Consider the following 115343-nt stretch of genomic DNA (forward strand, 5'->3'; position numbering starts at 1 on the left):
ACACGGGCCCGCGCCAGCACCTCACGGCCGTTGCCGGGCTGAAACTGTACATTGCGGTTACGGCCGCGGAACATGGCGCAGCGCACCTGGGCGCGGGCATCCTTGAGGGTGAAGTACCAATGGCCGGAGCTGGGGGCTGCGAAGTTGGATATCTCGCCACCCACCCACAGTAGCGGGACGCTCCCCTCCAGTAGCTGCTTCACTTCCCGGTTCAGCTCGCTGACGCTCATGACCGGGCGGCCGTCGGTGGGGAGTGGATTGGGCGTGCCGGGAGGTGTGCTGAGCATTTCGGTCTCTACTGCGCTTGATTGGGCGGCCAATATTGCAAGGATGGCCGCCGAGGTAAAGGGATTTGCCATTCCCGTGCAAATAGTCTTTTGTTTCCGGAAAGGTTGCGGCTATAATCGCGCCGATACCCATTCCCGCTCCCTTGAGGTATGAGTGTCCATGTCTGAATCTCTGCGTATAGCACGCGAAGCCCTCACTTTCGACGACGTCCTACTTGTGCCCGGTTATTCCGAGGTCACGGCCAAAGACGTTTCCCTGAAGACAAAACTGTCTCGTAACATCACCCTGAATATCCCGCTGGTTTCCGCCGCGATGGATACCGTGACCGAGTCGCGCCTGGCCATTGCTTTGGCCCAGGAAGGCGGTATCGGCATTATTCACAAGAGCATGAGCATTGAAGAGCAGGCGCTCGCGGTGCGTGCTGTGAAGAAATTTGAAGCAGGCGTTGTAAAAGACCCGATCACCATCGAGTCTGACGCCAGCGTACGCGAACTGATCGCGCTCACCAGTCACCACAACATCTCCGGCGTGCCGGTGATGGATAAGGGTAATCTGGTGGGGATCGTCACCAGCCGTGACGTGCGCTTCCAGACTAACCTGGATATCCCGGTGGCGCAGATCATGACCTCGAAAGAGCGTCTGGTGACCTGTGAGGAAGGTGCCGCACCGGAAATGGTGCGCGAGCTGTTGCACAAACACCGCATTGAGAAAGTGCTGGTGGTGAATGACAAACTCGAATTGCGCGGCCTGATTACCGTCAAGGATTACAATAAGGCTGAGCAGTACCCCAACTCCTGTAAAGACAGCGACGGTCGCCTGCGTGTCGGCGCATCGGTGGGCACCAGCCCGGATACCGATGACCGTGTGGCGGCCTTGGTGGAAGCAGGCGTGGACGTGCTGGTAGTCGATACCGCCCACGGCCACAGCAAGAACGTGATTGACCGTGTACGTCGCATCAAGGAAATGCATCCGCAGGTGGATGTGATTGGCGGCAACATTGCTACCGGTGAAGCAGCCACGGCGCTGGTGGAAGCCGGTGCGGATGCCGTGAAAGTCGGTATTGGCCCCGGTTCCATTTGTACTACCCGTATCGTCACCGGTATCGGCGTGCCGCAAATTTCTGCGATCGCAGAAGTGGCCAAGGCCCTCGAAGGTACCGGCGTACCGCTGATTGCCGACGGCGGTATCCGCTTCTCCGGGGACATCTCCAAGGCCATTGTGGCGGGAGCCTACTCGGTGATGATGGGCTCCATGCTCGCGGGTACGGAAGAAGCACCCGGTGAGGTGGAGTTGTACCAAGGGCGTACTTACAAGTCCTACCGTGGTATGGGCTCCCTCGGTGCCATGTCGCGCACCCAGGGTTCATCTGATCGCTATTTCCAGGACGCGAGTAAAGGTGCTGAAAAGCTGGTGCCCGAAGGCATTGAAGGTCGTGTGCCTTACAAAGGCCCGATTTCGGTGATCGTGCACCAGATGATGGGTGGCCTGCGTTCCGCCATGGGCTACACCGGTAGCGTGGACATGGAGACCATGCGCACCAAGCCACAGTTTGTGCGGGTAACCGCCGCCGGCATGGGTGAGTCTCACGTACACGATGTGCAGATCACCAAGGAAGCGCCAAACTACCCGGTTGGCGGGCGCTAACAGCCGCGCCAGAGACATCGTGCCCCGTCAGGGGCATTTAAAAACAGAAGTGCACTTTCAAGTGAACCGCAAACGGACCTCTCAGGGTCCGTTTGCCGTTTATAAAACTGGTACGAGTAAGCCATGAGCCAAGATATCCATTCCAGCCGAATTCTGATCCTCGACTTCGGTTCTCAGTACACCCAGCTGATTGCCCGCCGCGTGCGCGAACTGGGTGTGTTCTCCGAGATTCGCGCGTTCGACATGAGCGACGAGGAAATCCGCGAGTACAACCCGCAAGGCATCATCCTCGCCGGCGGCCCGGAGTCGGTGCCGGAAGAGGGCTCCCCGCGCGCCCCCGGGGCCGTTTTTGAGCTGGGCGTGCCGGTGCTGGGAATCTGTTACGGCATGCAGACCATGGCACACCAGCTGGGCGGTGCCGTGGAGGGCAGCGATGTGCGCGAGTTTGGCTACGCGCAGGTGAAAGTGGAAGGCCAGTCCGCGCTGCTGCACGACATCAGGGATCACCTGGACGACAGCGGCAGTGCGTTGCTGGATGTGTGGATGAGCCACGGCGATAAAGTGGTGAAAATGCCGGAAGGTTTTGAACTGATGGCCTCCACACCATCGTGCCCCATTGCCGGCATGTACCACGCGGAGAAAAATTTCTTTGGGGTGCAGTTCCACCCGGAAGTGACCCACACTCTGCAGGGCACCCGCATTTACGAGCACTTTGTGATCGAGCTGTGCGGCTGTGAAAAACTGTGGACCCCGGCCAATATCATTGAAGACTCCATCGCCAAAGTGCGCGCACAGGTGGGCGATGCCAAGGTGCTGCTCGGCCTGTCTGGTGGTGTCGACAGCTCTGTGGTGGCGGCCCTGCTGCACAAGGCCATCGGCGACCAGCTGACCTGCGTGTTTGTGGACAATGGCCTGCTGCGTAAGAACGAAGGCGATCAGGTGATGCAGATGTTCGCCGACAACATGGGCGTCAAGGTCATTCGTTCCGATGCGGAAGAGGAATTCCTGTCCCGCCTGGCCGGTGTTGATGAGCCGGAAGCCAAGCGCAAGATTATCGGCAATACCTTTATCGAAATCTTCGACAAGGAAGCGGCTGCGCTGAAAGACGTGCACTTCCTGGCGCAGGGCACCATCTATCCGGACGTAATCGAATCTGCCGCGGCCAAGACCGGCAAGGCGCATGTGATCAAGTCGCACCACAATGTGGGTGGCCTGCCGGAAGACATGAAGATGGAGCTGGTGGAGCCCCTGCGTGAACTCTTCAAAGATGAAGTGCGCAAGATCGGCCTGGAGCTGGGCCTTCCCTACGATATGGTCTACCGCCACCCGTTCCCCGGCCCGGGCCTGGGCGTGCGTATTCTTGGGGAAGTGAAAAAGGAGTACGCGGATATCCTGCGTGAGGCCGATGCCATCTTTATCGAAGAACTGCACAACGCAGACTGGTACCACAAGACCAGCCAGGCGTTTGTGGTATTCCTGCCGGTCAAGTCCGTGGGTGTGGTGGGCGATGGTCGCCGCTACGAATACGTGGTGGCGCTGCGCGCGGTGGAAACCGTGGACTTCATGACCGCGCGTTGGGCACACCTGCCCTACGAGTTGATCGAGAAAGTATCCAACCGGATTATCAACGAGATCGAGAACATCTCGCGGGTAGCGTACGACGTATCCAGCAAGCCCCCTGCCACCATTGAGTGGGAGTAAGGCAGGCGATACCTGAAGCAGTATTAGCGCTCGGCACCCCGCGGTGCCGATAGCGCCTTCAGGTTTTCCAGTAACTTCTCCGCCCGCGCGATACTGGCCTGAAGGTCAAGGTTGTCCGGCGCGAGTGCACCTGCTTCGCGCCAGATATCGAGGGCCCGTTGGATTTCGCCCTGGGAGTAGAGTTCGTTGCCGCGCTGCAGCGCCGTTGTCACGCGGCTGGCCAGTTGTGCTTGAAACTCAAGCTGTAATGAACGCAATTGCGGGGGCTGGGGTGATCGTTGCTCCAGGGCCTCCAGATGTTGGCGGGCGCTGACCAGATCGCCTGCGTCCAGCGATTGTTCCAGTTCGGCAATGGGCAGCTTCTCTACTTTTTTGCGGGGGCGGTTTGCCGGGCGTGGTTTGGCGGGGCGGAGTTTTTGGCTGGTGAGGGCGAGGTCGCGGGTGATTTTTTCACGCACCTCGCTGGCAAGCGGAAGATCCTCGCCGTAAAGACCCTGTGCGACTTTTAATGCGCGTTGCGCCAGCGCGTAATCCTCCCGCGCCAGCGCGCGTTGGGCGTGTTCCTGTAGCGATTCTGCGGACGCCCGGCGTTTGCGGTTGAAATTCTTCAGTTCCAGCCAGTTGAGTACACCGGGTTCCTTGAGTTGCCGCAGGTGCTGGTAGGCCACGGTGTCTTTCAGCAGCTGCTCGCCTTTGTGTATCTCCAGCTCTGTGCGTACCCGCTCTTCCTGATGTTGCCGCCGCTCCACCTGTTGTTGCCGTGCCCTGTGCAATGCTCGGCTATCGGGGAGCAGATGTATCGCACTGTCGAGCGCCTGTTGCGCATCGCGCCAATGGTTTTGCTGCTCGAGGCTACGTGCAGTAAGAATCACATCCCGTTCGAACTGCTGCAGGCGGCTGCTCAGCTGGGCGATCTGTTTTTGCTGAGCGGGAGTGTGCGCCGGCTGACCCTGCAGGTACGCGAGTTCGGATGCATTCTGACGCACCTGCTGGGCAGTATTGGGCGGGAAGCCAATGAGGGGCTGCTCTGATGGAATCAGGCTGCAGGACGGCTGTACCAGTAGTGCGGACAACAGTAAAAGTGGGGCAAGTGCCGAGCGGCCGTCACGCATGATACACCGCGCGTTTTTTATCGTCCGCTTCCCGGCCATCCAGCAAGGTTTTCAGGTTGGTTTGCAGACGGGGCACCGCCTCAGCGTGAATGCCTTGCACGGAATAAATTTGAACTGGACTCGACTTGCCGCGAATCGACAGGGTTTGTCCGGCCTGTGCAGAGATGCGTGGTTCCAGCATGGTAAGCAGTTGCTTGCGAATGATGATTTGCTCTGGCTCGGCCTCGCTGCACAGCCGCGAGGCAAGATTGACCGCATCGCCGACCACGGTGTACTCCATGCGGTCGTCGGAACCGAGGTTGCCAGCCAGCATGGCGCCGCTGTTGATGCCAATGCGAAAATGCACTTCCGGGCGGCCACTGGCGCGGCGCTGTTTGTTCAGTGTTGCGGCCAGCTGTTGAATCAATATAGCGCAACTCACCGCGTTAAATGCGTGGTCGCTGTCATCTTCCAGAACGCCGAACACGAGCATTGCGCAGTCGCCGATAAACTTGTCGACCACTCCGCCATACAGCGAGCAGGCGCGGGAAATATACGAAAAATATTCATTCAACAGCTCGGAGACCTGGCTCGGCTGCAGCTTTTCCGACATGGCGGTAAAGCCGGTGATATCCGCAAATAACACGGTGGCTTCAATGGGGCGGTCCACCAGGCGGACTTCATCCAGGTTGGCCAGCACCTTGTCGGCCACACTCTTGGATACATAGCGGGAGAAGACCCGTTCTACCTGGGATTTTTTCAGCAGGCCGGCAGCCATATTGTTGAAGCCTTCGAACAGATAGCCGAGTTCATCATTGCGCTGCTGATCGATGCGGGTGGCGAGGTCACCACGGCCGATGGCTTCGGTCGCTTCCATCAGATGGTGGATCGGTAGTGACAGGCGCCGGCTTAGCCAGTAGGCGAGCAGGGACGCCAGCAGGGTCATGGCCAGGATAGCGTAGACGATGGCTTCGCGGGCCCTGCGGGCGGCCTGGTCCATCTGCGATGCTGAGAGCGTGACCACCACCGAGCCGACACGTACATCCTGGTAGGTAGCCGGGGCAATGAAACTGAGCATGCGCTCTGGTGGCTTACCCTGCGCTTGCTGAAACCAGGGTTGGGACACGACACCGGCGGGCCCGGAAGGGAGATGGCCGGAAGGGAAGTGAATCGCATCGGGCTGGAGCCCCGTGACCGACAGTAGCTGTCCGTCATGATCGTAAATCCCGGCACCCAGTACCTTTTCATCCTGCCCGAGATTGGTGGTCAGCATGCGCAGGTTCAAGCTGTTTTCAGACAGGATGGGTTCGCTGGCCAGCTTCGCCAGTTGCAACGCCATGGTGTTGCCGAAATCGTGTAGCTGGGTGCGTAGCAGGCGATTCTGGTTGTCGGCGATAAACAGGCCCAGACTTGTCATGCCGAGCACGAGCAACAGCGTCATCACCAGCGCGAGCTTGAACGCAATCGGCACGCGGCGAGGGCGCAGTCCCGTAAGGCGCACTTGTAGACCGCCAGCGATGCGCCGCAAGGTGGCTCTGGTCTTAGTGTTCAACGGGTGTGCTCTCCATGAATCGGTGGTCAGCTACATTCAGTTTCAGGGGGCGACACTATACCAGCTCTCGGTCGCTGGTATGACAGGCTAAGCCGGTCGGCGGTTATTTTTTCGCCACACCCGGCTTTCCTTTTAGGCGTTTAGGCGTTCGCTCCACGCCACTTGAAACAGGTGAAAAGCCTGCGCCCGGCTGGTAGCATCCCCCGCCGTTGTGGCGGCGCCCGTGACTATCCATATATGGTCCAGATACGGTCCAGTTGTGGTGTCGCGCGGTCAATGACTCTACGGTATCGGCCGTTTGCCGATCTTTACCCTGAGTTGCTGTGGGTTCGGCGCAAAAGGCGGTGTCTTGCCGGGGGAATACTTTACTAAGTTGTTGATAATGAGTATCGTTTGCCCTGTTTTTCAGGAACCGAAGAGAATATCTATGCAACCTTCATCTCGTGTACGGAAACATCGTCATCTCGGGCTGGTACTGGGGCTGTGTGCGCTGCTCGGTGCCGCTCAGGTGTCCGCCAACGGCGCCATCGGCGACCACGTAAATGACCTGAAAGGGCACCTGAACCAGTATTCGGAAGAGGTGCGCTGGCTGATTGGCAAGTACGACGGTGTTGTGGACACCTACGAAGCCAAGGGCAAGAAAGCCACAAATACCCAGCAGCTGCTGGAATTCTGGGAAGAGGTGGACTTCCACTCGGCCATCGAAACCAATTATGTCCCGGTGTACGCCAATATCTGGCAGGGCATCTATGGCATCAAGCAGGCGATCGAAGCGGGCAAGCCGGTAGCGGAAGTACGCGCCGAGCAGGAAAAACTGAACAGTGCATTCTGGCAGGGCCTGGGTGCGGTGAAACTCGCAGCACAGTTTCAGGAAAAGGGCTTGCTGGCGAAAGTGCAGACCACCGAAGCCGAGCCCACGACTGCGCCGGAGACCCTGGACGACATCAAACATCGTCTCGATCGGGTTGTCGCGAAATATGCAGAACAATTGCCGGAAGCCGCCACCTCCCTCGTGCACGATACCTACCTGAACCGCTTTGAAGGTGTGGAAGGTGCGCTGATTGAGCAGGACGCGGCACTGGTTGAAGACCTGGAAAAAGATTTCAACGTGACGTTGCCGCAGGCGCTGGACGGCAAGACCAGCGTGGACGATGTGCGCAAGGTGGTTGAATCCATGCAGGTCAAACTGGATAAAGCCAAATCGCTTCTGCTGGAAGCCGAGAAAAAACGCAAGGACGTCTTCTAAGTCCGTTCGAGAGCGTCACAGTAAGGACTATCAGTGCAGCGCAGAGCTTTTTTACACAACCTGGCGGCAGTTGGTGCAATCAGCTGTCTGCCAATGTCCATCCAGCGCAGCTTCGCGGCGCAAGCCGTGGCTGTTTCTGTTGAACAGTTGCCGAAGCTGGAAGGGGAGATCACCCTCTACCTCGGAAGGGGAGAGGGTGGCCTGTATGAAAATGTGCTTGAGGCCATTCGCAAGCGCAACCCGAAGCTGAATCTGAAGATTCGTCGCGGCGCAACGGCGGCGCTGGCAAACAGCATTGTGGCGGAGTCAAAGGCCGGGGTGAAACGCGCAGATGTGTTCTGGGCGGTGGATTCCGGCGCTATTGGCCTCATTAGTGACGCGGGGCTGGCGCGCCCGTTGCCGGCCGATCTGATCGCTCAGCTGAGGCCCGGCTTCCAATACCCGCAGTGGGCACCGGTTACCGGCCGGGTGCGAACCCTGCCATACAACACCGACCGCCTGACCGCGGAGCAAATCCCGGACAGTGTCATGGCGCTGGCCGACAGTGACCTGTCCATTGGCTGGGCCCCCGCGTACGCTTCTTTTCAGTCGTTCGTTACCGCGATGCGCTTGCTGGAGGGTGACAAAGTCACCGCGGACTGGCTGCGTGCGATCAAGGCGCGGGCAACCACCTATGCGGGCGAGCTTGGTGTGGTGATGGCGGTAGAGCGCGGTGAGGTGGATCTCGGGTTTGCCAATCATTACTACACCCTGCGTTTGAAAAACGGCAAGCCCGATGCCAAGGTGGCGCTCGGCTTTACCAAGAACGATGCCGGCTGCCTGGTGAATGCGGGCGGGATTCTGGCGCTGTCCGATGGTGACTTGCCGATCAACTTTATTCGCTACCTGCTCACCGAAGAAGTTCAGTCTTACCTGGCGAGCGAGGCTTACGAAATTCCCCTGGTGGAAGGCGCCAAGCCGCCGCAGGGCCTGCCGCCGCTGGATACCATATCCCCGCCGAAAATTGACCTTACGCAGTTGGCCGATCTGCGCCCCACGCTGAATCTGATGCGTCGTGTCGGGGTGCTATGAGCCTGACTCTCGGAAGGCGGTGGCCGGCGTCCTATCCGCTGGCGCTGGTGATTGCGTTGCTGGCCATTGTGCCGGTTGGCGTGTTGGTGGGGCTGGCGTCTGACAGCGCGGAGCTGTTTGACGCACATAATCTTCGGGTCCTCTCGAATACCCTGCTGCTGATGGTGTTCACGGTGCTGGGTTCTGTCGCAATCGGGGTGCCGCTGGCATTGATCACGGCCTACGCGCAATTGCCCTGGCGCCGGCTGTGGCTGATTCTGCTGGCGGCCCCTTTGGCCATTCCAAGCTATATCGGGGCGTTCACCCTGTATGCGGCGTTTGGTCGCGGCGGCGAAATCCAGCAGTTGCTGGGGTGGCCAATGCCGGCGGTGAATGGCCTCCCTGGCGCCACCCTGGTCATGACGCTGTATTCCTACCCGTTTGTAATGCTCACCACGCGCGCCTCGCTGCTGAGCCTTGATGCAAGCCTGGTGAATGCTGCACGCACGCTGGGCATGAGCATTGCCGCCAGCCTGTGGCGTGTGGTGCTGCCACGGGTTGCTACGGGCATCGCTGCCGGCGCGTTGCTGGTAGCGCTGTATACGCTATCCGATTTTGGCACACCGGCCATCATGCGCGTGGATACCTTCACGCGGGTGATTTTCGTCGAATACAACGCATTTGGCCTTAGCCAGGCGGCCATGCTGTCGCTGCAGCTGCTGGTCATTGTCGGGCTGGTGTTGTTTCTCGAATCCCGCGTGCGCGGTAACAAGGAGCGGCCCGGCCGGCACCTCACCCTGTGGCCCTCGCGTGGGCAGAAACTGTTGATGGCTCTGGTATTTGCACCGGTGTTGGTGCTGGCTATTGTGTTGCCGCTGCTGGTGTTTGGTGTCTGGCTGTGGCGCGAAGGTACCGCTGGCTTCGATGCGAGTTATGCATGGAATTCGGCCCACGCCTCGTTTCTTGCGGCGCTGGTGGCCGTGGTGCTGGCGATTCCGGTTGCGCATGCCGCCATCGCCGGTCGTGCCGGACGTTTTATGGAGCGGCTGACTTATTTCGGTTTTGGCGTCCCGGGTATCGTTATGGGTACTGCACTGGTGTATGTCGGGCTGCAGCTGCCGTTTCTTTACCAGACTCTGGGGCTGCTGGTTCTGGCATACGTCCTGCGCTTCCTCCCTCTGGCGGTGGGATCTGTGCGCTCCACGGCGGAAGGTCTGGACCCGAGCCTGGTTAAGGCCGCACGCTTGCTGGGTGCGAGCCCGCGCGAGGCTTTTCAGAGAATTACCCTGCCACTGACAATCCGCGGCATGGTGGCGGGTGCCGCGCTGGTCTTCCTGGAGGCCATGCGTGAATTGCCCGCGACCCTGATGCTGGGGCCTACCGGCTTTGAGACGCTGGCTACGTACTTGTGGCGAATGTACGAGGCAGGTTATTTTGGCCGCGCGGCCATTCCGGGCCTGCTGCTGGTGTTGATGTCTGCGTTGGGACTGGCGCTCATGCTGTCCGGTGAGCGCCGCGCCGAATTCGATGTTACTGGGAAATAAACGCAGCCATGCTGAAAGTACGTAACCTGTCTGTGCATTACGGTTCTACCCGGGTGGTGAACAACCTGAACCTGGCGCTCGGGGACGATGAAGTCCTCATGCTGGTGGGGCCCACAGGCTGCGGAAAAACCACGATATTACAGGCTCTGGCGGGCCTGATTCCGATCTCGGAGGGCGAAATTCAGCTGGGCTCCTGGCACGCCACGCCGAAGAAGTCGGTGCCGCCAGAGAAGCGTAATGTGGGCATGGTGTTTCAGGATTTCGCCCTGTTTCCCCACCTCACCGTGCAGCAGAATGTGTGTTTCCGTCTGTCTGATACGGCGTTGGCGGACCACTGGCTGAACCTGCTGGGGCTGGATGCATTCCGTCACACCAAACCGGCGAATCTTTCTGGCGGCCAGAAGCAACGTGTCGCGCTGGCACGCACGTTGGCGCACGAGCCCGCGTTTGTTTTGCTGGATGAACCGCTGTCGAACCTCGACGCGGCGCTGAAAGACAGCTTGCGCTGGGAGATTCGCGAAGCGTTGAAAAAAGCGGGTATTCCTGCGATCTGGGTAACACACGATCAGGAAGAAGCGTTGTCGATCGGCGACCGGGTGGGAATCCTCAAGGGGGGCGAGCTGGAGCAGGTCGATTCGCCCGAGCGCTGTTTCTCCGAACCCGCCAGCCGCTTTGTGGCGCGCTTCCTCGGTGAAGCGAGCTTCTTGCCGGGGCAGCTCCGGCAGGCATCGGTGGAGACCGAACTCGGCCACGCACCGGGGATTCCCATCAATGGGGCCGGTGGTGCGGTGGATTTGCTGGTGCGTCCGGATGATCTTTCTCTGGTGCCTTCAGTCCAGGGTAACGGTGTGGTCGACTGGGTGCGCTACGAAGGGTGTTCGCGCCTGTTTGCGGTGACCGTCGACGGTGGTGCCCAGCTCCGCGTACGCACCAGTCACGAGGTCCAGGCTGAACCTGGCGAGCGCGTACAGCTCGCCATTGTTACCACCCATCCCCTGGCTGCATTTGCGCGGTCCTGACTCGACAGCCGCTGTGCCGTTCCCCCTCAGTGTGCCGCGGGCGTTTGTGCAGCTCGCTAGCGGCACGCTTGGTCTGCCAGGATAAGGCTGCGGCCTGTCCAATTTTCCTGCCTGGCGTCTGGCGGGATTTCCTCCAAACTTTCCTGAACATCTATTGCACCAATGTCGGGCGGATAGGCTCTGTTGGCGGCTGAAACCTGCTCGCCGCCGTGGCGAGTCGTTTTTTTCCTCGGCCGCAGGGCGATGCGCGGGGGATTGGTGTAGCCCCCAGGGGCTAGTGAAAAAACCTTTCCACAGAGTGTGGTGAATATTTCATTGCCTCGAGTTACGTGTGTAATTTGTCAATACCGTTTTGAAAGTTTTTATAAGCTATTGATTTATATGGATAAAATATATTTGGTTAATTTTTCTTCACAGAGTGGGCATTACGCAGCAATGCGGGCTGGCGGGGTTTTCCCGATAGTTGCTCACAGACATATCCACAGTTTCTGTGGATTGTGAATAAAAAAAGCCGGCGGCTGCCGGCTTTTGTGCTACCCGGTGCGGCGGCATCGGGTCTTGGGGGCTCCTCGCGACGTCGGGTGGCGCCGAGCTCGTTGTGTTGCTGTCATACCAACTCAGCGGAAGGTGAGTTCCACCCGACGGTTCTGGGCCCGGCCCGACTCGGTGGCGTTGCTGGCCACGGGCTGGGTTTCACCGTAGCCCCGGGCGGTGATGCGGGCAGCATTGACACCGTTTTGCACCAGATAGCGGCGCACGGATTCGGCGCGCTGGCCTGATAACCGCAGGTTGTAGCTGTCATTGCCCTGGCTGTCTGTGTGCCCGGCCACTTCCACCTGGGTATTGGGCTGGTCGCGCAGAGACTGAGCCACTTTGCTCAGTGCGGCTTCTGCCCGCGGTGTCAGCCTGGCTGAGTTGAACTCGAACTGGATGTTTTCCAGGGTGATGGTCTGGTCTGCCACCACACAACCGTACTCATCCACTTCCGCACCGGGCAGGGTATTCGGGCAGCGGTCGTTGCGGTCGAGAACCCCGTCACCATCGCTGTCGAGGTTGATGATCTCAGGCTTGGGCTCTGGGGGAGGCGGCGCCGCAACAGGTGCAGCCACCGGTGGGCAGCTGAGCGGGATACTCAGCCCGAAACCAAACTGCCAGTCATTCATGTCGCCGGCGAAAAAATCGCGCAAGTAGCGCACTTCAGCACGTATTTTCAGTCCGCTTCGGCTGATGGCACCACTGGTGATACCTGCGCCGAGGTTGATAAAGGCATTGGTTTCCTGGTAGCCGTAATCAAACTTGGTGTTGTTGTGAGACACACCCACGCCACCGAGCAGAAAAGGGGAGTAACCGTCACGGCCATTGAAGCTGTAGACCGCATCCATCCCCAGCCCGGTGAGGTCGTTGTCGCCACTGGGATAGAGCTCACCGGAAAACAGGGGTGGCGGGGTGGTGAAACGGTCGTTGGTGCCATCAAGCTGGGTGCCGAACAGGTGGACCTCGGTGAACCAGTTGCCCTGGGTCTGCCAGCCAAATGCGGTGCGCAGACCAGCGGCCTGGCGCTCGGTATTGCGTTCCTCGTCCACACGGGTGAGGAACGGCATGATGTCGATGTACTTGTCTTCCTGGGCGAGCAGCGGTGTGCTGGCTGTCATGGCTGCGACCAACGCAGCCCCCGCGATCGTTTTAGCTGGCACTTGTGTTGAACGCATAGATGGCTTCCTTGGATCTTGTTGTTTTTCGATGAGTCAGAACGCACGATTTTCGGGGATGGCCACGGTCGTCCTCTGCATGGGCGATCGTGTTTGAGTCGTGACCGGACTAATGAATCTGGTTAACACCCGTTACTTATTAGTTGATCCCTGCGACTTTTCCAGTGGTTTACCGCGTCCGGTGAAAATTATTGGCGGGGAATTTTTCGGTGTGGCAGCGATGTGCCCGGAAAAGAACTTCCGGGCGACACAGTTGGTTAGAGAGAGGCCGGTAAGGAGGGGAATGGAAGTGCTGAGTGCGCGGGCTAGTACTGGTGGCGGAAACTGATCAGCGCCGCCGTAATAGCCACATTGAGACTTTCCACACCGTTCTGCATGGGAATGCGCAGCCGGTGTGTGCAGACATTCTCCACCGCAGTGCTGACTCCATGCGTTTCGTTGCCAAGCACAAAAATCGTGGGTTTTTCGTCGCCGATGGTGCGCAGCGTGTCTTTCGCGTGGGATGACAGGGCGCACACCCGGGCGCCTTTGATCGCAAACTTTTCCAGCACGGGTGCCAGTTGGTCGCAGCGCAGAATCCGGGTCTTGAACAGGGTGCCGACGCTGGCCTTGATCACCAGCGGGTCTACCTGGGCGCATCCTTTGCGGGGGAGAATGATCCCATCAATCCCGCCGGCACAGGCAGAGCGGATGATCATCCCCAAATTCTGCGGATTGGTGATGCCGTCCAGCGCCAGCAGCTCAAAAGGTTTTTGCTGCGGTGTCTCCAGGAAGGTTTCCGCGCTGCCGTAGTGGGGCAGTGCCAGATCCAGTGCTACGCCCTGATCCTGTCGCGCGTTTTTGGATATCCGTGACAGGCCCTTGCGATCCCAGTGCGCGATTTCGATGTTACGCGCGCTGGCCAGTTGCTCGATACGGGTAATCAGCTGGTCTTTGCGGTTGCTGTCCGCCAGATGCAGCTTGTGCACTGGCAGGTTGTGGTCTTCCAGTGCTTCCAGGACGGGCTTGCGGCCGTAAATGGTCAGCAGGCTGTCGAAAAAAGCTCGTTTCTTGAGGTATTCAGGAGAATCATTCACGGGTTTGTTCATCGAAAAGTGTGTGTAATTTCTGTGCGGTATCGGCGTTCAGGCCGGCTTTTTGCGCAAGTGGCAGGGCAGCTTTGCCCAGTAGCCGGTAGGCGTCTGCAAGCGTCGGGGGCGTTATCGGCGGCGCCGATTCGGTCAACTGTGACAGGGCGTCCAGTTGGCGGGCAACGGTGCGTATATCGCCCCGTACCAGCGGGCCGGTCAGCGCCTTTTGCGGGCCGAGGGCGATATTGTTCTGGGCCGTTTTTACCACAATCGGCCCCAGCAATTGTCGCGCGGTGTTTTCATCAATGCCGGCGGCGGAAAATGTCCGCAGGCTGAGGTCCAAGAGCACTGTCAGATAATTGCAGGCCATGACCGACCCCGCGTGATACAGCACCTTTTGTTCGGGGGTGAGGGTAATGCAGCTGCATTCCAGATTGGCGAACGCCTCCTCCAGCAGGCTTCGGGCGCTGGCGTCCCCCTCGAGTGCGACGTAACTCCCGGGCAAGTCGTGTAGCGAGCGCGCGGGATCGGCAAAACTGTGCACCGGGTGTGCGCTGGCAATACGCGCGGGTAAACAGTCCGTCAGCACACTGGAAGCCATGGCGCCGCTGCAGTGAAAAACGACCGGGGTGGGCGTGGGGGTGGACGTCGGGGAGGGCGTGTTGGCACCGGCGTGTTGCGGGAGCCGCTGCAGATGCGCGGCGAGCGCCTGGGCAGCTACTTCGATATGGTCGTCGGGTACGGCGATCAGCCAGAAGTCCGCGGGGGCCATAGCGCCAATTTCGGTAGCGGCGGAGCCAGCGCCGATGAACGCCACCGCTTCCCGGGCGCTGGCCAGACTGCGGTTGCATATGCCCCCAACCCGAAAGACCTGGCGCTCGTGCCACAAGCGACCGAGGGTGCGGCCGAGGTTGCCCGCGCCAATGATGTTCAGTGAATGCAACTACTTGCCCGCCAGGCAGTGGACGTAGGCGGCCACCGCGTTGGAAAGCCCCATATTGATGGCATCCACGGTTAGCGCATGGCCGATGGAAACTTCCTGCAGGCCGGGGAGCGTGCGATAGCGGGGCAGGTTGATCAGGTTGAGGTCGTGCCCGGCATTGATACCCAGACCCAGGTGCTGCGCGTGTTCTGCGGCCGCACAGTGGGCGGCGAAAATGGCTTCCAGATCAGGGCTCTGATGGGCAACCGCTTCCGCATAAGGGCCGGTATACAACTCAATGCGATCCGCGCCCACTTCCTTGGCCAGGCCGATCTGGGTTTTGTCCGGGTCCATAAACAGGCTGACGCGGATACCCGCGTCGCGCAGCTGCTGAATGATGGGTTCAAGACGGGTGCCATCTTTATGCAGGTCAAAGCCGTGATCGGAAGTCAGCTGGTCATTGCTGTCCGGCACCAGCGTGCACTGCTGTGGCCGGGTTTCCAGCACCAGTGGCAACAGGCCGGGGTAGCTCCCCTGGGGGCCGGCGAATGGATTACCCTCGACATTGAACTCGATTTGGCGCGCGGCACACAGGCTGGAGAGGTCGCGCACATCGTGGGGGCGGATGTGTCGCTGATCCGGGCGAGGATGCACGGTGATGCCGTCGGCGCCAGCGTCCAGGCAGGTACGGGCATGCGCCACGACATCGGGGAAGTTGCCTTCACGGGAGTTGCGAATCAGGGCGATTTTGTTGAGATTGACGCTAAGAGCAATCACTGGCCGTTGTCTCCAACTGTGGTCTGGGGTTGGCTATCGCTGTCAGCGCTGGCAGTTGCGTCACTGTCTTTGCGCTGAGCTTTCAGTATACGCACCGGTGTGTTCGGGGCATCGCGAAAGGCTTTGTGCTGGCCGCGAGGCTCTGCAGCGATCTGCTGTACCACGCTCATGCCCAGCAACACTTTTCCGAACACGGTGTAGCCGGGTTTGTCTGCGCTGCCATCCAGGCGACTGTTGTCCACCAGATTGATGAAGAACTGCGCGGTGGCACTGTCCGGGTCATTGGTGCGCGCCATGGAAATCGTGCCGCGCTCATTAGAAAGGCCGTTGTTGGATTCGTTGACGACCGGATCGCGGGTAGGTTTCTCCTGGAAATCGAACGTGAACCCGCCGCCCTGGGCCATAAAGCCCGGGATTACCCGGTGAAAAATGGTGCCGTTATAGAAGCCGCTGTCGACGTAAGCGAGAAAATTTTCCACCGTCTCCGGCGCCTTGTCGGCGTAAAGCACCAGCTCGATGGTGCCGAGGTCGGTTTCCAGCTCTACGCGGGGGTTGTTACTGATCGCCAGAGCAAAGTGCGAAAAACACATCAGCAGGGCGGTGATCAACAAATTGAACTTGGCGGTGCGCTTCATACGGTGGTCTCTGGTTATCTTTTTTCTAAAACGAAAAAGCCCGGTCTGTGACCGGGCCAATCTGGTGTCTCATACAAAATGCCGGTTACGAAATTCTAACCGTTGCCCCTGTTGTGGGAAACCAGTCTGTCAGTTTGCCCACTCGGAATGACGCTTGCGTGGCCGGAAGTGGGGGGCTGCCATGGCAAGGATGGCACCCATCAAAACAGAAAGGGCACCATACATATACCACTTGTGGGTCTCGCTGCCCGATAGGCGCTGGATTTCAGCCTGGCTCATGGCCTGTTTCTGTTTCAGTAATTCGTGCTGGTGCAGCAGCTTCTGGTGGCGCTGGTTCAGTGCCACGGCGTCCGAGGAGAGCGACTTGAGCTCCTTCAGTTCCTTGGCCAGTGCCGTGGCGCGCTCCTGTTCCGCTTTCAGGGCGGTGGTCAGTTTGGTATTGGTATCTTCCAGCCGGCGCACCTCACCGCCCAGGTTGCCCTGCAGGCTTTCGATATGCTGCAGGCGCGCTTCTGCCTGGGCCAGCTTCAGCTTGGCCACGGGCTCCTCTTCCAGGTACTGACGGCGCACCCAGCCCTCTTCACCGCCCGGGGTGCGGACCTGAGCCCAGCCGGTGTCCGGGGAGTCTTGCAGCAGGGTGAGCTTGGTGCCGCTGGGCAGCCCACGGTGCAAAATACGGAATTCGTTACCCTGGCCGGAACGCATGGGAACGTGCAGCTCATCGGTAATGTAGCGCTCGGAACTGATCGCTTGGCTGTGACTGGCCGCGACGGCAATCAGGGTGGCGGCAAGGGTGCTGAATAACTTTTTCATGGTCTGGAATAAATCGGATCTAAATTTTTTCGTGCGTGAAAGCGTTCGGGACTACTTTCTGGGCGGCGCGGATCCGGAGATCAGGGCAGCACCAGCTTGTAGGGCTTGACGGTCACTGCTGAGTAGACGCCGGCTTCCATGTAGGGGTCGGCATCTGCCCAGGCTTTGGCAGCGTCCAGGGATGGGAACTCAGCCACCACCAGGCTGCCGGTAAAACCGGCTTCACCCGGGTCTTCGCTGTCGATGGCCGGGTGTGGCCCGGCAATCAGTAGGCGCCCCTGGTCCTTGAGTGCATTCAGGCGAGCAATGTGCTCGGGCCGGGCGGATTTGCGCAGGGGTAAGCTGTTTTCCACATCCTGGCTGATAATGGCGTACCACATAATTAATTTCTGTTTCCTGAGTTCCGTTTTTATCAATTGGCTGCGTTTTTTGCCGCAGGCACTTTTATTGCTGTACCAAAATCTCTTCGAGCTTCAGTCCGGTGAGCTTGCCGATGCGGCGAAACAGGAACACCAGCACCAGCATCAGGATGATGGTGGCCGGAAGCGCAATTACCGGGAAGCTGAGCGCGGTCATTTTACCGAGCTCTTCGTTGAAGGCCGCGGTGCCGGGCGGGCTCTTGAGTAACACTTCGGCAAGAATGTAATTGAGTGTCGATGAAAGAAAGAAGGAGCCGGCGATCATCCACGAGGCCTGCTGCAGGGTGCGGTCAAACGCGGATTCGTTGCCTTTGGCGCTCAGGGCGCGGGTGACCTTGCCGGTGTCGAGGATCCGGTCGTTGTAGATCAGGGTGCGCACCAGCGGCCAGCGGGTGTACAGGCTGCAAATGGTGGCGACGCCCAGCAGGCCGGGAATAGCCGCTTCTTTAATGGCAATGTATTTTGCATCCAGCTCCAGCAGGCTGATGCCGCCGGTCAGCAGGATACTGACGATTCCGAGCGCGGAGAAGAAGTTGACCTTGCCGGAGCGCAGCAAGTCGCGCAGCCCGTAACCGAAGGGAAACGCCAGCGCCACCACAATGGCCCACTTGGTGCCCAGCCAGTCATCGCCAGACAGCTTGGTCAGGATCAGGGTGGGAATGATGATATTGAGTGCCAGGTTGGCCAGCAGGCTCTCTTTCTTGGGAGCCTGATTCGCCGCCGCCAGCTCGTCGGAGGTGGCGGCGTGGCCGGTATTGCTCTGGTTGGTATCGGTCATGGTCTGTTCCGGTGATAATGCCCGCTGGCTGACGTACAGCTGTCAGCGGCGAAAGTGGATCCCCGTTCGCGGGGGCTTATCCCTGAAACCGGTGGGCCGGTCTGGCGCTTGAGGGCCGGTGAAGGCCACACCCTGTGTCTGGCGCCCTAACATTGTTGGGACAGCGCAGCGGTACAGAGGTTCCGTCCTGAGTGGCACCTGCTTGCACGATGCTCGCCGCTTTTTCCAGCTTTGGCCCGTATATGGGAACAGAGTTTTAAAACTCACCGCTACTCAACAACGAAGTTTAAGTATGGCCTCAACTGCCCCTGAAAAAACACCGGCTGCTCGCCCTTGGCTGACTGCGGAAGCGCTTGCCGGTCAGATCGACCTGCACTGCCACAGCTCAGCGTCGGACGGTATTTTAAGCCCTGCGGCGCTGGTGTCGAGGGCGAAATCCTCCGGTGTGACATTATTGGCGCTAACCGACCACGATACCGTTGCGGGGATAGCGGAGGCGCGGGAGGAGGCCGACCGTCAGGGGCTGGCTCTGATGCCGGGGATTGAGCTCACCGCACGCTGGGGCCGGCGGGTGGTGCACATTGTGGGGTTAAATGTTGACTGTGAAGCCACGGCGCTCCAAAGCGCGATTGCCGTGCGCGACGATTTGCGCCAGGCGCGGGCGGTTCAGATTGCCGAGCGGCTGGAAAAACGTGGATTTAGTGGTGCCTACGAGGGTGCAAGCGCACTGGCAAACGGCGCCGTGATCGGGCGGCCGCATTTTGCCCGCTGGATGGTGGACGCCGGGCATGTGAGCGATACGGCAAAGGCCTTCAAGCGCTATCTGGGAGCCGGAAAGATCGGTGATGTCATCGTGCCCTGGCCCGAACTCGCGGAAACGCTGGCCAGTATCCGCGCGAGTGGCGGCGCCTCGGTGCTGGCACACCCGCTGAAATACGGCCTGACCCGGACCCGGTTGCAGGCGCTGCTGACTGACTTCAAACGCGCCGGTGGCGATGCGGTAGAGCTGGTGTGCGGTCAGCAAAACCCCGTGCAGACTCGCGAGATCCAATCGCTGGTGGCGCGAGTGGATGCGGCAAGTGGGGTGGATGGGAACGTGGAGAGGCCCCTGTTAGCATCGCTGGGCAGTGACTTCCATCAGCCTGATCAGTCCTGGCGAGCGCTGGGTAGTGTGCGCCTGCCTGCAGGTGTTGAGCCGGTGTGGGGCTTGTGGCGTGGTCAGGGGACTGACCGCTAAGTACAGTTCTCCAGCACGATGGGCGTGGCTGAAGGATGGATAGCTGCCAGGCAGCGGGTGTTTGTGGCAAACTGGCGGCATTCAGGTCCAAGGGATTTTGGACGTTTCTCTTTTGTCTTCAGGGGGTCGCAGTGGCGCAGTTCTTCCAGATTCACCCGGATAATCCTCAGTCTCGCCTGATTACCCAGGCGGCCGACATTATTTCCGCCGGTGGTGTCATCGTATTTCCGACTGACTCGGCCTATGCCATTGGCTGTCGGTTGGGGGACAAGCTGGCGCTGGAGCGCATACGCGCCCTGCGCCAGCTGGATAAAAATCACAATTTCACCCTGATGTGCCGGGATCTGTCCGAGCTGGCCAGTTATGCCAAAGTGGACAACCAGATGTTTCGCCTGTTGAAGAACCATACCCCCGGGCCCTACACATTCATCATGCCGGCCACCTCCGAGGTGCCGCGCCGCCTGTTGCATCCGAAGCGCAAGACCATTGGTTTGCGGGTTCCGGATAACGCCATTGTGCAGGGATTGATCGCCGAGCTGGGCGAGCCCCTGATGAGCTGCAGCCTTATCATGCCCGGTGACGAGCAGCCGCTTACCGACCCCTACGATATCCGCGAAACCCTGGAACATCAGGTTGAGCTGGTAATCGACGGCGGCTTCTGCGGCCTGGAAGCCACGACGGTGGTCGATCTCACCGGCGATTCGGCAGTACTGGTGCGTCAGGGCTGCGGTGCGATTGATGAAATTCTCGGCTGACACTGATGTATAATCGCCCGTTTGGTTTTGCCGAAGGACTGCAGTGTGTCCAGTGAAGAAGTAGAAGAAGCAATCGCGGTCGCCCCGGCTGAGGCTGGTGGTGTTGACGATGCCGTGGGTGAAACCCTTTCCGGCCCTGGTGAGGCCGTTGTCGAGACGGAACACGCGGAGGCCGGGAACGGAACCGAAGCGCCACCAGAAAGCGATGCCGCCGCGCCGCAAAGCCCGGCCGAGTCCCCGGGAGCTCAGGGGCCTCGCCAGGGCGAAATGCCGTTTGCCATGGTGGAAGGCAAGGCGTTTACCGATCTCCCGAGCGATCTGTATATCCCACCGGACGCGCTGGAAGTCATTCTGGAGGCTTTCGAAGGCCCCCTCGACCTGCTGCTGTATCTGATTCGCCGGCAAAACCTCGATATCCTCGAGATCAATGTTGCGGATATCACCCGCCAGTACATGACCTACGTGGACATGATGACCGCTATCCGCTTCGAGCTGGCGGCAGAATATCTGGTGATGGCGGCCATGCTGGCCGAGATCAAGTCGCGCATGTTGCTACCGCGCCCACCGGAGGCCGAAGAAGAGGAGGGCGAAGACCCTCGCGCCGCATTGATCCGGCGCCTGCAGGAATACGAGCGCTTTAAAACGGCCGCGGAAGATGTCGATGCGCTGCCGCGTATGGGCCGCGAAATCCATCAGGCCAGCGCCGCGGGCCCTGATCGCAAGCTTACCCGCCCAGAGCCGGAAGTAGACCTGAAAGAAGTGCTGGTGGCGCTCGCCGATGTGCTGCGTCGCGCGGACATGTTTGAGAGCCATCAGGTAGAGAAAGAAAAGCTCTCCACCCGCGAGCGTATGACCCAGGTGCTGGACAAGATCCGCCACCGCCAGTTTGTGCCCTTTGTCAGCCTGTTCCGTGCCGAAGAGGGGCGGTTGGGCGTAGTGGTTACCTTCCTCGCCGTCATGGAACTCGTCAAAGAGTCCCTGCTGGAACTGGTGCAGAACGATCCCTTTGGCCCGATTCACGTGCGTGCCCGTGGCGAGGTAGAGCAGTCATCCGATGATGAAGCAGGCGATGAAGGGCGCGCGGACGCGGAAATCGAGGATGTCGCAGGTGACGATGCAGGCGTTGATGGCGCCGCCGGCCCTGATGACTTTTTAGCGGCTGAAGGCACGGCCGACGTTGAAACATCCGCTACGTCGGCAGCGGATAGCGAACAAGAACCCGAAGCTGAACCAGCCCCGTCGCTGTTTAGCCAATAGTAAGTGAACGCAATTAGATGACTATTGCCCCGGAACTACTGCGCCGGATTGTTGAAGGCGCATTGCTGGCAGCGGCACAGCCGCTGTCAGAAGACCGCTTGCTCGGCCTGATCGAGGAGGGCGAGCGCCCTGAAAAGGCCGTGCTGCGTGAAGCACTTGAGCAGATCGCGGAGAACTGCGCAGAGCGTGGTTTTGAACTCAAGCAGGTTGCCAGCGGCTGGCGATTCCAGGTGCCGGAGGACCTCGCGCCCTGGGTAAACAAACTCTGGGAAGAAAAGCCCCAGAAGTATTCCCGTGCCACTCTGGAGACCCTCGCGATTATTGCCTATCGCCAGCCGATTACGCGCGGTGATATCGAGGAAATTCGCGGTGTAGCGGTGAGTTCACATATCGTGAAAAGCCTTTCGGAACGCAGTTGGATCAAAGTGGTTGGGCATCGTGACGTACCGGGCAAGCCGGCGCTGTATGCCACTACCAGAGAGTTTCTCGACTACTTCAATCTCAAGAGCCTGGATGACCTGCCGACACTGGCAGAAATTCGCGATATCGACAGCCTGAATGCGGCACTCGACCTCGGTGAGGGCGCGGCTCCAGCCGAGCCGGCTGAAGCCGAGGGTGCAGAAGGAATAGAGGGAACAGAGATAGCAGAAAACGGCAGTCAGGCCGCGGATGCGGCAGCCGCCGAGGATCTGGCGAGTGAGGGTGAAGCGGAGCAGCTTTCAGACGAAGAAATCGACGAGGCAGATCGCGGCGAATCCCCTGACGCAGAAGCAGAAAACGTTCAGCAGCCCGCAGTAGAAGGCTACGCTGAAGAAGCGGAAGACCTGCAAGCCGATCTCGCCCCATCACACGACCCAGTCGGCGAGGATTCTGAGGCTACTGCGGAAAGCCAGCAAATCGAGGCAGACCTGCAACCCATAGACCAGGACCAACCTCTGCCGGAGCAGCCGGATGAAACGGCAGCCGCAGAGGACTCACCCGAGCAGCAATGCAGCGATGAAGATGAAAACAAATCCCCGGAAAACCTCAATTCATGAGTAATGACGCAGCGCCAGCGGGCGAAAAACTGCAAAAAGTGTTGGCTCGCGCGGGCCTTGGTTCGCGCCGGGAAATGGAGCGTGCTATCGAAGCAGGGCGGGTCACCGTCAATGGTGAAGTCGCCGGATTGGGCGAGCGGGTCACCGACGATGATCTCGTGGAATTTGATGGCAAGCGCTTGCCGGGTGGTGAAGAAAACCGCCTGCGCGTTATTTTGTACAACAAGCCGATCGGCGAAATCTGTTCCCGTCACGACCCGGAAGGGCGCCCCACGGTCTACGATCGGTTGCCGCGCCTGAAGAGCGGTCGCTGGATTTCTGTGGGCCGCCTGGACTTCAATACCAGCGGGTTGCTGCTGTTCACCAATAGCGGTGAGCTGGCCAACAAGCTGATGCATCCGTCTTCTGTGATCGACCGCGAGTACCTGGTGCGTATCCAGGGGCAGGTGGACGATGAAATGAAGAAACGTCTCACCAAAGGTGTGTTGCTGGATGATGGCCAGGCGCGCTTCACCGACATTGTGGAAAGTGGCGGCGAAGGCACCAACCGCTGGTTCTACTGTGTTGTGATGGAAGGGCGCAACCGTGAAGTGCGTCGCCTGTGGGAGTCCCAGGGTGTGCGGGTGAGCCGTCTGAAGCGCGTGCGCTATGGCAGTGTGTTTATCCCGTCACATGTGCGGGTCGGCCAATGGGTTGAAATGGAGCCGAAGGAAATTGATGACCTATGTGTGACTGCCGGGCTGCCGAAGCTGGGGCAGCGGCCACTGACTCAGGCGGAAAAAGAAACTCTGCAGCGCCAGCGGCGCAAACTGCGTAAATCGCCAGCACCGGCAAGTGCCAGGGCGCCGGTCAAAAGTGCGTCTGGCAAATCCGTTGCGGCAACGAGTAGCGCAGGTAAAAGTACTGCGGCGAAGGCGGGGGCTGCCAAGGCCGCTCACGAAAAGGAACCCCGGGGGCGCAAAGACCTGCGTGGCAACGAGCCACGAGGTAAGGAAGCTCGTGGGAAGGATACACGCGCGAAGGATACACGCGCGAAGGATACACGTGGAAAAGCTCCGGCGAAGAAAAACAGCGTGAAGCCGTCTCGTCGAGGGCGTTAGTTTTCAGGCGTTTCGTGCGGCAATAAAAAAGGCAGCTTAGGCTGCCTTTTTTGTGTCTGAAATTTCCCGCGGTAGGTGTACTCGGGGGCTCAGGGTTGTTCTTCCCGATCGAAGTCTTCCAGCGCATCCCCATCGGTGTCTGGCTGTTCAATGTCATCGCCCTCGATGATCTGGTTTTCCATATCCGGGTCGACATTTTCAGGTTCGAGTGTGCCGGGTTCAGCGGGGGTCGGTGCAGGTATAGAGGTATCGGGCCCATCCTGGCCGGTATTGCCGGCTTCTTTTTCCACCACCGTTTTCAGTTTCTGCAAACCCTGCTGATAAGACTGTCCGACCATTCGGGACACCAGTAACCCCATCCAGCGAGCAATGGGGCTGCCGCCCATTTCTGAAGAGAAAGACCAGGTCACATTGGTACCACTGCCCTGTGGTTGCAGGGTGAACTCGGCCTTGGCCTGTCCCTGAGAGCCAAAATCCAGATCGGTGGCAACCCGGGAGTAGGGTTCACTGGCGGTGATCGTCTGGGATCCGTTGCCGACATTGGGGTCGTCGCTGGTCCACTTCATCACTGCGCCATTGCCCTCCGGGAATCCTTCGTAGGTATATTGGGTGCCAGGGTCGATATGGTGCCAGGGGGACCACTTGTTGAAATTGCGGAAATTGTTCAGGTAGGGGAATACCACTTGTGGTGGCTCAGCGATGTAGACGCTGCGTTCGGTGGTTGCTACGCGTGGAAATAAAAAGCCGGCGAGTACCAGCAGGGCGATCAATATAAGAATGTACAGTAACCAGCGCACGATGGATTCCCCCAGTCAGTTCCGTGAATGCCGCCTGCTGCAGGCGGCATTCTGTGTTCCGCCCTCATCATCGAAGGCGGCAGCGAGTACATCGGTGTTCTGCGAGTGTACTGGTTGGTGTGATCGTTCGCCAGCAGCGCTGTTTTAAAGCACGGCGTTTTGCCGGGCACCTCAAAAGGTGTTGTCGAGCAGTGGTAAGGTCATGCGAATCCCCAGGCCCGCGTTAGGAACATTGAAAGCTTCAATTGCCCCGTGGTGCTGGGCAACGGTGCGCTGGGCGATGGCCAGCCCGAGGCCAAAGCCGCCGCTTTCACGGCTGCGGGCTTCATCGGTGCGGTAGAAGGGCCGAAAGATGGCCTGTAACTCGGAATCGGGTACGCCGTTGCCGGAGTCGGTAACCTGGATACTGCACTGGCCCTCACTGTGCGCGATCTCCACCGCGATACGGCCACCCTCCTCACTGTACTTGATGGCATTGCGCAGAATATTTTCTAGGGCGGCGGTGAGCGAGCTGCCGCGGGTGGCTACCAGTAGTTCGAGATCGTCGCTGCGGGTATCGAAACGCACGTTTTTTTCACGGGCTTCGTCTTTCAGGTCGTCAGTCAGTGCGGCGAGTAGGCCATTGATTTCCACAACGTCATCCAGAGGGCGCTCATCACTGCCACTCACCGGCAGCGACAGTATGTCTGCGATGATGTCTTCGAGGTAATCCGCGGCCTTGCCGATTTTGTCCAGCTCCGGGTCCAGCGCTTGTACATTTTTCTGGCGCGCGATACCCAGGGCTACCTGCAGGCGCGCCAGCGGAGAGCGGAGTTCGTGGGACACATCCTTGATCAGCCGGCGTTGTTCGCCCATGGATTCCTGAAGTTGGGATGTCATGGAATCGAAATCCGCCGCCAGCTCGCCCAGCTCCCGGCCGTGACCGCGCAAGGTGGGAGCGACCCGGTAGCTCAGGTCTCCGGCGGCCACCCGACGAGTGGCAACCCGCAGATTGTCGAGGGGCTTGCTCAGGTAGCGGGCCAGCCAATAACAGGCGAGCCCCGAGGCCAGGGTGGCGAGTACCAGAATTGGCCAGAAGCTACGCAGGATGAAGCGCAGTAACAGCTCGCCCTCGCTTTTGCCGGCAATGAAGACCACCCGAAGATGGTCGGTGCCGCGCTGGGGTACGAAAAAGGCCACGCTGGGTTTTTTATCCACCAGGCCGTGGGCCTCGCGATTGCGATAATTGAGCGCGCCGAACAGCGGGGCCATGGATGGAGGAATAGGGCGCGCGAGGATTTCCGCCCCGCTGCGGTCGATGGCAAAGATCCTGTTGCGCACGTCGTCTGGCTGGCGCTCCAGCCAGTGACGGAAGTGTTCGGTACCGTGGCGGCGGGTCATGCGTAGGTTGCGGGTAATTTCACGGAACAGTGCCGGACCTTCCCAGCGATCTTGCTGTGCCGGATCCCCAAACTCGCGGATGTGGGTAATATAAACGGCGGCCAGCACCATAATCACCGCGGTAAGCCAGGCCCCAAAAAAGATTCGCCCAAACAGACTGCTCATCACCCGTCCTTAATGCCCCTGGCTGCGCGTGAGCATATATCCGGCCCCGCGGATGTTGATGATCAAGTCGCGGCTAGCACCCTGCTCGGCGAGTTTCTTGCGGATGTTACTGACGTGGACATCAATGGAACGATCGTAGGGCATCAACTTCCGCCCCAGCGCCTGTTCGGTGAGAACTTCCTTACTGACCACTTCACCAGCGCTTTCTACTAGCACCCGGAGTACGGAAAATTCTGCACCGGTCAGGCCGACGCTCTGGTCATCCCAGAAGCACTGATGCTCCCGGGGCAGAAGGCGCAGGGGGCCACTGGTGAGATTGTCGTCATCTGCCTCTACGGCAGTGCGCCCACGTCGCAGAATGGCGCGCAACCGTGCGGCCAGCTCGCGGGGGTTGCAGGGTTTGGGTAAATAGTCGTCGGCCCCCATTTCCAGGCCGACGATGCGGTCTACCGTGTCGCCCTTGGCGGTCAACATGACCACCGGCAGCGAGTGCCCCGGGTTACCGGCATCCTCACGCAGCTTTCGCAGCACCTCGAAGCCGTTGTGCACGGGCAGCATCACGTCCAGCACCAGGGCATCGAAGGGCTGGCTGCGGGCCAGCTCAAGACCGCGGCCGCCATCATTGGCTACGGTGACTTCAAAGCCCTCCCCAACAAGAAACTCTTGCAGCAGCTCTGTCAGTTCGGTGTCGTCGTCGACCAGCAGGATATGGCTCATAGGTGTGCGGTTATCCGGTTACTTTGAATTACGTGCGAGTGTGTAGGAGTTGGTGCCCTGGAAGAATTATATGCGCAGGGCCAGCGGTTTTCGGGGAAAGGTTTTGCGTGTTTTACCGTTCTTAACAAATGTTTACCGCCGTTATCCCCTGTTTACAGAGCGTGAGCCTAGTATGCATCTATCGACTCGGAAAACACGTGCCGCGAGTTGCTAAACGGATAGCGCAGCAACACGGCAAAGCAATCGCCAAAACACTGGTTGAAATAAGGGATACCGGCGGCCGGTATCGTCAATCGGCATCACTTGAGGAAACACGTATGAACAAATGGAAAGCACTGGCAGGCAGCCTGGTCCTGGGCACTGCCCTCAGCACTTCAGGCATGGTATTGGCCTCTCCAGAGGCCGGCGAGGGACATCGCGGTCACAAAGCGCATCACGGCGGTGGCCACCATCGGGAGAGAATGTTCGAGCGCATGGCCGAAGAGCTGCAGTTGACCGAGGGCCAGAAGGCGCAGCTGAAGGCAGACCGCGAGGCTACCAAAGAGCAGCACAAGGCCCAGCGCCAGGCGGCGCGTGAAGCCCGCAGTCAGCTGCGTGAGGCCGTCGAGGCAGGGGCCGATCAGGCTACGCTCGACGCACTTGGCGCGAAAATCGGCCAGCTCGAAGTCCAGAAAGTGCAGCGCATGCATCAGAGACGCATGCAGTTGGAGTCCATTCTGACCGACGAGCAGCGGGCAAAACTGGCGGAACTGCAGGCCGAGCGCAAGGCTCACCGTGAGAAGCGCATGGAACGCTGGAAGAAAGACGAAGGTTAACCCTCCAACCCCCAGACCATCCGATCGGCTCGCTGGCGTTTACCCCAACTGCTGGTGGGCTATACCTGACGCCCCGTCTCGTACGGGGCTTTTTTGTGTGGGATGCCGTGAGCCCGGCCTGCACCTTGCTGTACCCGGCTATTGTTGGGAAAATGCCGCCCCATCGGGCGCGGTATCGCTCCCGGCAACCTGCCGCGGTCGATTTGGATTCGCGGGAGCATCTGGCAGTTGAGGAGAAGCAGTGAGCAAGATCGGCCTGTTTTACGGTAGTGACGAAGGTAACACCGAAGGCATCGCCCAGCGTATCGCCGCGCGCCTGGGAGAGGAGCGGGTGGATATTCACGATATTGCCGACGTGACCCAGTTGGAGATTGGTGAGTATGACCAACTGATTTTTGGGATTCCCACCTGGGACTTTGGCCAGATTCAGTCCGACTGGGAGGACTTCTGGGAAGACGTGCAGGAAATCGACTTCACTGGTAAAACCGTGGCGTTGTTTGGCCTCGGCGACCAGTTTGGTTACGGTGATTACTTCCTCGATGCCATGGGCATGCTGCACGATGTGATTGTGGCCAACGGTGCTGCGATCATTGGCCACTGGCCAACTTCAGGTTACGAGTATGAAGCTTCCAAGGCAGAAGTGCCGGGGCAGAATATTTTTGTAGGCCTTGCCATCGACGAAGACCAGCAGGAGGAGCTTACGGGCGCCCGACTGAATGACTGGTGTGAGCAGATTGCGGAAGAATTTGGGCTGGAAGGCGGCGCTGAAAGCGTCGTGCGGCTAGAGGACTGATTACCGATGCCGCACACTGATTCCCTGACGCTGCAGGATTTTTGGCCCTGGCTGGCCGATCACTGCAATTGCATTCTTCGCGCCGGCACGCCGGATTCCATTCTGTACGACGACGATGATTTTCATTGGCGCTTTACCGAAGAAAACGCCACCACATTGCTGGTGCAGTTGGTGCGGGGCAAGCGCTATATCGGCGAAGTTTTTATCGAGTCTGGCCTGGTCAGCTCTGTACGCATGACGCGCGGGGAGAAAGGCGAAGTGATCTTTGACCTGATGGCTGAAGCCGATGGCGAGGAGCAGGTACTATACTACTTCGTCATGGCGCATGGCTTCGATGAGCCGGAACCGCCGGCACCGGTCACCCGCCACGGCAGGTTGCACTGACTTTAGGCATAGTAAAATAAAAAACGCGGCTTGTTGGCCGCGTTTTTTATGGGGGTTCTTATTCGGGTGCCTGTTGGTCTTTTCTAGCGGGCCAGAAGTCCTGCCAGAATCTTGCGGTACATATCTTTAACCAAATCGAGATCCTCCGCTTTCACGCATTCATCTACCTTGTGAATGGTGGCGTTTACCGGGCCGAGCTCTACGACCTGTGCGCCGGTGGGGGCGATAAAGCGGCCGTCGGAGGTGCCGCCGGCCGTGGACAGTTCGGTTTCGCGGCCGGTGACTGTGCGGATGGCCTTCTGCGCGGACTCCACCAGTGGGCCCTCTGCGGTGAGGAAGGGTTGGCCGGACAGGTTAAAGTCGGCTTGGTACTTCAGGCCGTGTTTATCGAAAATTGCGCGGGCGCGGCTCTCCAGCTGCTCGGCGGTGGTTTCGGTGGAGAAGCGCCAGTTGCACACGACTTTCACATCGCCGGGAATCACATTGGTGGCTCCGGTGCCGCCATTGATATTGGAGACCTGAAAGCTGGTGGCGGGGAAGAAATCGTTGCCCTGATCCCATTCCTCAGCGGCCAGTTCGGCCAGTGCGGGCGCCAGCTTGTGTACCGGATTTTCCGCCAGGTGCGGGTAGGCGACATGGCCCTGAATGCCGAACACCGTAAGTTCGAGGCCCAGTGAACCGCGGCGCCCGTTTTTGATGACGTCGCCGGCGAGGGTGGTACTGGAAGGCTCGCCCACCAGGCACCAGTCGATTTTCTCTCCCCGCTCTTCCAGCCATTCGACCACTTTCACGGTGCCGTGTTTGGCCGGGCCTTCTTCGTCGCTGGTAATCAGAAACGCGATACGGCCTTTGTGATCTGGATGCGCGGCAACAAACTCTTCGCAGGCGACGACCATCGCGGCCAGTGAGCCCTTCATATCCGCGGCGCCACGGCCATAGAGCATGCCGTCTACGATTTGTGGTTCAAACGGTGGGTATTTCCAGTTTGCTTCCGGGCCGGTTGGCACCACGTCGGTGTGGCCGGCGAAAGCAAACAGTGGGCCCTCTTCGCCGCGCACGGACCAGAAGTTATCGGTATCACCGAAGCGCAGGCGTTCGGTCTTGAACCCGATTTTTTCCAGGCGTTCGAGCATTAATTCCATACAGCCAGCGTCTTCTGGAGTTACGGATCTTTTACTTATCAGGTCGCAGGTAAGCTTTATTGTCGGGGTCATTGTGGTGTCTTTTGGCTCCGTGGTTTTGGGAGCACTGTTCCTATTTTGTGGCGGCCCGGCTGGCGGTGACTCCTTGCGAGACACGGACTAGGCGTCCCCCCTCAACCCATCCATGGGGGCTCTTCCGCGAGGTCCCTCTCGCGGACAAAGCATTCGCTTTGGACGCCGAAGGCGCCCGCAGCTCATCAACGTCTAGCAAGGAGTTACCGCCAGCCAGGCCTGTATTTCTAACTTTTATGCATTGAACTAGATCAGCTGGTTGCCCGATGCTGTAATTCGAAGTGCAAAATGTTGACTGAAGGCGAAGCACCGGGTGGAGCCTTTCGGAACCGTCGGTGCCATGGATGGCACCGCCGGAGCGTACAGGGATGTATTCACAGCGATTCCGAAAGGCTCCACCCGGTGATTTGCCGCTACGAGGGTCAAAAAAACGGACCCGGTAGCGTCGAAAAAATCAGTTGCTATGCAGCTCAGCGTTCAACTCGACGGCACTTTTGTTGGTCAAACACTCGACCGCACCAGTGGCAGAGTTGCGGCGGAACAACAGGTCTGACTTGCCAGCGAGGTCGCGCGCTTTTACGGACTCTGCCACTTCGCCTTTGTCGTCGAGCACAGAAACTTTAGTGCCGGAGGTGATGTACAGACCGGACTCAACGGTGCAGCGATCGCCCAGCGGGATACCGGTGCCGGCGTTGGCGCCCAGCAGGCAGCCATCGCCCAGGGAAATTACGATATTGCCACCACCGGACAGGGTGCCCATGGTGGAGCTGCCACCGCCCAGATCAGAGCCGGCACCCACGAATACGCCAGCAGAGATGCGGCCTTCGATCATGCCCGGGCCTTCAGTACCTGCGTTAAAGTTAACAAACCCCTCGTGCATGATAGTGGTGCCTTCGCCCAGGTAAGCACCCAGGCGAACACGAGCGGTGTGTGCGATACGCACGCCGGTGGGTACCACGTAGTTGGTCATTTTCGGGAACTTGTCCACGCAGGACACTTCCAGCAACTCACCCTTCAAGCGCGCTTCCAGCTGACGCTGGGGCAGTTCTGCCAGATCGATTGCCCCCTGGTTGGTCCAGGCAACGTTTGCCAGCTGGCCAAAAATACCGTCCAGTTTGGTGCCGTGCGGCTTTACCAGGCGGTGAGACAGCAGGTGTAGCTTCAGGTAGGACTCGGGTACAGACTGTGGCGCGTCATCGCTGTGCAAGACGACCGCCACCAGCGGACGCTGGCTGCCGGCAAACTGGCGCAGAATCTCGGCCTGCTCATTGGCGCCGGCGCTTTCCAGCTGTTCGGCAAGCGGTTGTAACTGCGCCTGCTCCAGTGCCACAGCGACATTGCCGCCTTCAATGTTCAGCGTCCCGGTAACTGCACTGGCAACCGCGTCTGCCGGGTTCAGCAGAGGTTGTGGGAAGTAGACTTCGAGCCACTCGCCCTTGCTGTTGCAGGTGCCGACGCCAAAGCCGATGCTGTATACGTTGCTCATGATGGTTTCCTTTTCCTGAGTCTGATTCTTTTCACATAGTCGAGATTACGGTGACTGGGGACTGCGCTACTCGACGAAGCGGGCGTAGTCATCGGCCTTGAAGCCGAACAGGGTGTTTTCACCCCGGGCCATGACCGGGCGTTTGATCAGGGTGGGCGTTTCGCTGGCCAGAGACTCGGCACTACCGTTGTCCATTGCGTTTTTTTGCGCGTCGCTCAGCGCACGCCAGCTGGTGGAGCGCCGATTCAATACCTGTTCCCAGCCGAATTCCTGCAGCCATTGCTGCAGGGGAACATCACTCATGCCGTCTTCGCGGAAGTCGTGAAAGCGGTACGCCACATCGTTCTGCTCGAGCCACTTGCGCGCTTTTTTTACGGTGTCGCAATTCTTGATGCCGTAAAGGGTAATCATGGAATTTCCTGTCTCTGTTTGATCGTCCTGAGGACGGGCTCAGGCTTTGTTGATTTTTTTCGGGTGTTTGCGCGCAGGGTAACAGGTGGTGCAAATTTCACACACGGTACCATCGCAGCCCCGTGCGCTACAGTATTCGCGTCCGTAGAAAATGATCTGCAAGTGCAGTTTGTTCCACTTTTCCTTGGGGAATAAGCGCTTCAGGTCTTTCTCAGTCTGCACCACATTTTTTCCTGAGGTGAGCCCCCAGCGCTGGGCCAGACGGTGGATGTGGGTGTCCACCGGAAATGCCGGGTGGCCGAAGGCCTGCGCCATCACCACGCTTGCGGTCTTGTGGCCAACACCGGGAAGGGTTTCCAGTGCTGCCATATTCTCCGGTACCTGGCCGTGGTATTCGTTGACCAGAATTTCCGAGAGTTTCTGGATGGCCTTCGATTTCTGCGGCGACAGTCCGCAAGGGCGGATGACTTCGCGGATCTTCTCTACCGGTACTTTGGCCATATCGTACGGGTTGTCTGCCAGTGCCCACAGGGCCGGCGTAATCTGGTTTACCCGTTCGTCGGTGCATTGTGCCGACAGCAGTACCGCCACCAGCAGGGAGTAGGCGTCGAAGTGGTCCAGCGGGACCGGCGTTTCCGGGTAGAGCTCTTCCAGCCGGTTGAGCACGTAGTCCACGCGCTCTTTTTTTAACAGATTCTTTGCGGTCATTGTCGATTCGTTTGCGGGGTGCGCTTAACGGCAGAACTGCTTGATGCGTTTTGCCCCTTCGATACATTCATCCAGGGTGGCGACCAGGGCCATACGGACATATTCCGTGCCCGGGTTTACCCCGTTGGCCTCGCGGGCCAGGTAGGCACCGGGGAGGACGGTAATATGTTGTTGGCGGAACAGCTCGCGGGCAAATGCCTCGCCATCGCCCACGCGGGGCCACAGGTAAAAACTCGCTTCGGGTTTCTGCACATCCAGACAGCCGTCGAGAATGTCCAGTACGGCATCGAATTTCTGTCGGTATAGTGCGCGGTTTTCCTTCACGTGCTGCTCGTCTTGCCAGGCGGCGATGGAGGCGTACTGGGTTGGCACCGGCATGGCGCAGCCGTGATAGGTGCGGTAGAGCAGGAATTTTTCCAGAACCTCAGCATCGCCCGCGACAAAGCCTGACCGCAGGCCCGGCAGGTTGGAGCGCTTTGACAGGCTGTGAAACACAACGCAGCGGCGGTAGTCGTCGCGGCCCAGCTCCGCACAGGCCTGTAGCAGGCCTGCGGGCGGGCTGGTCTCATCGAAATAGAGTTCCGAGTAGCACTCGTCAGACGCGATGGTGAACTGGTAGCGATCGGCCAGGGCAATCAGGCGCTTCAGGTCGTCCATGTCCAGCAGGGCGCCGGTGGGGTTGCCCGGCGTGCACAGGTACAGCAGTTCGCACTGCTGCCAGACAGTTTCAGGGACCGCGTCAAAGTCTGGCTTGAAGCCGGTTTCGGCACTGCAATTGATGAAGTGTGGCGTGGCGCCCGCCAGCAGCGCGGCGCCCTCGTATATCTGGTAGAAGGGATTGGGCATCAGTACCCTGGCACCGGGCGATACCACCGCCTGCGCGAACGCAAACAGCGCTTCGCGGGTTCCGTTGACCGGAATGACCTGGCTGGCCGCGTCGACGTGATCCAGCTGAAAGCGCTGGCATAGCCAGCGGGCTATGGTTTCGCGCAGTGCATCCAGCCCCTTGGTGAGAGGGTAGGCTGAGAGCTTGTCCAGATTGTCGATCAGCTCGTCGCGCACAAAGGCCGGCGGGGTGTGTTTGGGTTCGCCGATTGACAGCGCGATATGGCTGAGTGCCGCCGGCGGTTCCAGCCCCTCCTTGAGTGTCGCCAGTTTGGCGAAAGGGTAGGGCTGTAGCTGTTGCAAATTCGGGTTCATGTTGTTGGTCTGTATACAAAGCTATTCGGGGCTGCGGCGGTCAGGGCTGCGGCGGCAGCGTGGCCTGGTGTGCATCCAGTTCCTGGCAGATGGCCTGCTCCAGTGTCTCGATCAGTGCCGGGTCGGTGAGCGGTTGATCGTCGGCGTCGGTGATATGGAAAATATCCTCGACGCGCTCCCCCAGGGTGGAAATCTTGGCATTGTGCAGACGCAGATCGTGGGAAATGAATATGCGCGCGATCCGCGCCAGCAGGCCCGGTCGGTCCGCGCTGGTGATTTCCAGGGTGCTGTAGTTATCTTCCGGGCTCGTAGAAATATGGGCCTGGCTGGGCAGGTGGAACATTTTCAGGCGGCGCGGAGTGCGGCGCTGAATCACTTTGGAGTAGTCCTCCACCAGTTTCAGTTCCTGCTGCAGGGTATTGCGGATCTGCTCCAGACGATGCGGTTCATCCAGCAGGGGCTGGCCAGACTCATCCAGCACATAGAAGGTGTCGAGGGTGTAACCGCCCGCGGAGCTGTACAGGCGCGCATCGTGAATGTTCAGGTTGAGCATATCGAGGCCGGTTACCACCGCGGCAAACACGTTGGGGCGGTCCGGAGTGTATACGAAAACCTCGGTGGCACCGTCGTGTTCGCCGGGGCCGGAATTGCGGGTGAGCACAACACTGTCCGTGTCCTCGTCGCGCTCCGGGTCTTTCTGCAGCTGATAGATCGCGGCGGTGTGCCAGGTGATACTGTCGGCGCTTTCGCGCACGAAATAGTCTTCCCCCATTTCCGACCAGATGTCTTCGACAGCATTGCTGGGCAGGCCCATGGCGCGCAGCATGTTGCGGGCTTGCGCCTGGGTTTCGATGTAGATTTCATCGCGATCGATCGGGTTTTCCAGGCCCCGGCGCAGCGCGCGCTGAGTGTACTGGTACAACTGGCGCATCAGGCTCGCGCGCCAGCTGTTCCACAGGTCCGGGTTGGTGGCATTGATGTCCGCCACGGTAAGGGCATACAGGTAGTCCAGGTGTTCACGGTCGCCGACTTCGCCGGCAAACGCGTGCACCACCTCGGGGTCGGAAATGTCCTGCTTCTGGGATACCGCGCTCATCAGCAGGTGTTTTTCCACCAGCCAGCACACCAGGCGGCGGTCCCGCGCCGGCAGCCCGTGACGGCGGCAAAAAGCGTCTGCGTCCACGATGCCGAGCTTTGAGTGGTCGCCGCCACGGCCCTTGGCGATGTCGTGGTAGAGGCCGGCGATATACAGCAGCTCTGGCTTGCGCATACGCGACAGGATTTCTGCGGCGAGGGGGAATTTCTCCCAGGCATCGTCGTCGCGGAAGCTGCGCATATTACGCACCACCTGCAGGGTGTGGGCGTCCACGGTGTAGATGTGGAACAGGTCGTGCTGCATTTGCCCGGTGACCCGGCCAAACTCCGGCAGATAGCGACCGAGGATGCCGTAGCGTGTCATGCGGGTGAGCTGGGTGGAGAGCCCGCGGGGGCTGCGCAGCAACTGCATGAACAGGCGTGTGTTGGTAGGGTCTGCGCGAAACTGGTCGTCAATCAGGTGGCGGTGTTCGCGGATCAATCGGATGGTGGAGGCCCGTACACCGTCGATGTCCGGGTTGTTGGCCATCAGCACGAAGATTTCCAGCAGCGCGGGCGGGTATTCGATAAAGGTGCGGGTGACCGTGGCCTCAATCGTGTTGCCGCGCAACTGGAAGCGTTCGTTGATGGGGGTGACCGGCAGGTGTTTGCCGCGCTGGAGGATGGCCTCATCCAGGAACTGCAGCATCACATCGTTCAGTTCCCGCAGCGCCATAACGATGCGGTAATAAGTGTGCATGAACTGCTCGACGGCCAGGTGGGCATCGTTGTCCTTGTAGCCAAACTCCCGCGCCAGTTCGCGCTGGTAGTCAAACAGCAGCCGCTCTTCCGGTCGTCCGGCCAACAGGTGAAGCCCGTAGCGTACGCGCCACAGGAAGTCCTCACCGGACTGCAAAATGGCAAATTCCTCCTCGGTAAAAAAGCCTTTGCCCTGCAGCTGCTTGAGTGTACGCACCTTGAAGTAACGCTTGGCCACCCAGTTGATGGTCTGGATATCCCGCAATCCACCGGGAGCCTTTTTGATGTTGGGCTCGAGGTTGTATTCGGCACCCTGCTGTTTGTTGTGGCGGGATTCCTGTTCGGCATACTTTGCGCTGAAGAACTGGTCCGCGGGCCAGATCTTGTCGGGCGTCATGCGCGCCGCCAGTGCCTCGCCCAGCGCCGGGTTGCCCACCACCGTGCGGCATTCCATCAGATTGGTGGCGACGGTGATGTCTTCCGCGGCCATTTCGATGCAGTGGTCGACCGTACGTACCGCGTGACCAATGTCGAGCTTCAGGTCCCACAGAAAAGCGACCAGCCGTTCGATATTGTCGACGGTGTTGCCGGTGGGCTTTTCTAGGCTGAGGATCAGCAGGTCAATGTCCGACTTCGGGTGCAATTCACCGCGACCGTAACCGCCGACGGCCAGCAGGCTGATGTTGTCTGGCCACTGAAACTGATGCCAGGCGTAGTGCAGCAGGCAGTCGACAAACAGGGCCCGCTCGTAAACCAGCGTGCGGACATCTTCGCCCTCGTGGAAGCGGCGCCCCATATGGGTGTCAGCCGCAACCACGGCATCTTTGAAAATCTCCAGCGCCGGGCGCTCACCGGCTTCCAGGTCGCGGCGGAAGCGGGACTGGTCGAAGAAAAAAAGCGGCCTTTCAAAGTGTGGTATCTGAGCCAGTGGCTTGGAATTCATCAGTATCGAGTCCGGTTCGGCCCGGGCTCCCGTGGGTGTGCACGGTGCCCTGAACCTGTTGTTCCTTCCCTGGCCACGATCGAATTAGCCAGACGCAGGCTGGTTAATGGTGGCCGTATTCACGCGATAACTCTGGCTGTGCTCTGTACCAGCAGCGCCTTGCCGGATTAAAACGACTCTTCCTTGCGCGCGGTCAGGATCTCTACGCCGTCCGACGTAACAGCCATGGTGTGCTCCCACTGAGCGGACAGGCGTCTGTCTACGGTCACGGCGGTCCAGCCATCCCGCAATACACGACTGCCTGGTTTGCCGGCGTTGATCATGGGTTCGATGGTGAAGGTCATGCCTTCTTCCAGCACCTGCCCGGTGCCGGGCTTCCCGTAGTGCAGGATTTGTGGGTCTTCGTGGAAGACGTTGCCGATCCCGTGGCCGCAGAAGTCTTTCACCACGGAATAGTAATTTTTCTCGGCGTGCTGCTGGATAACATGGCCGATATCCCCCAGGGTGGTGCCGGGGCGCACAATTTCGATGGCCTTGTACAGACACTCCTGCGTCACCTCGACCAGGCGTTTTGCGTGGGGCACGGGCTTGCCTACGAAGTACATCTTGGAGGTATCGCCATACCAGCCATCCTTGATGACTGTTACGTCGATGTTGATGATGTCGCCCTTCTTGAGAACCTTGGATTCCGACGGAATACCATGGCAGACCACCTCGTTGACGGAGGTGCAGATGGACTTGGGAAAGCCGCGGTAGCCGAGGCAGGCGGGAATCGCCTGTTGCACATTGACGATGTGGTCGTGGCAGCGGCGGTCCAGCTCTTCCGTGGTGACACCGGGAACGACGTACTCGCCAATCATCTCCAGCACCTCGGCGGCCAGGCGGCCAGCGGTGCGCATTTTGGCGATCTGTTCAGGGGTCTTTACGGCATTGGTCATGGATTTTCCCGGAAATTCTGTACATTTATACGCACGTTGGCGAACAACGTCTGGCGAGCCAGGTGGCGTGCGGCGCGATATTGTAGCGGAATTACCGCGCTGCAGCACATAATCAGGCCCCTGTGGCCGGCCCCGTCTCTCCGGTCATTCCGTGGGAGGTCAGCGCTGCTGGCGGGCGGTGGTGTCGGGGGCTGTGTGGGCAGCGGCAATCGGAGTGGCCTTCGACGCATTCCTGACGAGCCTATACTTCCAGCGCTCCCGGTAATGTGGTATAAAGCGCGCCGCTTTGGGCGGTGCCCGGGCGAAATCAACCAAGCCGGGGCGGGATTTTTTCTCTGCCCTGAACAAACGCCGCACATATACCGGCACATTCTCCTGGGTGTCTTCACTGTCAGTTTTGAAGGTGGGGATTGGTGAATGGGGTATATGGAGGATGTAACCCGGGAAGTGATCAGCAAAAGATAGTGCTCGTCGCTTCCGTGTGAAAACTGAGGTTTATTATGCCGCAAGTCAGCATGCGCGATATGCTGCAGGCTGGTGTCCACTTTGGTCACCAGACCCGCTACTGGAACCCCAAGATGGGTCAATTCATCTTTGGTGCCCGTAACAAGATTCACATCATCAACCTCGAGCACACTGTTCCGGCCTTCAACGAAGCTCTGCAAATCATCAAAGGCATGGCTGCGCAGAAGAAGAAGGTTCTGTTTGTTGGCACCAAGCGCGCTGCGCAGAAGTCCATCAAAGAGCAGGCGGAGCGTGCAGGCCAGCCTTACGTCAGCAACCGCTGGCTGGGTGGTATGCTCACCAACTACAAAACCATCCGCGCTTCCATCAAGCGTTACCGCGACCTCGAAGCCCAGTCTCAGGACGGCACCTTCGAGAAGCTGACCAAGAAAGAAGCCCTGATGCGCACTCGCACCATGGAGAAGCTTGAGCGCTCCATCGGTGGTATCAAAGATATGGGCGGTCTGCCTGACGCATTGTTCGTGATCGACGTTGAGCACGAGCGTATCGCTATTCAGGAAGCCAACAAGCTGGGTATCCCGGTGATTGGTATCGTTGACACCAACAGCAGCCCTGAAGGCGTTGATTACGTTATCCCTGGTAACGATGACGCCATCCGTGCCATCAAGCTGTACACCACTGCGGTAGCCGATGCGGTTGTTGCCGGTGCTGCAGAAGCTGGCGGTGCTGCGCAGAGCGAATACGTAGAAGCGAGCGACGACCAGGCTGCTGCTGACTCTTAATATCTGAGTCATAGCTGCAGGCTACTGGCGGTGTAACATTATTGGGTTACGCTGCAGGGAAAAGGGGCCATTTATCCGGCCCCTTTTTTTCAAATCCATCAAAGAATTTGAATCTGAACCCGAGGATTGAATCATGGCGATTACCGCGTCAATGGTAAAAGAACTGCGCGAGCGCACCGGCCTGCCGATGATGGAGTGCAAAAAAGCACTGACCGAGGCCGATGGTGATATCGAAAAAGCGATTGAAGATCTGCGTAAGGCCTCCGGCCTGAAAGCGGCCAAGAAAGCGGGCCGTACCGCAGCGGACGGCATTGTTGCCGCCAAAGTTGCCGAAGATGGCAGCTACGGTGTTCTGGTAGAAGTGAACTCCGAAACCGACTTCGTGGCCCGCGATGACAACTTCAAGGCGTTCGTTGCCAAGGTTGTTGATAAGGCTTTTGCCGAGCGCCAGGTGGACGTTGCCGCGCTGATGGAAGGCGAGCTGGAAGAAGCGCGTGAAGCGCTGGTACAGAAGATCGGCGAAAACATTGGTGTGCGCCGTATCGAGCTGGTGGAAGCGCCGGTAGTGGGTGCTTATGTTCACTCCAACAGCCGCATTGCGGCCATCGTTGCCCTGAGCGGCGGTGACGTTGAGACTGCGCGCGATGTGGCCATGCACGTAACTGCGGTAAACCCGCAGGTTGTGAAGCCGGAAGATATGCCGGCCGACGTGCTGGAGAAGGAAAAAGAGATCATCAAGGCCCAGCCGGATATGGAAGGTAAGCCTGCCGAAATCGTCGAGAAGATGATGGGCGGTCGTATCAAGAAGTTCCTGAAGGAAAACAGCCTGGTTGAGCAGCCCTTCGTGAAGAACCCGGATGTTACCGTTGCCAAGCTGGTGAAGGATGCCGGTGGTGATGTAGCCAGCTTCGTGCGTTTCGAAGTGGGTGAAGGCATTGAGAAGGAAGAAGTGGACTTTGCAGCGGAAGTGGCTGCACAGGTTAAATCCAGCTCTTGATGTCTGATTCGCCGGCGACCCAGTGTCGCCGGCGCCAGCGGGGTGCTCCCGGGGTGTTCATCCGAATACTGCCGGGGCACCCCGTTGTGGTATCTGGCTTGCGGCAATCTGGTGCTCACAAAGTGTGCAGTTGTATTGCCTGCAGGGCGGAATATCGAGGTAATGCGCCCTCCTGAACGGCTGGGCCATAGGTAAAGCGCCGAAATTGTTGTAATGTTCGGCGGGCGCAAACTGGAATGGAGTTTGTGCCTCAACAATGAATTGAGCCCGTGACAGTTGAGGATCAAAGGATGCCAGGTATTAAAGACCGTAAGTACAAGCGAATCCTGTTAAAGCTCAGCGGAGAAGAGCTGATGGGCGAGCAGGGGTTCGGGATCAGCCCCAAGGTGCTGGACAAAATGGCACTGGAAATCGGTCAGCTGGTGGGCATTGGTGTCCAGGTTGGCCTGGTGGTCGGCGGTGGCAACCTGTTCCGCGGTGCGGCGTTGAATGCCGCCGGACTGGACCGTGTGACCGGCGACCATATGGGTATGCTGGCCACGGTGATGAACGCACTGGCGCTGCGCGATGCGCTGGAGCGCTCGAATATCTCCTCCCGGGTTATGTCCGCGATCCAGATGAGCGGTATCGTAGACCACTACGACCGCCGCGCGGCGATCCGATACTTGGAGCGCGGGGAAGTACTGATTTTCGCCGCAGGCACCGGTAATCCGTTCTTCACCACCGATTCTGCGGCGTGTCTGCGTGGTATCGAAATCGAAGCGGAAATGGTCCTCAAGGCCACCAAGGTAGATGGGGTTTACTCCGCTGACCCGGTGCTGGTTCCCGATGCGACCCGTTACGACCGCCTCACCTACGATGAGGTGCTCGACAAAAAGCTCGGTGTGATGGATTTAACTGCAATCTGCCTGTGCCGCGAGCACAACATGCCAGTGCGGGTCTTCCGGATGGACAAGACCGGCGCACTGCTGAACATCGTTGTGGGCGGTGTTGAAGGCACACTTATTGAAGAGGACGTGAATCAGTGATTGACGATATCAAGAAAGAAGCGGAAGGGCGCATGAAGAAGGCCCTTGAAGCACTGGGCAGCAATTTTAACAAGATCCGCACAGGTCGCGCGCACCCCAGTATTCTCGACGGCATTCAGGTGTCTTACTACGGCTCTGATACCCCGCTTTCCCAGGTGGCCAATGTCACTGTGGAAGATGCGCGCACCCTGTCGGTGACGCCCTGGGAAAAGAACCTGGTACCCGACATCGAAAAAGCCATCATGAAGTCAGATCTCGGTCTGAATCCGAGCACCGCCGGTGCGGTCATTCGTATTCCTATGCCCATGCTGACCGAAGAGACTCGCAAGAATTTCATCAAGCAGGCGAAAGGTGAAGCGGAGAGCGCGCGGGTGTCTATCCGTAATAACCGTCGCGATGCGCTGGCAGAAGTAAAAGCGCTGCTGAAGGAAAAGGAAATCTCCGAAGACGATGAGCGTCGTGCTGCGGATGAAATCCAGAAGCTGACGGACAAGTACGTTGCCGAAGTGGAAAAAGCACTGGCGGTGAAAGAAAAAGACCTGATGGAAATCTGATGTCAGCTGGTGGTACTGGTGCGACAGAGTATGAGCCATTGGGGCCTCGCCACGTTGCCATCATCATGGATGGCAACGGCCGCTGGGCGGCAAACCGGGGCTTGTCGCCCTCCGCGGGGCACAAGGCCGGTGTCGAACGGATTCGTGATCTGATCGAGGCCTGCAAAGCGCGCCAGATTGAGGTGCTGACGCTGTTCGCTTTTTCCAGTGAGAACTGGCAGCGTCCGCCGGCGGAAGTGGAACTGTTGATGACGCTGTTCCATTCCTATCTGCGGCGTGAGGCACGCAAGATGCACGAGCAGGGCGTGCGGCTGCGGGTGATTGGCCGGCGGGACCGCTTCTCGCAGAGGTTGCAGCGAGCAATTGCCGAAGCCGAAGCGCTGACCCGCGAAGGCACCAGCGGTACGCTGGTTATCGCTGCGGACTACGGTGGCCGGTGGGATATCGCCCAGGCGGCCCGTTTACTGGCCGAAGAGGTGGCTCGCGGTGAGCGCAGTGCAGAGTCCATTGACGATGTGGCATTGGGCGAGCGAGTGCAGCTGGCTGACCTGCCGCCGGTGGATTTATTGATACGTTCCAGTGGTGAACAGCGAATCAGTAATTTCATCCTCTGGCAGGCCGCCTACAGCGAATTCTATTTTACCGAAACGCTGTGGCCGGATTTCGATACAAACGAGTTGGACCTTGCGCTGGATGCGTACCAGCGGCGTGATCGCCGCTTTGGTGGACGTAATCCGGGCGGTCTGGAGGCGCAGGCCTGAGGGCCGGGGTTAATCGGTCCCGGCTGATGAGATGAGGCAGCCGGTCACCAGAATACATTGATCAAGGGTTAAACGGTGCTAAAACAACGAATAATTACCGCGCTGGTGTTAGTCGCTCTTTTTCTGGGGCTGCTTTTCTGGGTGCCGCAGCAATGGTTTTCGATTGCGATTGCCGGTGTCATTCTTTTGGGTGGCTGGGAGTGGGCCAATCTCTCCAATTTGAATCGTGCTTTGCGGTTCGTTTTCCTTGGCGCATTGGGTGCGGCATTGATTGCCACCGCGCGCTATGTATTTGACTTTGATTTTTCCAACCCCGATACCGATCGCGCGCGCCAGATTCTGGCCGTCGCTTGCGGATGGTGGGCACTGGCATTTCTCTGGGTACAAGGGTATCCCGCCAGTGCCATGTTGTGGGGTAACCGCTGGGCGCGGGGGCTGATTGGCCTGGTGGTGCTGGTGCCTGCGTGGCTGTCCGTCGTGATCCTCCAGGGACTGGAGCACGGTGCCTGGCTGGTGTTATTTGTGGTGGCGGTGGTGGTTGCCGCCGATGTCGGCGCCTACTTCGTGGGGCGCAAGTTTGGCAAGCACAAGTTGGCGCGCGAGGTGAGTCCCGGCAAATCGTGGGAAGGCTTCTTTGGCGGTCTCGCCGCGTGTCTCGTGCTGGCGTTGGGGGTCTCGTTCGCGTTTGAGCTCCCCGCCAAGAATACCTTCCTGTTTACGGTGGGTGTCCTGGTGACGGCTCTGGCATCGGTGATTGGCGACCTGGTAGAGAGTATGTTCAAGCGCCACCGGGGAATCAAAGACAGCAGCCGAATCCTGCCTGGCCACGGCGGTATTCTCGATCGCCTCGACAGCCTCACGGCCGCGTTGCCGGTATTTACCATGGCGGCCCTGGCCAGTGAACTTCCCAAGTATCTGTAACCGTAGGGCGTATCTTGTCTGTGTGCCGCCCAGCCTGTGAGCCGTTAACGAAAATTGGCCCTCGCGTCAGATCGACTCGATCTGCCGCCGGGGCTTTGAGGTAGTTCGTTTTCATGTATTCCAACACCCCGCAACCCGTCTGCGTGCTCGGTTCCACTGGCTCTATTGGTGTCAGTACCCTCGATGTGCTCGCCCGTCACCCTGATAAATATTCCGTATTTGCACTCACCGCCCGTGAGCGTGTGGCGGAGTTGGCGCAGCAGTGCCGGCAGTATGCCCCGCGCTACGCCGTTGTGCTGGACAAGGAGCGGGCCACTCAGCTCCAGTCCGCGCTGGCGGGGGAGGATCTTCCCACGGAAGTGCTCTATGGTGTCGACGCTTTATGTCGGGTGGCGTCTGATGCGCGGGTGGCGGTGGTGATGGCGGCCATTGTTGGTGCCGCCGGGCTGAAACCGACGCTTGCTGCCGTGCGCTCCGGGAAGAAGGTGCTGTTGGCCAACAAGGAGTCGCTGGTGATGGCTGGTCCCTTGTTCATGCAGGCTCTCGCCGAGAGTGATGCCCAGCTGCTTCCCATCGACAGTGAACACAACGCCATTTTTCAGTGCTTGCCGCACCCCTGTGACACCTTGCAGGGCGCGGGGGTTGAGCGGATTCTGCTAACGGGCTCCGGTGGTCCTTTCCGTACCACCCCACCAGCGGCGTTGGAAGCAGTGACGCCGGATGAAGCCTGCGCCCATCCCAACTGGTCGATGGGACGCAAAATCTCGGTAGATTCCGCCACCATGATGAACAAGGGGCTGGAATTTATTGAGGCCTGCTATCTTTTCCACGCCAGCCCGGAAGATATTGAGGTGGTGGTGCATCCCCAGAGCATCGTGCACTCCATGGTGCAGTACCGGGATGGCTCGCTGCTGGCGCAAATGGGCAACCCGGATATGCGGACCCCCATTGCGCATGCGCTGGCGTTCCCGGAACGTATCGACAGCGGGGTTTCGGCCCTGGATCTGATTGCACAGGGGCGGCTCGATTTTGAGGCGCCGGATGAGGTGCGTTTCCCCTGCCTGCGACTGGCCCGGGAAGCGATGGAGGCCGGAGGTAGTGCGCCCACGGTTCTCAATGCCGCCAATGAGATTGCCGTTGAGGCGTTCCTCGGCGGGCGCCTTCCGTTCACCGGAATTGCCCAGTTGATCGAAAAGGTCATGAAATCCAGCCAAATTGTTGAACTGACAGACCTGGATGCAGTCGAACTCGCTGACCGGATCGCTCGTGAGCGGGCCTGCGACCTACTGGAAGAAATGTGCGGTACCCCTGTGGGGCAACCGTGTCCGCAATCGAGATCAATGTAAACTGACCCCATGTTAGATTTTCTACAAACTGCAGTCTGGGCCCTGATCGCCCTCGGTGTGCTGGTGAGCTTTCACGAGTTTGGCCACTTCATCGTGGCGCGCTGGTGTGGGGTCAAGGTATTGCGCTTTTCCGTGGGATTCGGCCGTCGGCTGTTTTCCCGCTATGACCGGCACGGTACCGAGTTCACTATTTCTGCCATCCCGCTTGGCGGCTATGTAAAGATGCTGGACGAACGCGAGGGCAATGTTACGCCGGCAGAGCTGGATCAGGCGTTTAACCGCAAAAGCGTGTGGCAGCGCATGGCGATCGCCGCGGCAGGACCTGCCGCCAACTTTTTGCTGGCGATTGTCCTCTTTTGGGGCGTTTTCCTCGGTGGTACCTCGGGTGCGGTGCCCATCGTGGACAAGGTGGAGCCCGGCAGTCTGGCGGCATTTGCCGGTCTGGAGGCGGGGCAGGAGATTATCGCGGTCGATGATCACGCCACGCCGACCTGGCAGGCGCTCAACTGGCAACTTGCCCAGCGCCTGGGTGATACGGGGCACATCAAATTTTCGGTGCGCTACCCGGATTCTTCGCTCGAATATCATATGTACGCGGACGTGGAGCGCTGGCTGGCCGGGCAGGAAGTGCCAGACCCGCTGCAGGAGATCGGTATCGCGCTGTGGACGCCGTCGGTGAGTATGCAGCTCGCCCAGGTCGTCCCGGGCAGCCCTGCGGAGCAGGGTGGGTTACAAGCGGGGGATGAGATCGTCGCCACCGACGGCCGCAAGTACGACGGTTGGGATGACTGGACCAACTATATCAAGGCCCATCCGGGGCAGGCGCTGGAAGTCACCGTGCTGCGGGATGGGGCCGAGCAGCGGCTGTCGATTACGCCGGATACGGTCAAGCAGGATACCGGTGAAGAGATTGGGCGCATCGGTGTGCTGCCGCTGGCCTCGGCCTGGCCTGAAGACCGGGTGAGACGCTATCACTATGGGGTGCTCGGCGCTTTCAGCAAGGGGCTCGAGGAAACCTGGAGTAAAACCGCGTTTACCCTCGAGAGCCTGAAGAAGCTGCTGTTCGGACAGTTGTCTACCCGCAACTTGAGTGGCCCAATTACCATTGCTAAAGTGGCCGGCACCTCGGCGGACGCCGGATGGCAGTCGTTCTTGTCATTGTTGGCGCTGTTGAGTATCAGCCTGGGCGTATTAAACCTGCTACCCATTCCGGTTCTCGATGGCGGGCATCTGCTTTACTACGGAATCGAGGCCATCAAGGGCTCACCGGTATCGGAACGGGTGCAGATGATTGGGCTGCAGGTGGGTATGGCCATGGTACTCGGTATTATGGCGCTGGCGTTATACAACGACATTTTGCGCCTCTAGGTCCGGCTCCCGGAAAGCTGGAAATGTAACAACGGGCACAATGGCCCGGCTGGATTTGCGAATAACAACTCGGAATTAGTAGATGAAGAATTTCCTGAAAGCGGCGTCGCTTGGCCTGGCTCTGCCGGTTGCAGCCTATGCCCAGTCGTTTGTCGTCAACGACATTCGCGTTGAAGGCCTGCAGCGTGTCTCTGCCGGTAGCGTATTTGCGGCACTGCCAGTGCGTGTTGGCGACCAGATCGAAAGTCTGGAAATCCAGAGTGCTACACGCGCGCTATTCCGTACCGGTTACTTCCAGGATATTCAGATTGGTCGTGAAAACGGCGTTCTGGTAATTACCGTGCGCGAGCGTCCGGCCATTTCCAAGATTGAAATCACTGGCAACAAGGCGATCAAAACGGAAGACCTGCTCAAGGGCATGAACGATAACGGCCTGGCCGAAGGGCAGATCTTCAAGCGCGCAACCCTTGAGGGGCTGGCCCAGGAGCTGCAGCGGCAGTACGTGGCGCAGGGGCGCTACGGCGCCAGCGTGAAAACCGAAGTCAAAGAGCTGCCGCGCAACCAGGTGGAGCTGAGAGTTGTCGTGGACGAGGGCTCCGTGGCTGCGATCAAGCATATCAATATTGTCGGCAACAGTGCCTTCTCGGACGATGAGCTGGCGGAAATTTTCGAGCTGCAGACCACCGGCTGGCTGTCGTGGCTGAACAGCGACGACAAGTATTCCCGGGAAAAGCTGACCGGCGACCTGGAACGACTGGAGTCCTACTATCTGGACCGCGGTTACCTGGAATTTAAAATCGACTCTACCCAGGTTTCCCTCAGCCCGGACAAGCAGAGCGTATTTATCACCGTCAATATTACCGAAGGGGACATCTACAAGGTTTCCGAGGTAGAGCTGGCGGGTGATCCTGTGGTATCCGAGGAAGAAATTCGTCGCCTGTTGCTGGTGCGCAAGGGGCAGACGTTCTCGCAGGTGTTGATGACCACCACCTCTGATTACATCACCAAGCGCCTCGGCAACGAAGGCTACACCTTTGCCGAAGTCAACGGCATGCCGGAAGCCAATAATGAAGACAAAACCGTGAAGGTGACCTTCTTCATTGATCCGGGTAAACGCGCCTATGTCCGCCGGATCAATTTCCGTGGTAACACGCGTACCTCGGACGATGTACTGCGCCGTGAAATGCGCCAGATGGAATCTGCATCGGCATCTTCTGCCCGTATCGAGCAGTCCAAGGTACGTCTCGAGCGTCTCGGGTACTTCAAGGAAGTGCAGGTGGAAACCACCGAGGTGCCGGGCACTTCCGACCAGATTGATGTGGAATACACCGTAGAAGAGCAGCCATCGGGCACCATTGGTGGCACTCTGGGTTATGCGCAGGGCAGCGGCCTGGTACTGGGCGCCAATATTCAGGAGAACAACTGGCTGGGTACCGGCAAATCGGTTGGTTTTGCGGTAAACACCTCCCGATACCAGTCTGTGGTTAATTTCTCCTACACCGACCCTTATTTCACGCCGGATGGGGTAAGCCGCGGGTTCAATGTGTTTTACCAGGAGCGCGACTATTCGGAAATTAATCTCTCCAGCTATAACACCACTACCTATGGGGCCGGCCTCAGCTTTGGTTACCCGGTGTCTGAAATTTCCCGGGTTGGGCTGAACGTAGGCTTCAACCACCTGGAATTGAGCTCCAACAGCAACTCGGTGCAGGAAATCAAGGGTAGTCCGCTACCCGTGGATGGTGTCACTGGGGAAATCCTGAGTTCTGATCAGGCGGATGTGCTGGAGGCTATCGCGAAGGCAAAAGAAGACAATCTGGCGCTGGATCTCAGTATGCCGCTGGATGAGAGCCTGTTGAATACCAATCCCATGGGGTTTGTTGACCTCTACGGCGATGCATTCGATACCTGGTCTCTGACCACCTCCTATGCCCGCTCGACCCTAAACCGAGGTATTCTCGCCACTCGTGGTGCGTCGCAACGGGCATCGGTAGAAATCGCGTTGCCCGGTGGCGATCTCGAATACTACAAGTTCATTTACACGGGCCAGTATTTCCGCCCGCTGACCAAGGATCTCACCCTGCGGCTGCGCACCCGCCTCGGTTACGCCGAAGGGTATGGGGATACAGAGCAGCTGCCATTCTTTGAGAATTTCTACGGTGGTGGATTCGGCTCGGTACGAGGGTTCGAGCGCAATACCCTTGGCCCGCGCTCCACGCCAGCGGTCAACTATATTATCCGCGAGTGCGCCGTGAATGCGGAAGGGGACACCACCAAATTCTGCTATGTGTTGGATGACTCCACCGGTGAGTTGGCGACGACCGAACCCACGCGCCGGCCGCAACCTTTTGGTGGCAACATTCTGGTGGAAGGTAGTGCGGAAGTCATTTTCCCCATCCCGTTCGTGAAAGATCAGCGCTCCATGCAGTCTGCATTTTTTGTCGACGTGGGTAATGTTTTCAGTTCCAACTGTGGTGAATCTCAGCTGAACTGTTACGATATCGACGCCAAGTACCTCAACGTCTCAGCAGGTATAGGCCTGACCTGGATTACCGGCTTTGGCCCGCTTACCTTCAGCCTCTCCAAAGCACTGGAGCAGAACGACGACGATGATGTAGAAGTGTTCCAGTTCTCGCTGGGTAACAGCTTCTAATTAATAAAAATACCTGTGCTCCCTTGGGTGCAGTAAATGAACAGAGATACGGAGAATAAACGTGTTCAAATTTGTTAAAGCAAGTGCAATTTTACTGGCAGGTCTGCTGTTTACCGGCGCAGCCGTAGCGCAGACCAAGGTCGCTGTGGTGAATATTCAGGCGGCGATCATGAGCACTGAAAAAGCGACCTCCAAAATCAATGCGCTGAAAACCAGTTCAGAATACTCGCAATTGCAAAACAGCGCGGAAAGCATTCGTGCGGAAGTGCAAAAGATGGCGGAAGACGCCCAGAAAAATGGCATGACTTGGTCCGACGAGCAGAAGGCCGAGCAGCAGCGCAAAATGAATTTCAAGCGTTCCGATTTTGAAACCACACTGAAAAAGCTGCGCGCAATGGAGGGTCAGGCGGTGCAAGACCTGCAGAAAGACCTGCTGCCGAAAGCCAAGACCGCGCTGGAAGAAGTGATCAAAGAGCGCAAGCTCGACCTGGTGCTGGATGCCACCTCTGCGGTTTATGCGGGTGCCAACGCAAACCTGACCGAGGAACTGGTGAAGCGTCTTAACGCCGCCAAATAATTGCTGAACAACCGCTTTCGGAAAACAATATGAGCGAGCAGCCAACGCTGGCGCTGTTGGCTGAGAAGCTGGGCGCTGAATTGCGCCTGGCGGCCGGGGCCAGTGATTCTCTGGTCCCCAGCGGGCTCAATACCCTGCAAGACGCCACCCAGCAAGAAGTCAGCTTTCTGGCCAGTGCGGCCTACAAACGTTTCCTTTCCTCCACGCGTGCCTGTGCCGTGCTGGTGACCGCGGAGCAGGCGGCGTCCTGCCCCGTGAGTGCCCTGGTGGTGGCCGATCCCTACCAGGCATTTGCCCGAGCGACGTCCATTTATGATCGTTCCCCACAATATGCTGCGGGCATTGACCCGTCGGCGTCGGTTGCCCCCTCGGCTGAGGTGCATCACAGCGCCTACGTCGGTCCCGGTGCGGTAATCGAAGCGCGGGCGCAGATTGCAGAAAACGCGGTAATCGGTGCTGGCAGCATTGTTGGTGCCGGCAGTGTTATTGGCGCGCGGAGCCGGTTATTTCCCGGCGTGGTGGTTTATCACGGATGTTTTATTGGTGCCGACTGTATTGTTCACAGCAATACGGTGATTGGTGCCGATGGTTTCGGTTTCGCCCCCAGCCAGGGTAAATGGACTAAAATCCATCAGCTTGGTGGCGTTGAGATCGCGGATGAGGTCGAGGTTGGCGCAAACTCCTGCATTGACCGCGGTGCACTGGGTAATACCGTGATCGGCCGTGGGGTCAAGATCGACAACATGGTCCAGATCGCGCACAATGTGCAGATTGGTGACTACTCAGCCATGGCTGCCTGTTCCGCGGTGGCGGGTAGTGCCGTTATCGGTAAGCACTGCACAATTGCGGGTGGCGTGGGTATCGTTGGCCACGTGACCATCGCGGATCGCAGCCACGTTACGGCTCGTACCCTGGTAACCAAATCCATTGAGGAGCCCGGCTCTTATTCCAGCGGTACGCCTTTCTCAGAGAGTCGCACCTGGCGTCGCAACGCGGTCCGTTTTGGCCAGTTGGATCAGATGTCGAAGCGTCTGGGGAATGTGGAAAAGTCGCTGGCGCAGATTGAGCAGGAAGCTGCGCCACGGAAGCAAGAGGCGGATGGCCCGCCGCAAGGTGATCCTCGCTGAGTCCGGACATTGGTCGGTCTTTGATCGTAAAACAGTTTTTTTATCAGTAGTTTCGGGGCGTCAGAGGCGCCCCGAAGTGGTTTCTGGGGACATATTGTCATGATGGACGTACAGGAAATTCGTCAATACCTGCCGCACCGCTATCCTTTTCTTCTGGTGGATCGTGTGGTCGAGTTGGAAGAGGGCAAGTTGATCAAAGGCTTCAAGAATATCTCGATCAATGAGGAGGTATTCAATGGCCACTTCCCGGAAGTGCCGATTTTCCCGGGTGTGATGATTGTAGAGGCCCTGGCGCAGGTATCCGGGATTCTGGGGTTCAAGACCCTCGGTCAAAAGCCGGAAGATGGTTACCTGTACCTGTTTGCCGGCATTGATAACGTGCGCTTCAAGCGCCAGGTGGTTCCTGGTGACCGTTTGCAGCTGGAGTCACAGGTGGTTTCCGAGCGTCGTGGTATCTGGAAGTTCGCCGGTAAGGCCAGTGTCGATGGTGAGTTGGCGGCGTCCGCCGATATTCTGTGTGCGGTCAAAAAAATCTGAGTGCACGGCATGAATAATTGGTCGCATTTGCTTGGCGCGTGTGTGACCGAATTGTTTTTTATATTCGCCGTTCGGGGGTAAAGTAGCCGCGTTGTCTGCGGCGCCATTCTTCGATGGCAGGCAGTTGCCCGCGGATGGAACCCGAGCCGGTGAGGAGAAGACCACAGAATGCAGACCAGTATTCACCCGACCGCGATCGTCGACGACTCGGCAAAAATTGGCGAGGGCGTGAAAATTGGCCCCTACAGTGTGATCGGGCCGGATGTAGAGATCGGCGATGGCTGCGAAATCGCCTCCCATGTCGTACTCAATGGGCCCACCACGCTGGGCAAAAACAACCGTATTTATCAGTTCTCCACCGTGGGGCAGGATACGCCGGACAAAAAATACCAGGGGGAAGACACGACCCTGGTGATCGGCGACAACAACGTGATTCGCGAGGGCGTCACCATTCACCGCGGCACGGTCCAGGATCGTGGTGAAACGTCGATTGGCAATGATAATTTGCTGATGGCCTACGCGCATATCGGTCACGACAGCGTGATCGGCAACAACACTATTCTGGTCAACAATGTGGCGCTGGCAGGTCACGTCTTCGTGCGTGACTGGGCCATCTTGAGTGGCTACACCCTGGTTCACCAGTATTGCACCATTGGCGAACATGCGTTCACCGGTATGGGTGCGGGTATTGGCAAGGATGTCCCCGCATATGTCATGGTGGCCGGGAACCCGGCAGAAGCTAAAACCATCAACGCAGAAGGTTTGCGCCGCCGCGGGTTCACCCGTGAAGAAATCTCGCTGATCAACAAGGCTTACAAGATTGTCTATCGGCGCGGGTTGACGACCGATGAGGCCCTGGAGTCTCTGGCTCAGCTGCGCCAGGAATCTGCGGTGATCCAGCCCTGGATTGACTCCCTTCAAAACTCCACTCGCGGCATTGTCCGCTGAGGATGCCAAGTGTCTGAGCGAGAGGTATTGCGCATCGGCATTCTGGCCGGTGAGGCGTCCGGTGATATCCTCGGCGCCGGCTTGATCGCGGCGCTGCAAAAGCGTTTTCATAAAGTGGAAGCGATTGGCATCGCCGGGCCACGTATGCAGGCCCTGGGTGTGGAATCGTTATTTCCCATGGAGCGTCTGTCAGTGATGGGGCTGGTGGAGCCACTCAAGCGCTTGCCGGAGCTGTTGAAAATTCGCCGCACCCTGCGCGAACACTTTATTGCCAATCCCCCTGACCTGTTTGTCGGTATCGACTCACCGGATTTTAATCTCGGCCTGGAAGAGGCGCTGCGCTCTGCCGGTATCCCCACCGTGCATTATGTCAGCCCATCGGTGTGGGCCTGGCGGCAGGGGCGGATCAAGAAGATTGCGCGGGCGGTGGACCATATGCTGACGCTGCTGCCGTTCGAGGCGGACTTCTATCGTGAGCACGACGTGCCGGTAACGTTTGTCGGGCATCCGCTGGCGGATGAAATCCCACTGGAAGTGGATGTGCCCGCGGCGAAAAAAGCATTGGGGTTTGCGCCGGATGACGAAGTGGTGGCACTGCTGCCCGGAAGTCGTGGCGGCGAGGTGCGTCTGTTAGGCCCGCTATTCCTGCAGGCAGCGCTCTGGTGCTCACAGCGGCGCAGAAGCCTGCGGTTTGTGTTGCCAGCGGCCAGCCCGGAGCGAAAGGCGCAGCTGGAGCAGCAAATTGCGGGGATGCCGGGGATCGAGGCCCTGCCGCTGCGTGTGCTCGATGGGCAATCGCAGCAGGCGCTGGCGGCCGCCGACACCGTGCTGATTGCTTCCGGCACGGCCACCCTCGAAACCATGTTAATGAACAAGCCCATGGTGGTCGCCTACAAAATGGCGAGCCTGTCCTACGCTATTTTCTCTCGCATGCTGCACACCCCCTGGGTATCGCTTCCCAACCTGCTGGCGCAACGCGAGCTGGTGCCGGAAATTCTGCAGGATGATGCAACGCCCGAAGCGCTTGGCGCCGCGATATTGCATTATTTTGAAGATCCGTTGCTGGGGGATACCCTGCGCAGGGAGTTCAGTGAGCTGCACCAGCAGTTGCGTCGCGATGCCTCGGAAAAAGCCGCGGAAGCCGTGTGCAAATTGATCAACCAATAATCTTTCAGTAGTGCTCCCATGAAGTCCAAATCCACTCTGCCTCCCTATGTCTGTCGTTACACCGGTGACCTGTTGGCGGGGGTGGACGAAGTGGGGCGGGGGCCTCTGGCGGGTGATGTGGTGGCCGCTGCGGTGATTCTTGATCCGCAGAATCCGATTGCCGGGCTGGCGGATTCGAAAAAGCTTTCGGAAAAAAAGCGTGAGCGGCTGTTCGACGAGATTCGGGAAAAAGCACTCAGTTTTGCCATCGCCCGGGCCACGGTCGAGGAAATCGACCAGTTGAATATTTTACAGGCGAGTCTGCTGGCGATGAGTCGCGCAGTCGAGCAGTTGTCAGTGCAGCCGGAATTTGTTTTGGTGGATGGCAATCGCAAGCCTGTCTGGCGCTATGATTGCGATACGGTGGTGAAAGGCGACGACCGGGTTGCGGCAATTGCTGCGGCATCGATACTGGCCAAGGTCACCAGAGACCGTGAAATGGTTGCGCTGGATGCTATCTACCCCGGGTACGGTCTTGCGGGGCACAAGGGTTACCCCACCAAGGTACATATGGAAGCCCTCGCAAGGCTGGGAGTGACCCCCGTACACCGCAAGAGCTTCGCGCCGGTGCGGCGACAGCTGGAACTGATCTAGAGCTGTTCTAGCTGCGCTGCCTCTGTCCGGCGCCACTGCTCGTCACCACGGTGGGCGACGCGAACTACCCCCGCGCTTTCTTTACCCGCGCACTGGTAATCATCTTGTCCGAGACTTCCACAATTTCGATCAGGTAGTCCTGGATATACAGGCTGATGTTGCCCTCGGGGATGCTTTCGAGGTGCTCCATGATCAAGCCATTGAACGTCTTGGGGCCGTCGGTGGGCAGGTGCCAGTGCAGGGTGCGATTGATCTCGCGGATTGATGTGCCGCCATCGACCAGGTACCAGCCATTTTCCTGCTCGATTATTTCTTCATCATCGCTGGGTACAGGGCTCGCGGTAAAGTCGCCGACGATTTCTTCCAGCAGGTCTTCCAGCGTCACGATGCCCATCACCTCGCCGTACTCGTCAACGACCAGTCCCATGCGCCGCTTCTTCTGCTGGAAATTCATCAGCAGGGTTGGCAGGGGAGTGGCTTCGGGGACGAAGTAGGGTTCGTTCAGGTGGGACTTCAGTGTCTCCGCGGTGAGTTCCTCCGGGCCGTCGCGCAGGATTTGCGCGGCGCGGCGCAGGTGCAATATGCCGACCACCTGGTTGATGTCGCCGCGGTAGACCGGCAGGCGGGTAAAGCTGCTTTCCGCCAGTTGCTGCAGGATTTCTTCAGCGGAGTGGTCCAGGTCGACGCCAATCACTTCGTTGCGGGGGATCATGATGTCCTCCACGGTGGCCTGATCCAGATCCAGCACATTGAGCAGCATGCCTTTGTGCTTGGTGGGCAGCAGTGCACCGGATTCGAACACTACCGAGCGGAGTTCCTCCGGGGCCAGATGTTCCGCTTCTGACTCTTTGCCTGCCTCAACGCCTACGAGTCGTGCCAGTGCGTTGGAAACACTGCCTACCAGCCACACAAAAGGCGACAGAAGCCACAGTAGGGGGCGCAGTATCACGCTGGCGGGGAAGGCGATTTTTTCCGGGTGCAACGCAGCAATGGTCTTTGGGGTCACTTCTGCAAAGACCAGCACAATCACTGTGAGTGCGGCGGTGGCATACCAGACCCCGGCTTCTCCGTACAGCCGGGTAAACACCGCGCCGGCGATCACGGACGCCAGGATGTTGACCATGTTGTTGCCGATCAGGATGACACCAATCAGCTTGTCCGGGCGCGCGAGCAGCTCCATGGCACGCTTGGCACCGCGATGCCCGCTTTTTGCCTGGTGGCGCAAGCGATAGCGGTTCAGCGCCATCATGCTGGTTTCGGAGCTGGAGAAGAAGGCGGAAATGACTATCAGCAGGCCTATTAATCCAAATAACAGGCCGGGGGGCAGGTCGTTCAAGGGGAAGCTCTTTCTATTGAATCAGGGCGATAGTGGAACAGTTCTGTGTATGCCGCAAGTCGGTTGGCTTAACCGCGGGGCAAAATGACTTCCAGCGCCAGTTTACTGCCGAAAAAGGCGAGCATCAGAATGGCGAACGCAGACAGGGTCCAGCGCACCGCCGTGTTGCCCCGCCAGCCTTTTTTCCAGTGACCCCAGAGCAGGATGCTGTACAGGATCCAGGCGAGGATGGACAGCGCGGTCTTGTGTACCAGCTGCTGGCCAAACAGGTCGTCCACAAACAGCGCCCCGGTAACCAGTGAGGCGGTGAGCAGCAGTTGGCCGAAGGCAATCAGGGCGAACAGCAGGCTCTCCATGGTCTGCAGCGGTGGCAGCAGACGGCTGATACCGGATGGGCGGTGGTTGTGGAGCTGCTGGTTGAGCCAGTAAAGATAGATGGCCTGCAGGGTGGCCAGGGTCAGCAGGGCATAGGCTGAGATTGAGAAGAGCGCGTGCGCCGCGATTCCTGGGGTCAGGTCTGTGAGCGGTGGTGCGCCGCCCCAGGCGTGCACCGCAGCCAGTTGCGAAAGTGCGGCGAGCGGTGCGATAGCCAATATCAGCAGGGTAAGACGGTGTTTGAGCGAGAGGAATAACAGCACCAGCGCTACGGAGCAGGTGACCAGAGACAGCATGGCCAGCAGGTCGAAGCGGAAGCCGTCGTTCGCCACCAGAATGTATTCCAGGGCAATGACATGGGCCGCGACAGCGCAGCCGAACATCCCCAGCAGCAAGGGCTGGAGTCGCGCCAGCGGTTGGCGAGACAGGCTGAGAGCCGCTACTAATGTAGTGGCCAGATAGAGTGCAATTGCCGTCCAGTGGGCGAAGGCCGCCATTGGGTGATTCCGTCTTGCTGATTCTTATGGGTCCGGGCCGGCAGTGTGTCACAGCGCGCCTGTGCTGGAAAGCCCGCCTGGGCTATACTGCCGCGTTTTTGGGGAACCGGTCTTGATCGGTCCGCCGCGGCTTTTACGATTTGAGAAGGTGATATGTTCGATAACCTGAGCGACCGTCTGTCGTTAGCACTGAAAAAAGTCACAGGTAAAGCGCGCCTGACGGATGACAATATCCGCGATACCTTGCGTGAAGTGCGCAAGGCGCTGCTGGAGGCGGATGTTGCGCTGCCCGTAGTGAAGGCATTTGTGCAGCAGGTGCGTACTGCGGCGGTGGGCCAGAAGGTCAGCAAAGCGCTGAATCCGGGGCAGCAGTTCGTCAAGATTGTGCAGGACGAGCTGGTCAAGGTGATGGGCGAGGCTGCCACGCCCCTGAATCTGGCGGTGCAGCCGCCGGCGGTCATTCTTATGGCGGGCCTGCAGGGTGCGGGTAAAACCACCAGTGTGGCCAAGCTCGCCAAGTATCTGCAGGAGCGGGAAAAGAAAAAAGTCATGGTGGTCAGTGCGGACGTCTACCGCCCCGCGGCCATCAAGCAGCTGGAAACCCTGGCGGGGGAGGTGGGTGCACTGTTTTACCCCTCCGAGGCGGATCAGAAGCCGGTGGACATCGCCAAGGGCGCCATGGATGCCGCGCGCAAGCAGTTCGCAGATGTGCTGATTGTGGATACTGCCGGCCGCTTGCATATCGATGACCAGCTGATGGACGAGATTCGCGAACTCCACGCGGTACTGGATCCGGCAGAGACTCTGTTCGTCATCGACGCCATGATTGGTCAAGACGCCGTAAATACGGCCAGTGCCTTCAATGATGCACTGCCGCTGACCGGTGTGGTGCTGACCAAGGCGGATGGTGATGCCCGCGGTGGTGCCGCGCTTTCGGTGCGTCATGTGACCGGCAAACCGATCAAGTTTATCGGGGTTGGCGAAAAGACCGATGCGCTGGAGACCTTCCATCCCGACCGTATCGCCTCCCGTATTCTCGGCATGGGCGATATTCTCTCCCTGATCGAGCAGGCCGAGCAGACGATCGACAAGTCCAAGGCCGAAAAACTGGTCAAAAAGGTCCAGAAGGGCAAGGGCTTTGATCTCGAAGACCTGCGCGACCAGTTGCAGCAGATGCAGAATATGGGTGGCCTCGGCGCCCTGATGGACAAGATGCCGGGCATGGGCGGGCTCGCCCAGGCCGCACAGCAGGCGGATATGGGTAAAGAATTCCGTCGTATGGATGCCCTGATCAGCTCCATGACACCGGATGAGCGCCGCAACCCGGAACTGCTCAATGGCTCCCGCAAGCGCCGCATTACCGCAGGCTCCGGCACGCAGATTCAGGATCTGAATCGTCTGCTCAAGCAGCACAAGCAAATGGGCAAGATGATGAAAAAGCTCAAGGGTGGCGGCATGAGCAAAATGATGCGTGGCCTCGGTGGCCTTCCCGGTATGGGGGGCGGTGCCGGTGGCCCCGGTGGGCTGGGCGGAATGCCCGGCGGCCTGCCGCCGGGATTCCGCAAGAAATAGCCCATCCACGGCACAGTGTCTGGCGGCTCTATTCGCTGCTATACAAACCGGAAACGGTACATTAGAATACGCCGCCTTTCAGTTGGCCCCTGGCCGCTGAGTGTTGATTTAAAAGCAGATTTTGTCGTGACGTTCTGTTGCGACAAATTCTGAAATACCGCCGTGAGGCGGGATATGCCGGTTGCAAAGGGTGACCGGTGAGTGTTGAAACTACAGGATAGCTACATGGTAACCATTCGTTTGGCTCGTGGCGGTGCAAAGAAGCGCCCGTTTTATCACCTGACTGTGACTGACAGCCGCAAATCCCGCGACGGTCGTTTCATTGAGCGTGTTGGCTTCTTCAACCCGGTAGCCCGTGGTCAGGAAGAGCGTCTGCGTGTTGATCGCGAGCGCGTTGAGTTCTGGGTAGGCCAGGGCGCACAGGTTTCTGATCGCGTCAGCAAACTGCTGAAAGAATCTGCCTGATCTTTTATTGCCCAATAGTCTGTATTCCGGGGTATCTCTGTGGTTGAGCAATCGGTAGTTGGTGAAGACCTGGTTACCGTCGGGCGTATCACCACAGTGTACGGGGTGCGCGGTTGGGTAAAGGTGCATTCCTTTACCGAGCCGATGGACAATATCCTGCAGTTCTCCCGCTGGTGGCTTGAGCCCGCCGGTGCAGGTAGCAAGCAGGATGCAGGGCAGTGGCAGTCTCTCGATATCGACGACGGCAAGCGCCACGGCAAAGGCCTGATCGTTCATATCAAAGGTGTAGAGGACCGCGACCTCGCGGCCCAGTTCTGCCAGAGAGATATTGCGGTTGCGCGCAGTGAAATGCCGCAGCTAGAAGAAGGTGAATATTATTGGCATCAGCTGCAGGGACTGCAGGTGGTCAGCCAGTTTGAAGGTCGTGAATTTCGTTTCGGCGAAGTGGTGCGGCTGATGGAGACCGGCGCCAACGATGTCATGGTGGTGCGTGGTGGGGACGACGGGCGCGAGCGCCTGATTCCGTACTTGCCCGGTGAATACATCACCAACGTTGATCTGGACGCGGGTCAGATAACCGTCGATTGGGACCCTGAGTTCTGATGACGGCTGAGCGTGTCATTAAGCCCAGGCGTGTGGCCCTGGTAAGTATCTTTCCCGAGATGTTTGCCGCACTGACCGAATACGGTATCAGTGGGCGAGCGGTGAAAGATGGCTTGCTGGAGGTGCGCTGCTGGAATCCCCGGGATTTCACCAGCGACCGGCATCGTACGGTGGACGATCGCCCTTACGGCGGTGGCCCCGGGATGGTGATGCTGGCGGAGCCGCTCACCCAGGCACTGCGCGAGGCGCGCAACTGGGCGGAGGAGTCTGGTCCTGCGCGGTCTATTTACCTGTCACCCCAAGGGCGACAGTTGGATCAGGCCGGTGTGGAAAGCCTCGCCCAGAGTGGCAACCTGGTCATGTTGGCCGGGCGCTACGAGGGCGTTGATGAGCGTGTGGTGGAGTCTCTGATTGATGAAGAGTGGTCAATCGGGGATTACGTCCTGAGTGGTGGCGAGCTCGCTGCCATGGTGCTGGTAGACGCGGTAACGCGGCTGATACCGGGCGCGCTGGGACACGATCAGTCGGCGGTGGAGGACTCCTTCGCCCAAGGGCTGCTCGACTGTCCACATTACACTCGCCCTGAAGACTATCAGGGCAGCCGGGTGCCGGAAGTTCTGCTTTCTGGCAACCATGAAAAGATACGTCGCTGGCGCCTCAAGCAGGCCTTGGGGCGCACGCAGCAGCGCAGGCCGGACCTTCTGGAAAAGCTGGCGCTGACCCCGGAGCAGACGCAACTGCTGGAAGAATTCCTGCAGGAGCCGTCGGCCGGGAAAAAGCATTAATATCGGATTCGCCGTGAGGCGAGAGTAATCCGGTGATCTAGCCGTGAGGCTACACAAAACCCTTTTGGAGAACTCCAAATGACCAACAAAATCATCCAGCAGCTGGAAACCGAACAGCTCAAAGCCGAACTGCCTGAGTTTGCCCCGGGCGATACCATTATCGTTCAGGTAAAGGTAAAAGAAGGTAACCGTGAGCGTCTGCAGGCGTTTGAAGGTGTGGTAATTGGCAAGCGTAACCGCGGCCTGAACTCTTCCTTCACCGTACGTAAAATCTCTCACGGTGTAGGCGTTGAGCGTACTTTCCAGACTCACAGCCCGCTGGTAGACAGCATTTCTGTGAAGCGTCGCGGTGACGTTCGCCAGGCCAAACTGTACTACCTGCGCAACCTGACTGGTAAAGCGGCACGTATCAAGGAAAAACTCGGCTGAGTTTCTTCTTGTACATAAAAAAACCGGAGCTTGTCTCCGGTTTTTTTGTGCCCGTAAAACACGTGATCCCGCGCCCTGTGATTTAATGGGGCAATGAATGTTTTTCCCGATGCACAACAATTGATTGGCAGCTGGCTGGATATGCTGTGGGCCGAGCGCGGCGTGAGTGAGCATACCCGCGCCGCCTACGGGCGCGATCTGAAAGGCTTTGCGTCCTACAGTGCGCAGGTGGGCAAGCATCTCGGCCAGGTAGCCAGGGAGGATGTGTTGGCCTATCTCGGAGCGCGCCACGCTGCCGGTCACTCGGCCCGCTCCAGTGCCCGTGCGCTGGCGGCACTGCGTAGCTTCTACCGCCACTGTCTGCGTCAGCGGCTTATTGATCACGACCCGGTTGCGTTGATCGACAATCCCAAGGTGCCCAAGCCCTTGCCGAAGTCGTTGTCTGAGGCGGATGTGGAGGCGTTGCTGGATGCCCCTGACACGGATACACCCATCGGTCTGCGCGACCGCGCCATGTTCGAGCTGCTTTATGCCTGTGGCTTGCGAGTGAGTGAACTGGTGGAGCTCAGTATGTCCCAGCTGAACCTGCGTCAGGGCGTCGTGCGGGTGTTTGGCAAGGGCAGCAAGGAGCGTCTGGTGCCCATGGGGCGGGCTGCAGAGCGCTGGCTTGAGCGCTACCTGCGGTCAGCGCGGCCTCAGCTTCTGGCGATGGGGGAGAGCGATGCCTGCTTTCCGGGGCGTGCCGGCAAGGCAATGACCCGCCAGACCTTCTGGTATCGGATCAAGCACTGGGCCAAGGTGGCGGGCATTGAAAAGCCCTTGTCACCCCACACCCTGCGCCATGCCTTTGCCACGCACCTGCTGAACCACGGGGCCGATCTCCGGGTGGTGCAGCTGCTACTGGGCCACTCCGATCTTTCCACGACACAGATCTATACCGCGGTGGCGCGAGCCCGCCTGCAGGCTTTGCATGGGGAGCATCACCCCAGAGGGTGAGCTGTGCATGGCATTTATGCCCTGCCTGTAGTAAAACGCGCCTTGGCGATCCGCAAATAAACGATAAGTGCGATATAAGTGCCATACTGGCTTGAACCCCTAGCCGTAAAACGGGTCAGAAAATGACGAATAATCTGGAGCGAACCGAATCATGACATTTCTTGCCAAGCCACTTTCTGCTCTTGTTGCCGCAGTGTCTCTATTGGCGGGACACGCCGCATTCGCAGATGTGGATGCCGCTGTTGCCAAGCAGATCAAGGCCAAACTGGCCGCAGGCAACCCCCAGGCGACGTTCGGCGACGTACGCGAGAGCCCAATGCCGGGCCTGTATGAGGTGGACGTAAACGGCGGCAATGTTCTGTTCGTTTCCAAAGACGGTGGTCACTTTATCGCGGGCGATCTGTTTGAAGTGGGGCCGCAGAAAGTGGTCAATCTCTCCGAGCAGCGTCGCGGTCAGCATCGCTCGGAAGTGATGGGCCAGCAGAACCTGGACGATATGATCGTCTTTTCCCCCAAGGGCAAGCCAAAAGCACATATCTACGTGTTTACCGACGTGGACTGTGGTTATTGCCGCAAGCTGCACGACGATGTGCCCGAGCTGAATCGCCGCGGCATTGAAGTGCGCTATCTGGCGTTTCCCCGCGCCGGCCTGAATTCGGTCGGATACCGCAAGGTGGCTACGGCCTGGTGTGCGGACGATCCGAACAAGACCCTGACCGACCTGAAAAACCGCAAGAATGTGCCGCTCAAAGTCTGCAACAACAACCCGGTAGCCGCGCAGTACAAGCTGGGTAACGAGGTGATTGATGTGCGTGGCACACCCACCATCGTGATGGAAGATGGCACGGTCGTGCCGGGCTATCTGCCGCCGGAGACCCTGGTGAAGGCACTGGGTATCTGACCTTTAGCGGAACCCCGATCCCTGAAAAGCCGGCAACTGCCGGCTTTTTCTTTTTAAGGTTGCCGGGCAGGGTAAGGGGTTGGCCTGCAGGGGGGTGGGTTGCGTTGGCGATTGTTTAACCGCTCTGCGCAATTTTATTGACAATTTCCCCCTGATCTCAGTAAGGTTGTCGAGCTTTTTTTGATTTTAACGCCAGTTATTGCGCCGTGTTCCATAGAGTCATGCGCGGAGGGAAGTTGTGAGCGCATTCGCCGACGAAGCCACCAAGAGAGCCCCTGAGGTTGTAGAAAACGCTAATGCCGCCGGCGCACTGCCCGCGGTCCGTATCGGGATTTGCGGGCTCGGTACCGTGGGTAGCGGTACCGTCAATGTGATGGCGCGCAACGGCGACGAGATTGCCGCGCGCTGCGGACGCCCGGTGGAGATTATCCAGGTGGGGGCCCGCCGGGATAATGCCGATTGCGACATGACGGCACTGAATGTCACCCGCGAAATCTTCGATGTGGCCAATAACCCCGATGTGGATGTACTGGTCGAGCTCATCGGCGGTACCACCGTGGCCCGTGAGCTGGTGCTCACAGCCATAGCCAACGGCAAGCACGTGGTCACCGCCAACAAGGCGCTGATTGCCGAGCACGGCAATGAACTGTTCGCCGCCGCGGCCGACAAGGGCGTCACCATCGCCTATGAAGCGGCCGTTGCTGGCGGTATCCCGATTATCAAATCCCTGCGCGAGGGGCTGGTTGGCAACCGCATCCAGTGGTTGGCGGGCATCATTAATGGCACCGGCAACTACATCCTGACCGAAATGCGTGAGAAAGGGCGCAGCTTCGACGAAGCGCTGGCCCAGGCGCAGGCGCTGGGTTACGCCGAGGCAGACCCGACATTTGATGTGGAGGGGATTGATGCAGCGCACAAGCTGGTGATCATGGCGTCCCTCGCCTTCGGCATGCCGCTGGCATTCGACAAGGTGTATACCGAGGGCATCAGCGGGGTTGCCAGGGAAGACATCCGCTACGCCGATGAGCTGGGCTATCGCATCAAGCACCTGGGTATCGCCCGGCGTACCAGTGAAGGAGTTGAGCTGCGGGTACACCCGACGCTGATTCCCCAGCGTCGCCTGATTGCCAATGTCAACGGGGTGATGAACGCGGTGCTGGTCAACGGCGATGCCGTGGGGCCGACCCTGTATTACGGTGCCGGCGCTGGTGCCGAGGCCACGGCCTCTGCGGTGATTGCGGATATTGTCGATGTGGCGCGGACTCTGAATGTGCGCCCCGACCAGCGTGTGCCGCTGGCGGGCGTCACCCAGGACAGCCAGGGCAACCTGGACGATGTGCTGCCCATGGCAGAAGCCGAGACCAGCTATTACATGCGTATCTCCGCGTTTGACAAGCCGGGGGTCATGTCCCAGGTGGCCAAAATTTGCAGCGATCAGGGCATCAGCATTGAGGCTTTGATTCAGCATGAGCCGGCAGAAGATGAGGAGCTTGTGCCAGTGGTGCTGCTCACCAGTCGCGCCCGCGAAGCGCAGCTGCAGGAAGCCGTCAATCAGATCGAAGCCCTGGACAGCATTCAGGGGCCGGTTGTGCGCATTCGCGTAGAGCCTCTGGGCTGATTCCCTGAAGTGCGCCCGTTCGCCGGGCGATGAGCGTGAAGAGGGTGCCGGTCACCCGCTTCACGTGTCCTTGATATTCTCCAAGCCTTTAAAAACCCAGTCAGTAGAAACCAAGCCAGTAGCTATAACGTGAAATTTGTCAGCACCCGCGGCCGCGCGCCCTCTCTCAGTTTTGCCGATACCGTCCTTACCGGCCTCGCCAGTGATGGCGGCCTGTATGTCCCTGAAAGCCTGCCACAGTTCAGCCGTGAAGAAATTGCCGAGATGGCCGGGCTGGATTACCAGGAACTGGCTTTTCGGATTATGTGGCCCTTCGTGCGCGAAGACCTGACCGAGGACGAGATGCGCGGAGCGATCGAGCGTGCCTACGCCAGCTTCCGCCACGACGCGATTGCGCCGCTGGTACAGACCGGTCACAACGAGTGGGTGCTGGAGCTGTTTCAGGGGCCAACCCTGGCATTCAAGGATTTCGCCCTGCAATTCCTCGGGCAGTTGTTTGACCTGCTGCTGAAAAAGCGCGGTGAAAAAGTGGTGGTTCTGGGGGCCACCTCCGGTGATACCGGCTCGGCGGCAATCGAAGGTTGTCGGCATTGTGAAAACATCGACATCTTCATTTTGCATCCGCACAACCGCGTGTCGGAGGTGCAGCGCAAACAGATGACCACCGTCCTGTCGGACAACGTGTACAACATCGCGCTGGAAGGTAATTTTGACGATTGCCAGAACATGGTGAAGGCCAGCTTTGCGGATCAGTCGTTTCTGCCCGATGGGCGCCGCCTGGTGGCGGTGAACTCCATCAACTGGGCGCGCATCATGGCCCAGATCGTGTATTACTTTTACGCGGCCCTGAGCCTCGGCGGTCCACACCGCCCGGTGAATTTTTCCGTACCCACCGGCAATTTTGGCGATATTTTTGCCGGCTATCTGGCCCGCGGTATGGGCTTGCCCATCAATCAGCTGGTCATTGCCACCAACGCCAACGATATTTTGCACCGCTGTATCAGTGACAACGACCACTCGCCCATGCCGCTGGTGCACAGCCTTTCGCCCAGCATGGATATCATGGTTTCCAGCAATTTTGAGCGCCTGCTGTTTGATCTCTATGACCGCAATGGTAGTGCTGTGGCCGAACTGTTGGCGGACCGCAGCGCACCGCTGAAACTGGATGAGGGCGTTCTGGACAGGGCTCGCACCCTGTTTGCTTCCGAGCGGGTGGGGGACGAGCGCACCGTGGAAGTGATTCGCGCAGTGTTCGAGTCCACCGAATACCTGCTGGATCCGCACACCGCCATTGGTGTCGAAGCCGCACGCCGCGCGCGCAAGTCCAGTGCCGAACCCATGGTCTGCCTGGCTACCGCGCACCCGGCCAAGTTCAGCGAAGCGGTGGACAAGGCGCTGCCGGGTACCTCTGTGCCGCTACCGCACCACATGCAAGACCTGCTGGAGCGGGAAGAGCGGATGCAAGTTCTGCCAAACGAGCTTTCTGCGGTACACGATTTTATCTCTCGCCAATTCGGCTGAGCCCGTTTTAGCCGTGGCCGGTCGGCGTTAGAATGGCGGTTCGCCGGTGGATACCGGCGGCCCAGGATTCCCCAAATCGATAGCGACCGGATGCGATGAAACCGATTATTCAACGGCGGCCAGTGGATTTGTCCTCTGGCCGTTTTACTTCCTCCACGCCGGAAATTCTCCAGCGGGTACTGCTGGGGCGCGGTGTGCGCAGCGACGACGAACTCGATCACCAGCTGACCCGCCTGCATAGCCCCACATCCATGCGCGGGGTGGAAGCCGCGGTAACGCTGCTGGTGGAGGCCGTGCGCAACCAGCACAAAATTCTCATCGTCGGTGACTTCGATGCTGATGGCGCTACCAGCAGTACCCTATCGGTACTGGCACTGGGTGCGCTGGGCGCCGGGGCGGTGGATTTTCTGGTGCCGAACCGCTTCGAGTTTGGCTACGGGCTGACCCCGGAAATCGTCGAAGTGGCGGGGGAATACAACCCGGATCTGCTGATTACGGTCGACAATGGTATCAGCAGTATTGAAGGCGTGGCAGCCGCCCGTGCCGCGGGCCTCAAGGTGATCGTGACCGACCACCACTTGCCCGGCAGTGAACTTCCCGATGCAGATGCCATCGTCAATCCCAACCAGCCCGACTGCGACTTTCCGAGCAAAAATCTCGCGGGCGTCGGGGTTATTTTTTACCTGCTCAGTCGGCTCAAGAGTGTGCTGCAAAAACAGGGCTGGTTTGCGGAGGTTGGCATACCGGTGCCGAACATGGCCGAGTACCTGGATCTGGTGGCGCTGGGCACCGTGGCCGATCTGGTGCCCCTGGATCACAACAATCGTGTGCTGGTGCATCAGGGGATCGCGCGTATCCGTGCGGGCCGCTGCCGCCCCGGTATTCAGGCGCTGATGGACGTCGCGGGCAGGGACCGCACCCGCCTTTCCACCACGGATATCGGCTTTATCCTTGGGCCGCGTATCAACGCTGCCGGTCGCCTGGATGATATCGGTACCGGTATTCGCTGCCTGCTGACGCCTGACCCCGAGGAAGCCCGGGAACTGGCCACGGAGCTGGACGGCCTCAACCGGGATCGCAAGGCTATTGAGGCGGGGATGCAGCGGGAGGCCATGGCCGCGCTGGAAAAACTGCAACTGGCCGAGGAGGGATTGCCCTGGAGCCTGTGTCTGTACGACAGCGCCTGGCACCAGGGGGTGGTCGGTATTCTTGCGAGTCGCATCAAGGAAAAGTTCCACCGCCCGGTGATTGCCTTTGCCGACGGCGACAATGGTCTGGTCAAGGGGTCGGCGCGCTCGATTCCCGGGTTACACATTCGCGACGCCCTGAGTGATGTTGCGGCCACCCATCCCCACTTGATCAGCAAATTCGGTGGTCACGCGATGGCGGCCGGCTTGAGTCTGCCGGCGGAGCATCTGGCCGCGTTCACCGACGCCTTTGAGCAGGCGGTGCGCGCGCGCCTCAACGCATCGCAATTGCAGGCGGTGATCGAAACCGATGGCGAGCTGCAGCCGCAGGAATTTTCCATGGAAACGGCGGCGCTGTTGCGCGCCTGTGCCCCCTGGGGCCAGGCCTTCCCGGAACCGGAATTTGATGGAGAGTTCCTGTTGCTGCAACAGCGCATTGTGGGCGAGCGCCACCTGAAGATGACCGTGGCTCCGGTGACGGCACCGCAACAGGCGATCGACGCCATTGCTTTCAACATTGATACGGACTTCTGGCCCGCCCAGGTGGACAGGGTCCAACTAGCGTTCAAGCTGGATATCAATGAATTTCGCGGGCGGCAGTCTCTGCAACTGATGGTCAGTCATATCCATCCGCTCTGAGTACCAGTGGGGATGTTCAATAATTTCATAATCGGTGGGCGCCCCGGGTGCGCCCGCGGTATCCGGTGAGTGGTATGAATCAAAAACAGGCGAGAGCCGAGCTTCTGTTATTGCTGGCCGCCCTTTTCTGGGGGCTGGCGTTTGTGCCGCAGAAGATTGCCATGGCGCATATTGAGCCGCTGGCATTCAATGCATGGCGTTTCTTTCTGGGCGGGCTTCTGCTAATTCCCATTGTTTACTGGCTGTCTTCGCGCCGTGACGTACAGCCCGGGGAGCTGGACGGTACGCCCGTTCACCATCGCTGGCGTAAATGTCTGCCGGGTGGTGCAGTACTGGGTTTCTGGCTGTTCCTCGGGGCCGCACTGCAGCAGGTGAGCTTGCTGTACACCACGGCGGGGCGGGCCGGGTTTATTACTGGTTTCTATCTGTTGCTGGTGCCAGTGATCGGCCTGTCCCTGGGGCACAAAACCAACCGCTGGACCTGGGCTGGGGTCGCCCTGGCTCTGGCGGGGCTGTACTGGCTGGCAGACTTTTCTGAAGAGGCGCAGTTGATCGGCGACCTGATGGTGTTCGCCAGTGCCTTTGTGTTTGCAATACAGGTGCTGTCTGCGGACTATCTGGTACATCGCTACGATGCACTGCGTCTGGCGGCAATCCAGTTTCTGGTGTGCGGGGTGCTGTCCGCGGTGGCTTCATTACTGGTGGAACAGCCCACACTACAGGCAGCGTGGGACGCGGCCTGGCCGATTGCGTACATGATGGTGTTCTCCACGGCTATCGCATTTACGTTCCAGTTATTGGGGCAGCGCAATGCGGCACCTTCCCACGCCACAGTGATCATGAGTCTGGAATCTGTATTTGCGGTGGCTGCGGGCTGGATGTTCCTGAATGAGATACTGAGTGGCACGGAGCTGATTGGCTGTGGCCTGATGCTCGCGGGCATGCTCGTCAGCCATTTTGGTAATCACCAGGGAACCCACCATTGATCGTGGGTGTAGGCGTTGGTGTACCCGTGATGGAGTTGGATTGAATGCTGGATTGGTCGCTGCTGGCACTGTTTGTGCCGACGTTTTTCTTTGTGTCGATTACGCCGGGTATGTGTATGACCCTGGCGCTCACCATGGGTATGGCGTTTGGTGTGCGCCGCACCCTGTGGATGATGTGGGGTGAGCTGTGCGGTGTGGCGCTGGTGGCCATTGCCGCGGTGGTGGGTATTGCCGCCTTTATGCTGCAGCATCCCACGGCGTTTCAGGTGTTCAAGTACTGCGGTGCTTTGTACCTTGCGTATCTCGGTGTACAGATGTGGCGCGCGCGCGGGCGGATGGTGTTAGTAGAGCCCTCCGCGGGCGAGCAGCCCGCCATCCCTGCACTGTCCCTGATGACCCAGGGATTTGTCACGGCCGTCGCCAATCCGAAAGGTTGGGCGTTTTTCATCGCCTTGCTGCCGCCGTTCATCAATCAGAGCAAACCGCTGCTTGCGCAGATGGCCGTGCTGCTGTGTATTATCCTGACGCTGGAGTTTATCTGCATGCTGATCTATGCCAGCGGTGGTCGCACCTTGAGCCGGTTGCTGACCAAGGGTGAGAATGTGCGCCTGATGAACCGGGTCGCCGGTACCCTCATGCTGGGCGTGGGAGGGTGGCTCGCGCTAAGCTGATCAGAGGGAACCCGGTCTGCCCGCTCAGATCGGGTGATAACGGCAACAAGGGAGAGAGTGTATGAGTCATGCCTGGTTACGAGCGATGTTTGCAGCGGTCCTAGTCCTGTCGATGGGCGGCTGCGATTCTTCGCAAAAAAATACCGCCGATACGCCGTCGACGGAAAAGGCACCGAATCAACCGGCAACAGAGGCATCCCCGGAAATGTCAGACGAGCAAGCGAGCGGGACGGATGCGGCACCTGCCGCACAGCAGGGCGGGCAGAGCCTGTGGGTCATGCAGCCCCGCGGTAACCGTCAGTGTGAGGGGGGAGGTCGCAGCCTGGAAGCCAGTGGTGCCGAGCTGGCGCAGAATGGTATCAAGGTGCAGGAGTCCCGTTGTGGTGTGCGCACAGATCGTATGTACCCCAGTGTTTGCGGGGGCGCGACCGGAGACCTGCTGATGCACCGGATTCCTGCGAGCTTCCTCGATGCCGCCCTGGAGCTCGGGTTTGACCCGGCCAAGCCCGGGCAGTACCAGTTTGTGGATTGCCCCCAGGTAGCGCCGCGCGCGCCCAGCGACCGCTAAGCGCGACAAGCCTTGCGGCTGATCGTGGTTTCAGAAGGCGGGGCTCCAGCCCGCCAGAATCCGGTCGCGGGTGTATTTCCTCGCTTCATCATCACCGAGCTGGCGTCGCTGAGGGTTAATGGCGGCGCCGGGGCCGTGGCTCTGGTACTCGAAAAAGCGCGCACTCTGCGGGAGAAATACCGTCGACTTGGTGCCATCGCGGCTGGTCCCGCGCATGGAAGCCCAGCCGTCAACGGTGATGTGATCATCCATAAAGGTGTTGATGAAAACCGCAGCCCCAATGGCATCCGGGTCCGCGTAACGACCGTCCGGAAAATCGGTTGTCGGGTGCCAGGGGCGTCCCAGCGGGGTCGAGTTTGCCGGTACACCCTGCGACTTCAATAGCCGGCAATTCAAAAAAACCAGCCCAAATTCCTTCCCGATATTGGTGCTCGGAGCCGTCACATACCCGACATCGGCACGCTCTGTGCCGCGCGGGCGGGTGACAATGTCACTGTCTTCAAACAGCGCCTGCCCCGCGCCAAAAATAAAGTCTACATTGCCCTCAATCACACTGTTCAGGAAGTAACTGCGTCCGCCCTGTACAAACAGAGTGTCCTGGTACCCGGCGAGGCGCACATTGCGAAACGCCGCACGGTCGCTACCGATACTGGTCTCAAGCGCAACCGCCTGGGTGCCGCGGATCTTGTCCGGGTGACCGCTGGGCAGCGCATCCGTGGCGAGAAAGTCAAAGCTGTTTTCAATGGTCAGGTTTTGTGCACTGAAATCCTCTGCGGCAACGGTGAGCGTTGCGGTAGCAAAGGTGCCCAGTGTTGCACCGGAGCCGGAGGCGCTGCCCGGTGCGGGCATTCCCGCGAAATCCCCGTAACTGAGGATTGTCTTGTCTCGGCCCGCGCCAATCAGGTGAATATTGGGTTTGTCGATGCGGATTTTTTCCAGATAGCGGCCTTCTGGTAAATAGATAGTAAACGGCGTGTTGGCCAGCGCCGGAGCGGCTGCGAGCGCCTGCGCGATACTGGAGTAGGCATTTTTTTGGGCATGCTCCGCAGAAGTACTGACAATGGCGTCATAGCCCCTTTCTTCAGGTGTTGCTGCTCCGGCAAGCAGGGGAATCAGCAGTACCGCCAGTTGCGCAGCCGCGCGCAACCGAGCGCGCGCCGTGGCCCGGATGGCGGGGAAGGCGTGTGTGAGGGGAGAAACCATACTTGTCGCTATCCTCGTCGCTATCATAGATGCGTTGCCTGATAATTGGTCTGTTCAGCCTAAATATTGGTCAGGCCATTCTAGCGCCAGTCCGCGGGGCGGCTCAAGGCGCCTCTGCCAGCGCGCGTGCCCCTTATTTCTGCGGGCTGCCTGAGGTAGAATGCGCGCCCGATTTAACCGACAGAAGCCGACCTCGCTATGGAAATCAATCCGCTTCTTAACCAGCTCAAAGACCTCGCAGAACGCACTGACGTTCTCAGGGGGTATCTTTGACTACGCTGGCAAAAAAGAACGCCTGACCGAAGTTGAACTGGAACTGGCCGAGCCCAGCGTCTGGGACGACCCCGACCGCGCCCAGGACCTGGGCCGCGAACGCTCCGCTCTGGAAGCCGTAGTCAAAACCATCGACGACCTCGACAGTGGCATCAGCGACAGCCGCGAGCTGCTCGACATGGCCGTTGAGGAAGATGACGAAGATTCCGTCGCCGAAGTGGCCAGCGAACTCGAAAGCCTCCAGCAGCAGCTGGAAACCCTCGAGTTCCGCCGCATGTTCTCCGGCGAAACCGACCCCAACAATGCCTACCTGGACATCCAGGCCGGCTCTGGCGGCACCGAAGCACAGGACTGGGCCGAAATGCTGCTGCGCATGTACCTGCGCTGGGGCGAAGCCCACGGCTTCAAAACCACCCTGGAAGAAGCCTCCGCCGGCGAAGTGGCGGGCATCAAAAGTGCCACCATCCACTTTCAGGGCGAATACGCCTTCGGCTGGCTGCGCACCGAGACCGGCGTACACCGCCTGGTACGCAAAAGCCCGTTCGACTCCGGCAACCGTCGCCACACCTCGTTCACCTCCGTCTTCGTCTCTCCGGAGATCGACGACAACATCGAAATTGAAGTGGACAAATCCCAGGTGCGTGAAGACACCTACCGCGCCTCCGGTGCCGGTGGTCAGCACGTGAACAAAACCGACTCCGCCGTGCGTTTGACCCATATCGAATCCGGCATCGTCGTGGCCTGTCAGAGTGAACGCTCCCAGCACCAGAACCGCGACAAAGCGTGGAAAATGTTGCGGGCCAAACTCTACGAGCAGGAAATGCAAAAGCGCAACGCCGAAAAGCAGGCGATGGAAGAGAGCAAATCTGACATCGGCTGGGGCAGCCAGATCCGCTCCTACGTACTGGACGACCAGCGCATCAAAGACCTGCGTACCAGCGTCCAGACCAGCAACTGCCAGGCAGTGCTGGATGGCGACCTGGACCAGTTTATTGAGGCAAGCCTGAAGGCTGGTCTGTAACTCAGGCAAGCTTAACGGCTGACGAAGTACCTCAGTCAAATGCGAAGGCGGAGTGCTGGGGATCTGTTTTCAGAACTGTCGCAAACAGGGAAGTTTGCGACAGAGCGTACAGGGATGTATTCACAGCGGTTCTGAAAACAGATCCCCAGTGCTCAGCCGCCACTGCACCGGAACCAAGCTCCAAAGCTGCGACGTCCGAAACACACTTTACAATGACATGTGATAGATCATGAGCAACACACCAACTCAGCAAGACGAAAATAAACTGATCGCCGAGCGCCGCGCCAAACTGAGTGCCATGCGCGAGAAGGGCAATGCCTTTCCGAACAGCTTTCGCCGCGAAAACCTCGCCGCCGACCTGCAAAAAGAGTTTGGTGAAAAGAGCAAGGAAGAGCTGGAGAACGAAGGCAACACCGCCTGCGTCGCCGGCCGAATCCTCGCCAAACGCGGCCCCTTCATGGTCATCCAGGACGTCTCCGACCGCATCCAGCTGTACGCAGACAAAACCGCACAGAAAGATATCAAAGAGCGCTGGGGTACCTGGGACATCGGCGACATCGTCGGCGTGAAAGGCACCCTGCACAAATCCGGCAAAGGCGACCTCTACGTTAACTGCGAAGAGTACAGCCTGCTTACCAAAGCCCTGCGCCCACTGCCGGAAAAATTCCACGGCATCGCCGACCAGGAAATGCGCTACCGCCAGCGCTACGTCGACCTGATTGCCACACCGGAATCCCGCGACGTATTTCGCATCCGCTCCGAAGTCATCAGCTACATTCGCAGCTTCCTGAACGAAAACCACTTCATGGAAGTGGAAACCCCCATGCTGCAGGTCATTCCCGGCGGCGCCACCGCACGCCCGTTTGTCACGCACCACAACGCGCTCGACATCGACATGTACCTGCGTATCGCGCCGGAACTCTACCTCAAGCGCCTCGTAGTCGGCGGCTTCGAGCGCGTGTACGAAATCAACCGCAACTTCCGTAACGAAGGTCTGTCCACCCGCCACAACCCCGAGTTCACCATGCTCGAGTTCTACCAGGCGTACGCGGACTACAACGACCTTATGGATCTCACCGAAAACATGATCCGCGGCATCTGCACCGACGTGCTGGGCAGCACCACCGTGCAGTATCAGGAAAGCAGCTATGATTTCGCCAAGCCGTTCGATCGCATCAGCGTGTTCGACTCCATCCTGAAGTACAACCCGGAACTGAAAGCCGCCGATATCGACAATATCGAGAGCGCGAAAAAAGTGGCGCAAAGCCTCGAAATCCCGCTCAAGGAAATCTGGGGACTGGGCAAAATCCAGATCGAGATCTTCGAGAAAACCGTCGAGCATCGCCTGGATCAGCCGACGTTTATTACCGAATACCCCACCGAAGTGTCGCCGCTGGCCCGTCGCAACGACGACAACCCGTTCGTCACCGACCGCTTCGAATTCTTCGTCGGCGGCCGCGAGATCGCCAACGGCTTCTCCGAGCTGAATGACGCGGAAGACCAGGCCGAGCGCTTCAAGGCACAGGTGGCCGAGAAAGATGCCGGTGATGACGAAGCCATGCACTACGACGCCGACTACATCCGCGCGCTGGAATACGGCCTGCCGCCCACCGCCGGTGAAGGTATCGGTATCGACCGGCTGGTGATGCTGCTGACCAACTCGCCGTCCATTCGCGACGTGCTGCTGTTCCCGCATATGCGTCCGGAAGCGACTGCCGAGTAAGTACTGCCGAGCGAGTACTGTCGGCTAAGGGCGCGTTGGCAGAATGGCCGCGCAATAAAAAAGGGCGATAACTGTGTCAGTTATCGCCCTTTTTTGTGGGTGGCCGGTCGGCCCGCGGATACCCAGCGGGCCGACCGGCAATCGCGGTTGGCGGTACCTTTAGCCAGACTCCCTTTCTTTGCCTTCTTTCGATTGTCACCACATCTGTCTCCCCTCAGCATTTCACGCCTGTTTCTTCTTCTTTGCCAGCGGTTGCGTAGCTAAACCTTCTAAACTAGACCTAGGGGCGTAGCTGGGCAAAGTGTGTCGGGTGATCTTCGGACTCCCTGAGTGACTTTTGTATGGCTATTTCTGGGAAAGGCCGGTGATACATTAATCAACGATCGAATGGATAGAGGGGCTTATGGCAGGCGGGCGATTATCTTGGAAGCAGGCTTGCTTTGTATGCCTGATGTCTATTTCAGCTTTAGCGTTTTGGGCGACTGTTACCACCGAGTTTGCTAGCAGTGCTCACGCGCAAGAGGCGCGGCTGAAACTAAGAAGTGAAGACTCAATAGCGACGCCACCCGGGCGCATCGCTTCGCCTGTGCGTGGTGGTACCTATCCTGCGAGCTACTTCCCGAATACCGAGTTATTAAATGCGGATGAGATGCGTATTACCGCGCTGGGTACCGGTATGCCCAATCAGACACGTGCCGCAGTTTCCATCTCTTATCTCGTTGAGTTGGGAAATGGGGACAGCTTCCTGTTTGATATTGGCTCGGGGTCCATGGCCAATCTGTTTTCGTTACGGCCAGATTTTTCCCGGCTAGACAAGGTTTTTGCCAGTCATTTGCATATTGACCATGTCGGTGACTTCATGGGCTTGCACATTGGCGGTTGGCTGTCGGGGCGCTATGCGCCCATTCATTTCTATGGCCCCAGCGGGTCCACGCCAGAGCTTGGTTCAAAAGCGTTTGTAGACGCCATGCAAAAAGGTTATGCATGGGATTTGGCGACACGCACAGGCGTGCTTCCCGACAAGGGCGCAAAGATCGTGGTGCATGAGTTTGATTACATGCAGGAAAATGCCGTTGTCTATGAAAAAAACGGTGTGACGGTGCGCTCCTGGCCTGCAATACACAGTCTCGATGGCGCGGTAAGCTACAGCCTAGAGTGGAATGGGTTGAAGTATGTTTTTGGCGGCGATACTTACCCCAACAACTGGTACATCAAGTATGCCAAAGACGCCGATGTCGCATCCCATGAGTGTTTCTTGCCACCGGATGAGCTGGCCAAGTATTTTGGTTGGGATCTAAAGCAGGCTACCTACGTTGCTACGAGAATCCACACATCACCGGATGCGTTTGGCAAGGTGATGTCTGCGGTTAAACCCCGTCTTGCGGTGGGGTATCACTCGGTTCAGTCACCAGAGAACAATGCGGCCATCATGGATGGTGTGCGTGCAACCTACAGTGGACCGTTGGCGCTGGCACGTGACCTGATGGTGATTAACGTCACCAAGGATGACATCACCGTGCGCATGGCCACGGTGGACGAATATGTGCTGCCGCCGGCTGTGAGTGAAGCCTATAAAAATGCGCCGCGTACCGAGGAAAAAAGTCCTTCTGAAAAGGTAGAGGCTGGTAAGTGGCGAGGATACACACCGCCGCCGATGTCCGAGTAATGATTTGGCGGTCGCCTGTCATAGTCGTGTATTAACAGGGGAATAAGTTCATGGACTCGATAATGGCGTTCCGTCTGCCTGCTCAGAAAAAAGTTCCCGGTGAACACCGGCCGCTTGGGCGTGGGGTGGTGCTTTCACTGGTGTTTGTGGTTGCCATCTTATTTATACCGATTACATTGTTGGCGCAGAGCGCGGAAAAGGAGTGGGAGTACTCGCTGACCCCTTACCTTTTTTTGCCGGTATCAACCGAAGGAACCTCAGCGGTGGCCGGCACTGAGGTGGACTTGGATCTGGATCTCTCGGATGTACTGGATATCTTGGATATCGCGTTTGCCACGCGTTTTGAAGCGCGGCGTGATCGATTTGGGATTCTCGCGGACCTCTATTACGTATCCCTGAGTATGGATCAGGGGGCGACGCTCAAACCCGCAATGAACCCAGAGCTGGATGTAACCGCCACGCTGAATGTCGACGTTGATATACGTCAGGGCTGGTTGTCCCTGCAGGGAATGTACCGCGCTTTCGAATCACCTGTTGGTGCGAAGTATCCTTGGGCGGTCGATTTGTCCGCCGGTGCGCGCTGGAACTACCTGAAGCAGGAAATCGATACGAATCTGGGGATCGATATTTTTCCTGGGCCAGGGGTTCAGCAGTCGCTGGGCGGCGCAGAAACCTGGTGGGAGCCGGTAGTCGGCTTCCGTACTGGTATAGAGGTATCCAGTTGCCTGACGCTTGCGCTACGAGCCGATGTCGGGGGTTTTGGTGCTGGCGGAGATGATATGCAGTGGGGGGTTCTCGTGGGCGCGGAGCGCAAGATCAATGACCGTCATGCGCTCCGATTTGGCTATCTGTTCTATGGCATCGATTACTCAACGTATCGCGGGGATGGTCGCTTTGCCTACGATATTGACCAGCATGGTCCCTATTTGGCCTATAGCTGGCGATGGTAGCTGCCGGTCTTTCCTTTTTTCCCTTTATGTCGTCAGCGCGGTAACAAACTGGTAGCTGCGGTCCAGTGTCCAGAATAGTGCAATGGCGCTGCAGCTTAATGCGATGCCGGTACAGAGCGTGTGCTCCAGGCTTTCCCGCCGATTCCTGATCAATAGCAACAACGGCCAAATCGCCAGAATGATCAGAGCCTGACCCAACTCCACACCTATGTTAAACGCCAGCAGGCTTTGCCAGATGTTCGGCGCGTCTACTTTTAGAATCTCGTGCAACACGAAGGAAAACCCCAGGCCATGGAGCAGGCCCAGCCCACAAGTGCCGACGACAATCCAGCGCTCGCTACGCTGCAGTGAGACAGGTGCACTGGCGTTGCGTTTGCGCCGTGTGGATATCGCCATCCATGCCGCATAAATAATGGAAAGCGCGATGCCGGTTTCTACCAGCGGTACAAACCAGGCACCAGAGGGAACCAAGCCAAAGAAGCCCGCCGACAAGGTGACACTGTGGCCCACAGTAAATCCCGTCACTCGCCACATCAGCGCAGACAGCGAGGCGGCACCGATAATCAGGCACAGAACGAACAGGACATGGTCGAGACCTGCCAGGATGTGAACCACACCCTCCTGTATAAAGGTGGCCATGGCGCTGGAAGTGGAGTGACTGATTTGAATGGGCTCATTCAGTAAGCCACTGGAACGGAAAACCTGTGTTTTGCCATCCCGGTAATCCAGTATCAGATTCGCTGTTTTTTCTTGATTCGGAAGATTTGGGTTCAGGAAGCTGGCAAGGCGATAACTCTCCCCACGCGCGATACCCGGATAGTGCAAGCGGATATCGATCACCGTATCGCCCACATACTGTTGCGGGTTACCTGTCTGGGACACGGTTTGCACATACCTCTCGCGGAGCTGTTGCTCATCAAGTGAAAAGGCAACTTGAGCTTCTTGCAGTGTGGCGAAGTCCGGTTCACTTCCCACTGCATAGAGTCGTACATCGGTTACCTGGCCATTTAGTCTCTGATCGCCACTCTCCAACTGCAACGCAGACTCGGCAATGGCGCCCAGCCCCTGTGGGTCGGCATAGAATTGGCCGAAGTCCACAAAATGTACCAGTCGGCCTTCTTCCAGTGCATTGCGGGAATAGGGGGCTGGCGCGGGCAATACCCCGGAGGCCTCGCTTGCGCCTACCTTGTCCGCAAGTAAATAGGGCAGTGGCAGGCGCAGATAGACGGTGGTGCCATCAGCGCTATGCTCCACATGAAAGATGCGTACGTTTAAATTCAGAAGAAAATGTGCGCTAGCGGGCGTCGACGACGTTATCAGCGCGAAACACAGTAGCATCAACATCCATTGGCGCAATTGTGCCACCGGGCTACTGCCCGATTTATTGGCGTGGGGTGGCATTGGCAGTGCTCCCTGTTTGCGTAGAACCATTGGCAGGCTGTGTGTCCTGTCGCCAAGTTTTTTGCGGTTCAACCGATTCACGCATGGTGATCGGGGTGAATCCGGCAATCTTCCATGTTCCTTCATGCTCCTCGAGATCCAGCATGGCGCGGATATCCAGCAGCTTGCGATCGCTATGTCCCCAGAATGGGCCTTCATTTCTCGTCTGCCAGGTACACAGTGTACGGTATGTTTGCCGCTCTCCAGAGGAAGTCTGTTCGAACTTCTCTATCCGCAGGTTGGAAATTCCTGAGACGTAACCGCGGTCTCCGGTGATTGTCAACGGACGAAAAATCGGGTCGAGAGCGTCGCGGGTTGTCTTTAGCGTTTGCTCAGTAAGCAATTGTGACAAAGACTCTTCAAGCTTGGTGGCATCCCGTTCAAGGTAGGCATCCGGCAGTTCGTTGAGCAGGCGATAAATGATCTCGCCAAATTGCTCATTTTCCTGTGACGCGGGGGCAGGCAGGCGGATAGCGAGTGAGCTCTGCATTGCCAGTGAAACGCTGAGAATAATGCCAAGAGCAGGTGTGATCAGGGACATTAGGTAATTTTGGGCGTTGCGGAAGCGGAATACACAAACACCGAGTACTGCGAATGCGACTATCGCCCCCAGCCCTTTGCCAGATATCGTGAGCCCTTGTGTATCGTGAGTGACAGGGCTGACGGTGGGTTCATCATAGGATGTCAGGAAATTTTGCCACGCAAGAGTTGGAAGAGAAGGCGTCAGCTGGGTCGGGAAGGGACCGGCGGGATCTTGTATCAAAGAGGGTACCCGCTCCTCGAACGGGCTGAACAGGTCCCAGCCAACTTCCACATTTTGTGGCAAGCCGTCCACGGGAAAGCGTGCACGATAGCCAATCAGTAGGGCTCCCAGTTGAATGCTCTCATTGACCTCCAAGGGAAGGAATCCGGTACTCGTAAGCCTGAGAAAAGTGACTTCGGTCGCTTGTGGTTCTACCACCTTTTTATCTACAGCGAGGAGGTTGCGACTCTGCAAAAATGCCAGAGTATCGTTGCGCAACTGTATTGCGAGTAATTCATTCAGTGGTAGCCAGGCGTCGAAGCTCTTGTCGGACCAGGTGGCCAGGTCGCGAGGTCGGAAAATTATTTCATGGCGAATTTCCCGTGGTTCGATATAGAGATAGGAGTGGAGGGGGAAGCGCAACTGGCGTCGTATCTTGGGATTGATGATTTGCGTTTGCCATGGATCTTGCCGGTTTATACGCCAAGTCACGGAGCGTGATAAGTAGGCGTAGTTGCTCACCGGCATGGCGCCGTGACTGGAGATAAAGCCGATGGTAGCTGCGCTGAAGCCTGCGTGATCCAGGGGTGGGACGACCGTGATTGTTTCGGAGCCCTGCAGATCATAGCGGCTATGTACCTTGAGTACTTGTTTATCCTCCGGTATCGACGGTAATCTTCTTCCAGTGCGGGGATCAATTACCCCTGCAAAAGGAGAGTATCTCGGGGATCTGGTCGCTGCATCAACCCGCAGGTCGATAGGATCTTGGACACCCGTATCACTCCGTATTTGAATATTGATATTTGAATATTCATTGGCCTCAGCCACCAACCTATCTAGATTTCCGTGACCTTTTAGTGCTGGCCAAAAATGCTGTGCGTCGTCAACGGAGATCTCTAACGTCAATAATAGGTGTTCTCCTTCGAACGCAAATTCGGCAATATTGGGTGCGGTTTCGGCGCCAGTAAGGCTCAGGTAGTCGGCTGAGGCCAATGGGGTAAAGGCTAACAAGAATTTCAGAAAGAACGTTAAGAGATTGTGTCTACGTTTTGCCATTGGTTTTATCCGCAGTGCGCGGTTGGAATGATCGTCGCGCGTGTGTTTTTCGCCTTTTTTTCTCTATCGCTCCAATGCATGGCCGGTTTACCGTAGGTCAGTTGAACTTTGGCGGCGCCAGTGTGGCATTCGTTCACTTATTCCCCCTCTGCCGGATTTCCAAACCTGCCTGGGCTTGGACTGCGCGGCTCCCTCAACCGCTCGGGGAATCTGGCGGTTACTGATTACCCCGCCCACCCACAGCGCGTCGAGGTCGCCAAAGTGGTCACTGTGCAGATGGCCAATAAGGAGCTTGTCGAGTTTGTCGAAGGGGGTGTCGAGGCCGGATAGCCGCATCATCACCCCGGTGCCGATATCGAAGACAAACTTGGGCCCATCGCCCAGTCCCGTCAAAGATCAGAGGAATTTGCAGCGCCAGCGTTAGCCGTTTCATATGATCGATACACGAGACTCAAAATATGACTTCAGTCTAGGTGATCGAACATAACTTTTCGTCTTCAAGTGGATTTGGCGGACTCTGGTGTGTTTCAGCCCCGTATGCCCAATGGTCCGGCAGGTAGGTATATGGTCTCCGGGGCAGAACTTCCCTGGCGCTGAATTTCCACCGCCACCGACGAGCCGGGCTCGGCCTGATACACCTGGGTGCGCAGGTCACCCATATGGAACACTCGCTGGTTGTTGTAACGGATGATCTTGTCCCCGGGGCGCAGCCCCGCCTCATAGGCAGGGGCACTTTCCAGCAGGTCACCAATTTCCATAGTGGTGCGTCCGCCAAAGGCCTCCAGGTACTGTTCAAACTCTGCGCGGCTTAGTTCCTGCTCGAAAACGCGGCGGGGATTGCTGTAGGTCTGCAGTTTGTTTTGCAGTTCTCTGGCACGTTCGGAGCGTTTGTCTTGCAGGTGATGGTATTCGTAGCTGAACAGCATCTGTTCATACTGGATCCGCGCCTGTTTATCGACGATAAACGCGGCCCGTTCGGCACTGAAGCCGGCGTCGGTCAGCTGGCGCATCTGGGTTTCCCGCTGGCGCTCAAAACGGCTCTGGTGGCGACTGCGGGCAGGGCGGGTGTTATTGGTGGGGGCACTTTCGCCAACGCTGGCGGAGGCATGCCGGGTTTCCGGATTGTTGGAACCCGGATCCAGCCGGTTGCTCAGCTCGTTCACCAGCTCAAGTAGCTGGCCCTGAATTTTCAGGGTTTGGTTCAGGGTGTTTTCCAGCTGTTGCACGCGCGCGCCCAGATCGGTCGGAGCATCGGTGTTGCCAGAAAGACCCGTGAAGGGCGCCGCCTCTGCGGGCGGTGATTTGGCGCTCCAGTGGGCGACAGTTGCCCCCGCGGCAAGCAATATTGCTGCCGCCACGGGAAGGGCGTATTTGTGCAAAATCATGGGGTCACCGATCGACAATTTGCGGGCTTGCGCAAATTATAGAAGCACCAGGTGATTGGGAAGTTCGTTCTTGATAGTGGTGGCGGGCGCCGCCTCTTCCAGCAGCTCGCCACATTTTTCTACGCAGTGCACAAAGGCCTCGCCGGTCTTGCCCTTTTTGACCTCGTGGATAAAGTTTTCCACGATCTCCTGCCAGCGCTCGTTGGTAATTTGTTCCGCCAATCCCCGATCCGCCAGAATTTCCACGTAGTGTTCCGCCTGGGACACAAAAATGAGCAGGCCAAGCCGGTCCTTGGTGCTGTGCAGCTCGTGCTCCAGAAACTGGCGTCGCGCCAGGTTGGAGGCGCGCCAGAAGCGCACCGACTTGGGCACCAGTTTCATGGTCAGTGGGCGCCAGCGGAACAGCACCGCCAGCACGATAAACAGGATCCACTGCAAGGTAAATGCCTGCTGGTACTCGATCCACCAGGGGAGAAACTGCATCAGTGGCGCAATAAGTAGCGCCAGGAAGGCCGCCCAAAGGGTCGAGATATACAGGTAGTTGTCGGATTGGCCCGCCAGCACCGTAACAACTTCGGCATCGGTGCGGGATTCCACCTCTTTGATGGTGTCGGCGAGTTTGCGTTTTTCCTGTGCATTCAGCATGGTTTTATCTCGTTGATTCCGTCGGCACTGCCGCGAAGGCTACCAGCCACCGGAGGCGCCACCGCCGCCAAAGCCGCCCCCGCCCCCGCCAAAGCCGCCGCCACCGAAGCCTCCGCCGCCATAGCCACCACCAAAACCGCCACCGCCATAGTAGCCGCCGTAGCGTCCGCGGCGATAACTGCTGCTGCCGTTGGGCGCGCCGAGTACCGAGCTGCCAAATATTTGCAGCATGACAAACAGCAGGAAGATACCCACCAGCAGCGCCACCTGGCGATCGCTGTCGGACTCGGTGGGCTCCGGTACATATTCGTTCCTGATGGCGGCGATAATCGACTCCACACCCGCGGTGACACCCGCATCAAAATTGCCGCTCTGGAACTGGGGCAGAATCTTGGTGTGGATAATATTGGAAGACAGTGCATCGGTCAGCGCTCCCTCCAGCCCGTAACCCACCTCGATGCGCACCTCGCGCTCACTGGGCGCTACGATCAGCAGTACGCCGTTGTCCTTGCCTTTCTGGCCGATTTTCCAGTGTCGCCCCAGCTGGTAACCGTATTCCTCGATGGTCAGGCCCTGCAGGTCCGGCAGCGTGGCGACCACGATCTGGTTGGAGGTTTCCTTTTCCTGCTGCTGGAGCAGCTCGGTAAGCTGGTAGCGGGTGCTCTGGCTCAGCAGGTTGGCATTGTCCACCACGCGGCCACTGAGCGGCGGAAATGAGATGTCAGCCTGCGTGAGCCCGGCCCATAGCAGGGCCGGGCATAAGCACAGGAATAGGGCGATCCTTCGGATCGTCATGGGTGACCCCGCTGATTACTGGAAGTCGACTTCAGGCGCCTTCTCGGCATCTTCGCTGGTTGCCTCGAAGGTGTCGCGCAGGGGCATGTCGCTATACAGGATGCTGTGCCAGATACGACCGGGGAAAGTGCGGATTTCCCGGTTGTAGCGTTCCACCGCGGCGATATAATCCCGGCGCGCCACGCTGATGCGGTTTTCGGTGCCTTCCAGCTGAGATTGCAGTGCGAGGAAATTCTGGTTGGCCTTGAGGTCCGGGTAGCGTTCCACCACTACCATCAGGCGGGACAGGGCACTGCTCAGCTGGGCCTGGGCCGCCTCAAATTGCTGCAGCTTGGCCGGGTCATTGATGATTCCGGAGTCCACCTGCATGGAGTTTACCTTGGCGCGGGCCTCGGTGACGGCCTCCAGGGTCTCCCGCTCGTGGGCCGCATAGGCCTTGACGGTTTTCACCAGGTTGGGAATCAGGTCGGCGCGGCGCTGATACTGGTTTTGCACCTGGGCCCAGGTGGCCTTCACATTTTCATCGTAGGTGGGGATGTTGTTGATCCCGCAGCCACTCAAGCCCAACATCAGTAGCGAAAGCAGGAGTGATTGCCAGAGACGGCGTTGTGTAAACTTTGGTTTGCCGGTGAGTGCAGAATTCATTCCATTCATCCATGTTGATTCCGAACAAGACAATAATAGTCCCCAATCCATCCATATCCGGCAAGTCTGTGCTGCCGGCAGAAATCAGAGTGTAGTAATGGCATTAAAAGCGACCATATTCAAGGCGAGACTCCAGATCGCTGACATGGATCGGGATTATTACGGTGAACATCTGCTTACGCTGGCGCGTCACCCTTCGGAAACCGATGAGCGAATGATGATTCGGCTGCTGGCGTTTGCGCACAATGCCAGTGAGCAGCTGGAATTTACCCGGGGTTTATCCAGCGAGGATGAGGCCGATCTGTGGCAGCACAGCCTGAGTGGCGAGATTGAAACCTGGATTGAAGTAGGCGTGCCGGCAGAGGACCGGGTTCGCAAGGCCTGCGGGCGGGCGCAGCGGGTTCTTGTGTACGCGTACGGCCAGCGCACCGCGCCGGTGTGGTGGGAGAAAATGCAATCCGCCTGTGCCCGCTTTGACAACCTGCAGGTGTTCTTCCTGCCCGCCGATGTGTGCGCGGCACTGGCCGCATTGGCGCAGCGCAATATGGAATTCAGTGTCACCATCCAGGACGGTCATCTGTGGATCGCCGACGACCGCCAGAATATTGAAGTCCTGCCACAGCGCTGGAAATAAATTTTTTATCAAGCCCGCCGGCAAGCGGGTAAGCGAACGGCCGCCTGTTGGCCAGCAAAATTCTGTCAAAAAAACACGGAGCCCGACAATGCCTTCATTCGATATCGTTTCTGAAGTCGACAAACACCAGCTGACGAACGCCGTGGATCAGGTAAACCGCACTATTACCACCCGGTATGATTTCAAGGGCGCGGATGCCGAGGTCGAGATGTCCGAATTCGCCCTGACGCTCCGCGCAGACTCGGACATGCAGGTGCAGCAAATGGTGGATATGCTGCGCGCCGCCCTGATCAAGTGCGGCATTGACCCTCTGGCGATGGATGTGGGGGAAGAGGAGCAGTCGGGCAAGCAGGTGAAAGTGGGCGTCACCCTGAAAAATGGTCTCGACAAGGAGCTGTCAAAGAAAATCGTCAAAATCATCAAGGAGGAAAAGCTCAAGGTGCAGGCCTCCATTCAGGGGGATCAGGTGCGGGTAACCGGCAAGAAGCGGGATGACCTGCAGCAAGTGATCGCTCTGTTGCGTGGCAAAGAACTGGAACAGCCTTTGCAGTTCAATAATTTCCGCGATTGAGTTGATGTCAGTGCAGCCAGGCATGGAGCCGTGGGGGATTTTTTGACCAAGTGTTTTCCGTTTGCATGGAGGCTGCGAGCCTGTCTTGTCGGGTTGCTGGGCGCAATGGGTTTTTACGGGACGACTGCGCTGCGCGCAGAGCCCCCGGTTCCGGTGTTGCCCGCACAACTGCTGCATGCCTGGTGGGTGGATGGCAGTGAAGGGCTGGATCTATCCGGGCTGAGCTTTTGCCAGGGGGAGTTGTTGACCGTAGCCGATAAGTCGTCAGAGCGCATCTACCGGCTTGCGCCGGAACCCGGGCATGAGACGGTCAAGCTGCTTCCCAAAGCGGACTTTGCCCGGCCTGCACTGCCCGATGATCAGCCGGTCTCGATGAAAGCCCGTGCGCTGCATTACGCCAGCACACCGCTGAGCATGGATTTTGAAGGTATCACCTGTGATGGCCCGGATATTTTCCTGCTTAGTGAACGTCACAACCGGATCGTGCGGTTGGATTCCGCAAGGCACAAGGGGGAGTGGATGCCCGTGCGCTGGTCAGAGTCCGCACGCAAGCAGGGATACCTTCAGCTGTTCAATGCAGAGAGCGAGGGGCTTGTTAGGGTCGGTGATGATTTCTGGGTGGCGCTGGAACGGGAACCTAGGGGGCTGTTGAAGTTGCAGCTGGGTGACAGGGAAGGGCAGCATTTTTACCCGGTGCCGCCGGTGGCGGGGCTGGATTTTCGCGGGCGCTCGGAAGATGTGACGGCGCTGGCCTATTATGACGGCGCGCTGTTTACGCTGGAGCGCAATGCGTTTGCAGTGTGTCGCCGCTCCTTGAGTACGCTCGCTGCGCAGTGGTGTATCGAGTATCGGCATATCGAGGAAGCACCTGAAAACATTTATCGCAAAACCCATTTCGGTAAGGGCGAGGGGCTTGCGGTGAATGAACAGGGAATGTTCGTTGTGCTCGACAATAACGGCGTGAGCCGTGCCGCGGTGGCCGATGACAGCCGCGGTTTGTTGATACAGCTGGCGTTTCCAGACATCTCACCCCATACAATGACGACCGACTAGTACCTTCCCGTGCCCCAGACCAAACTGGATACACTGCTCAACGAGGTCCGTGCCTGCCGCCTGTGCGAGCAATACTTGCCATTGGGTCCGCGTCCGGTGCTGAGTGCGGCGCGCGCTGCCCGGCTGCTGATCATCGGCCAGGCGCCTGGTACCCGGGTCCATGAGACCGGTATTCCCTGGAATGATCCCTCCGGCGACCGCTTGCGGGAGTGGCTGCAGCTTGACCGCGACCGTTTTTACGATACCGCTACCATCGCCATAATGCCTATGGGGTTCTGCTATCCCGGGCGCGGCAAAGGTGGTGACCTGCCGCCGCGGCCCGAGTGCGCTGCAACCTGGCACCGGCGCTTGCTGGACCACTTGCCGAATATCCAGTTGACCCTGTTAGTGGGGCAGTATGCCCAGCGCTACTATCTCCCGCACTGGTATGGCAGCATTACTGAGAACGTGCGCCACTACGCCGACGCCTTGCCCCACAAGCTGTTCCCACTGCCGCACCCGAGCCCGAGAAACACGCTGTGGCTCAAGCGCCGCCCCTGGTTTGAGCAGGAGGTGGTGCCGGCACTGCGCACTCAGGTTCACAAGATCTTGCAGGAGCCTGCTCGCAGGTAGGTTGATAGGTTTATGTCACTTCCCGGAAACATCAAAATCCACCCATCCTGGTATGCCGTGCTGCAGCCGGAATTCGGTAAACCCTATATGGGGGCGTTGCGAGATTTCCTGCAGCAGGAAAAGCAGGCGGGCAAGGCCATCTTTCCCCCCAGTGAACAGGTTTTTAACGCATTCAACTCCACGCCGTTCGACCAGGTCAAAGTGGTCATCCTCGGGCAGGACCCGTATCACGGCGCGGGCCAGGCCCACGGCCTGTGCTTTTCCGTGATGCCTGGTGTGCGTGTGCCGCCGTCATTAAAAAATATTTACAAAGAGATGGAATCGGATCTCGGTATCACCGCGCCGGACCACGGTTGCCTGCAACCCTGGGCAGAGCAGGGGGTGCTGCTGCTCAATGCGACGCTGACCGTGGAAGAAAGCAACGCGGGCGCGCATCAGGGGCGCGGCTGGGAACAATTCACCGATGCCGCGATTCACGCACTGGCGGAGCTGCGGGAAGGACTGGTGTTTATTCTGTGGGGAAGTTACGCGCAGAAAAAGGGCGGGTTTATTGATGACCGCAAGCACCTGGTGTTGCGCGGCCCGCATCCGTCACCGCTATCCGCCCACCGGGGTTTCTTCGGTACCCGTCCATTTTCCCAGGCCAATGCGTACCTGCAGGAGCGCGGTCAAGCGCCAATCAATTGGGCGTTGCCTCCCGCCAGTGCGCTGCAGCGGGTGGCGGCGGCGCTCTGATAGGGCCGTGCGCTACGCCAGCGGGTCGGCATCCGCGTCGTAGGGCAACTCCAGTAACTCGAGTACGCGTCCGTCGGAGAGTTGCAGGCTCTCGCCATCGGCGACTTTGCTCTTGGTCAGTACCGCGAGCAGTTCAATCACCTCGCCACCGCTGGCAAATACAATATTGCCCACGCTGGAGCCGCCGCCCGGCAGAAATATTTCGGCACCGGGCGCCGGCACCGTGCCCGCGTCAATGCGCGCGCGGTACATGCGCCGTTTGGCGGCGCCCAGGAATTGCATACGCGCGACCACTTCCTGCCCGGTATAGCAGCCTTTCTTAAAGCTTACCCCGCCCAGCAGATGCAGATTGAGCATCTGCGGGATAAACGTCTCACTGGTGCTCTCGAACAGCAGGGGCAGGCCGGCTTCGATCAGATGCGTTTGCCACTGCCGGTAGCCCGCGGGAACGGCGGGATTGCCGCTCAGTGCTTGCCACAGGTCTGCGGCCTGCAAGGCGGGCACCTGAAGCAATACCATGCGTTCATTCACGCAGGCCGCGACGGCGCGCTGGCCATTGTGGTCGAAAGTGCGCAACTGCCCCGGCATCAGGTCGGTACCGGCACTGTTGGAGAGGCTCAAAAGCTGGCTGGCGGCCTTGCCGGCGTCCCGGCCACACAGGGCGAGCCAGCGTTGCTCGCTGCTGATGTCGGCAAGTTCGGCCTTGAAGAAGACCGCATACTTTTTCAGTGCGTTGAGGGCCGTCGATACCAGATCGCGCGGCAGCAAAAGCACGAATTCACCTTGGTCGATTTTCAGTGCGTAGAAGGCGCTGATCATCCGCCCTTTGGGGTTACAGTGGCTGCCGAGTGTCAGTTGCTCGTCGGGCAAATTGACCAGATCACAGGTGAGCTGGCCCTGCAGGAATTTCTGGCTGTCCGGGCCTGAAACGGAAATCGCACCCATGGGGGTGAGGTCGATCAGTTGCAGGTCCTTGTCAGAGCCGGGTTCAAACTCTGCGGCACCGTCGACCCACCGGGCGCCCTGGCTGCCGAGATAATCCTGCCACTGTTGTTGATCCATGCTGAGCTCGCTGTTTTTTACTGCAAATGGGTGTCCGCAGTATCTGGGGGTTTTGCCGCGGGATTTCAACTACCGCTATACTGCGCGCAATTCGCAACCTGTGTTTGAGAGAGAAGTATGGATCGCAATCGCCTGTTTTGGGCCTGCCGTCGCGGCATGTTGGAGCTGGATCTGGTTTTGCTGCCATTTCTGGAGAATGTGTACGAGACTCTCTCCGAGGATGACAAGCAGCGCTTCATCAAGCTGCTGGACGAGCAGGATCAGGATCTGTTCGGCTGGTTCCTGCGCCGGGAAGACCCGCAAGACCCGGAGCTGAAGAAAATCGTGCAGATTATCCGTGACAACACCGGTCTGCAGGACTGAACCCTCCGCCCGCGGCGACTCGGCCACGGCCGGGCGCGGCGCTGCGGGCGTCAATACCGCGTCCAGTGGGCGCAGTGCACGGCTGGCCTGCGATCTTCGCGCCTCGCGCCTCCTGCAGCTCGGTGTCGTGCTGATGGCTGTTCAGGCCACTCTGCTGCTCGCGTTATCGCGCCTGCCCTGGGGGCTGGTGGCCCTGACAATCCCCCTGATTATCGCGTTTGCCGTTTTCGAGTGGCGGCGGCTCGCCGCTTTCGAAGGGCGCCTGTCCACGAGCGAACAGCGCTGGTACTGGCAGCCCAAAGGGGGGGCAAGACGCGCGTTTCAATTCTGTGGCGAGCTGACCCTGTGGCGCTGGCTGATTGTGATCAACGGCCGCGACGCCGATGGCCGGCGCCTGCGCCTGGTGCTGTGTCGGGATGGTGCCGACGCCACTGATTGGCGCCGGCTGCAGGTGGCTTTGCGCTATTCCCGTTAAGCGGGCGCCAGGAACCCGGATGCCCGCTTCAGTGGGCGGGTGAAAGGTCGATAAACTGGCGCTGGTTGGCGAAGTTTTCCGGGACCAGGATGGTATCCATGGCCAGCTCTCGCAGCCCGGGATAGTCGAGGGAGTAGTGCAGCCCGCGACTCTCGCGACGGTCCAGCGCGGAGCGGATGATCAGCTCGGCGACGACCGCGAGGTTGCGCAGTTCGATCAGGTCGCTGGTGATCTTGTAGTTGGCGTAAAACTCGCGAATTTCCTGCTGTAGCAACTTCACCCGGTGCTCGGCGCGCAAAAGCCGTTTGCGGGTGCGCACAATCCCCACAAAGTCCCACATAAAGCGCCGCAACTCGTCCCAGTTGTGCGAAATCACAACGTCTTCATCGGAGTCTGTCACTCTTGAGGCATCCCACGCCAGGGCCGGCCTGGGCGGGCTCACTGCGGCCAGGGTTTCCTCGATGTGCAGGGCCGCGGAGCGAGCGTAGACCACACATTCCAGTAACGAGTTGCTCGCCAACCGGTTGGCCCCGTGCAGGCCGGTAAACGTGGTTTCCCCGATGGCGTACAGCTGGTCGAGGTCGGTGCGGCCGTGCTGGTCCACCATCACGCCACCGCAGGTGTAGTGCGCGGCCGGCACCACCGGAATGGGCTCTTTGGTGATATCAATCCCGTACTCCAGGCACTTGCGGTACACCGTGGGGAAGTGCTCGCGCACGAACGCCGGGTCTTTGTGGGAAATGTCCAGGTACACACAGTCGGCGCCCAGGCGTTTCATCTCATGGTCGATCGCGCGGGCGACAATGTCGCGGGGCGCCAGCTCTCCGCGCTTGTCGAAGCGCTGCATAAACCGCTCGCCGCTGGGGAGCTTGAGCTGCGCGCCTTCTCCCCGCAGTGCCTCGGTGATCAGCATGGATTTCGCTTTGGGGTGATACAGGCAGGTGGGGTGGAACTGGTTGAATTCCATGTTGGCCACCCGGCAGCCCGCGCGCCACGCCATGGCAATGCCATCGCCACTGGCCCCGTCCGGATTGCTGGTGTAGAGGTAGGCCTTGGAGGCGCCGCCGGTCGCCAGTACCACGGCGCGCCCCTGAAAGACTTCCACTTCTTCCGTCTTTTTGTTGTAGACGTAGCTGCCGGCACAGCGGAAGCGCCCTGTGGCTGCATCCGGCTGGCGGATCAGGTCGAGGGCGATATGGTGCTCGAAGCAGTCGATGTTTGCACTCTGGCGCACCCGCTCGATCAGGGTGCTGTGCACTGCCCGTCCGGTGGCATCGGCACTGTGGATGATGCGGCGATGGCTGTGCCCACCTTCTTTGGTCAGGTGGTAATCGCCATCTTCCTCGCGGGTGAAGTCCACGCCCTGGTTGATCAGCCAGTGCACGGCAGTGTGGCTGTTTTCCACGGTGAAGCGCACTGCATCCGGGTGGCAGAGTCCGGCTCCTGCATCTAATGTATCCGCTATATGCGCGGCTACCGAGTCCGTCTCGTCCAGCACGCCGGCGATTCCGCCCTGGGCAAACCAGGTGGATCCGTCGCGCAGGCGCTGCTTGGAAAGCAGTGCCACACGGTGGCGTGCCGCCAGATGCAATGCCAGGGTCAGGCCGGCAGCGCCACTGCCGATCACCAGAACATCGTAGTGCGTGTTACTGCCGTTTTTTGGGGTGTCTGCGCGGGTGCTGTCGCCGGTACTCAAGGGTTCCTTCGCCTCGTCGCTCATAGAGTTTTATTCAGGTTGAGGGGCGCGTAGTATACGCCATCTTAAAAAATACCGATTTGTCAGGAACTTATGACCAAATTTCGGTGTCTTGGACACAACAGAATAATCCTGAGTTTGCGGTCAGTTTGGGCTGCAGCCGTGGTTGGGAGTAGGGGATGACAGGGCAACAGGCGTCACCAAGTGACCGCCAACTGGTGGAGCGGGTCCAAAAGGGGGACAAGCGCGCCTTTGACCTGCTGGTGCTCAAGTACCAGCACAAAATTATGGCGGTGGTCAGCCGTTATATTCACGATCATGCCGAGGTGCATGATGTGGTGCAGGAAGCGTTTATCAAGGCCTACCGTGCACTGGCCAACTTCCGTGGGGAAAGCGCTTTCTATACCTGGATGTACCGCATCGCCATCAATACCGCCAAGAATCACCTGGTGTCGCGCAGCCGGCGCCCGCCGTCTTCCGATGTGGATCTGGAAGATGCCGAGTATTACTCCGGCGCCGACCTGCTGCGCGATAACGAAACCCCTGAGAATCAGCTGTTCCGCGATCAGCTGGAGGCGACCGTGCACCGCGCAATTCGCGAGCTGCCGGAGGATCTGCGCTCCGCAGTCACCCTGCGTGAGATGGAGGGGCTCAGTTACGAAGAAATTGCCGAGGTCATGGGTTGCCCGGTGGGTACTGTGCGCTCACGTATCTTCCGCGCGCGTGAGGCTATTGACCGCGCTGTGCAGGCGACGATGGCGGGAGAGCCGGAACCGGCAGACGGCCGCGGCTGATTTCCCGGGCAGTAGCCCCCGCTCAGCGGGTGTGCGGCGCGGAAGGTGAGAGATGTGGACGGTGAGAGATACGAGGCATCGTCTAATATTTAGTCAGTTTTGTTTTGTGGTGGGCTCGGCTGGTAGCTTTTTGGTCTAAAACGGCCATGTGACTGGTACGACAGGCAAATGGATCGATCAATTCACACAAATTTTGCCTCCACGTAAAACTTTTCCGGTTGAAGCCGGTCTCAGAAACCAACACACAGGGTGTGCTTGCCACATCCACTGAATTGCACTGAAAGAGGGTTGGCCCGTATGTCCCACGGGAATCATCAACAGCGTTTGAATGAATCGCTATCTGCCTTGGTGGATGGCGAAGCTTCCGAGCTGGAGATTCAGCGTCTGCTTAAATCGAGTGATGCCGCTGGCGGAGACTTGCAGCAGCGCTGGTCGCGCTACCAGTTAGCAGGCAGCGTGCTGCGGGGCGAAAAGGTCGCGCCGGTGGATCTCGGTCTGGCGGCCAGTATCTCGGCGGCGATCGCGGATGAGCCATCACTGGCGGAAAGTGCGCAGCCTGCGGCGGCCAATGACGCCGGTGAATCCGGTCGCAGTCGCTGGTGGCGCCCGTTGTCGCGCGGCGCTGTGGCGGCCACGGTGGCATTTGCCGCGGTACTGGGTGTACAGCAGATGCAGTCGCCGCAGCCGGGTACTCAAATGGTTGCTGAGCTGGAACGCCCGGCCCAGCAGCCTGTGCAGTCCGCTCCCCAGCCCAGTGGTTTCCTTGTGCCTACCTTGAATACCCGTCCGGTAAGCACCGCGCCGCAGCTGGTGCCTGAGCAGCGGGTGGGCAGCCCGTCGCCTCAGGTGCAGATGGTGCCTTCACCTGAGCTGATGCGTCACCTCAATCGGGTTATGCTCGAACACTCGGAGCAGGCGGCCCGTGTCGGCAGCCAGGGCATGGTGCCCTTTGCCCGTGCCACCTACGGTGAACGCACGCCGGAGTGAATACTCTGTTGGCGTTTTACGGAGCAGCCGGCATGCCGAGGCAGCCGGCGTCCGACGCAATTCCCGTTGATGTTAGCCACTAATAAAGAATGATCATGGCGAAAGTTTTCCGTTATTCCGCCCTTAAAGCCAACAGCTTGCTGTTGGCTTTTTTGCTGGCGGCAGTTCCCCTGTTTCCCTCGGCCAGCGCGCAGAGCGCGGCGCAGGAACAGGCTCCGCAATCGTCGGCCCCGGTGGCGGGCAGTAACCCAGACGGTGCTGCGCAAGCCGCGGATCCGGGCGACGGCGTGCCTGCGGGCCAGGATGTACCGGTGCCGGATGTAGAAACCGAGGCGCTGCTGGCAAAACTCGCGGATGCCGTGACAAATCTCGAATACCGCGGGCTGGTGACCTTTGAGCATGTCGGGGTGATGGAGACGCTGGAGGTGGTGCATGGCGTGCGCGATGGTGAGCAGATCGAGCGCATCCGCTACCTTACCGGGGCGCCGCGGGAGCTGGTGAGTCGCGGGGCTGATGCCCAATGCCGGCGCGATGGCAGTCCGCTGTCCCGCACCGGGCTGTGGAGCAGCGCCGGCCTGCAGAATGTACAGAATATTTATCGCTTCCTGATTCGCGGTGAAGAGCGTATCGCCGACCGCGAGGCAGTGGTGCTGGAAGCGCGGCCTCGCGATCCCCATCGGTTTGCGGTGGTGATCAGCGTGGACAAGGAAACCGGCCTGCCGCTCAAGTCGATGCTGGTGGCGCCTGCCGGGCGCGTGCTGGAGCGCTTTCAGTTTGTCGAGGTCGACCTGGCACCGATCAAAGACAGCGAGCTGCAGCCGCAATCGGACGATGCGCGGGAGAGCGACGGTTCCGGAAAGTGCGACAGTCTCTCCAGCCGCTGGCAGCTGGGGTGGGCGCCCACAGGCTTCCGTGCGGTGGCGACGCGTGCGCTGTCCGATGGCGAGATGCTGGTATTCAGCGACGGGCTGAACGCCTTTACGGTGTTCGTACAGCGCCTGGCACCGGAAATGAACTACACCGGGCGCGCGGTGCGTGGCGCCACGGTGGCGTATATGGATCACCTCGAGGTGGACGGTGTGCGCTTTACTATTACCGTTGTGGGCGAAATTCCGGATAATACCGCCCGCCTGGTTGCCAGATCGGTGAAGGCCAGGAACTGACAGCGGGTGACGTGTGTGTTTAGTGCCAGTGCGGCGAGTGTGGCAGTCCCATGATTGAAGAGCGCGGCCGTGTGGTGGCCCTGGAACAGACGGGTGTCTGGCTGGAAACGGTGCAGCGCAGTGGTTGCCACAGCTGTGCTGCCAAATCTGGCTGCGGCACCGGACTGCTCGGCGACTTCTGGACCAACGCCTCACGGGTGCGTGTGGCGGTTGCCCCCAAGGCTCTGGCCTCTATTCGTTTGCACGATACCGTGGTTATCGGTATCGCAGAAAACACCCTGGCGACCAGTGCGCTGTTAGTCTATCTACTGCCGCTGGTGTTGCTGGTGCTGGGTGCCCTTGGGGGCGATGCACTGTTGGGTGCGATCGCTGGTGGTGAGTCTGGTGGCGAGTCAAGTGGTGAAGCGGGTGCAATGCTCGGCGCCCTGGCTGGGCTCGCGCTGGGTGCACTGCTGGTGCGTGTGTACAGCCATTACAATCGTCACAATCCGAATATGGCGCCGCAGTTCTTGCGGGTTGAGGGCGGGGGTACGCCCTGTTCCATTCCAGCGGTGCAGTTGTCCTGATTCTCTGGGCTGTTCGGCCCTGTTGTGCTTTTCCTTCATCTGAATGTTCCGCGGCGTTCCCGCTGGGAATGTCGCCGCCTTTCACTTTTCCCCAATCACTCCGCAAATAACTTCCTACACTGAGTGCTGACTGGCGACGGCGGTGACGGCAGCGCGGTTTCAACAAGGAGAGCGCCGATGTTTGAGGGGAAGTGTTACGCGGAAAGTTGGCCTTTGCGCACGGCATTTGTCATTTCCCGCGGTGTGCGTACTGAGGCCTGGGTAGTGGTGGTGGAACTGTCCGCCGAAGGCGTTACCGGAGTGGGGGAGTGCACCCCGTATCCGCGTTACGGCGAGAGCGTCGAATCGGTGCTCGCTGAAATTTCATCCGTACTGCCGGCGCTGGGTGAAGGCCTGAGCCGGGAGCAATTACAGGAAACCCTGCCGGCGGGCGCGGCGCGCAATGCCATCGATTGTGCGCTGGAGGACTGGCAGCGCAAGAAGTCCGGCAGCGTGCTTGGTCACCCCGGCTGGCTCCCCACGGTACAAACTTTGGTCATTGATGAGCCGCAGGCAATGGCGCAGGCGGCGCGGGCCGCTGTGGCGTCGGGGGTAACGGTGCTCAAGCTGAAGCTCGACGGGCAGCGCGTGCTGGAGCGCGTGGCCGCGGTGCGCACAGCGGCCCCGAGTAGCCAACTGGTGATCGATGCCAATGAGTCCTGGACCGAGCAGGGATTGCCCGAGTTGTGCGCCGCGCTGGCAGAGCAGGGGGTCGACATGCTGGAGCAGCCGCTACCGGCCGGGGAAGACACGTATCTGGGTGAATTCCCACATCCCCTGCCGATTTGCGCGGATGAAAGCTGCCACACCCGTGCTGACCTGCCCAGGCTCAAACCCCTTTACGACATGGTGAATATCAAGCTGGACAAGGCCGGCGGGATTCGCGAGGCCGAGGCGCTTGCGGAAGCGGCGCGGGCCCAGGGTTTCGCAGTGATGCTGGGGTGTATGCTGTGTACGTCCCGCGCGATACGCGCCGCCTGGCGTCTGGGTGAGCAGGCCCGTTTTGTGGACCTCGATGGGCCGACCTGGCTGGCCAAGGATGTCGATCCGCTGCGGTTTGCCGATGGTGGGGTCTACTGGACCTGAGCTGGACCTGAGCTGGACCTGGGCTGGACCTGAGATAGGCCCAATGGCGCGGCCCCGGGTCAGGGGATGTAGCGCAGTAAGTCGGTGGTGACGGCCAGGTACTCTTCGCTGGCCACATCCGCAGAAATCGGCGGGTACTCCAGGGTGATGCAGGGGTACTGATGTTCCGCCGCCCAGGTGCCGAAGGATCCTGGCGTCTGGTAACCCAGATCGGTCACCAGTGGCAGCTCCATGCGCTCGGCCAGCCAGTGGCCCAGCGGGCTTTGCAACGGGTCTTCCACGCAGGCCAGGGGTTCGTGGATGGAGACCATCCAGGCCGGCTCCAGCTCGGTGACCAGCCGGCACAGTGCCTGGGTTTCCGGCTCCGAGGCGGCGCGGTCGCCACTGGACAGGTATACATCGCGCTCATCGGCGGCGCTGTTCCAGCGGTAGACGGTGCCGCCCCCTTTCCAGTTGATGGTGGCGAAATTGCGGTTCAGGTCCACCCCGCGTGCGTTGCAACGGGTGCCTAACTGGCAGCCGTCCGGGTTGACCGCGAGGATCACATGATGACGGCGCTGCCCGGCCTGGAGTGTACGCAGCGCGCAGGACAGGGTGACCACGGCAGCCACTTCATCACCGTGGGTGCCGGCCATCACGATGCCCGTATGCTCGTCGCAGACATCGGCCGGAAAGTAAAATAGGGGCGCCCCGAGAACCGATTGCCCGTACTGCAGGCGCTGGCCGTGGAACAGCCCCCGGTCAGTGCGCGGGCGCAGTGCCGGAGTAGGGTCTCTGTGCTGGCTCATGGATTCCTTAACACTGTTTTACACTGGGTTATGAGAACTTTTCCGCGAAATCTCTAACTAACAGTGTGGTACTGGTCATCCGGGGCTGCCCGGAGATGCGGCCGGTAATGGTACCCGTCGCCGACAGAATGCGATGGTCACCGCCTCCGGGCGGCAATCGGGGTCGGCTTGCGGAACGCACTTTAATGAATATTAGTAAAAGGGCCTTTCAGGGGTAACAAATATGGTTGCACGCTACTCGCAGTTTTTGCTTGCACTTTGCTATCTGGTTTCTCTTTCGCTGGTTTCCACCGCGGCACATGCGCGCGGTCTGCCAGAACTGACCGACCTCATCAAACAGAACTCTCCCGCGGTGGTGAAAATCAACACCGTGGAGCGCAGCCGTGTATCGCGCAATTCGGTGCCGCCGCGCTATCAGCAGGATATTCCGGACATTTTCCGCCACCTGCTGGAACCCCGTGAGCGGCAGCAGCGGCCCGTAGCCAGCATGGGTTCCGGCTTTATCATTTCCAAGGATGGCTACGTAGTCACCAATAACCATGTGGTGGACGGCGCAGACGAGGTGCTGGTGACGCTGACAGATCGCCGCGAGTACGAGGCCAAGGTGGTGGGTACCGACCCGCGCTCGGACCTCGCGCTGCTGAAGGTGGATGCGGATGATTTGCCCTCTGTGCGCTGGGGCGACTCGGAGCGCATGGAAGTGGGCGAATGGGTGGTGGCCATTGGCTCACCCTTTGGCTTGGATTACTCGGCCAGCGCCGGCATCGTCAGCGCCATGGGGCGCAGCATCCCCAATGAAAGCCGTGAAAACTATGTGCCCTTCATTCAGACCGACGTGGCCATCAACCCGGGTAACTCCGGTGGCCCGCTGTTTAACCTGGACGGTGAAGTCGTCGGCATCAATTCGCAGATCTATACCCGCAGTGGCGGCTCTATCGGCCTGTCCTTTGCCATCCCCGCGAGCCTGGCGCAGGACGTTGTGGCGCAATTGATGGAGAAGGGGCGTGTGGATCGTGGCTGGCTGGGTGTGGGTATCCAGGATGTGGATCGCAAACTGGCCACCGCCATGGGCCTCGGCAAGCCCTCCGGCGCACTAGTGGGCCAGCTGGAGGCCGGTTCTCCCGCCGACAAAGCCGGGATCAAAGTCGGGGACATCATCACCCGCTTTAACGGCCAGAAAATCAATATGTCCGGAGACCTGCCCCATGTAGTGGGCCAGACCCGCCCGGGCACCGAAGTGCCGGTATTGCTGATGCGGGAAGGCAACCAGGAAAAGCTCAAAGTGCGCGTGGGTGCGCTGCCCGGTGACGACGGCGGCCAGCAGGCGTCTGTCGCACCGCAGAGCTCGGATGTTGGTGGTCGTCTCGGCCTGGTAGTGGATGAGATTCCCGATGGCCTGAAGCAGCGTCTCGGCGTGGAGAGTGGCGTTATCGTGAAGCAAGTGGTGCCGGGCAAGGCCGGTGCCAATGCCGGCCTGCGCAGCGGAGACATCATTGCCCAGCTCGGATTCGATCAGGTGGAATCCCTCGCGGATTACCAGAAGATCGCCAAGAAATTGCCGAAGGGCGAGCTGTTGCCAATCCGCTTCTTCCGCGGTGGCCAGCCCACCTTCCGCACCATCCAGATCGAAGAGGATTAAACCGGTGAATGGACGGGCTCCCGCGGTTGCCACGCCGCGGCCCGAGCCCGGTCAGGTGCCCGGAGCCCTTGAACAGTCGGGGCTCCGCGGAGATTGGATGCACTTTTCGTGCAACCTGTTAGACTTGCGCCCACAGCGCGGCCCGGTCCGCCCATTAACTCACTGATTTTTAAAAGGTTTTATCCTCGCAGTGGCCACTGATCTCTCCCATATCCGCAACTTTTCCATCATCGCTCACATCGACCACGGGAAATCCACCCTCGCCGACCGTTTTATCCAGGTCTGCGGCGGCCTGACCGAGCGTGAGATGGCCGCACAGGTCCTCGACAGCATGGACATCGAGCGGGAGCGGGGCATTACCATCAAGGCCCAGAGTGTGACCCTGGATTACACCGCTCGCGACGGTAAAACCTACCAGCTGAACTTCATCGATACCCCCGGACACGTGGACTTCTCCTACGAAGTTTCCCGCTCGCTGGCGGCCTGTGAAGGCGCCTTGCTGGTGGTGGACGCCGCACAGGGCGTCGAAGCCCAGTCCGTGGCCAACTGTTACACCGCCATTGAACAGGGCCTGGAAGTGATTCCGGTACTGAACAAAATGGATCTTCCCCAAGCCGAACCGGAAAAGGTGGCCGAGGAAATCGAAGACATCATTGGTATCGATGCGACCGAGGCGACCCGTTGCAGTGCCAAATCGGGCATTGGCGTGGAGGACGTACTCGAAGATCTGGTGCGTCTGGTGCCGCCCCCGGTGGGTGATGTGGAGGCGCCGCTGCAGGCCCTGATTATCGATTCCTGGTTCGACAGCTATCTCGGCGTGGTGTCGCTGGTGCGGGTCATGCAGGGCACCCTCAGTACCAAAGACAAGATTGTGACCAAGTCCCTTGGCCGTCCCCATGTGGTGGACAGCGTGGGCGTATTTACCCCCAAACGCAAAGAGACTGGCGTACTGCGAGCCGGCGAAGTGGGCTTCGTGGTTGCCGGCATCAAGGACATCCACGGTGCCCCCGTGGGTGACACCCTGACCCATGCCAAGGGCGCGGAAGAGGTGGAGATGCTGCCGGGCTTCCAGAAGGTGAAGCCGCAGGTCTACGCCGGTCTGTTCCCGGTGAGCTCTGACGATTACGAAGCCTTCCGCGATGCGCTGGACAAGCTCTCGCTCAACGATGCTTCCCTGTTCTACGAGCCGGAAACATCCGACGCCCTGGGCTTCGGTTTCCGCTGTGGCTTCCTTGGCATGTTGCACATGGAGATCATCCAGGAGCGCCTGGAGCGCGAGTACGACCTGGATCTGATTACCACCGCCCCCACGGTGGTCTACGAAGTGCAGCTGACCAACGGCGAACTGGTCAACATGGACAACCCCTCGCGCATGCCCGACCTGGGAATGATCGAGGAAATGCGTGAGCCGATCGTGGAAGCGAATATCCTGGTTCCACAGGATTACCTGGGCAATGTGATTACCCTGTGTGTCGAGAAACGCGGTATCCAGAAAGACATGCAGTACGTGGGTGGTCAGGTGTCACTGCGCTACGAGCTGCCCATGAGCGAAGTGGTGATGGACTTCTTCGATCGCCTGAAATCGGTCAGCCGCGGGTTTGCATCGCTGGATTACAACTTTGTGCGCTTTGACCCGGCAAAACTGGTACGCCTTGATATTCTGATCAACGGTGAGCGGGTGGACGCCCTGGCCGTGATCCTGCACCGCGACAATGCGCAGCAGCGCGGCCGTGCCCTGGCAGAGAAGATGAAAGAGCTGATTCCACGGCAGATGTTCGATGTGGCGATCCAGGCGGCGATTGGTGGTCAGGTGATCGCGCGTACCACGGTTAAGGCGCTGCGCAAAAACGTAACCGCGAAGTGTTACGGTGGTGACGTGACCCGTAAGAAAAAGCTGCTGGAAAAGCAGAAAGCCGGTAAACGCCGCATGAAGCAACTTGGCCGGGTAGAAGTGCCCCAGGATGCCTTCCTGGCGGTGCTGAAGGTAGACAACTGATTTGAGGCCGAACTGGCCTCGCGCCCGGGGATGAACCCCGGTGTTTTGGACAACCATCGATAAGAACCCGTCAGAAAGAGACGTTTGAATGGATATCAATTTCCCCCTTATTTTGCTGTTGCTGGTGGTGGTGACAGGGGTTATCTGGCTGCTTGATCTGTTGCTGCTTGCTCCGGGGCGCAAGGCCCGCGCGGATAAAGGGCAGCAGGTTGAAGAACCGGTGGTGGTGGAATACGCCAAGTCTTTCTTTCCGGTACTGGCCATTGTCTTTGTGTTGCGCTCTTTTATCGTCGAGCCCTTCCAGATTCCGTCGGCCTCTATGGACCCCACCCTGCAGGTTGGGGATTTCATCCTCGTCAACAAATACGCCTATGGGCTGCGCCTGCCAGTATCCCGCACCAAAGTGGTGGATATCGGTGAACCCAAGCGTGGCGACGTGATGGTGTTCTTTCCGCCGCACGCCAATGAAACCTATTACATCAAGCGCGTGATCGGCTTGCCGGGTGATGAGATCCGGCTGGTCAACAACCAGCTGTTTATTAATGGCAAGCCGGCACCCCAAGAGCTGATCCAGGCGCTGCCCCCGGGTAACCCGCAGAAAGAGTTCCTGTGGGAGGAAATCGATGGTCATCGCCACCTGATGGCGAAACAGGTGGTGCCGACGCAATACGGCAATGTACGCACCGTGGTGGTGCCCGAGGGGCACTACTTCATGATGGGGGACAACCGGGATAACAGTCTCGATAGCCGCAAGTGGGGCTTCGTACCGGAGAAAGACATTGTCGGCAAGGCCTTTGCAATCTGGATGCATTGGGACAAACTATTGAGCCTGCCCAGCTTTGAGCGGGTGGGCGGCATCGAGTAGGACTCTTTGCCCAATCATTGACTGGAACCATGGACCGGCATTAATAACGATAAAACGGTACTAGAGAATGGCTTTACAACAACATACACCGTTCGCCGGACAGCGGGGCATGAGTTACTGGGGCTGGCTGTTTGTCATTGCGGTATTCGGGTTTGGCCTGACCATCGTGTCCAAAATGGGGCCAGCTTATGTGGACGCGCACTTCGTGGAAGAGGGTCTGGTAACCCTGTCCAAGCAAAGCGGCATCCGTGAGATGAGTAATAGCGAAATCAAGCGCGAGCTGGATCGCTTCTTTACCATCAACAATGTGCGTGGTGAGCCAGCACAATCGGTAAAAATTATCCGCGGTGCAGACAGCACCCTGGTAAGCATCAACTACGAACTGCGTCAGCCGCTGCTCCACAACGTGGATGTGGTGATGAAGTTCGACAAACAACTGAATACTGCCAAGCCCGAGCTCTGCTGTGAGCCTCTGGTGGATCTTGAGCAGTTTCGCAAGCGAGACGAATACTGACCGGTGACCGACGACCTCCACCTGCAACGACTTGGCAACCGCCTCGGGTATCAGTTTGCCCGGGCGGACTTGCTCACCCTGGCCCTGACCCATCGCTCCCACGGCAGCCGCAACAACGAACGGCTGGAATTCCTCGGCGACTCCATTCTCGGGTTTACCATCAGTGCGGCCCTGTTCGAACAGTTTCCCGAAGGGCGTGAAGGCCAGATGAGCCGTCTTCGCGCGCAGCTGGTAAGCGGTGAGACCCTTGCCAAACTGGCACGCGAACTGGAGCTGGGGGAGTGCCTGCGGCTCGGCGAAGGGGAAATGAAAAGCGGTGGCCACCGCCGCGCGTCCATTCTGGCGGATGCGGTAGAGGCCATTATTGGTGCCATTTACCTGGATGCGGGGCTGGAAGCCGCGCGCGAGCGGGTACTGGCCTGGTTTGCCCCGCGTTTACAGAACCTCTCGCTGGAAACCGCCAAGGACCCCAAGACGCGACTGCAGGAATGGCTGCAGGCGCGGCAGAAGCCGCTACCCGACTACCAGGTAGTCGATGTGGTCGGTGAGGAGCACTCTCAGCAGTTTGTGGTGGAATGCCGCGTCGATGGACTCAACCAGCCGGTGCGCGGTACCGCCGGTAATCGACGGGCAGCGGAGAAGGCCGCCGCCAGCGAAGCCTACACCCGACTGACCGGGCAATCCTGACTCTATACTCAGCATCAGTACCCAAAGCATATTTTTTACACCGGCCGGTAAGCGGCCGGTGCGCAGGCCGAAGAGGCCCGGAGATTTTTCTTGAGCGATTCCAATACCTCGCCCACCCGCTGTGGTTATGTGGCCATTGTCGGCCGCCCCAATGTGGGTAAGTCCACCCTGTTGAATCACGTGCTGGGGCAGAAGATCTGTATTACCTCACGCAAGCCACAGACCACACGCCACAATATGCTGGGCATCAAGACCGAGGGTGCCAACCAGATCATTTTTGTGGACACCCCGGGGCTGCATGCGGGGGAAGAAAAGGCGATCAACCGCTATATGAACCGCGCGGCAATCAGCTCCACCCGCGATGTGGACGTGGTGGTATTCGTGGTGGAGCGCGCTCGCTGGACCGAGGGTGACGAGCTGGTTGCACAGAAGCTGCGCGGGCTCAAGTGCCCACTGATTATTGCGATCAACAAGGTGGATCAGCTCGAGGACAAGAACGCGTTGCTGCCACAGCTGCAGGCACTGGGCGAGCGCTTTCCCGAAGCGGAAATCGTGCCTATATCGGCACTGCGCGAAGCCAACCTCAAGGCACTGGAAGACGTGATTGTGCAGCGCCTGCCGGAAGGTATACATTTTTACGAAGAAGACCAGATTACCGACCGCAGTTCGCGCTTTCTTGCTGCTGAAATCGTACGCGAAAAAGTCATGCGTCAACTCGGTGCCGAGATTCCCTATGCGGTGACCGTGGAGGTCGAAGAATTTGCCCAGGAAGGAAAAGTCCTGCATATCAGTGCCGCGATTCTGGTGGAGCGCAACGGGCAAAAACGCATTCTGATCGGTACCAAGGGCGAGCGGATCAAGCAGATCGGTCAGCAGGCGCGTGTGGATATGGAGCGCCTGTTCGACAGCAAGGTGATGCTCAACCTCTGGGTGAAAGTGAAATCCGGCTGGTCTGATGACGAGCGCGCACTGCGCAGTCTTGGCTACGTCGACAAGCGCTAACCGGGCAAGCAACCACCGTGCAGCAGCTGCCTCCGCAACCGGCGTACATTCTGCACTCCCGGCCTTTCCGTGATTCCAGCCTGATTCTGGAGCTGCTGACGCCCGATTTTGGGCGCATTTCCTGTATTGCAAAGGGCGCCCGGCGTGACAAGCAGCGCCGCCAGCGCGCCCTGCAACCGTTTTCCCCCCTGTTGGTGACCCTGCTCGGGCGCCACGACCTTAAAACACTCGGTCCGCTGGAAAGTGCCGGTCAGCCCGCGTGGCTGACAGGCCGCGCCGTCTACGGCGGCCTCTACGCCAATGAGTTGCTGGTGCGCTTGTTGCCGGAGGGGGAGGGGTTTCTCGCGATCTTTGCGGGCTATCAGCAGTTACTGGGGGCCCTGGCGGGCACCTCCGGGGAACACAGTGCGGAGTTGGAATTGCCCCTGCGGCTGTTTGAACTGAATCTGTTGCGGTCATTGGGGAGCTGCCCGGATCTCGCATACAGCCCGCGCGACCACGGAGCCGTGCGAGCGGACGCGGTGTATCGGCTGACCGCCGAAGATGGCTTTGTGCCTGTGGTGGTGCCGGCGGGGCAGGCATTGCGCAGCGCCGACTTCGCCGGTGCACACCTTCTTGCACTGGCACAATTGCTGAATTCAGCCGGGGAGGGGGAGAGACCACCACCGCCGGCGGATGCCCTGGCAGCGGCCAAGCGACTGACCCGGCAATTACTGCAGCCCCTGTTGGGAAATCGCCCGCTGAAAAGCCGCGAACTATTTCGCCAGGTCTACAGCGAAGGTTGACGGCACGCATTGGGGCGCAGTTGTCAGTTGGCTACCGTCTTGCTGTTGCCCGTCAGCTCGCTGTCAGTGCCAAACAGGGCTTCCAGATCCTGTTCTGCCGCCCAGTCCCGCAAGCTGCGGATTTCCCTGCGCACTGCCTCAAACGCACTTTCAAGAGTCGCGCCGTCGATACCGTCTTCCCCGTGCTCAAGTACCGGCCTCAGTAGTTCCTGCAGGTGTTCCGAGGCGGCCCGCAATCTTGGCACACCACAGTAGCAGCAGCCTCCGTGGAGACGGTGTACATGCTCGAACAGCGCCTTGAAATCACCGTCCCGGTAAACGCGCGCCAGCTCCTGTTCGTCGTCATGCAGGCCTTTCAGCAGCATCCGCAGCAGGTCACGAGCAAGCCCCGGGTCCTGGTTGGCGAGATCAAGGCTTTCACCGATATCCACCAGGCGCGGGCCAGCAACCGTGTTTGATGTATCGGTATCCACCGGCACATTGACCTCCATCCAGCGCTTTACCGTGTGGGTGAGCTGGACTTCGCTGACCGGTTTGCTCAGGTAATCATCCAGGCCGGCACTGAGTAGACGTGATTTCTCTTCGGTGCCTACATGGGCAGTGAGCGCAATGATGGGGGTGCGCCGGCCAGACTCCTCCTCGCGAATACGTTGGGTTGTGGCGAGTCCATCCATCCCCGGCATCTGGATATCCATAAAGATCATATCGAAATGCTGTTCCCGCCAGAGGTCGAAGGCCTCTTCGCCGCTGGCGGCCAGAACAACTTCAATATTCTGGGACCGCAGGAATTCACTCATCAGCAGGCGGTTCGCTTCATAGTCATCGACGGCAAGCACCCGTGGCCTTACTGGCCAGGGAAGGCTTGCGACGCTGCCGGTTTGTGGCCGGGACTGAGCTTGGTGGGGGAGGGCCCGCTTCAGTGCGCGCATGAGTCCATCGCGGCTTACGGGCTTGCCGAGAAATGCCAGAACCCGGGTGCGCAGAGCGTCATAACAGCGGCGTAAATCCACCGGGGAGCCCTGCACGATGACCCGACACTGGTAGGTGTCCACCAGTTGTTGCACGGTCGCAATGAACCCCTCGAAGTCCTCGCCGGCAATGGCGGTATCGATGACCAGTGCATCGGGCATGGCATCATGGCGCCACATCTGCTCTACGGTGGGCACCAGGTTTTCACCTGCGCTGTGCTCGATGGGCTCTGCTTGCCAGTGTTTCAGCTGTTGGCTCACCTGCTGCCGCGTCGTGGGGTTGGGGTCGGCCAGTAGCAAACGGCTTCCGGGGAACTGCTCGCGGGCAACCGCGGTGCGGTTGCGGTCGACCGTCAGCGGCAGCTGGACCCAGTAAATACAGCCCCCCAGGTCGTTGTCTTCAATGGTCAGTTCTCCGTTCATGGACTGCACCAGACTGCGTGCGATTCCCAGGCCCATGGCGATATTGGTCATCTGCTGAGGTGGATTTTTACCGAGCAGCTGCTTGAGCTCCCGACGGCCCTGTTCATCGCAACGCGCACCGTTATCGACAATGCCGATGCGCACGGTCAACTCCGATTCCTTGCCGCTTTGTACCGTGACGCGCACAGGGATGCTGCCGTTTTCCGAACAGCGAATCGCGGTACTCACGAGGTTGGTGAAAATCTGTTTGATCCGCAGCGGGTCTCCAATCTGTGAGGGCGGCAGCTGCGGGTCGATGAAGGGCACCAGCTCGAGGTTGTGTTCATAGCCGTAGGGCGCAAGGATCTGCAGGGTTTCCTCCAGCACTTGCCCCAGGTTCATTGGGGTGTGGTCCAGCACCAGGTTACCGGACTCGATACGCGAGAAGTCCAGCACGTCGTTGATGGTGGTCAGCAGGCTCTCGGCGGAGCGCAGAATGGTCTGCAGGTAGTCCTGCTGGAGCTGGTCGACCTCGGTTTTCAGCAAAAGGTTGGTAAAACCGATAATGCCGTTGAGGGGCGTGCGGATTTCATGACTGGTGTTGGCCAGGAAGGTGGATTTTACCCGGCTGTTTTCAACCGCTTTCTTGCGCGCAATCTCGAGCTCGATGTTCTGCTCTTCCATGGAGTCCAGTGATTGGCGCAAGTCTTCCATGGACTGGTGCAGGCTGTCTTCATAATCACGGTGATATTCCGACAGGTTATGCGCCATCAGGTTGATTTCTTCCGCTAACTGCGCAAGTTCCTGGTTGCGAGAGTCGGCGGTGCGCGCGTTGAACTGCCCCTGGCCGATGGCGCGCAGGGAAAGCTTGAAGCGTTCCAGGCTGAGAGAGGCCCGCTCTGACAGCCTGACTGCCCATACCAGCGCAACCAGCGCGCAGATGATGAGGCCAACAAGGCCCACCAGCGCCACCTGATAGGTCCCCACGAGGAAATAGGGACGGTGGAGCTCGATACTGAGCCAGCAATTGGTGTTTTCGCCGCGCAGCGGGTGCAGCACTTTCAGGCTCTGCAGGTCCTCGTGCACATGGGCCGGTCTGCCGCGAAGCTGCTCGGCGGTGAGCTCGGAGCGCGGGCGCGGGCCAACACTGGAAATCAGCTTGAACTCTTCCTCGCCGGCATCGTTGCGATCCGCACGATAAAGCTGCACAGAGCGAATCATGTCCCGCTCAAGCATCAGTGCCATCAGGCTCTTGTCGAGCCACTGGATACGATCTTCAAACGAGTGGCCTTCGCTGAGGTGAATCAGTTCCACCAGCTGTTCGGCGCTGGCGCGACCATGGCCGAGTAACAGGTCACGCCGGTCGCTCATTTGCTGCAGTGTGAACAGCACGGAAAGCAACAGCGAGAGGATCAGGGCGGGCGCCATGGTGTAGCGGAACAGAATGGCGCGCAGTGACAGCCGGCGGCGGGGGCGTCTCCCGCTGGGGCGGCCAGCCGCGGGTGTCTGCGGGGCAGTACTGGGGTCTTGGTGCGGGACTTTGGCCATGGCAGAGATCAATGCTGTGTTATTTTTGTCCGATTCTACCCCTGTTGGCCACAGATACCACCCCGGAAGGCCGGGTTTCTGCGGCAATTCTACCGTGCCTCGGCGTGCTGAATTCGCAGCCAAGGGGGCTTCAGGGGTAGAATGTGCGCCCGCGTTTCCAGAAAGAACCGATGTTGACTATGGAATATCCCACTATTGCCGATTGTGTCGGCAATACGCCGCTGGTGCGATTGCAGCGCCTGCAGGGCACTACCTCCAATACCATTCTGCTCAAGCTGGAGGGTAACAACCCCGCCGGCTCGGTGAAGGATCGCCCGGCGCTGTCGATGATCAGCCGCGCGGAACAGCGCGGTCAGATTCGCCCCGGCGACACCCTGATCGAGGCCACCAGCGGCAACACCGGTATCGCCCTGGCCATGGCCGCGGCTATCAAGGGCTATCGGCTGATACTGATCATGCCGGAAACCGCGACCGATGAACGCAAGGCGTCCATGGCCGCGTATGGCGCTGAGCTGATTCTGGTCACTGCCGAACAGGGCATGGAGGGCGCGCGGGATTTGGCACTGCAAATGCAGGAAGAGGGGCAGGGCCTGGTACTGGATCAGTTTTCCAACCTGGACAATCCCACTGCGCATATCGAGACCACCGGACCGGAAATCTGGCGGCAGACCGGTGGCGAGATTACGCACTTTGTTTCCTCCATGGGGACTACGGGCACCATCATGGGCTGTGGCCGATATCTCAAGCAGCAGAATCCGGATATCCAGATCATCGGCCTGCAGCCCACCGAGGGCTCGGCTATTCCCGGCATTCGTCGTTGGCCCCAGGCCTATCTGCCCAAGATCTTTGTGCCGGAGGAGGTAGACCGGGTGATGGATATCAGTCAACGAGATGCCGAAGACATGGCTCGTCGTTTGGCGCGGGAAGAGGGCATATTCTGTGGTGTTTCCTCCGGCGGCGCGGTCGCAGGTGCCTTGCGGATATCCGAGACTGTGGAAAATGCCACCATCGTCGCCATTATTTGTGACCGCGGGGACCGTTACTTGTCGTCGGGTCTGTTTGCTGGGGCTTAAGCGCCCGGCTGAGTGGCGTTACGCACTACTAACAACCGTTTTCCTTTTGTTCTGACCGCGAGTTAATACATTGGTACAAGTCAGAAAAAATTACCCAAGACTGGCCGACGGCACCCTCGATCGGGAGGCCTGGCTGCGCCATATTCAGGCGATGGCAAAACTCGATGGGGGCACCCTGGTGACCCTGCGCAAAGCCGTCGAGATGAGCGAAGACGCAGAGCAGAAAGCCATCGATGCCGAAAATATCTGGGTGGAAGGCACCAGTAGTTTCCTGACCGGCCTCGAGATGGTGGAAATCCTTGCGGACCTGCAAATTGATGGCGAGGCGCTGTGTGCCGCCATGCTGTACCGTGCCGTCCGCGAGAAACGACTATCACTGAAAACCGTTTCCGATGAGATGGGTGAGACCATTGCCAAGCTGATTCGCGGCGTGTTGCAGATGGCGGTTATCCGCAGTCGCACCGCGGATACCGGTGAGGAAAAACAGAGTGGTGCGGTCGAAGAGCACTCGGAAAATATTCGCCGTATGCTGGTGGCGCTGGTGGATGATGTGCGCGTGGCGCTTATCAAGCTGGCGGAGCGCACCTGCGCGATTCGCGCGTCGAAAAAGGCGGATGAAGCCAAGCGCCGGCGCGTGGCGAGAGAAGTCGCCGATGTTTATGCACCATTGGCGCACCGGCTGGGTATCGGGCATATCAAGTGGGAGCTGGAGGACCTGGCATTCCGCTATCTGGAACCCGACGATTACATGCAGATTGCCCGGCTGCTGGATGAAAAGCGCCTGGCGCGTCAGGACTATATCGACGACGTTCTGAGCCTGTTGCGCAACGAACTGGCCAAGGCGGAAATTGAAGGGGAAGTGTTCGGCCGCGCCAAGCATATTTACAGTATCTGGCGAAAGATGCGCCGCAAAAATATCGGCTTCTCCCAGGTCTATGATATTCGCGCCGTCCGGATTCTGGTGCCCACGGTGCGCGACTGTTACGCGGTGCTGGGTATCGTGCACAACCTGTGGCGCAATATTCCCAATGAATTTGATGATTACATTGCTTCTCCCAAAGACAACGGTTACCGATCACTGCATACGGCGGTGATCGGCCCCGATCGCAAGGTGCTGGAAGTGCAGATCCGCACCTTCGCCATGCACGAGGAGGCCGAGTACGGTGTCTGCGCGCACTGGCGTTACAAGGGGACCGATAAAAAGTCCGGGCAGCTGGATGGTCAGGATGGCTATGAGCAGAAAATTTCCTGGCTGCGTCAGGTGCTCGACTGGCATGAGGAAGTGGGCGGGAATCCGCTGCAGGAAGATTTGCAGGCGAGCGATGTCGACACCCGCATTTACGTGTTTACCCCGGACGGGCATGTAGTGGATTTGCCCCGCGGCGCCACGCCGCTGGACTTCGCCTACAGAATCCACACCGAGATCGGTCATCGCTGTCGCGGCGCCAAGGTGGATGGACGAATAGTGCCGCTCAACCATGAGTTGCAGACCGCGAATCAGGTTGAAATCCTCACCGGCAAGCGCGAGGCGCCCAGTCGCGACTGGATTTCCCGCAGCATGGGCTATATCACCACCTCCCGGGCCCGGGCCAAGGTCATCCACTGGTTCAAGCAGCAGGCGCGGGACCAGAATATTGCTGAAGGTCGAACCATCCTCGATGGGGAGTTCAAACAGTTGGCGCTGGCCGATTTTGATTTTGAAAAGCTGGCCAAAAAGCTGAATATGCACTCCCTCGACGACCTGTATGCCGCCGTGGGCGCGGGCGATGTGGGTGTCGGCCAGGTGTTGAATGCTGCCCAGCGCATGGTGAAAGTCGAGCAGGGTGAGCCGGTGCCTTCGTTGACCGCACCGGTGGCGCGGGACGGTCATGCGGACGTGTACATTGATGGGGTCGGTAACCTGCTTACCCAGATTGCACGCTGCTGTAATCCGGTGCCGGGTGATGAAATCATGGGCTATATCACCCAGGGGCGCGGCGTTTCCATTCACCGGAAAGATTGCGCCAATATGCTGCGTATGCAGTCGGACGAACCGGAGCGCATCCTGCAGGTGGAGTGGGCGGAGAAGCCCACGGAAGTCTACGCAGTGGAGATCATGGTGGAGGCATACGACCGCCATGGCCTGCTGCGGGATGTGACCACCATGCTGGACAGTCAGCGTATCAATATTACCGCGATGCAGACACACTCCAACAAGCACAAGCACACGGTGGATATGGTCATTACCGCAGAGATTCATAACTTTGAGGAGCTGAGTCATGTGTTGCACCGGATCAACCAGCTTCCCAATGTGGCGTCGGCCAAGCGGCGTATTCTTCACTGAAGCAGCCTCTGAGTGGTCATGATGAAAGAAACCTACACCGTCGAAGACCTGCAATACCTGATGTCGCAACTGCGCAACCCCGATGGGGGTTGCCCCTGGGACCTGAAGCAGACCTTTGCCACCATTGTTCCCTCGACCATCGAAGAAGCCTACGAGGTCGCAGAAGCGATCGAGAAGGAGGATTTTGAGCACCTGCACGAGGAGCTCGGAGACCTGCTGTTTCAGGTGATTTTCTATGCCCAGCTCGGTAGGGAACAGGGACATTTCGATTTCTCTCGCATCGTCGACACTCTGGTGCGAAAGCTGGTCCGGCGCCACCCGCACGTATTCCCCTCCGGGCAACTTTATAGCGACGGGCCTGATGAGGCATCGCTCGGCGCCATTGACGAGCAGCAGGTTAAAGCCAACTGGGAGGCTATCAAGGCCGAGGAGCGGCAAGGCAAAGGCGAGAAAGGAACCCTGGATGGGGTCGCCGTGGGCCTACCGGCGCTGACACGTGCGGCGAAGCTACAGAAGCGCGCAGCGCAGGTGGGTTTCGACTGGCCAGAAATTGGCGGTGTACTGGCGAAAGTGGAGGAGGAACTCCGCGAGCTACGCGAGGCGATTGATTCCGGCGACCGCGCGCATGCGCGAGAAGAACTGGGGGATCTGTTGTTTTCCTGTGTGAATCTGGCGCGGCATCTGAAGGAAGACCCTGAGGTCGCCCTGCGACAGTGCAATCGCAAGTTTGAGCAGCGTTTCGGTGCGGTGGAAGCGGCGCTGAAGGCGCGGGATCAGCAGCCGTCGGACGTTTCCCTGGAAGAGCTGGATCGTCTGTGGGAAGCGTCCAAAGGCTAGCCGGCAATGACCCGGGCGGCGAACTGCCGGCGAACGCCGTGGCAAAACAGGGGAAAAATCGGTAACTGGTCGAAAATCCGCAGGATTGTGTAAAAAAATTACCGATTTCGGCCAGACCACATGTGCACTTGTTCTGTTTTGGGGCAGAGTGTAAGGTAGCGATCTTTTTACGGTGGCCCGCCGCAATGACTGCGCTGCGCCTCGGCATGATCTGGAGATTATCTGTTTATGCGAATCATACTTCTGGGCGCTCCGGGCGCAGGTAAGGGCACCCAGGCCCAGTTCATCACCGAGAAGTTTGGAATTCCTCAGATTTCCACCGGCGATATGCTCCGCGCCGCGGTAAAGGCTGGCACCCCGCTGGGATTGCAGGCCAAAGACATCATGGCAGCGGGCAAGCTGGTTTCTGACGACCTGATTATCGCGCTGGTCAAAGAGCGTATCACCCAGCCGGACTGTGCGAACGGTTTCCTGTTCGATGGCTTTCCGCGCACTATTCCCCAGGCGCAAGCCATGCTGGACGCCGATGTATCCATTGACCACGTGCTGGAAATTGCCGTGGACGATGAGGAAATCGTGAAGCGCCTGTCTGGCCGTCGTGTTCACGAAGGCTCGGGTCGTGTGTATCACCTGATCTACAATGCCCCGAAAAATGAGGGTGTGGACGACGTCACTGGTGAGCCTTTGGTTCAGCGCGCCGATGACACGGAAGAGACGGTACGCAACCGCCTGTCAATTTATCATGAGCAAACGGAGCCCCTGGTCGGTTTTTACCGCGAGCTGGAGCAGCGTGAACCAGAATCCGCGCCGAAATACAGCAAAGTCGAAGGTGTGGGCTCCATGGAAGATATCCGCGGGAAGGTGCTGGAGGCTCTGAGCTGATTGGCTCGCTCCCTCCCTTTACAAAAGGCTCCCTCGGGAGCCTTTTTTGGTGGCCGCCCACAAGGTCCTGTCGACAGAATGCACTATCAAGGCGATAGAAATCCCCCTGAATACATTTGCGCCGGTTTCTGAAATACTCCGGCCGTTGGGCGGTTTCACGTATTGCCCATCCCCGAACCTGATACCCGAGTGCACAGGAGTACCAACGAACATGGCTCACGCGATCATTTTGATGAACCTGGGGACCCCCGCAGAGCCCACGCCCGGAGCCGTGCGGGCGTTTCTCCGTGAATTCTTGTCCGATACCCGGGTGGTAGAGATCCCGAAGCCGGTGTGGCAGCTGATTCTCAACCTGTTCATCCTGCCCCTGAGGCCGAAGCGCATAGCGCCCGCTTATGCGGAAATCTGGGATAGTGGCCTCGACGGGGAGCCGGTAAGCGGGTCCCCGATCATGTTCTACACCCGAAGGCAGGCAGAGCTGCTGCAGGCGCGGCTTCAGCCTCATGATTCCGTCGCAGGTGATGAGACAGGCGGTGGTAACGTCATGGTCACTTACGCAATGACTTACGGTGCGCCCAATCTGGCGGATACTGTTGAGCGGCTGCGGCAGGAAGGAGCAAAGCGGTTTACCCTGGTGCCGCTTTATCCCCAGTACTCGGCGACGACCACCGGAGCGATTTACGATCAGGTGGCCCGCATCATTCGGACGTCGCGCGATGTGCCGGATATTTCTGTAGTCCACCATTACTGGGAGCATCCAGGTTACATTGCGGCGTTGGCGAACTCGGTACGTGAGCACTGGCACAAGCATGGCCAGGCAGAGAAACTCATGATGTCGTTTCACGGTATCCCAAAGGCAAACACCCGCAAGGGAGACCCCTATTACCACCACTGCTGTGGTACCGCCGAGCGATTGGCAGAAGCACTTGGTCTGTCGCGGGAGCGGTGGGAAATCACTTTTCAGTCGCGTTTTGGCAAGGCGGAGTGGCTTCAGCCATACACCGATAAAACCCTGATTGAGTGGGGGCGTAACGGTGTTGCCAGTGTCGATGTGCTGTGTCCCGCGTTTTCGGCTGACTGCCTCGAGACGCTGGAGGAAATCGCGGTAGAGAATCGCGCTAATTTTATTGATGCGGGTGGTCGGGAATACCGATACATTCCCGCGCTTAATACCCGTGAAGATCATATAGCGATGCTTGAAGCCATTGTGCGGGAGCGCATTTCTGATTTAGAAGCCGGGTAATTTCTGCGGCCGTTTTTCCAGTTTCCTGAGGTATTTTCTTTAAAAATGCCCTGCATCTACAAAAAAACCGAATTTTTTCTGGAAATTCGGTTTTTTTTGCCTGTTTTTTCTTGCAAACCCCCTTTTTTTTATTAAGTTTGATACAGCCGTGTCATTTTGAATGGCTGGGCTGCTCTCGATTCTCAGGTTTTACCCGTTGCGTCTAGCGGATGATTGTTACGGAATCCCGCACGTATCGTCGCCAGGTGGAAAATCGAGGGCTGTTGCAATTCCCGGCAGCAGCGAGAACCGGGTTGCTGGTTGGAACACTCTTCGGTGTTCAAGGTGACTTCTTCTATAGAGAACGAGGAGACAAGGGATGGCACGAGTCGCAAAGAAAAAGGCCAAGGCAAAACGTGTAGCCAAGGCCAAACCGGCTGCCACGGTTAATACTGGCACATCGCCAGTGGTTGCCAAGGCACAAAAGGCGGTGGATTCTGCCGCGAAGGCACTGGATGCCCAGTTGGACCGGGTTGGCAAGGCACGGGCACGGGTTCAGAAAACCGGATCTGCGGCAGCCAAGCAGTCGCTGGCTTCGGCCAACGCGAAGTTGCGTGAGCAGCGATTGAAGGTGGCGGAAGCCAAGTTAGGGCTGGCCAAAGCCAGTGCGATGGATTCAGTGCGTGAGGCGGAGGAGTCTGCCAAGAAATCGGTTTCTGCCCTCGCCGACAAACTGTCGACCAAGGCTGACAAGGAGCTTGCCAAGGCACTGAAGTCGTTTGAGAGCCGCTGGAAAAAAGCGCGCGCCAAGGCTGATGCCAAGAAAGTAAAAGCCGCGGAAAAAAAAGCGACCGCGAAAGTGAAGGCGGCGGCGAAGAAGGCCGCGGCGAAAGCCAAAGCGTTAGAGAAAAAGGCGGCAGCCAAGGCCAAGGCCGAAGCGAAAAAGGCGGCGAAGGCAGCCTCCAAGAAAAAAGCCGTAAAGAAGTCGGCAGCCAAGAAGACTGCCGTTAAGAAAGCGCCGGGTCGCCCCAAGAAGTCAGCTGCGAAGAAGTCAGCTGCGAAGAAGGCGGCAACCAAGGCCACCAAGTCTGCGCCGAAGAAGTCCGCCCGTCGCGGACGGCCACCCAAGGCGGCAAAAAAAGCCGGCGCTCGTCGGGGGCGGCCACCGAAAAAAGCCTGATATCTTAATGATCACTGCTTGTGTCCCAGGCAGAGCATTGAAGCCCCGGCCAATGGCCGGGGTTTTTATTTGCGCGCAGGGCTGGCGTTGCCCCAGTTGCGTTTGTCGCTGGGCATGCCACAATTCGCCCCCTGATTTGTACGCTTCCCGCGGAAATGGGCCTTGCCCCCACTTCTCCACCTGTTTTAAGCACGAGCTATGGCATTGAAACTTCTGGCTGTTGATACCACCTCCGGCGCCTGTTCCGTGGCCCTGTACCAGGACGGAGCAGTCACCGAGCAGTTTGTCAGGGCGGAGCGGGATCATACCCGCCGCCTGCTACCCATGGTGGAGGCGGTGTTGGCCGATGGCGGGTGTCGCCTGGCCGATGTCGACGCACTGGCTGTCAGCCAGGGCCCGGGTTCATTCACGGGTCTGCGCATTGCGATCAGTTGTGTGCAGGGACTGGCCTTTGCCGCGGACAAACCGGTGATACCGGTTTCCAGTCTCGCGGCCATGGCGACTGGCGCGATTCGTGCAAACCCGGACTGGCAAGGGGCACCGGTGCTGCCGGCGCTGGATGCGAGGATGCAGGAGGTTTACTGGGGACTCTACGCGGCTGACTGTCCCGCCGAGGCCCTGTTGCCCGATGCCGTGGCAAGCCCTGAACAGGTGGTTGCCGCACTGGAAGAGGCCGGGCACGGCCCTGCAGATGACCATCAATGCAACTTCTACGCCGCCGGCCCCGGCTGGCAGTACCCTTCGCTGGCCGCTTTGACCCCGCTGGGGGTGTGGGAAGAGGCTGTGATTCATGCCCAGGATATCGCGGTGTTGGCCGCAGGTTTCTGGCCGAGCGGTACGTTTGTCGCTGCTCAGGACCTGGAACCAGCGTATTTGCGTAATGAGGTGACCTGGAAAAAACGCGAACGTATTCGCGATCGCTGACCTCAGGGTAACTCTCTTCAATAACAAACACCGTGGTGAGCAGGGTTGTCGCTCCCCGGCCAAGCAGTAGTCCGTATGGAAACTTTTCAGATCATTATCCTTGCCCTGATTCAGGGAATTACGGAGTTTCTTCCGATTTCCAGTTCCGCGCACCTGATTCTTCCCAATCAGGTGCTCGGTTGGCCGGATCAGGGGCTGGCGTTTGATGTGGCCGTGCATTTCGGTTCCCTGACGGCGGTGCTGATCTATTTCCGCAAGGACGTCTGGCATTTGATCCGCGATGGGCTGGGCGGATTCAGAAGCGGTCAGTTTAGTGATGAGGGGCGGCTCGCCTGGTTGATTGTGCTGGCTACCATTCCCGCAGGGCTGGTGGGCCTGGCGTTCAAGGATTTTATTGAAACCCACATGCGCTCGTCCGCGGTGATCGCAACCACGACCATTCTGTTTGGCGCCCTGCTGTGGTGGGCGGATGTACATGGTGCGCGGCGGGATGATCTGGGCAAGTTGAACTGGAAGAAGGCGCTGATGATCGGTGCCGCCCAGGCCATTGCACTGATTCCCGGCACCTCCCGTTCCGGGATCACCATGACCGCTGGCTTGATGCTGGGGATGAAGCGGGAGGCCGCCGCACGCTTTTCTTTTTTGATGTCGATTCCGGTAATTGCCCTCAGTGCATTACTGTTGACGCTGGAGCTTCTGGATACCCATTCAGTACCCTGGGGGAGTATCTTCCTCGGCGTGGTGCTGTCCGGAATCAGTGCCTATCTGTGTATCCATTTTTTCCTTCAATTTATCAGTCGCATTGGCATGGCGCCTTTTGCCATCTACCGCTTTTTGCTGGGTGGGGCATTGATCTGGCTATTGCTCGCCAGCTGAGCCGCCGAAGGTCGCCGCTTTCCGTGATGGAGGCGCGACTGTGTCGCTGCGGGTGACGACGCACCCTGAACAGGTATTACTATGACAACCACAGTTGCTTTTATCGGCCTCGGTGTAATGGGCTTCCCCATGGCGGGATACCTGTCCAAAGCCGGCTATCAGGTCCACGTTTACAATCGTACCGCCAGTCGCGCCAGCGAATGGCTGTCCACGTATGCGGGCAAAGCCTTCGCCACGCCCGCAGCGGCCGCCGAGGGTGCAGAATTTGTTTTCGCCTGCGTGGGCAATGACGATGACCTGCGTCAGGTTACCACGGGGGCGGGCGGCGCTTTTCAGGGCATGGCGGCCGGCAGTTTGTTTGTTGATCACACCACGGCTTCGGCCAATGTGGCGCGCGAGCTGGCAGCGGTCGCCGGTGAAAAAAATATTGGATTTCTGGACGCGCCGGTATCCGGCGGCCAGGCGGGGGCAGAAAACGGCGCCCTGACCATCATGGTGGGTGGCGACGAGCCGGATTTTGCGCGGGCGCGTCCGCTGCTCGACAGTTATGCGCGGGCGGTCAACCTATTGGGACCCGTGGGCAGCGGTCAGTTGTGCAAAATGGTGAACCAGATCTGCATCGCCGGGCTGGTGCAGGGGCTCTCTGAGGGCTTGCATTTCGCCCGCGCGGCCGGTCTGGACCCGGAGCAGGTGGTGGAGGTGATCTCCAAGGGGGCGGCGCAAAGCTGGCAGATGGAAAATCGCTATAAAACCATGCTGGCGGGTGAGTACGAGCATGGCTTTGCCGTGGACTGGATGCGCAAGGACCTGGGCATAGTGCTCGACGAAGCCCAGCGCAACGGTGCCCTGTTGCCAGTCACTGCGCTGGTAGACCAGTTCTACAGCGAGGTACAGGCCCTGGGCGGCGGCCGCTGGGACACTTCCAGCCTGTTTGCGCGCCTCACTAACCTGCGGGATTTCAGCTAACCCCCGTTTACGAGCGCACGTCCGCTGTTACAGCGCATTGGTCAG

Annotated in this window: 107 protein-coding genes and 2 pseudogenes (1 of these 109 cut by a window edge); 74 read left to right on the forward strand and 35 right to left on the reverse strand. The window is 59.0% G+C overall.

The window, feature by feature from the left end; genetic code table 11:
- A protein-coding gene (gene xseA / locus JF535_RS09530; RefSeq protein WP_207001526.1) for an exodeoxyribonuclease VII large subunit crosses the window boundary here: on the reverse strand, positions 1-287 show its beginning. The gene continues 1069 nt to the left of window position 1, outside the view; 287 of the gene's 1356 nt are visible here — the first part of the coding sequence; the start codon lies at positions 285-287; its stop codon lies beyond the left edge, outside the window.
- A gap of 160 nt (positions 288-447) precedes the next feature.
- Here xseA and guaB point away from each other — a divergent pair, with 160 nt between their 5' ends.
- Positions 448-1932 (forward strand): IMP dehydrogenase, encoded by a 1485-nt coding sequence (gene guaB / locus JF535_RS09535; protein WP_207001529.1) that lies wholly within the window; start codon positions 448-450, stop codon positions 1930-1932.
- A gap of 123 nt (positions 1933-2055) precedes the next feature.
- Positions 2056-3633, forward strand: coding sequence for a glutamine-hydrolyzing GMP synthase (gene guaA, locus JF535_RS09540; protein ID WP_207001531.1), 1578 nt, complete (start codon positions 2056-2058; stop codon positions 3631-3633).
- A 23-nt stretch (positions 3634-3656) separates the two neighbouring features.
- Here guaA and JF535_RS09545 read toward each other — a convergent pair whose 3' ends face one another.
- Together JF535_RS09545 and JF535_RS09550 are read right to left on the reverse strand one after the other, a co-directional pair.
- Complete coding sequence (locus tag JF535_RS09545) at positions 3657-4745, reverse strand: hypothetical protein (protein ID WP_207001533.1); 1089 nt, start codon at positions 4743-4745, stop codon at positions 3657-3659.
- A complete protein-coding gene (locus JF535_RS09550) occupies positions 4738-6276 on the reverse strand; it encodes an adenylate/guanylate cyclase domain-containing protein (protein WP_207001535.1) in 1539 nt (512 codons plus the stop codon). The genes JF535_RS09545 and JF535_RS09550 overlap by 8 nt, the downstream gene beginning before the upstream one ends.
- A gap of 427 nt (positions 6277-6703) precedes the next feature.
- Here JF535_RS09550 and JF535_RS09555 point away from each other — a divergent pair, with 427 nt between their 5' ends.
- The 4 genes from JF535_RS09555 to JF535_RS09570 are packed head-to-tail and all read left to right on the forward strand — an operon-like array spanning position 6704 to position 11135.
- On the forward strand, positions 6704-7522 hold the full coding sequence (locus tag JF535_RS09555; protein ID WP_207001537.1) for a hypothetical protein: 819 nt from the start codon (positions 6704-6706) through the stop codon (positions 7520-7522).
- Positions 7523-7555: 33 nt separating this feature from the next.
- Positions 7556-8593, forward strand: a complete 1038-nt coding sequence (locus tag JF535_RS09560) for an extracellular solute-binding protein (protein WP_207001546.1) — start codon at positions 7556-7558, stop codon at positions 8591-8593.
- The gene (locus JF535_RS09565; RefSeq protein WP_207001548.1) at positions 8590-10116 is read left to right on the forward strand and encodes an ABC transporter permease; all 1527 of its coding nucleotides are present in this window, start codon (positions 8590-8592) and stop codon (positions 10114-10116) included. The genes JF535_RS09560 and JF535_RS09565 overlap by 4 nt, the downstream gene beginning before the upstream one ends.
- 8 nt (positions 10117-10124) lie before the next feature.
- Positions 10125-11135 carry an ABC transporter ATP-binding protein gene (locus JF535_RS09570; RefSeq protein WP_207001550.1) on the forward strand — a complete coding sequence of 337 codons (1011 nt, stop codon included), beginning with the start codon at positions 10125-10127 and terminating at the stop codon, positions 11133-11135.
- A gap of 617 nt (positions 11136-11752) precedes the next feature.
- Here JF535_RS09570 and JF535_RS09575 read toward each other — a convergent pair.
- From JF535_RS09575 to JF535_RS09610, 8 genes are all read right to left on the reverse strand, one after another.
- Positions 11753-12844, reverse strand: a complete 1092-nt coding sequence (locus tag JF535_RS09575; protein ID WP_207001553.1) for an OmpA family protein — start codon at positions 12842-12844, stop codon at positions 11753-11755.
- A gap of 305 nt (positions 12845-13149) precedes the next feature.
- Positions 13150-13920 carry a TrmH family RNA methyltransferase gene (locus tag JF535_RS09580; protein WP_207001555.1) on the reverse strand — a complete coding sequence of 257 codons (771 nt, stop codon included), beginning with the start codon at positions 13918-13920 and terminating at the stop codon, positions 13150-13152.
- Positions 13913-14857: a Rossmann-like and DUF2520 domain-containing protein gene (locus tag JF535_RS09585; RefSeq protein WP_207001557.1), complete on the reverse strand. Its 945-nt coding sequence runs from the start codon at positions 14855-14857 to the stop codon at positions 13913-13915. The genes JF535_RS09580 and JF535_RS09585 overlap by 8 nt, the downstream gene beginning before the upstream one ends.
- Complete coding sequence (locus tag JF535_RS09590; RefSeq protein WP_207001559.1) at positions 14858-15613, reverse strand: pyridoxine 5'-phosphate synthase; 756 nt, start codon at positions 15611-15613, stop codon at positions 14858-14860. It lies immediately after the preceding gene.
- On the reverse strand, positions 15610-16203 hold the full coding sequence (locus JF535_RS09595; protein WP_242523940.1) for a peptidylprolyl isomerase: 594 nt from the start codon (positions 16201-16203) through the stop codon (positions 15610-15612). Before JF535_RS09595 ends, JF535_RS09590 begins: the two co-directional genes overlap by 4 nt.
- Before the next feature lie 174 nt (positions 16204-16377).
- Positions 16378-17061 (reverse strand): TIGR04211 family SH3 domain-containing protein, encoded by a 684-nt coding sequence (locus JF535_RS09600; RefSeq protein WP_207001563.1) that lies wholly within the window; start codon positions 17059-17061, stop codon positions 16378-16380.
- Positions 17062-17141: 80 nt separating this feature from the next.
- Positions 17142-17441, reverse strand: a complete 300-nt coding sequence (locus JF535_RS09605; protein WP_207001565.1) for a YciI family protein — start codon at positions 17439-17441, stop codon at positions 17142-17144.
- Positions 17442-17505: 64 nt separating this feature from the next.
- Positions 17506-18258, reverse strand: coding sequence for a VC0807 family protein (locus JF535_RS09610; protein WP_207001573.1), 753 nt, complete (start codon positions 18256-18258; stop codon positions 17506-17508).
- Between the two features lie 292 nt (positions 18259-18550).
- Here JF535_RS09610 and JF535_RS09615 point away from each other — a divergent pair, with 292 nt between their 5' ends.
- The 5 genes and pseudogenes from JF535_RS09615 to rluB all read left to right on the forward strand — a co-directional run.
- Positions 18551-19495, forward strand: a complete 945-nt coding sequence (locus tag JF535_RS09615; RefSeq protein WP_207001575.1) for a PHP domain-containing protein — start codon at positions 18551-18553, stop codon at positions 19493-19495.
- Between the two features lie 131 nt (positions 19496-19626).
- Complete coding sequence (locus tag JF535_RS09620) at positions 19627-20250, forward strand: L-threonylcarbamoyladenylate synthase (protein WP_207001577.1); 624 nt, start codon at positions 19627-19629, stop codon at positions 20248-20250.
- Positions 20251-20364: 114 nt separating this feature from the next.
- A pseudogene (locus JF535_RS09625) lies at positions 20365-21288 on the forward strand (segregation and condensation protein A); the annotation flags it as partial.
- 236 nt (positions 21289-21524) lie between these two features.
- On the forward strand, positions 21525-22544 hold the full coding sequence (gene scpB, locus JF535_RS09630; RefSeq protein ID WP_207001579.1) for an SMC-Scp complex subunit ScpB: 1020 nt from the start codon (positions 21525-21527) through the stop codon (positions 22542-22544).
- Positions 22541-23386: pseudogene (gene rluB, locus JF535_RS09635) on the forward strand (23S rRNA pseudouridine(2605) synthase RluB); the annotation flags it as partial. The gene scpB and the pseudogene rluB, both read left to right, overlap by 4 nt.
- Positions 23387-23733: 347 nt before the next feature.
- Here the strand turns inward: rluB and JF535_RS09640 are convergent.
- The 3 genes from JF535_RS09640 to JF535_RS09650 form a co-directional block, all read right to left on the reverse strand.
- Positions 23734-24441, reverse strand: a complete 708-nt coding sequence (locus tag JF535_RS09640; protein ID WP_207001580.1) for an SRPBCC family protein — start codon at positions 24439-24441, stop codon at positions 23734-23736.
- A gap of 171 nt (positions 24442-24612) precedes the next feature.
- Positions 24613-25986, reverse strand: a complete 1374-nt coding sequence (locus JF535_RS09645) for an ATP-binding protein (protein ID WP_207001582.1) — start codon at positions 25984-25986, stop codon at positions 24613-24615.
- Between the two features lie 9 nt (positions 25987-25995).
- Positions 25996-26703, reverse strand: a complete 708-nt coding sequence (locus tag JF535_RS09650; protein ID WP_207001585.1) for a response regulator transcription factor — start codon at positions 26701-26703, stop codon at positions 25996-25998.
- Between the two features lie 317 nt (positions 26704-27020).
- On the opposite strand from JF535_RS09650, the gene JF535_RS09655 reads away from it, so the two are divergent.
- The 3 genes from JF535_RS09655 (at position 27021) to JF535_RS09665 (ending at position 28695) form a co-directional block, all read left to right on the forward strand.
- Positions 27021-27518, forward strand: a complete 498-nt coding sequence (locus JF535_RS09655) for a Spy/CpxP family protein refolding chaperone (RefSeq protein ID WP_207001587.1) — start codon at positions 27021-27023, stop codon at positions 27516-27518.
- Between the two features lie 241 nt (positions 27519-27759).
- Positions 27760-28311 (forward strand): flavodoxin, encoded by a 552-nt coding sequence (locus JF535_RS09660; protein ID WP_207001589.1) that lies wholly within the window; start codon positions 27760-27762, stop codon positions 28309-28311.
- Positions 28312-28317: 6 nt separating this feature from the next.
- Entirely contained in the window at positions 28318-28695 is a 378-nt protein-coding gene (locus tag JF535_RS09665; RefSeq protein WP_207001591.1) for a hypothetical protein, read from the forward strand.
- A gap of 83 nt (positions 28696-28778) precedes the next feature.
- On the opposite strand, the gene dapE is transcribed toward JF535_RS09665, so the two are convergent.
- The 7 genes from dapE to map form a co-directional block, all read right to left on the reverse strand.
- The gene (gene dapE, locus JF535_RS09670; protein WP_207001599.1) at positions 28779-29909 is read right to left on the reverse strand and encodes a succinyl-diaminopimelate desuccinylase; all 1131 of its coding nucleotides are present in this window, start codon (positions 29907-29909) and stop codon (positions 28779-28781) included.
- A 454-nt stretch (positions 29910-30363) separates the two neighbouring features.
- Positions 30364-31395 carry a 2,3,4,5-tetrahydropyridine-2,6-dicarboxylate N-succinyltransferase gene (gene dapD / locus JF535_RS09675; protein ID WP_207001601.1) on the reverse strand — a complete coding sequence of 344 codons (1032 nt, stop codon included), beginning with the start codon at positions 31393-31395 and terminating at the stop codon, positions 30364-30366.
- A 66-nt stretch (positions 31396-31461) separates the two neighbouring features.
- Positions 31462-31806 carry an ArsC family reductase gene (locus JF535_RS09680; RefSeq protein ID WP_207001602.1) on the reverse strand — a complete coding sequence of 115 codons (345 nt, stop codon included), beginning with the start codon at positions 31804-31806 and terminating at the stop codon, positions 31462-31464.
- Between the two features lie 39 nt (positions 31807-31845).
- Positions 31846-32514, reverse strand: a complete 669-nt coding sequence (gene nth / locus JF535_RS09685; RefSeq protein WP_242523780.1) for an endonuclease III — start codon at positions 32512-32514, stop codon at positions 31846-31848.
- A 24-nt stretch (positions 32515-32538) separates the two neighbouring features.
- Complete coding sequence (gene dapC / locus JF535_RS09690) at positions 32539-33714, reverse strand: succinyldiaminopimelate transaminase (protein WP_207001604.1); 1176 nt, start codon at positions 33712-33714, stop codon at positions 32539-32541.
- A gap of 40 nt (positions 33715-33754) precedes the next feature.
- Complete coding sequence (locus tag JF535_RS09695; RefSeq protein ID WP_207001606.1) at positions 33755-36490, reverse strand: [protein-PII] uridylyltransferase; 2736 nt, start codon at positions 36488-36490, stop codon at positions 33755-33757.
- Positions 36491-36657: 167 nt separating this feature from the next.
- Positions 36658-37428, reverse strand: coding sequence for a type I methionyl aminopeptidase (gene map, locus JF535_RS09700; RefSeq protein WP_207001608.1), 771 nt, complete (start codon positions 37426-37428; stop codon positions 36658-36660).
- A 500-nt stretch (positions 37429-37928) separates the two neighbouring features.
- Between map and rpsB the strand changes: the two genes are divergently transcribed.
- From rpsB to rnhB, 15 genes are all read left to right on the forward strand, one after another.
- Positions 37929-38675 carry a 30S ribosomal protein S2 gene (rpsB, locus tag JF535_RS09705; protein ID WP_207001610.1) on the forward strand — a complete coding sequence of 249 codons (747 nt, stop codon included), beginning with the start codon at positions 37929-37931 and terminating at the stop codon, positions 38673-38675.
- A 133-nt stretch (positions 38676-38808) separates the two neighbouring features.
- Positions 38809-39672: a translation elongation factor Ts gene (tsf, locus tag JF535_RS09710; protein WP_207001612.1), complete on the forward strand. Its 864-nt coding sequence runs from the start codon at positions 38809-38811 to the stop codon at positions 39670-39672.
- Between the two features lie 290 nt (positions 39673-39962).
- Positions 39963-40700 carry a UMP kinase gene (gene pyrH / locus JF535_RS09715; protein WP_207001614.1) on the forward strand — a complete coding sequence of 246 codons (738 nt, stop codon included), beginning with the start codon at positions 39963-39965 and terminating at the stop codon, positions 40698-40700.
- A complete protein-coding gene (gene frr, locus JF535_RS09720) occupies positions 40697-41254 on the forward strand; it encodes a ribosome recycling factor (protein WP_066965369.1) in 558 nt (185 codons plus the stop codon). The genes pyrH and frr overlap by 4 nt, the downstream gene beginning before the upstream one ends.
- On the forward strand, positions 41254-42015 hold the full coding sequence (gene uppS, locus JF535_RS09725) for a polyprenyl diphosphate synthase (protein WP_207001616.1): 762 nt from the start codon (positions 41254-41256) through the stop codon (positions 42013-42015). Before frr ends, uppS begins: the two co-directional genes overlap by 1 nt.
- 75 nt (positions 42016-42090) lie before the next feature.
- On the forward strand, positions 42091-42936 hold the full coding sequence (locus JF535_RS09730; protein WP_207001618.1) for a phosphatidate cytidylyltransferase: 846 nt from the start codon (positions 42091-42093) through the stop codon (positions 42934-42936).
- A gap of 113 nt (positions 42937-43049) precedes the next feature.
- On the forward strand, positions 43050-44282 hold the full coding sequence (gene ispC, locus JF535_RS09735; protein WP_207001619.1) for a 1-deoxy-D-xylulose-5-phosphate reductoisomerase: 1233 nt from the start codon (positions 43050-43052) through the stop codon (positions 44280-44282).
- Between the two features lie 9 nt (positions 44283-44291).
- A complete protein-coding gene (gene rseP, locus JF535_RS09740; protein WP_207001621.1) occupies positions 44292-45650 on the forward strand; it encodes an RIP metalloprotease RseP in 1359 nt (452 codons plus the stop codon).
- A gap of 82 nt (positions 45651-45732) precedes the next feature.
- Entirely contained in the window at positions 45733-48303 is a 2571-nt protein-coding gene (gene bamA / locus JF535_RS09745; protein ID WP_207001624.1) for an outer membrane protein assembly factor BamA, read from the forward strand.
- A gap of 61 nt (positions 48304-48364) precedes the next feature.
- On the forward strand, positions 48365-48880 hold the full coding sequence (locus JF535_RS09750; RefSeq protein WP_066965352.1) for an OmpH/Skp family outer membrane protein: 516 nt from the start codon (positions 48365-48367) through the stop codon (positions 48878-48880).
- Positions 48881-48909: 29 nt separating this feature from the next.
- Positions 48910-50007, forward strand: coding sequence for a UDP-3-O-(3-hydroxymyristoyl)glucosamine N-acyltransferase (gene lpxD / locus JF535_RS09755; protein ID WP_207001625.1), 1098 nt, complete (start codon positions 48910-48912; stop codon positions 50005-50007).
- Positions 50008-50106: 99 nt separating this feature from the next.
- Positions 50107-50544, forward strand: a complete 438-nt coding sequence (gene fabZ / locus JF535_RS09760; protein WP_066965345.1) for a 3-hydroxyacyl-ACP dehydratase FabZ — start codon at positions 50107-50109, stop codon at positions 50542-50544.
- A gap of 168 nt (positions 50545-50712) precedes the next feature.
- Positions 50713-51492, forward strand: a complete 780-nt coding sequence (gene lpxA, locus JF535_RS09765) for an acyl-ACP--UDP-N-acetylglucosamine O-acyltransferase (protein WP_207001627.1) — start codon at positions 50713-50715, stop codon at positions 51490-51492.
- 9 nt (positions 51493-51501) lie between these two features.
- The gene (lpxB, locus tag JF535_RS09770; RefSeq protein WP_207001629.1) at positions 51502-52659 is read left to right on the forward strand and encodes a lipid-A-disaccharide synthase; all 1158 of its coding nucleotides are present in this window, start codon (positions 51502-51504) and stop codon (positions 52657-52659) included.
- An 18-nt stretch (positions 52660-52677) separates the two neighbouring features.
- Positions 52678-53292 (forward strand): ribonuclease HII, encoded by a 615-nt coding sequence (rnhB, locus tag JF535_RS09775; RefSeq protein WP_207001631.1) that lies wholly within the window; start codon positions 52678-52680, stop codon positions 53290-53292.
- A 64-nt stretch (positions 53293-53356) separates the two neighbouring features.
- Here the strand turns inward: rnhB and JF535_RS09780 are convergent, their stop codons facing one another.
- Both JF535_RS09780 and JF535_RS09785 read right to left on the reverse strand, forming a co-directional pair.
- Positions 53357-54628: an HlyC/CorC family transporter gene (locus tag JF535_RS09780; protein ID WP_207001633.1), complete on the reverse strand. Its 1272-nt coding sequence runs from the start codon at positions 54626-54628 to the stop codon at positions 53357-53359.
- Between the two features lie 68 nt (positions 54629-54696).
- Entirely contained in the window at positions 54697-55500 is an 804-nt protein-coding gene (locus JF535_RS09785) for a cytochrome C assembly family protein (RefSeq protein WP_207001641.1), read from the reverse strand.
- A gap of 153 nt (positions 55501-55653) precedes the next feature.
- On the opposite strand from JF535_RS09785, the gene ffh reads away from it, so the two are divergent.
- From ffh to JF535_RS09850, 13 genes are all read left to right on the forward strand, one after another.
- A complete protein-coding gene (gene ffh, locus JF535_RS09790; protein WP_207001643.1) occupies positions 55654-57072 on the forward strand; it encodes a signal recognition particle protein in 1419 nt (472 codons plus the stop codon).
- A 225-nt stretch (positions 57073-57297) separates the two neighbouring features.
- Positions 57298-57537, forward strand: coding sequence for a 30S ribosomal protein S16 (rpsP, locus tag JF535_RS09795; RefSeq protein ID WP_066965320.1), 240 nt, complete (start codon positions 57298-57300; stop codon positions 57535-57537).
- A gap of 39 nt (positions 57538-57576) precedes the next feature.
- Positions 57577-58140 (forward strand): ribosome maturation factor RimM, encoded by a 564-nt coding sequence (gene rimM, locus JF535_RS09800; protein ID WP_207001646.1) that lies wholly within the window; start codon positions 57577-57579, stop codon positions 58138-58140.
- Positions 58140-58925 carry a tRNA (guanosine(37)-N1)-methyltransferase TrmD gene (gene trmD, locus JF535_RS09805; protein ID WP_207001648.1) on the forward strand — a complete coding sequence of 262 codons (786 nt, stop codon included), beginning with the start codon at positions 58140-58142 and terminating at the stop codon, positions 58923-58925. Before rimM ends, trmD begins: the two co-directional genes overlap by 1 nt.
- A 78-nt stretch (positions 58926-59003) precedes the next feature.
- Entirely contained in the window at positions 59004-59354 is a 351-nt protein-coding gene (gene rplS / locus JF535_RS09810) for a 50S ribosomal protein L19 (protein WP_207001651.1), read from the forward strand.
- A 93-nt stretch (positions 59355-59447) separates the two neighbouring features.
- Entirely contained in the window at positions 59448-60350 is a 903-nt protein-coding gene (gene xerD, locus JF535_RS09815) for a site-specific tyrosine recombinase XerD (RefSeq protein ID WP_207001653.1), read from the forward strand.
- 151 nt (positions 60351-60501) lie between these two features.
- Positions 60502-61251 carry a DsbC family protein gene (locus tag JF535_RS09820; RefSeq protein ID WP_207001655.1) on the forward strand — a complete coding sequence of 250 codons (750 nt, stop codon included), beginning with the start codon at positions 60502-60504 and terminating at the stop codon, positions 61249-61251.
- 310 nt (positions 61252-61561) lie between these two features.
- Positions 61562-62869, forward strand: a complete 1308-nt coding sequence (locus JF535_RS09825; RefSeq protein WP_207003700.1) for a homoserine dehydrogenase — start codon at positions 61562-61564, stop codon at positions 62867-62869.
- 129 nt (positions 62870-62998) lie between these two features.
- Entirely contained in the window at positions 62999-64390 is a 1392-nt protein-coding gene (thrC, locus tag JF535_RS09830) for a threonine synthase (RefSeq protein WP_207001657.1), read from the forward strand.
- 95 nt (positions 64391-64485) lie between these two features.
- Positions 64486-66216: a single-stranded-DNA-specific exonuclease RecJ gene (recJ, locus tag JF535_RS09835; protein WP_207001659.1), complete on the forward strand. Its 1731-nt coding sequence runs from the start codon at positions 64486-64488 to the stop codon at positions 66214-66216.
- Between the two features lie 74 nt (positions 66217-66290).
- Positions 66291-67202 carry a DMT family transporter gene (locus JF535_RS09840; protein ID WP_207001662.1) on the forward strand — a complete coding sequence of 304 codons (912 nt, stop codon included), beginning with the start codon at positions 66291-66293 and terminating at the stop codon, positions 67200-67202.
- Between the two features lie 44 nt (positions 67203-67246).
- A complete protein-coding gene (locus JF535_RS09845; protein ID WP_207001663.1) occupies positions 67247-67873 on the forward strand; it encodes a LysE family translocator in 627 nt (208 codons plus the stop codon).
- Positions 67874-68078: 205 nt separating this feature from the next.
- Positions 68079-68441 (forward strand): hypothetical protein, encoded by a 363-nt coding sequence (locus JF535_RS09850; protein ID WP_207001665.1) that lies wholly within the window; start codon positions 68079-68081, stop codon positions 68439-68441.
- Between the two features lie 30 nt (positions 68442-68471).
- Here the strand turns inward: JF535_RS09850 and JF535_RS09855 are convergent, their stop codons facing one another.
- Positions 68472-69644, reverse strand: coding sequence for a pectinesterase family protein (locus tag JF535_RS09855; protein ID WP_207001667.1), 1173 nt, complete (start codon positions 69642-69644; stop codon positions 68472-68474).
- 198 nt (positions 69645-69842) lie between these two features.
- Here JF535_RS09855 and prfB point away from each other — a divergent pair.
- The 4 genes from prfB (at position 69843) to JF535_RS09875 (ending at position 75277) form a co-directional block, all read left to right on the forward strand.
- Positions 69843-70938, forward strand: a protein-coding gene (gene prfB / locus JF535_RS09860) for a peptide chain release factor 2 (protein ID WP_153039217.1) whose coding sequence is annotated in 2 segments (ribosomal slippage) — positions 69843-69914 and positions 69916-70938 — 1095 coding nt in all. Because the reading frame shifts where the segments join, the coding sequence is not laid out codon by codon here.
- Between the two features lie 229 nt (positions 70939-71167).
- On the forward strand, positions 71168-72661 hold the full coding sequence (gene lysS, locus JF535_RS09865) for a lysine--tRNA ligase (RefSeq protein WP_207001669.1): 1494 nt from the start codon (positions 71168-71170) through the stop codon (positions 72659-72661).
- A gap of 451 nt (positions 72662-73112) precedes the next feature.
- A complete protein-coding gene (gene gntH, locus JF535_RS09870; protein WP_207001670.1) occupies positions 73113-74327 on the forward strand; it encodes a guanitoxin biosynthesis MBL fold metallo-hydrolase GntH in 1215 nt (404 codons plus the stop codon).
- Between the two features lie 50 nt (positions 74328-74377).
- Positions 74378-75277, forward strand: a complete 900-nt coding sequence (locus JF535_RS09875) for an outer membrane protein (RefSeq protein ID WP_242523781.1) — start codon at positions 74378-74380, stop codon at positions 75275-75277.
- A 24-nt stretch (positions 75278-75301) separates the two neighbouring features.
- Here the strand turns inward: JF535_RS09875 and JF535_RS16950 are convergent, their stop codons facing one another.
- From JF535_RS16950 to JF535_RS09905, 7 genes are all read right to left on the reverse strand, one after another.
- Positions 75302-76531, reverse strand: a complete 1230-nt coding sequence (locus JF535_RS16950; RefSeq protein WP_207001672.1) for a HupE/UreJ family protein — start codon at positions 76529-76531, stop codon at positions 75302-75304.
- A 127-nt stretch (positions 76532-76658) separates the two neighbouring features.
- Positions 76659-78515: a hypothetical protein gene (locus JF535_RS09885; protein ID WP_207001674.1), complete on the reverse strand. Its 1857-nt coding sequence runs from the start codon at positions 78513-78515 to the stop codon at positions 76659-76661.
- An 87-nt stretch (positions 78516-78602) separates the two neighbouring features.
- Positions 78603-78908: a hypothetical protein gene (locus JF535_RS17050; RefSeq protein WP_479724304.1), complete on the reverse strand. Its 306-nt coding sequence runs from the start codon at positions 78906-78908 to the stop codon at positions 78603-78605.
- Positions 78909-79042: 134 nt separating this feature from the next.
- Positions 79043-79900, reverse strand: a complete 858-nt coding sequence (locus JF535_RS09890) for a PDZ domain-containing protein (protein WP_207001676.1) — start codon at positions 79898-79900, stop codon at positions 79043-79045.
- Positions 79901-79936: 36 nt separating this feature from the next.
- Positions 79937-80545 carry a TPM domain-containing protein gene (locus JF535_RS09895; RefSeq protein ID WP_066965279.1) on the reverse strand — a complete coding sequence of 203 codons (609 nt, stop codon included), beginning with the start codon at positions 80543-80545 and terminating at the stop codon, positions 79937-79939.
- A gap of 39 nt (positions 80546-80584) precedes the next feature.
- The gene (locus tag JF535_RS09900) at positions 80585-81340 is read right to left on the reverse strand and encodes a TPM domain-containing protein (protein ID WP_207001678.1); all 756 of its coding nucleotides are present in this window, start codon (positions 81338-81340) and stop codon (positions 80585-80587) included.
- Positions 81341-81355: 15 nt separating this feature from the next.
- Positions 81356-81985, reverse strand: coding sequence for a LemA family protein (locus tag JF535_RS09905; protein WP_207001680.1), 630 nt, complete (start codon positions 81983-81985; stop codon positions 81356-81358).
- A 97-nt stretch (positions 81986-82082) separates the two neighbouring features.
- Here JF535_RS09905 and JF535_RS09910 point away from each other — a divergent pair, with 97 nt between their 5' ends.
- The 5 genes from JF535_RS09910 (at position 82083) to ung (ending at position 85590) form a co-directional block, all read left to right on the forward strand.
- On the forward strand, positions 82083-82619 hold the full coding sequence (locus JF535_RS09910) for a YaeQ family protein (protein WP_207001689.1): 537 nt from the start codon (positions 82083-82085) through the stop codon (positions 82617-82619).
- Between the two features lie 88 nt (positions 82620-82707).
- A complete protein-coding gene (locus tag JF535_RS09915) occupies positions 82708-83190 on the forward strand; it encodes a YajQ family cyclic di-GMP-binding protein (RefSeq protein ID WP_207001691.1) in 483 nt (160 codons plus the stop codon).
- Positions 83191-83295: 105 nt separating this feature from the next.
- Positions 83296-84243: an esterase-like activity of phytase family protein gene (locus tag JF535_RS09920; protein WP_207001693.1), complete on the forward strand. Its 948-nt coding sequence runs from the start codon at positions 83296-83298 to the stop codon at positions 84241-84243.
- A 9-nt stretch (positions 84244-84252) separates the two neighbouring features.
- A complete protein-coding gene (locus JF535_RS09925) occupies positions 84253-84855 on the forward strand; it encodes a uracil-DNA glycosylase family protein (protein WP_340674157.1) in 603 nt (200 codons plus the stop codon).
- 12 nt (positions 84856-84867) lie between these two features.
- Positions 84868-85590, forward strand: a complete 723-nt coding sequence (gene ung, locus JF535_RS09930) for a uracil-DNA glycosylase (protein ID WP_207001695.1) — start codon at positions 84868-84870, stop codon at positions 85588-85590.
- 12 nt (positions 85591-85602) lie between these two features.
- Here ung and ygfZ read toward each other — a convergent pair whose 3' ends face one another.
- Positions 85603-86652: a CAF17-like 4Fe-4S cluster assembly/insertion protein YgfZ gene (ygfZ, locus tag JF535_RS09935; protein ID WP_207001697.1), complete on the reverse strand. Its 1050-nt coding sequence runs from the start codon at positions 86650-86652 to the stop codon at positions 85603-85605.
- A 117-nt stretch (positions 86653-86769) separates the two neighbouring features.
- Between ygfZ and JF535_RS09940 the strand changes: the two genes are divergently transcribed.
- Both JF535_RS09940 and JF535_RS09945 read left to right on the forward strand, forming a co-directional pair.
- Positions 86770-87015, forward strand: a complete 246-nt coding sequence (locus JF535_RS09940) for an FAD assembly factor SdhE (RefSeq protein ID WP_207001699.1) — start codon at positions 86770-86772, stop codon at positions 87013-87015.
- On the forward strand, positions 86990-87490 hold the full coding sequence (locus JF535_RS09945; RefSeq protein ID WP_207001702.1) for a protein YgfX: 501 nt from the start codon (positions 86990-86992) through the stop codon (positions 87488-87490). Before JF535_RS09940 ends, JF535_RS09945 begins: the two co-directional genes overlap by 26 nt.
- Before the next feature lie 28 nt (positions 87491-87518).
- Here JF535_RS09945 and nadB read toward each other — a convergent pair whose 3' ends face one another.
- The gene (nadB, locus tag JF535_RS09950) at positions 87519-89210 is read right to left on the reverse strand and encodes an L-aspartate oxidase (protein WP_242523782.1); all 1692 of its coding nucleotides are present in this window, start codon (positions 89208-89210) and stop codon (positions 87519-87521) included.
- Positions 89211-89365: 155 nt separating this feature from the next.
- On the opposite strand from nadB, the gene rpoE reads away from it, so the two are divergent.
- The 5 genes from rpoE (at position 89366) to ycjG (ending at position 93821) form a co-directional block, all read left to right on the forward strand.
- Positions 89366-89980 (forward strand): RNA polymerase sigma factor RpoE, encoded by a 615-nt coding sequence (gene rpoE, locus JF535_RS09955; RefSeq protein WP_207001704.1) that lies wholly within the window; start codon positions 89366-89368, stop codon positions 89978-89980.
- 297 nt (positions 89981-90277) lie between these two features.
- Positions 90278-90967 (forward strand): sigma-E factor negative regulatory protein, encoded by a 690-nt coding sequence (locus JF535_RS09960; protein WP_207001706.1) that lies wholly within the window; start codon positions 90278-90280, stop codon positions 90965-90967.
- A gap of 95 nt (positions 90968-91062) precedes the next feature.
- Positions 91063-92130 (forward strand): MucB/RseB C-terminal domain-containing protein, encoded by a 1068-nt coding sequence (locus tag JF535_RS09965; RefSeq protein WP_207001708.1) that lies wholly within the window; start codon positions 91063-91065, stop codon positions 92128-92130.
- A gap of 50 nt (positions 92131-92180) precedes the next feature.
- Positions 92181-92696 carry a SoxR reducing system RseC family protein gene (locus JF535_RS09970; protein ID WP_207001711.1) on the forward strand — a complete coding sequence of 172 codons (516 nt, stop codon included), beginning with the start codon at positions 92181-92183 and terminating at the stop codon, positions 92694-92696.
- 177 nt (positions 92697-92873) lie between these two features.
- Positions 92874-93821 (forward strand): L-Ala-D/L-Glu epimerase, encoded by a 948-nt coding sequence (gene ycjG / locus JF535_RS09975; protein WP_207001713.1) that lies wholly within the window; start codon positions 92874-92876, stop codon positions 93819-93821.
- Between the two features lie 59 nt (positions 93822-93880).
- Here ycjG and mpaA read toward each other — a convergent pair whose 3' ends face one another.
- Entirely contained in the window at positions 93881-94609 is a 729-nt protein-coding gene (gene mpaA / locus JF535_RS09980) for a murein tripeptide amidase MpaA (RefSeq protein ID WP_207001715.1), read from the reverse strand.
- Positions 94610-94832: 223 nt separating this feature from the next.
- Here mpaA and JF535_RS09985 point away from each other — a divergent pair, with 223 nt between their 5' ends.
- The 7 genes from JF535_RS09985 (at position 94833) to recO (ending at position 102097) form a co-directional block, all read left to right on the forward strand.
- Entirely contained in the window at positions 94833-96248 is a 1416-nt protein-coding gene (locus tag JF535_RS09985) for a DegQ family serine endoprotease (protein ID WP_207001717.1), read from the forward strand.
- 190 nt (positions 96249-96438) lie between these two features.
- Complete coding sequence (gene lepA, locus JF535_RS09990) at positions 96439-98244, forward strand: translation elongation factor 4 (protein ID WP_207001719.1); 1806 nt, start codon at positions 96439-96441, stop codon at positions 98242-98244.
- Between the two features lie 88 nt (positions 98245-98332).
- Positions 98333-99109: a signal peptidase I gene (gene lepB / locus JF535_RS09995; RefSeq protein WP_207001721.1), complete on the forward strand. Its 777-nt coding sequence runs from the start codon at positions 98333-98335 to the stop codon at positions 99107-99109.
- Positions 99110-99176: 67 nt separating this feature from the next.
- The gene (locus tag JF535_RS10000; RefSeq protein ID WP_066965230.1) at positions 99177-99623 is read left to right on the forward strand and encodes a DUF4845 domain-containing protein; all 447 of its coding nucleotides are present in this window, start codon (positions 99177-99179) and stop codon (positions 99621-99623) included.
- A gap of 3 nt (positions 99624-99626) precedes the next feature.
- A complete protein-coding gene (rnc, locus tag JF535_RS10005) occupies positions 99627-100310 on the forward strand; it encodes a ribonuclease III (protein WP_207001723.1) in 684 nt (227 codons plus the stop codon).
- 90 nt (positions 100311-100400) lie between these two features.
- Positions 100401-101312: a GTPase Era gene (gene era, locus JF535_RS10010; RefSeq protein WP_207001725.1), complete on the forward strand. Its 912-nt coding sequence runs from the start codon at positions 100401-100403 to the stop codon at positions 101310-101312.
- Positions 101313-101329: 17 nt separating this feature from the next.
- Entirely contained in the window at positions 101330-102097 is a 768-nt protein-coding gene (recO, locus tag JF535_RS10015) for a DNA repair protein RecO (protein ID WP_340674158.1), read from the forward strand.
- 23 nt (positions 102098-102120) lie between these two features.
- Here the strand turns inward: recO and JF535_RS10020 are convergent, their stop codons facing one another.
- Positions 102121-105015: a response regulator gene (locus JF535_RS10020; RefSeq protein ID WP_242523784.1), complete on the reverse strand. Its 2895-nt coding sequence runs from the start codon at positions 105013-105015 to the stop codon at positions 102121-102123.
- 179 nt (positions 105016-105194) lie between these two features.
- On the opposite strand from JF535_RS10020, the gene cysM reads away from it, so the two are divergent.
- The 9 genes from cysM (at position 105195) to JF535_RS10065 (ending at position 115298) form a co-directional block, all read left to right on the forward strand.
- On the forward strand, positions 105195-106088 hold the full coding sequence (cysM, locus tag JF535_RS10025) for a cysteine synthase CysM (protein WP_242523785.1): 894 nt from the start codon (positions 105195-105197) through the stop codon (positions 106086-106088).
- 70 nt (positions 106089-106158) lie between these two features.
- Positions 106159-108411 carry a GTP diphosphokinase gene (gene relA, locus JF535_RS10030; RefSeq protein ID WP_207001727.1) on the forward strand — a complete coding sequence of 751 codons (2253 nt, stop codon included), beginning with the start codon at positions 106159-106161 and terminating at the stop codon, positions 108409-108411.
- 21 nt (positions 108412-108432) lie between these two features.
- Complete coding sequence (gene mazG / locus JF535_RS10035) at positions 108433-109248, forward strand: nucleoside triphosphate pyrophosphohydrolase (protein ID WP_207003714.1); 816 nt, start codon at positions 108433-108435, stop codon at positions 109246-109248.
- A gap of 228 nt (positions 109249-109476) precedes the next feature.
- Positions 109477-110130, forward strand: coding sequence for an adenylate kinase (gene adk / locus JF535_RS10040; RefSeq protein WP_207001730.1), 654 nt, complete (start codon positions 109477-109479; stop codon positions 110128-110130).
- A gap of 211 nt (positions 110131-110341) precedes the next feature.
- Complete coding sequence (gene hemH, locus JF535_RS10045; RefSeq protein WP_207001732.1) at positions 110342-111373, forward strand: ferrochelatase; 1032 nt, start codon at positions 110342-110344, stop codon at positions 111371-111373.
- A gap of 358 nt (positions 111374-111731) precedes the next feature.
- Positions 111732-112532, forward strand: coding sequence for a hypothetical protein (locus JF535_RS10050; protein WP_207001734.1), 801 nt, complete (start codon positions 111732-111734; stop codon positions 112530-112532).
- A gap of 198 nt (positions 112533-112730) precedes the next feature.
- Entirely contained in the window at positions 112731-113456 is a 726-nt protein-coding gene (gene tsaB, locus JF535_RS10055; RefSeq protein WP_207001736.1) for a tRNA (adenosine(37)-N6)-threonylcarbamoyltransferase complex dimerization subunit type 1 TsaB, read from the forward strand.
- Between the two features lie 75 nt (positions 113457-113531).
- On the forward strand, positions 113532-114332 hold the full coding sequence (locus JF535_RS10060; protein ID WP_207001739.1) for an undecaprenyl-diphosphate phosphatase: 801 nt from the start codon (positions 113532-113534) through the stop codon (positions 114330-114332).
- Between the two features lie 81 nt (positions 114333-114413).
- A complete protein-coding gene (locus tag JF535_RS10065) occupies positions 114414-115298 on the forward strand; it encodes an NAD(P)-dependent oxidoreductase (RefSeq protein WP_207001741.1) in 885 nt (294 codons plus the stop codon).
- The last annotated feature ends 45 nt before the right edge of the window (positions 115299-115343 follow it).

Origin of the sequence: Microbulbifer salipaludis (assembly GCF_017303155.1) — a bacterium.
Classification (GTDB): domain Bacteria; phylum Pseudomonadota; class Gammaproteobacteria; order Pseudomonadales; family Cellvibrionaceae; genus Microbulbifer; species Microbulbifer salipaludis.

Bases quoted from the DNA above. Each gene is read 5' to 3' on its own strand.
- JF535_RS09820 (WP_207001655.1), top strand. From the start codon at position 60,502: ATGACATTTCTTGCCAAGCCACTTTCTGCTCTTGTTGCCGCAGTGTCT.
- lepB (WP_207001721.1), top strand. From the start codon at position 98,333: ATGGATATCAATTTCCCCCTTATTTTGCTGTTGCTGGTGGTGGTGACA.
- JF535_RS10050 (WP_207001734.1), top strand. From the start codon at position 111,732: ATGGCACGAGTCGCAAAGAAAAAGGCCAAGGCAAAACGTGTAGCCAAG.
- lpxD (WP_207001625.1), top strand. From the start codon at position 48,910: ATGAGCGAGCAGCCAACGCTGGCGCTGTTGGCTGAGAAGCTGGGCGCT.
- JF535_RS09890 (WP_207001676.1), bottom strand. From the start codon at position 79,900: ATGATTTTGCACAAATACGCCCTTCCCGTGGCGGCAGCAATATTGCTT.
- fabZ (WP_066965345.1), top strand. From the start codon at position 50,107: ATGATGGACGTACAGGAAATTCGTCAATACCTGCCGCACCGCTATCCT.
- JF535_RS09545 (WP_207001533.1), bottom strand. From the start codon at position 4,745: ATGCGTGACGGCCGCTCGGCACTTGCCCCACTTTTACTGTTGTCCGCA.
- JF535_RS09570 (WP_207001550.1), top strand. From the start codon at position 10,125: ATGCTGAAAGTACGTAACCTGTCTGTGCATTACGGTTCTACCCGGGTG.
- JF535_RS09965 (WP_207001708.1), top strand. From the start codon at position 91,063: ATGGCGAAAGTTTTCCGTTATTCCGCCCTTAAAGCCAACAGCTTGCTG.
- JF535_RS10000 (WP_066965230.1), top strand. From the start codon at position 99,177: ATGGCTTTACAACAACATACACCGTTCGCCGGACAGCGGGGCATGAGT.
- rpsB (WP_207001610.1), top strand. From the start codon at position 37,929: ATGCCGCAAGTCAGCATGCGCGATATGCTGCAGGCTGGTGTCCACTTT.
- gntH (WP_207001670.1), top strand. From the start codon at position 73,113: ATGTCTATTTCAGCTTTAGCGTTTTGGGCGACTGTTACCACCGAGTTT.
- xerD (WP_207001653.1), top strand. From the start codon at position 59,448: ATGAATGTTTTTCCCGATGCACAACAATTGATTGGCAGCTGGCTGGAT.
- JF535_RS09900 (WP_207001678.1), bottom strand. From the start codon at position 81,340: ATGACGATCCGAAGGATCGCCCTATTCCTGTGCTTATGCCCGGCCCTG.
- ygfZ (WP_207001697.1), bottom strand. From the start codon at position 86,652: ATGGATCAACAACAGTGGCAGGATTATCTCGGCAGCCAGGGCGCCCGG.
- dapC (WP_207001604.1), bottom strand. From the start codon at position 33,714: ATGAACCCGAATTTGCAACAGCTACAGCCCTACCCTTTCGCCAAACTG.
- JF535_RS09910 (WP_207001689.1), top strand. From the start codon at position 82,083: ATGGCATTAAAAGCGACCATATTCAAGGCGAGACTCCAGATCGCTGAC.
- lysS (WP_207001669.1), top strand. From the start codon at position 71,168: ATGAGCAACACACCAACTCAGCAAGACGAAAATAAACTGATCGCCGAG.
- JF535_RS09615 (WP_207001575.1), top strand. From the start codon at position 18,551: ATGGCCTCAACTGCCCCTGAAAAAACACCGGCTGCTCGCCCTTGGCTG.
- ispC (WP_207001619.1), top strand. From the start codon at position 43,050: ATGTATTCCAACACCCCGCAACCCGTCTGCGTGCTCGGTTCCACTGGC.
- JF535_RS09565 (WP_207001548.1), top strand. From the start codon at position 8,590: ATGAGCCTGACTCTCGGAAGGCGGTGGCCGGCGTCCTATCCGCTGGCG.
- JF535_RS09645 (WP_207001582.1), bottom strand. From the start codon at position 25,986: ATGAGCAGTCTGTTTGGGCGAATCTTTTTTGGGGCCTGGCTTACCGCG.
- JF535_RS09985 (WP_207001717.1), top strand. From the start codon at position 94,833: ATGGTTGCACGCTACTCGCAGTTTTTGCTTGCACTTTGCTATCTGGTT.
- JF535_RS09650 (WP_207001585.1), bottom strand. From the start codon at position 26,703: ATGAGCCATATCCTGCTGGTCGACGACGACACCGAACTGACAGAGCTG.
- JF535_RS09840 (WP_207001662.1), top strand. From the start codon at position 66,291: ATGAATCAAAAACAGGCGAGAGCCGAGCTTCTGTTATTGCTGGCCGCC.
- JF535_RS09655 (WP_207001587.1), top strand. From the start codon at position 27,021: ATGAACAAATGGAAAGCACTGGCAGGCAGCCTGGTCCTGGGCACTGCC.
- JF535_RS09665 (WP_207001591.1), top strand. From the start codon at position 28,318: ATGCCGCACACTGATTCCCTGACGCTGCAGGATTTTTGGCCCTGGCTG.
- JF535_RS09785 (WP_207001641.1), bottom strand. From the start codon at position 55,500: ATGGCGGCCTTCGCCCACTGGACGGCAATTGCACTCTATCTGGCCACT.
- JF535_RS09595 (WP_242523940.1), bottom strand. From the start codon at position 16,203: ATGTGTTTTTCGCACTTTGCTCTGGCGATCAGTAACAACCCCCGCGTA.
- rnhB (WP_207001631.1), top strand. From the start codon at position 52,678: ATGAAGTCCAAATCCACTCTGCCTCCCTATGTCTGTCGTTACACCGGT.
- JF535_RS09875 (WP_242523781.1), top strand. From the start codon at position 74,378: ATGGACTCGATAATGGCGTTCCGTCTGCCTGCTCAGAAAAAAGTTCCC.
- mazG (WP_207003714.1), top strand. From the start codon at position 108,433: ATGAAAGAAACCTACACCGTCGAAGACCTGCAATACCTGATGTCGCAA.
- JF535_RS09855 (WP_207001667.1), bottom strand. From the start codon at position 69,644: ATGGTTTCTCCCCTCACACACGCCTTCCCCGCCATCCGGGCCACGGCG.
- lpxA (WP_207001627.1), top strand. From the start codon at position 50,713: ATGCAGACCAGTATTCACCCGACCGCGATCGTCGACGACTCGGCAAAA.
- pyrH (WP_207001614.1), top strand. From the start codon at position 39,963: ATGCCAGGTATTAAAGACCGTAAGTACAAGCGAATCCTGTTAAAGCTC.
- map (WP_207001608.1), bottom strand. From the start codon at position 37,428: ATGACCAATGCCGTAAAGACCCCTGAACAGATCGCCAAAATGCGCACC.
- JF535_RS10060 (WP_207001739.1), top strand. From the start codon at position 113,532: ATGGAAACTTTTCAGATCATTATCCTTGCCCTGATTCAGGGAATTACG.
- guaB (WP_207001529.1), top strand. From the start codon at position 448: ATGTCTGAATCTCTGCGTATAGCACGCGAAGCCCTCACTTTCGACGAC.
- adk (WP_207001730.1), top strand. From the start codon at position 109,477: ATGCGAATCATACTTCTGGGCGCTCCGGGCGCAGGTAAGGGCACCCAG.
- nth (WP_242523780.1), bottom strand. From the start codon at position 32,514: ATGACCGCAAAGAATCTGTTAAAAAAAGAGCGCGTGGACTACGTGCTC.
- rseP (WP_207001621.1), top strand. From the start codon at position 44,292: ATGTTAGATTTTCTACAAACTGCAGTCTGGGCCCTGATCGCCCTCGGT.
- rplS (WP_207001651.1), top strand. From the start codon at position 59,004: ATGACCAACAAAATCATCCAGCAGCTGGAAACCGAACAGCTCAAAGCC.
- JF535_RS09895 (WP_066965279.1), bottom strand. From the start codon at position 80,545: ATGCTGAATGCACAGGAAAAACGCAAACTCGCCGACACCATCAAAGAG.
- trmD (WP_207001648.1), top strand. From the start codon at position 58,140: ATGACGGCTGAGCGTGTCATTAAGCCCAGGCGTGTGGCCCTGGTAAGT.
- JF535_RS09680 (WP_207001602.1), bottom strand. From the start codon at position 31,806: ATGATTACCCTTTACGGCATCAAGAATTGCGACACCGTAAAAAAAGCG.
- JF535_RS09600 (WP_207001563.1), bottom strand. From the start codon at position 17,061: ATGAAAAAGTTATTCAGCACCCTTGCCGCCACCCTGATTGCCGTCGCG.
- ung (WP_207001695.1), top strand. From the start codon at position 84,868: ATGTCACTTCCCGGAAACATCAAAATCCACCCATCCTGGTATGCCGTG.
- dapE (WP_207001599.1), bottom strand. From the start codon at position 29,909: ATGACCCCGACAATAAAGCTTACCTGCGACCTGATAAGTAAAAGATCC.
- uppS (WP_207001616.1), top strand. From the start codon at position 41,254: ATGTCAGCTGGTGGTACTGGTGCGACAGAGTATGAGCCATTGGGGCCT.
- tsf (WP_207001612.1), top strand. From the start codon at position 38,809: ATGGCGATTACCGCGTCAATGGTAAAAGAACTGCGCGAGCGCACCGGC.
- JF535_RS09695 (WP_207001606.1), bottom strand. From the start codon at position 36,490: ATGAATTCCAAGCCACTGGCTCAGATACCACACTTTGAAAGGCCGCTT.
- guaA (WP_207001531.1), top strand. From the start codon at position 2,056: ATGAGCCAAGATATCCATTCCAGCCGAATTCTGATCCTCGACTTCGGT.
- rpoE (WP_207001704.1), top strand. From the start codon at position 89,366: ATGACAGGGCAACAGGCGTCACCAAGTGACCGCCAACTGGTGGAGCGG.
- JF535_RS09940 (WP_207001699.1), top strand. From the start codon at position 86,770: ATGGATCGCAATCGCCTGTTTTGGGCCTGCCGTCGCGGCATGTTGGAG.
- scpB (WP_207001579.1), top strand. From the start codon at position 21,525: ATGACTATTGCCCCGGAACTACTGCGCCGGATTGTTGAAGGCGCATTG.
- rpsP (WP_066965320.1), top strand. From the start codon at position 57,298: ATGGTAACCATTCGTTTGGCTCGTGGCGGTGCAAAGAAGCGCCCGTTT.
- JF535_RS09575 (WP_207001553.1), bottom strand. From the start codon at position 12,844: ATGCGTTCAACACAAGTGCCAGCTAAAACGATCGCGGGGGCTGCGTTG.
- recJ (WP_207001659.1), top strand. From the start codon at position 64,486: ATGAAACCGATTATTCAACGGCGGCCAGTGGATTTGTCCTCTGGCCGT.
- nadB (WP_242523782.1), bottom strand. From the start codon at position 89,210: ATGAGCGACGAGGCGAAGGAACCCTTGAGTACCGGCGACAGCACCCGC.
- JF535_RS09885 (WP_207001674.1), bottom strand. From the start codon at position 78,515: ATGGCAAAACGTAGACACAATCTCTTAACGTTCTTTCTGAAATTCTTG.
- JF535_RS09915 (WP_207001691.1), top strand. From the start codon at position 82,708: ATGCCTTCATTCGATATCGTTTCTGAAGTCGACAAACACCAGCTGACG.
- JF535_RS09960 (WP_207001706.1), top strand. From the start codon at position 90,278: ATGTCCCACGGGAATCATCAACAGCGTTTGAATGAATCGCTATCTGCC.
- dapD (WP_207001601.1), bottom strand. From the start codon at position 31,395: ATGAGCAACGTATACAGCATCGGCTTTGGCGTCGGCACCTGCAACAGC.
- tsaB (WP_207001736.1), top strand. From the start codon at position 112,731: ATGGCATTGAAACTTCTGGCTGTTGATACCACCTCCGGCGCCTGTTCC.
- JF535_RS10020 (WP_242523784.1), bottom strand. From the start codon at position 105,015: ATGGCCAAAGTCCCGCACCAAGACCCCAGTACTGCCCCGCAGACACCC.
- ffh (WP_207001643.1), top strand. From the start codon at position 55,654: ATGTTCGATAACCTGAGCGACCGTCTGTCGTTAGCACTGAAAAAAGTC.
- cysM (WP_242523785.1), top strand. From the start codon at position 105,195: ATGGAATATCCCACTATTGCCGATTGTGTCGGCAATACGCCGCTGGTG.
- JF535_RS09605 (WP_207001565.1), bottom strand. From the start codon at position 17,441: ATGTGGTACGCCATTATCAGCCAGGATGTGGAAAACAGCTTACCCCTG.
- JF535_RS09970 (WP_207001711.1), top strand. From the start codon at position 92,181: ATGATTGAAGAGCGCGGCCGTGTGGTGGCCCTGGAACAGACGGGTGTC.
- JF535_RS10065 (WP_207001741.1), top strand. From the start codon at position 114,414: ATGACAACCACAGTTGCTTTTATCGGCCTCGGTGTAATGGGCTTCCCC.
- hemH (WP_207001732.1), top strand. From the start codon at position 110,342: ATGGCTCACGCGATCATTTTGATGAACCTGGGGACCCCCGCAGAGCCC.
- JF535_RS09845 (WP_207001663.1), top strand. From the start codon at position 67,247: ATGCTGGATTGGTCGCTGCTGGCACTGTTTGTGCCGACGTTTTTCTTT.
- JF535_RS09905 (WP_207001680.1), bottom strand. From the start codon at position 81,985: ATGAATTCTGCACTCACCGGCAAACCAAAGTTTACACAACGCCGTCTC.
- JF535_RS09920 (WP_207001693.1), top strand. From the start codon at position 83,296: ATGGGTTTTTACGGGACGACTGCGCTGCGCGCAGAGCCCCCGGTTCCG.
- bamA (WP_207001624.1), top strand. From the start codon at position 45,733: ATGAAGAATTTCCTGAAAGCGGCGTCGCTTGGCCTGGCTCTGCCGGTT.
- JF535_RS09850 (WP_207001665.1), top strand. From the start codon at position 68,079: ATGTCAGACGAGCAAGCGAGCGGGACGGATGCGGCACCTGCCGCACAG.
- JF535_RS09610 (WP_207001573.1), bottom strand. From the start codon at position 18,258: ATGACCGATACCAACCAGAGCAATACCGGCCACGCCGCCACCTCCGAC.
- ycjG (WP_207001713.1), top strand. From the start codon at position 92,874: ATGTTTGAGGGGAAGTGTTACGCGGAAAGTTGGCCTTTGCGCACGGCA.
- mpaA (WP_207001715.1), bottom strand. From the start codon at position 94,609: ATGAGCCAGCACAGAGACCCTACTCCGGCACTGCGCCCGCGCACTGAC.
- JF535_RS09555 (WP_207001537.1), top strand. From the start codon at position 6,704: ATGCAACCTTCATCTCGTGTACGGAAACATCGTCATCTCGGGCTGGTA.